This is a genomic window from Polaromonas sp. P1_F8, assembly GCF_056405635.1.
Map to the genome: position 1 here is coordinate 1 of NZ_JBFUBS010000005.1, position 113,436 is coordinate 113,436.

The 113,436-nt window shown below is 61.0% G+C and carries 103 protein-coding genes and 1 pseudogene (1 of these 104 only partly in view); 55 read left to right on the forward strand and 49 right to left on the reverse strand.

Annotation, left to right across the window (positions count from 1 at the left end; translation table 11 throughout):
• Positions 1-265: 265 nt before the first annotated feature.
• Both AC1D1J_RS17250 and AC1D1J_RS17255 read left to right on the forward strand, forming a co-directional pair.
• Positions 266-3,538, forward strand: a complete 3,273-nt coding sequence (locus tag AC1D1J_RS17250) for an efflux RND transporter permease subunit (protein ID WP_477695373.1) — start codon at positions 266-268, stop codon at positions 3,536-3,538.
• Positions 3,539-3,549: 11 nt separating this feature from the next.
• Positions 3,550-4,998 carry an efflux transporter outer membrane subunit gene (locus tag AC1D1J_RS17255; protein WP_457278711.1) on the forward strand — a complete coding sequence of 483 codons (1,449 nt, stop codon included), beginning with the start codon at positions 3,550-3,552 and terminating at the stop codon, positions 4,996-4,998.
• 48 nt (positions 4,999-5,046) lie between these two features.
• Here the strand turns inward: AC1D1J_RS17255 and AC1D1J_RS17260 are convergent.
• Together AC1D1J_RS17260 and AC1D1J_RS17265 are read right to left on the reverse strand one after the other, a co-directional pair.
• A pseudogene (locus tag AC1D1J_RS17260) lies at positions 5,047-5,530 on the reverse strand (hemerythrin domain-containing protein).
• 225 nt (positions 5,531-5,755) lie between these two features.
• The gene (locus tag AC1D1J_RS17265) at positions 5,756-6,679 is read right to left on the reverse strand and encodes a LysR family transcriptional regulator (RefSeq protein ID WP_477695374.1); all 924 of its coding nucleotides are present in this window, start codon (positions 6,677-6,679) and stop codon (positions 5,756-5,758) included.
• A 121-nt stretch (positions 6,680-6,800) separates the two neighbouring features.
• Between AC1D1J_RS17265 and AC1D1J_RS17270 the strand changes: the two genes are divergently transcribed.
• From AC1D1J_RS17270 to AC1D1J_RS17305, 8 genes are all read left to right on the forward strand, one after another.
• On the forward strand, positions 6,801-7,763 hold the full coding sequence (locus AC1D1J_RS17270; protein WP_477695375.1) for a Bug family tripartite tricarboxylate transporter substrate binding protein: 963 nt from the start codon (positions 6,801-6,803) through the stop codon (positions 7,761-7,763).
• A gap of 31 nt (positions 7,764-7,794) precedes the next feature.
• Complete coding sequence (locus AC1D1J_RS17275) at positions 7,795-8,838, forward strand: 4-hydroxythreonine-4-phosphate dehydrogenase PdxA (protein ID WP_477686581.1); 1,044 nt, start codon at positions 7,795-7,797, stop codon at positions 8,836-8,838.
• A 72-nt stretch (positions 8,839-8,910) separates the two neighbouring features.
• Positions 8,911-10,083, forward strand: coding sequence for an L-rhamnonate dehydratase (locus AC1D1J_RS17280; RefSeq protein WP_477695376.1), 1,173 nt, complete (start codon positions 8,911-8,913; stop codon positions 10,081-10,083).
• 5 nt (positions 10,084-10,088) lie between these two features.
• Positions 10,089-11,021, forward strand: coding sequence for a dihydrodipicolinate synthase family protein (locus tag AC1D1J_RS17285; protein WP_477686583.1), 933 nt, complete (start codon positions 10,089-10,091; stop codon positions 11,019-11,021).
• A gap of 85 nt (positions 11,022-11,106) precedes the next feature.
• Positions 11,107-12,051 carry a YncE family protein gene (locus AC1D1J_RS17290; RefSeq protein ID WP_477695377.1) on the forward strand — a complete coding sequence of 315 codons (945 nt, stop codon included), beginning with the start codon at positions 11,107-11,109 and terminating at the stop codon, positions 12,049-12,051.
• Between the two features lie 30 nt (positions 12,052-12,081).
• Positions 12,082-13,092, forward strand: coding sequence for an amidohydrolase family protein (locus AC1D1J_RS17295; protein WP_477695378.1), 1,011 nt, complete (start codon positions 12,082-12,084; stop codon positions 13,090-13,092).
• A gap of 19 nt (positions 13,093-13,111) precedes the next feature.
• Positions 13,112-14,563: an aldehyde dehydrogenase family protein gene (locus AC1D1J_RS17300; protein ID WP_477695379.1), complete on the forward strand. Its 1,452-nt coding sequence runs from the start codon at positions 13,112-13,114 to the stop codon at positions 14,561-14,563.
• Positions 14,564-14,565: 2 nt separating this feature from the next.
• On the forward strand, positions 14,566-14,997 hold the full coding sequence (locus tag AC1D1J_RS17305; protein WP_477695380.1) for a hypothetical protein: 432 nt from the start codon (positions 14,566-14,568) through the stop codon (positions 14,995-14,997).
• Positions 14,998-15,126: 129 nt separating this feature from the next.
• On the opposite strand, the gene glmM is transcribed toward AC1D1J_RS17305, so the two are convergent.
• The 4 genes from glmM to AC1D1J_RS17325 form a co-directional block, all read right to left on the reverse strand.
• Complete coding sequence (gene glmM, locus AC1D1J_RS17310) at positions 15,127-16,458, reverse strand: phosphoglucosamine mutase (RefSeq protein ID WP_477695381.1); 1,332 nt, start codon at positions 16,456-16,458, stop codon at positions 15,127-15,129.
• 114 nt (positions 16,459-16,572) lie between these two features.
• Positions 16,573-17,430, reverse strand: a complete 858-nt coding sequence (gene folP, locus AC1D1J_RS17315; RefSeq protein WP_477686590.1) for a dihydropteroate synthase — start codon at positions 17,428-17,430, stop codon at positions 16,573-16,575.
• 194 nt (positions 17,431-17,624) lie between these two features.
• Positions 17,625-19,547, reverse strand: a complete 1,923-nt coding sequence (gene ftsH / locus AC1D1J_RS17320) for an ATP-dependent zinc metalloprotease FtsH (protein WP_477686591.1) — start codon at positions 19,545-19,547, stop codon at positions 17,625-17,627.
• Between the two features lie 130 nt (positions 19,548-19,677).
• Positions 19,678-20,436, reverse strand: a complete 759-nt coding sequence (locus tag AC1D1J_RS17325; RefSeq protein ID WP_477686592.1) for an RlmE family RNA methyltransferase — start codon at positions 20,434-20,436, stop codon at positions 19,678-19,680.
• A 42-nt stretch (positions 20,437-20,478) separates the two neighbouring features.
• On the opposite strand from AC1D1J_RS17325, the gene AC1D1J_RS17330 reads away from it, so the two are divergent.
• From AC1D1J_RS17330 to AC1D1J_RS17340, 3 genes are all read left to right on the forward strand, one after another.
• Complete coding sequence (locus AC1D1J_RS17330; protein ID WP_477649259.1) at positions 20,479-20,955, forward strand: YhbY family RNA-binding protein; 477 nt, start codon at positions 20,479-20,481, stop codon at positions 20,953-20,955.
• Between the two features lie 117 nt (positions 20,956-21,072).
• Entirely contained in the window at positions 21,073-23,142 is a 2,070-nt protein-coding gene (locus AC1D1J_RS17335; RefSeq protein WP_477695382.1) for a M3 family metallopeptidase, read from the forward strand.
• Between the two features lie 52 nt (positions 23,143-23,194).
• A complete protein-coding gene (locus AC1D1J_RS17340) occupies positions 23,195-23,860 on the forward strand; it encodes a glutaredoxin family protein (protein ID WP_477695383.1) in 666 nt (221 codons plus the stop codon).
• Positions 23,861-23,930: 70 nt separating this feature from the next.
• On the opposite strand, the gene rpiA is transcribed toward AC1D1J_RS17340, so the two are convergent.
• Positions 23,931-24,602: a ribose-5-phosphate isomerase RpiA gene (gene rpiA, locus AC1D1J_RS17345; RefSeq protein ID WP_477671220.1), complete on the reverse strand. Its 672-nt coding sequence runs from the start codon at positions 24,600-24,602 to the stop codon at positions 23,931-23,933.
• Between the two features lie 133 nt (positions 24,603-24,735).
• Here rpiA and AC1D1J_RS17350 point away from each other — a divergent pair, with 133 nt between their 5' ends.
• Both AC1D1J_RS17350 and AC1D1J_RS17355 read left to right on the forward strand, forming a co-directional pair.
• Complete coding sequence (locus AC1D1J_RS17350) at positions 24,736-25,803, forward strand: quinone-dependent dihydroorotate dehydrogenase (RefSeq protein WP_477695384.1); 1,068 nt, start codon at positions 24,736-24,738, stop codon at positions 25,801-25,803.
• Positions 25,804-25,850: 47 nt separating this feature from the next.
• Positions 25,851-26,261, forward strand: a complete 411-nt coding sequence (locus tag AC1D1J_RS17355) for a hypothetical protein (RefSeq protein WP_477686597.1) — start codon at positions 25,851-25,853, stop codon at positions 26,259-26,261.
• 80 nt (positions 26,262-26,341) lie between these two features.
• On the opposite strand, the gene xth is transcribed toward AC1D1J_RS17355, so the two are convergent.
• Together xth and AC1D1J_RS17365 are read right to left on the reverse strand one after the other, a co-directional pair.
• Positions 26,342-27,193 (reverse strand): exodeoxyribonuclease III, encoded by an 852-nt coding sequence (gene xth / locus AC1D1J_RS17360; protein WP_477686598.1) that lies wholly within the window; start codon positions 27,191-27,193, stop codon positions 26,342-26,344.
• A 32-nt stretch (positions 27,194-27,225) separates the two neighbouring features.
• Positions 27,226-27,474, reverse strand: a complete 249-nt coding sequence (locus tag AC1D1J_RS17365; RefSeq protein WP_477670955.1) for a hypothetical protein — start codon at positions 27,472-27,474, stop codon at positions 27,226-27,228.
• A 390-nt stretch (positions 27,475-27,864) separates the two neighbouring features.
• On the opposite strand from AC1D1J_RS17365, the gene AC1D1J_RS17370 reads away from it, so the two are divergent.
• The gene (locus AC1D1J_RS17370) at positions 27,865-29,940 is read left to right on the forward strand and encodes an oxidoreductase (RefSeq protein ID WP_477695476.1); all 2,076 of its coding nucleotides are present in this window, start codon (positions 27,865-27,867) and stop codon (positions 29,938-29,940) included.
• A gap of 13 nt (positions 29,941-29,953) precedes the next feature.
• Here the strand turns inward: AC1D1J_RS17370 and AC1D1J_RS17375 are convergent, their stop codons facing one another.
• From AC1D1J_RS17375 to AC1D1J_RS17385, 3 genes are all read right to left on the reverse strand, one after another.
• Positions 29,954-30,727 carry an AAA family ATPase gene (locus tag AC1D1J_RS17375; RefSeq protein ID WP_477695477.1) on the reverse strand — a complete coding sequence of 258 codons (774 nt, stop codon included), beginning with the start codon at positions 30,725-30,727 and terminating at the stop codon, positions 29,954-29,956.
• Between the two features lie 202 nt (positions 30,728-30,929).
• A complete protein-coding gene (locus tag AC1D1J_RS17380) occupies positions 30,930-37,607 on the reverse strand; it encodes a calcium-binding protein (protein ID WP_477695385.1) in 6,678 nt (2,225 codons plus the stop codon).
• Complete coding sequence (locus AC1D1J_RS17385; RefSeq protein WP_477688995.1) at positions 37,607-38,539, reverse strand: hypothetical protein; 933 nt, start codon at positions 38,537-38,539, stop codon at positions 37,607-37,609. The genes AC1D1J_RS17380 and AC1D1J_RS17385 overlap by 1 nt, the downstream gene beginning before the upstream one ends.
• 903 nt (positions 38,540-39,442) lie before the next feature.
• Here AC1D1J_RS17385 and AC1D1J_RS17390 point away from each other — a divergent pair.
• The gene (locus AC1D1J_RS17390) at positions 39,443-39,682 is read left to right on the forward strand and encodes a hypothetical protein (RefSeq protein ID WP_477695386.1); all 240 of its coding nucleotides are present in this window, start codon (positions 39,443-39,445) and stop codon (positions 39,680-39,682) included.
• A 129-nt stretch (positions 39,683-39,811) separates the two neighbouring features.
• On the opposite strand, the gene AC1D1J_RS17395 is transcribed toward AC1D1J_RS17390, so the two are convergent.
• Positions 39,812-40,753, reverse strand: coding sequence for a LysR family transcriptional regulator (locus AC1D1J_RS17395; protein WP_477695387.1), 942 nt, complete (start codon positions 40,751-40,753; stop codon positions 39,812-39,814).
• Between the two features lie 150 nt (positions 40,754-40,903).
• Here AC1D1J_RS17395 and AC1D1J_RS17400 point away from each other — a divergent pair, with 150 nt between their 5' ends.
• A complete protein-coding gene (locus tag AC1D1J_RS17400) occupies positions 40,904-41,308 on the forward strand; it encodes a RidA family protein (protein ID WP_477695388.1) in 405 nt (134 codons plus the stop codon).
• A gap of 8 nt (positions 41,309-41,316) precedes the next feature.
• Here AC1D1J_RS17400 and AC1D1J_RS17405 read toward each other — a convergent pair whose 3' ends face one another.
• Together AC1D1J_RS17405 and AC1D1J_RS17410 are read right to left on the reverse strand one after the other, a co-directional pair.
• Complete coding sequence (locus AC1D1J_RS17405; protein WP_431096799.1) at positions 41,317-41,526, reverse strand: DUF3820 family protein; 210 nt, start codon at positions 41,524-41,526, stop codon at positions 41,317-41,319.
• 8 nt (positions 41,527-41,534) lie between these two features.
• Positions 41,535-41,894 (reverse strand): translation initiation factor Sui1, encoded by a 360-nt coding sequence (locus AC1D1J_RS17410; RefSeq protein ID WP_477695389.1) that lies wholly within the window; start codon positions 41,892-41,894, stop codon positions 41,535-41,537.
• A 264-nt stretch (positions 41,895-42,158) separates the two neighbouring features.
• Here AC1D1J_RS17410 and AC1D1J_RS17415 point away from each other — a divergent pair, with 264 nt between their 5' ends.
• The gene (locus AC1D1J_RS17415) at positions 42,159-42,929 is read left to right on the forward strand and encodes a PDDEXK family nuclease (protein WP_477695390.1); all 771 of its coding nucleotides are present in this window, start codon (positions 42,159-42,161) and stop codon (positions 42,927-42,929) included.
• A gap of 26 nt (positions 42,930-42,955) precedes the next feature.
• Here AC1D1J_RS17415 and AC1D1J_RS17420 read toward each other — a convergent pair whose 3' ends face one another.
• Both AC1D1J_RS17420 and AC1D1J_RS17425 read right to left on the reverse strand, forming a co-directional pair.
• Complete coding sequence (locus AC1D1J_RS17420) at positions 42,956-43,606, reverse strand: FHA domain-containing protein (protein ID WP_477686605.1); 651 nt, start codon at positions 43,604-43,606, stop codon at positions 42,956-42,958.
• A 117-nt stretch (positions 43,607-43,723) separates the two neighbouring features.
• Positions 43,724-44,173 carry a surface-adhesin E family protein gene (locus AC1D1J_RS17425; protein ID WP_477695391.1) on the reverse strand — a complete coding sequence of 150 codons (450 nt, stop codon included), beginning with the start codon at positions 44,171-44,173 and terminating at the stop codon, positions 43,724-43,726.
• Between the two features lie 256 nt (positions 44,174-44,429).
• Between AC1D1J_RS17425 and AC1D1J_RS17430 the strand changes: the two genes are divergently transcribed.
• Both AC1D1J_RS17430 and AC1D1J_RS17435 read left to right on the forward strand, forming a co-directional pair.
• Positions 44,430-44,642, forward strand: a complete 213-nt coding sequence (locus AC1D1J_RS17430) for a CsbD family protein (protein WP_477695392.1) — start codon at positions 44,430-44,432, stop codon at positions 44,640-44,642.
• 177 nt (positions 44,643-44,819) lie between these two features.
• Positions 44,820-45,914 (forward strand): ROK family protein, encoded by a 1,095-nt coding sequence (locus AC1D1J_RS17435; protein WP_477695393.1) that lies wholly within the window; start codon positions 44,820-44,822, stop codon positions 45,912-45,914.
• Between the two features lie 109 nt (positions 45,915-46,023).
• Here AC1D1J_RS17435 and AC1D1J_RS17440 read toward each other — a convergent pair whose 3' ends face one another.
• Positions 46,024-48,477, reverse strand: coding sequence for a penicillin-binding protein 1A (locus tag AC1D1J_RS17440; protein ID WP_477695394.1), 2,454 nt, complete (start codon positions 48,475-48,477; stop codon positions 46,024-46,026).
• A 528-nt stretch (positions 48,478-49,005) separates the two neighbouring features.
• On the opposite strand from AC1D1J_RS17440, the gene msrB reads away from it, so the two are divergent.
• The 4 genes from msrB to AC1D1J_RS17460 all read left to right on the forward strand — a co-directional run bounded on the left by msrB (position 49,006) and on the right by AC1D1J_RS17460 (position 51,804).
• A complete protein-coding gene (gene msrB, locus AC1D1J_RS17445; RefSeq protein ID WP_477695395.1) occupies positions 49,006-49,503 on the forward strand; it encodes a peptide-methionine (R)-S-oxide reductase MsrB in 498 nt (165 codons plus the stop codon).
• Between the two features lie 2 nt (positions 49,504-49,505).
• On the forward strand, positions 49,506-50,222 hold the full coding sequence (msrA, locus tag AC1D1J_RS17450) for a peptide-methionine (S)-S-oxide reductase MsrA (protein WP_477695396.1): 717 nt from the start codon (positions 49,506-49,508) through the stop codon (positions 50,220-50,222).
• Between the two features lie 178 nt (positions 50,223-50,400).
• Positions 50,401-50,634 (forward strand): DUF3606 domain-containing protein, encoded by a 234-nt coding sequence (locus tag AC1D1J_RS17455; protein WP_477695397.1) that lies wholly within the window; start codon positions 50,401-50,403, stop codon positions 50,632-50,634.
• Between the two features lie 105 nt (positions 50,635-50,739).
• Entirely contained in the window at positions 50,740-51,804 is a 1,065-nt protein-coding gene (locus tag AC1D1J_RS17460) for a Vgb family protein (protein WP_477695398.1), read from the forward strand.
• Positions 51,805-51,852: 48 nt separating this feature from the next.
• On the opposite strand, the gene AC1D1J_RS17465 is transcribed toward AC1D1J_RS17460, so the two are convergent.
• The 3 genes from AC1D1J_RS17465 to AC1D1J_RS17475 are packed head-to-tail and all read right to left on the reverse strand — an operon-like array spanning position 51,853 to position 56,840.
• Positions 51,853-53,082 carry a response regulator gene (locus tag AC1D1J_RS17465; RefSeq protein WP_477695399.1) on the reverse strand — a complete coding sequence of 410 codons (1,230 nt, stop codon included), beginning with the start codon at positions 53,080-53,082 and terminating at the stop codon, positions 51,853-51,855.
• Positions 53,063-53,536 (reverse strand): PleD family two-component system response regulator, encoded by a 474-nt coding sequence (locus tag AC1D1J_RS17470; protein ID WP_477695400.1) that lies wholly within the window; start codon positions 53,534-53,536, stop codon positions 53,063-53,065. The genes AC1D1J_RS17465 and AC1D1J_RS17470 overlap by 20 nt, the downstream gene beginning before the upstream one ends.
• Complete coding sequence (locus AC1D1J_RS17475; protein WP_477695401.1) at positions 53,511-56,840, reverse strand: hypothetical protein; 3,330 nt, start codon at positions 56,838-56,840, stop codon at positions 53,511-53,513. The genes AC1D1J_RS17470 and AC1D1J_RS17475 overlap by 26 nt, the downstream gene beginning before the upstream one ends.
• A gap of 252 nt (positions 56,841-57,092) precedes the next feature.
• Between AC1D1J_RS17475 and AC1D1J_RS17480 the strand changes: the two genes are divergently transcribed.
• A complete protein-coding gene (locus AC1D1J_RS17480; RefSeq protein WP_477695402.1) occupies positions 57,093-57,236 on the forward strand; it encodes a hypothetical protein in 144 nt (47 codons plus the stop codon).
• A gap of 26 nt (positions 57,237-57,262) precedes the next feature.
• On the opposite strand, the gene AC1D1J_RS17485 is transcribed toward AC1D1J_RS17480, so the two are convergent.
• From AC1D1J_RS17485 to AC1D1J_RS17510, 6 genes are all read right to left on the reverse strand, one after another.
• Positions 57,263-57,769 carry a hypothetical protein gene (locus AC1D1J_RS17485; RefSeq protein ID WP_477695403.1) on the reverse strand — a complete coding sequence of 169 codons (507 nt, stop codon included), beginning with the start codon at positions 57,767-57,769 and terminating at the stop codon, positions 57,263-57,265.
• Between the two features lie 32 nt (positions 57,770-57,801).
• A complete protein-coding gene (locus AC1D1J_RS17490; RefSeq protein ID WP_477695404.1) occupies positions 57,802-59,064 on the reverse strand; it encodes an MFS transporter in 1,263 nt (420 codons plus the stop codon).
• A gap of 24 nt (positions 59,065-59,088) precedes the next feature.
• Positions 59,089-59,577: a hypothetical protein gene (locus AC1D1J_RS17495; protein ID WP_477695405.1), complete on the reverse strand. Its 489-nt coding sequence runs from the start codon at positions 59,575-59,577 to the stop codon at positions 59,089-59,091.
• Positions 59,578-59,642: 65 nt separating this feature from the next.
• Positions 59,643-60,230 carry a hypothetical protein gene (locus AC1D1J_RS17500; protein WP_477686906.1) on the reverse strand — a complete coding sequence of 196 codons (588 nt, stop codon included), beginning with the start codon at positions 60,228-60,230 and terminating at the stop codon, positions 59,643-59,645.
• Between the two features lie 97 nt (positions 60,231-60,327).
• On the reverse strand, positions 60,328-61,665 hold the full coding sequence (locus AC1D1J_RS17505) for a S41 family peptidase (RefSeq protein ID WP_477695406.1): 1,338 nt from the start codon (positions 61,663-61,665) through the stop codon (positions 60,328-60,330).
• Positions 61,662-62,852 (reverse strand): aminotransferase-like domain-containing protein, encoded by a 1,191-nt coding sequence (locus tag AC1D1J_RS17510; protein ID WP_457279770.1) that lies wholly within the window; start codon positions 62,850-62,852, stop codon positions 61,662-61,664. The genes AC1D1J_RS17505 and AC1D1J_RS17510 overlap by 4 nt, the downstream gene beginning before the upstream one ends.
• A 132-nt stretch (positions 62,853-62,984) precedes the next feature.
• Here AC1D1J_RS17510 and AC1D1J_RS17515 point away from each other — a divergent pair, with 132 nt between their 5' ends.
• From AC1D1J_RS17515 to AC1D1J_RS17530, 4 genes are read left to right on the forward strand one after another with little or no spacing between them, the layout of a single operon-like run.
• Positions 62,985-63,584, forward strand: a complete 600-nt coding sequence (locus AC1D1J_RS17515; protein ID WP_477695407.1) for a TetR/AcrR family transcriptional regulator — start codon at positions 62,985-62,987, stop codon at positions 63,582-63,584.
• Between the two features lie 33 nt (positions 63,585-63,617).
• Entirely contained in the window at positions 63,618-64,145 is a 528-nt protein-coding gene (locus AC1D1J_RS17520) for an SRPBCC family protein (RefSeq protein WP_477695408.1), read from the forward strand.
• The gene (locus tag AC1D1J_RS17525) at positions 64,135-64,545 is read left to right on the forward strand and encodes a PaaI family thioesterase (protein ID WP_477695409.1); all 411 of its coding nucleotides are present in this window, start codon (positions 64,135-64,137) and stop codon (positions 64,543-64,545) included. Before AC1D1J_RS17520 ends, AC1D1J_RS17525 begins: the two co-directional genes overlap by 11 nt.
• 39 nt (positions 64,546-64,584) lie before the next feature.
• On the forward strand, positions 64,585-65,574 hold the full coding sequence (locus AC1D1J_RS17530) for an AraC family transcriptional regulator (protein ID WP_477695410.1): 990 nt from the start codon (positions 64,585-64,587) through the stop codon (positions 65,572-65,574).
• Here AC1D1J_RS17530 and AC1D1J_RS17535 read toward each other — a convergent pair.
• Complete coding sequence (locus AC1D1J_RS17535) at positions 65,569-67,233, reverse strand: alkaline phosphatase family protein (RefSeq protein ID WP_477695411.1); 1,665 nt, start codon at positions 67,231-67,233, stop codon at positions 65,569-65,571. The two genes, AC1D1J_RS17530 and AC1D1J_RS17535, sit on opposite strands and share 6 nt — an antisense overlap.
• 242 nt (positions 67,234-67,475) lie before the next feature.
• On the opposite strand from AC1D1J_RS17535, the gene AC1D1J_RS17540 reads away from it, so the two are divergent.
• Positions 67,476-68,522 (forward strand): BLUF domain-containing protein, encoded by a 1,047-nt coding sequence (locus AC1D1J_RS17540; RefSeq protein WP_477686899.1) that lies wholly within the window; start codon positions 67,476-67,478, stop codon positions 68,520-68,522.
• Between the two features lie 112 nt (positions 68,523-68,634).
• Positions 68,635-69,279, forward strand: coding sequence for an endonuclease III (nth, locus tag AC1D1J_RS17545; RefSeq protein ID WP_477695412.1), 645 nt, complete (start codon positions 68,635-68,637; stop codon positions 69,277-69,279).
• Between the two features lie 20 nt (positions 69,280-69,299).
• Here the strand turns inward: nth and AC1D1J_RS17550 are convergent, their stop codons facing one another.
• From AC1D1J_RS17550 to AC1D1J_RS17560, 3 genes are all read right to left on the reverse strand, one after another.
• Positions 69,300-70,424: an ABC transporter substrate-binding protein gene (locus AC1D1J_RS17550; RefSeq protein ID WP_477695413.1), complete on the reverse strand. Its 1,125-nt coding sequence runs from the start codon at positions 70,422-70,424 to the stop codon at positions 69,300-69,302.
• 88 nt (positions 70,425-70,512) lie between these two features.
• Positions 70,513-71,490, reverse strand: a complete 978-nt coding sequence (locus AC1D1J_RS17555; RefSeq protein WP_477686896.1) for a Bug family tripartite tricarboxylate transporter substrate binding protein — start codon at positions 71,488-71,490, stop codon at positions 70,513-70,515.
• Between the two features lie 81 nt (positions 71,491-71,571).
• Entirely contained in the window at positions 71,572-72,792 is a 1,221-nt protein-coding gene (locus AC1D1J_RS17560) for a pyridoxal-phosphate-dependent aminotransferase family protein (RefSeq protein WP_477695414.1), read from the reverse strand.
• 115 nt (positions 72,793-72,907) lie between these two features.
• Here AC1D1J_RS17560 and AC1D1J_RS17565 point away from each other — a divergent pair, with 115 nt between their 5' ends.
• Both AC1D1J_RS17565 and AC1D1J_RS17570 read left to right on the forward strand, forming a co-directional pair.
• Complete coding sequence (locus AC1D1J_RS17565) at positions 72,908-73,603, forward strand: GntR family transcriptional regulator (RefSeq protein ID WP_477695415.1); 696 nt, start codon at positions 72,908-72,910, stop codon at positions 73,601-73,603.
• Between the two features lie 70 nt (positions 73,604-73,673).
• Positions 73,674-76,778, forward strand: coding sequence for an FAD-binding and (Fe-S)-binding domain-containing protein (locus AC1D1J_RS17570; RefSeq protein WP_477695416.1), 3,105 nt, complete (start codon positions 73,674-73,676; stop codon positions 76,776-76,778).
• A gap of 139 nt (positions 76,779-76,917) precedes the next feature.
• Here AC1D1J_RS17570 and AC1D1J_RS17575 read toward each other — a convergent pair whose 3' ends face one another.
• Positions 76,918-77,505, reverse strand: coding sequence for a hemerythrin domain-containing protein (locus AC1D1J_RS17575; protein WP_477695417.1), 588 nt, complete (start codon positions 77,503-77,505; stop codon positions 76,918-76,920).
• A gap of 201 nt (positions 77,506-77,706) precedes the next feature.
• Between AC1D1J_RS17575 and AC1D1J_RS17580 the strand changes: the two genes are divergently transcribed.
• On the forward strand, positions 77,707-78,699 hold the full coding sequence (locus tag AC1D1J_RS17580) for a DUF2167 domain-containing protein (protein ID WP_477695418.1): 993 nt from the start codon (positions 77,707-77,709) through the stop codon (positions 78,697-78,699).
• 13 nt (positions 78,700-78,712) lie between these two features.
• On the forward strand, positions 78,713-79,438 hold the full coding sequence (locus AC1D1J_RS17585) for a site-2 protease family protein (RefSeq protein WP_477686891.1): 726 nt from the start codon (positions 78,713-78,715) through the stop codon (positions 79,436-79,438).
• 24 nt (positions 79,439-79,462) lie between these two features.
• On the opposite strand, the gene AC1D1J_RS17590 is transcribed toward AC1D1J_RS17585, so the two are convergent.
• Positions 79,463-79,720 (reverse strand): hypothetical protein, encoded by a 258-nt coding sequence (locus AC1D1J_RS17590; RefSeq protein ID WP_477649545.1) that lies wholly within the window; start codon positions 79,718-79,720, stop codon positions 79,463-79,465.
• Between the two features lie 122 nt (positions 79,721-79,842).
• Between AC1D1J_RS17590 and AC1D1J_RS17595 the strand changes: the two genes are divergently transcribed.
• The 3 genes from AC1D1J_RS17595 (at position 79,843) to AC1D1J_RS17605 (ending at position 81,612) form a co-directional block, all read left to right on the forward strand.
• A complete protein-coding gene (locus AC1D1J_RS17595; RefSeq protein WP_477686889.1) occupies positions 79,843-80,439 on the forward strand; it encodes a 3'-5' exonuclease in 597 nt (198 codons plus the stop codon).
• Between the two features lie 122 nt (positions 80,440-80,561).
• Positions 80,562-80,780: a hypothetical protein gene (locus AC1D1J_RS17600; RefSeq protein WP_477686888.1), complete on the forward strand. Its 219-nt coding sequence runs from the start codon at positions 80,562-80,564 to the stop codon at positions 80,778-80,780.
• Between the two features lie 43 nt (positions 80,781-80,823).
• A complete protein-coding gene (locus tag AC1D1J_RS17605; protein ID WP_477695419.1) occupies positions 80,824-81,612 on the forward strand; it encodes a substrate-binding domain-containing protein in 789 nt (262 codons plus the stop codon).
• 18 nt (positions 81,613-81,630) lie between these two features.
• Here the strand turns inward: AC1D1J_RS17605 and AC1D1J_RS17610 are convergent, their stop codons facing one another.
• The 12 genes from AC1D1J_RS17610 to ppsA form a co-directional block, all read right to left on the reverse strand.
• A complete protein-coding gene (locus tag AC1D1J_RS17610; RefSeq protein ID WP_477695420.1) occupies positions 81,631-82,656 on the reverse strand; it encodes an ABC transporter substrate-binding protein in 1,026 nt (341 codons plus the stop codon).
• A complete protein-coding gene (locus AC1D1J_RS17615) occupies positions 82,653-84,527 on the reverse strand; it encodes an SLC13 family permease (protein ID WP_477695421.1) in 1,875 nt (624 codons plus the stop codon). Before AC1D1J_RS17615 ends, AC1D1J_RS17610 begins: the two co-directional genes overlap by 4 nt.
• 232 nt (positions 84,528-84,759) lie before the next feature.
• Entirely contained in the window at positions 84,760-86,172 is a 1,413-nt protein-coding gene (gene dnaB / locus AC1D1J_RS17620) for a replicative DNA helicase (RefSeq protein ID WP_457278782.1), read from the reverse strand.
• 181 nt (positions 86,173-86,353) lie between these two features.
• Positions 86,354-86,806 (reverse strand): 50S ribosomal protein L9, encoded by a 453-nt coding sequence (rplI, locus tag AC1D1J_RS17625; RefSeq protein WP_457278783.1) that lies wholly within the window; start codon positions 86,804-86,806, stop codon positions 86,354-86,356.
• An 11-nt stretch (positions 86,807-86,817) separates the two neighbouring features.
• On the reverse strand, positions 86,818-87,102 hold the full coding sequence (gene rpsR, locus AC1D1J_RS17630; protein WP_077592883.1) for a 30S ribosomal protein S18: 285 nt from the start codon (positions 87,100-87,102) through the stop codon (positions 86,818-86,820).
• A gap of 10 nt (positions 87,103-87,112) precedes the next feature.
• On the reverse strand, positions 87,113-87,421 hold the full coding sequence (gene priB / locus AC1D1J_RS17635; protein ID WP_477649539.1) for a primosomal replication protein N: 309 nt from the start codon (positions 87,419-87,421) through the stop codon (positions 87,113-87,115).
• Between the two features lie 60 nt (positions 87,422-87,481).
• Positions 87,482-87,847: a 30S ribosomal protein S6 gene (rpsF, locus tag AC1D1J_RS17640; protein WP_007871089.1), complete on the reverse strand. Its 366-nt coding sequence runs from the start codon at positions 87,845-87,847 to the stop codon at positions 87,482-87,484.
• Positions 87,848-88,082: 235 nt separating this feature from the next.
• Positions 88,083-90,194, reverse strand: coding sequence for a sodium:solute symporter family protein (locus AC1D1J_RS17645; RefSeq protein ID WP_477695422.1), 2,112 nt, complete (start codon positions 90,192-90,194; stop codon positions 88,083-88,085).
• Entirely contained in the window at positions 90,195-90,452 is a 258-nt protein-coding gene (locus tag AC1D1J_RS17650; RefSeq protein WP_477695423.1) for a DUF4212 domain-containing protein, read from the reverse strand. It abuts the gene before it with no gap.
• Positions 90,439-91,044, reverse strand: a complete 606-nt coding sequence (locus tag AC1D1J_RS17655; protein WP_477686882.1) for a tetratricopeptide repeat protein — start codon at positions 91,042-91,044, stop codon at positions 90,439-90,441. The genes AC1D1J_RS17650 and AC1D1J_RS17655 overlap by 14 nt, the downstream gene beginning before the upstream one ends.
• Positions 91,035-91,331, reverse strand: a complete 297-nt coding sequence (locus AC1D1J_RS17660) for a hypothetical protein (RefSeq protein WP_477695424.1) — start codon at positions 91,329-91,331, stop codon at positions 91,035-91,037. The genes AC1D1J_RS17655 and AC1D1J_RS17660 overlap by 10 nt, the downstream gene beginning before the upstream one ends.
• Before the next feature lie 204 nt (positions 91,332-91,535).
• A complete protein-coding gene (gene ppsA / locus AC1D1J_RS17665; RefSeq protein WP_477695425.1) occupies positions 91,536-93,935 on the reverse strand; it encodes a phosphoenolpyruvate synthase in 2,400 nt (799 codons plus the stop codon).
• A gap of 219 nt (positions 93,936-94,154) precedes the next feature.
• Here ppsA and ppsR point away from each other — a divergent pair, with 219 nt between their 5' ends.
• Complete coding sequence (ppsR, locus tag AC1D1J_RS17670) at positions 94,155-94,976, forward strand: posphoenolpyruvate synthetase regulatory kinase/phosphorylase PpsR (RefSeq protein ID WP_477686879.1); 822 nt, start codon at positions 94,155-94,157, stop codon at positions 94,974-94,976.
• Positions 94,977-95,271: 295 nt separating this feature from the next.
• On the opposite strand, the gene modC is transcribed toward ppsR, so the two are convergent.
• The 3 genes from modC to modA are packed head-to-tail and all read right to left on the reverse strand — an operon-like array spanning position 95,272 to position 97,841.
• Positions 95,272-96,360 carry a molybdenum ABC transporter ATP-binding protein gene (gene modC / locus AC1D1J_RS17675; RefSeq protein ID WP_477695426.1) on the reverse strand — a complete coding sequence of 363 codons (1,089 nt, stop codon included), beginning with the start codon at positions 96,358-96,360 and terminating at the stop codon, positions 95,272-95,274.
• Positions 96,357-97,049, reverse strand: coding sequence for a molybdate ABC transporter permease subunit (modB, locus tag AC1D1J_RS17680; protein WP_477695427.1), 693 nt, complete (start codon positions 97,047-97,049; stop codon positions 96,357-96,359). Before modB ends, modC begins: the two co-directional genes overlap by 4 nt.
• A gap of 36 nt (positions 97,050-97,085) precedes the next feature.
• The gene (gene modA / locus AC1D1J_RS17685) at positions 97,086-97,841 is read right to left on the reverse strand and encodes a molybdate ABC transporter substrate-binding protein (RefSeq protein WP_477686876.1); all 756 of its coding nucleotides are present in this window, start codon (positions 97,839-97,841) and stop codon (positions 97,086-97,088) included.
• A gap of 125 nt (positions 97,842-97,966) precedes the next feature.
• Between modA and AC1D1J_RS17690 the strand changes: the two genes are divergently transcribed.
• From AC1D1J_RS17690 to AC1D1J_RS17760, 15 genes are all read left to right on the forward strand, one after another.
• Positions 97,967-98,758: a TOBE domain-containing protein gene (locus AC1D1J_RS17690; RefSeq protein WP_477695428.1), complete on the forward strand. Its 792-nt coding sequence runs from the start codon at positions 97,967-97,969 to the stop codon at positions 98,756-98,758.
• A gap of 138 nt (positions 98,759-98,896) precedes the next feature.
• Entirely contained in the window at positions 98,897-99,460 is a 564-nt protein-coding gene (gene ahpC, locus AC1D1J_RS17695) for an alkyl hydroperoxide reductase subunit C (protein ID WP_477671003.1), read from the forward strand.
• A 111-nt stretch (positions 99,461-99,571) separates the two neighbouring features.
• A complete protein-coding gene (gene ahpF / locus AC1D1J_RS17700; protein WP_477695429.1) occupies positions 99,572-101,143 on the forward strand; it encodes an alkyl hydroperoxide reductase subunit F in 1,572 nt (523 codons plus the stop codon).
• 303 nt (positions 101,144-101,446) lie between these two features.
• A complete protein-coding gene (locus tag AC1D1J_RS17705) occupies positions 101,447-103,552 on the forward strand; it encodes a TonB-dependent siderophore receptor (RefSeq protein WP_477695430.1) in 2,106 nt (701 codons plus the stop codon).
• Between the two features lie 57 nt (positions 103,553-103,609).
• Positions 103,610-104,782, forward strand: coding sequence for a PepSY-associated TM helix domain-containing protein (locus tag AC1D1J_RS17710; RefSeq protein ID WP_477695478.1), 1,173 nt, complete (start codon positions 103,610-103,612; stop codon positions 104,780-104,782).
• Positions 104,779-104,988: a hypothetical protein gene (locus AC1D1J_RS17715; RefSeq protein ID WP_477695431.1), complete on the forward strand. Its 210-nt coding sequence runs from the start codon at positions 104,779-104,781 to the stop codon at positions 104,986-104,988. Before AC1D1J_RS17710 ends, AC1D1J_RS17715 begins: the two co-directional genes overlap by 4 nt.
• A 427-nt stretch (positions 104,989-105,415) precedes the next feature.
• Positions 105,416-106,189, forward strand: a complete 774-nt coding sequence (locus AC1D1J_RS17720; RefSeq protein ID WP_477695432.1) for a ferredoxin--NADP reductase — start codon at positions 105,416-105,418, stop codon at positions 106,187-106,189.
• A 140-nt stretch (positions 106,190-106,329) separates the two neighbouring features.
• Entirely contained in the window at positions 106,330-106,806 is a 477-nt protein-coding gene (gene bfr / locus AC1D1J_RS17725) for a bacterioferritin (RefSeq protein ID WP_477649629.1), read from the forward strand.
• Positions 106,807-107,424: 618 nt separating this feature from the next.
• The gene (locus AC1D1J_RS17730; protein ID WP_477695433.1) at positions 107,425-109,446 is read left to right on the forward strand and encodes a TonB-dependent receptor; all 2,022 of its coding nucleotides are present in this window, start codon (positions 107,425-107,427) and stop codon (positions 109,444-109,446) included.
• Positions 109,447-109,519: 73 nt separating this feature from the next.
• Positions 109,520-110,227 carry a Fe2+-dependent dioxygenase gene (locus AC1D1J_RS17735; RefSeq protein ID WP_477695434.1) on the forward strand — a complete coding sequence of 236 codons (708 nt, stop codon included), beginning with the start codon at positions 109,520-109,522 and terminating at the stop codon, positions 110,225-110,227.
• Positions 110,228-110,508: 281 nt separating this feature from the next.
• Positions 110,509-110,754, forward strand: a complete 246-nt coding sequence (locus tag AC1D1J_RS17740; protein WP_477649632.1) for a (2Fe-2S)-binding protein — start codon at positions 110,509-110,511, stop codon at positions 110,752-110,754.
• A 131-nt stretch (positions 110,755-110,885) separates the two neighbouring features.
• Complete coding sequence (locus tag AC1D1J_RS17745; RefSeq protein ID WP_477695435.1) at positions 110,886-111,581, forward strand: energy transducer TonB; 696 nt, start codon at positions 110,886-110,888, stop codon at positions 111,579-111,581.
• 26 nt (positions 111,582-111,607) lie between these two features.
• Positions 111,608-112,324, forward strand: a complete 717-nt coding sequence (locus AC1D1J_RS17750; protein WP_477649634.1) for a MotA/TolQ/ExbB proton channel family protein — start codon at positions 111,608-111,610, stop codon at positions 112,322-112,324.
• 71 nt (positions 112,325-112,395) lie between these two features.
• Complete coding sequence (locus tag AC1D1J_RS17755; protein WP_477667126.1) at positions 112,396-112,806, forward strand: ExbD/TolR family protein; 411 nt, start codon at positions 112,396-112,398, stop codon at positions 112,804-112,806.
• Positions 112,807-112,967: 161 nt separating this feature from the next.
• Positions 112,968-113,186 (forward strand): hemin uptake protein HemP, encoded by a 219-nt coding sequence (locus AC1D1J_RS17760; protein WP_477649635.1) that lies wholly within the window; start codon positions 112,968-112,970, stop codon positions 113,184-113,186.
• A 207-nt stretch (positions 113,187-113,393) separates the two neighbouring features.
• Here the strand turns inward: AC1D1J_RS17760 and AC1D1J_RS17765 are convergent, their stop codons facing one another.
• Positions 113,394-113,436, reverse strand: the final stretch of a protein-coding gene (locus AC1D1J_RS17765; RefSeq protein ID WP_477686869.1) for a GlcG/HbpS family heme-binding protein. It continues 365 nt past the right edge of the window; only the last 43 of its 408 coding nucleotides appear in the window; its start codon lies off the right edge, out of view; it ends in the stop codon at positions 113,394-113,396.

Genomic DNA, 113,436 nt, shown 5'->3' on the forward strand with positions numbered 1-113,436 from the left:
GCGCTCAGGCGGATCAGGGATCGCGATTGTCTGAGCCGAAGGCGAGTTCGAGCGAGACCCCGCCTGAGCCGAGCACCGCAGGTTGCCCCGTAGCGAAGCGCAGGGGACGCAGGAACCAGGGTCGCCTTTTCTTTGCTTACTTTCTTTTGGCGAAGCAAAAGAAAGTGAGTTGCCGCCGGGCAACCCCCGGCCAACAACCCTCAGCAAAAAGCACTCCCATCAAGACACCCCAGGACAGGTCGAGCCAGGATCGGAAAGCAAGGCCATGAACCTCTCCGAACCCTTCGTCCGCCGCCCGGTAGCCACTGTCCTCCTCACCATAGGCCTGGCCCTCGCAGGCATTGCCGCGTTCTTCGTGCTGCCGGTCTCACCGCTGCCGCAAGTGGATTTCCCGGTGATCTCGGTCAGCGCCTCGTTGCCGGGGGCCAGTCCCTCCACCATGGCCAGCAGTGTGGCGACGCCGCTGGAGCGGCGCCTCGGCGTGATCGCGGGTGTCAACGAGATGACGTCCAACAGCAGCAACGGTTCAACCCGCGTCAGCCTGCAGTTTGACCTGAACCGCAAGATCGACGCGGCAGCGCGCGAGGTGCAGGCCGCCATCAACGCCTCACGCGCCGACCTGCCGGCCACGCTGCGCAGCAACCCGACCTACCGCAAGGCCAACCCGGCTTCGGCGCCTGTCATCATCCTGGCGCTCACGTCCAAGACGCGCTCACCGGGCCAAATCTATGACGAGGTCTCCAACCTTGTGCAGCAAAAAATTGCCCAGGTGCCGGGTGTCGGCGATGTGGAACTCGGCGGCGGCTCGTTGCCGGCGGTGCGCGTGGAACTGCTGCCGTTTGCACTCAACCGCTATGGCGTCGCCATGGAAGACGTGCGTGCAGCCCTGCAGGCATCGAACGCCAACCGGCCCAAGGGTGCGATCGAAGGCAACGGCCAGCGCTTCCAGATCTATTCGGGCTCCAACACCGCCAGCGGCGGGCTCAAGGCCGTCGACTACCGCAATCTCGTCGTAGCCTGGCGCAACAACGCCGCCATCCGGCTGCAAGACGTGGCCGAGGTGCAGGACGGTGTGGAGAACATCAACACGCTCGGTCTTTTCAACGGCGAGCCCGCCGTGATCGTGCTGGTCACGCGCCAACCCGATGCCAATGTGATTGCCACTGTCGACGGCGTCCGCGCCCTGATTCCCGAGTTGCAGGCCGCCTTGCCGCAGGACGTGCAGTTGCAGGTAGCCTCCGACAGCACCAACTCCATCCGTGCCTCGCTGCACGAGATCGAAGTCACGCTGCTGATTTCCATCGTGCTGGTGGTGCTGGTGGTCAGCGCCTTCCTGCGCAGCGCCCGTGCCACCATCATCCCGGCCGTGGCCACTGTCGTCTCCTTGCTGGGCACCTTCGGCGTGATGTACCTGCTGGGCTTTTCCCTCAACAACCTGAGCCTGATGGCGCTCACCGTGGCTACCGGTTTTGTGGTGGACGACGCCATCGTGGTGCTGGAAAACACCAGTCGGCACATCGAGGCCGGCATGGACCGTTTCAAGGCCGCGCTGCTGGGTGCGCGCGAAGTCGGCTTCACCGTGCTGTCGATCAGCCTGTCGCTGGTGGCCGTGTTCATACCACTGCTCTTCATGGGCGGGCAGGTAGGCCGGCTGTTCCGCGAGTTCGCGGTCACGCTGTCTGCTGCGGTGATGATCTCGCTCGTCATCTCGCTGACCACCACACCCATGATGTGCGCCTGGCTTCTGAGGCCTGATGCGCACGAGAAGAAGCCCGGGCGTTTTGCTTTTATGGCGCGCTGGTTCGAGCGCGCTTTCAACCGCATGCACCGCAGCTACGAAGTAAGCCTGGACTGGGCCCTGCACAGCAAATTGCTGGTGATGCTGATACTGGTGGCCGTGATCGGGCTCAACGGTTTTCTCTTTGTGAAGGCGCCCAAGGGCTTCTTTCCGCAACAGGACACCGGGCAGATCAACGGCGGCCTGCGTGCCGACCGCAGCATCTCATTTCAGGCGCTGCAGGCCAAGCTCAAGCAGCTGGTCGACATCATCCGTGCCGACCCGGCCGTGGACACGGTGGTGGGCTTTACCGGTGGTTCCCGCGCGGGCGGAGGCTTCATGTTCATCAACCTCAAGCCGGTGGGGCAACGCGACGTGGCTGGCCAGGCCGTGATTGCGAGGCTGCGCCCGCAGCTGGCACGGGTGACCGGGGTCAGCCTTTTCCTGAACCCCGTGCAGGACCTGCGCGGCGGCGGCCGCCAGACCAACTCGACCTACCAGTACACGCTCAAAAGCGACAACGCAGCCGACTTGCGTGTATGGGCCACACGCCTGGCCGATCAGATGAAACTGCAGCCCGCCCTGACCGACGTGGACACCGACCAGCAGGAAAACGGTGTGGAGACCATGGTCACGGTGGACAAGGAAAGCGCAGCACGCATGGGCATCAGCTCACGCGATGTGGACAACGCGCTCTATGACGGCTTCGGCCAGCGCCAGGTGGCCACGATATACGCCGAACTCAACCAGTACCACGTGATCATGGAAGTGGCGCCGCGCTACACCCGCAGCCCCGAGTCGCTGAAAGATATCTACGTGCCGGCCAAGGGGGCTGGAGGCAGCACAGCCAACAGCACCGGCACCCAGGCTGCAACCACGGTGGCCACCGCCACCTCTGTGGCCAATCCATCCCTGCGTGACTCTTCGTCGGGCCAGGTCCTGAGCGCCTCGGCCAGCACGATGGTGCCCCTGTCGGCCATCGCCACCTTCAGCGAAAACCCCACCGCCGCTTCGGTCAGCCACGAAGACGGCGAGCTTTCCACCACGGTTTCCTACAACCTCGCCGATGGCAGCACGCTGAGCGACGGCCAGGCCGCGGTGCACCAGGCGGAAGCCGACATCCGGCTGCCCAACAACGTGCGCGGCAGTTTTTCCGGCACGGCGCTCAATGCGCAGCAATCGCAAAACGAGCAGCCCCTCCTGATCCTCGCGGCGCTGGTGGTGATCTACATTGTGCTGGGCATCCTGTACGAAAGCCTGGTGCACCCCATCACGGTGTTGTCCACCCTGCCCTCGGCCGGTGTGGGCGCTGTGCTGGCCTTGCTGCTGTTCAAGCTGGATTTTTCCATCATCGCGCTGATCGGGCTGTTCCTGCTGATCGGCATCGTCAAGAAGAACGCCATCCTGATCATCGACTTCGCCCTGGAAGCCGCGCGGGCTCGTGGCCTTTCCGCGATTGAGGCTGTGCGCGAAGCCTGCCTGCTGCGCTTTCGCCCCATCCTGATGACCACGCTGGCCGCCATTCTGGGCGCGCTGCCGCTGGCCATCGGCTTCGGCGAAGGCGCCGAGCTGCGCCGACCGCTGGGCATCGCCATCATCGGCGGCCTGATCGCCAGCCAGCTGCTGACATTGCTCACCACACCGGTGGTCTATGTGCTGATGGACAAGCTGCGCCGGCGCAGTCCTTCCGAGCGCCAACTCAGCCGTCACCCGGACGAGTCCGATGCGCCGCCGCCCGGCGCCCCGCTCCAACTGCAATGACTGACAACGCCATGAAACACTTTTCCGACACTCACCCCGCATACCGTTCACGCTTTCAGCTTCGCCTGCTGTGCGCTGCGCTGGTGCTTGCCGTTGGCGGCTGCGCGGTCGGCCCCGACTACCAGCGCCCGGCCACGGTCGACGTGAGCACCTACAAGGAAGCGCAAGGCTGGGTCGCGGCAATGCCCGCCGATACGTTGGAGCGCGGCCCGTGGTGGTCACTCTTCAAGGACCCGGTACTGGACCAGCTGGCATCGCGTGTGGAAGTGTCCAACCAGAACGTGGCGGTGGCTGTTGCCGCCTACGCGCAGGCGCGCGCCCTGGTGCGCGAGCAACGGGCATCGCTGTTCCCGACGGTTTCGCTGGATGGCAGCGCCAGCCGCTCGGGCAGCAGTAGCAGCAGCACGACGGGCAACAATGTCGGTGGCCGCGTGGGCAACAACTACCAGCTCAGCATTGGCGGCAGCTGGGAACCCGATGTATGGGGCCGCCTGGGCCGCACCGTGGACGGCGCGAAAGCCAGCGAACAGGCAAGCGCCGCCGACCTGGCTTCGGCCAAACTGTCGGCGCAGGGTGAACTGGCGACCAATTATTTGTCCTTGCGCCAGACAGACGCACAAAAGGCGCTGCTCAAGGACACGATTGACGGCTACAAGCGCGCGCTGGACATCACGCAGAACCGCTACAACGCCGGCATTGCCGCCAAAACCGATGTGCTGCAGGCGCAAACACAGCTGGCCAACGCGCAGGCCGACGACGCCGGCCTGGTGCGCCAGCGCGCCCAGCTGGAGCACGCCATCGCGGTGCTGGTCGGCGAAGCACCTGGCAATTTTTCGATTGCCCCTGTGGCCTGGAACCCTTCAGTGCCTGACGTGCCGGTCGGCATACCGTCCGAGCTGCTGCAGCGCCGCCCCGACATTGCCGCCGCCGAACGCCGCGTGGCCTCTGCCAATGAACAGATCGGCATCGCCAAGAGTGCTTATTACCCCAGCCTGTCGCTGAGCGCATCGGCCGGCCAGGGCGCCAGCCGGGTGGCGGACCTCTTCAAGGCTTCCAGCAGCGTCTGGTCCATCGGCATCTCGGCCGCGCAAGTCCTCTTCAATGCGGGAGCCACCGGCGCACGCGTGGAAGGCGCCGAGGCATCCCACCAGCAGGCAGTGGCGCGCTACCGCCAGGCCGTGCTGGCCGCCTTCCAGGACGTGGAAGACCAGCTGTCGGCTACACGCGTGCTGCTGACCCAGCAGGAACTGCGCCGCCAGGCGTCACAGGCCGCCGACCAGGTCGAGCAGCAGGTGCTCAACCGCTACCGTAGCGGCCAGGTGAGCTACACCGAAGTCATCACCGCCCAGGCCACCGCGCTGAGCGCGCGCCGCGCACTGGTGCAAGCCATGGCCGACCGCCAGACCACGGCGGTGGCGCTGATTCAGTCGCTGGGCGGGGGTTGGCAAACGGGGCAATAAATTGCATGACCCAGCGGACCCAACAGCGTGCCGCGTTTATGCGGTGTGTTAAAGCGCCTGGCCATCAGAACAGCTCAGGCCACCGCAACCGTGTATGGTGTCCCTGGGCAAAGCTTGCGGCATGCTCACCACTCCCGTTAGCGGGTCGTAGCCAATACCGCGCAGATGCAGGGCCAGCGCGGCATCCATGGTCTGCGCATGCTGCGGAAACCACAGAGCGAGCTCCCTTGCCATATGGCGCAAAGACGTGAGATCCCCGGCGTGGGCCATGAGCAAGCCTTCTCGCATGACCTGCAGCACCACCTTGTGCTGCACGGTGTGGCAATTGGAGGATGAAAACCGCGTGTCCAGCATCCACCGGTCTTCGCGCCTGAAGTGCTCATCGGTGTGGTCCACCAACGCTCGCCAGTGGCCCGGCAACGCATCATCCGCCGCGTTTTCTGCCAGCGCAAAACTGGACAAACTCCCGGTGAGTGTCATCCATGAGGGGGAGTCCGAGCACGAGGGCGTCTGACCATTGAAGATTCGGCATGTGTGCTTCCAATGTTGGCAATACGCCAAGCGTAAGCAATGGCACGGGGCAAAAGCTTGATCCAGGTCATGGAGTGTTCATCCATGACCACGCACGCCGATTTCAATTTCTGTTCTTCGCCGGCATTGACGACATACTTCATAGCGGCCGGCACTCACTCCCTGGACCAGGGTCCGAAATTTTCCGGAAATTTCCCTGCAGCGGATTGCCATCGGCCTCCGGCGGCTATTTCTGGTGCAGCGCCGCCAGGAAAAACCGTGCCGCGTCGCTCATCGGCCTGTCCTTGCGGGTGATGGAACCAAACGCTTCCATCTTGTGCTGGATAAAGCAGGGGAGGACCTTCAGCAGACCGTGCCGGGCGTAGTGGTCGGCAATCGACTGCGGCATGACGCCCACCATGTCGGTTTCGGCAATCAGGTTGGTTGTCGTGAGGATGGACGCGGTTTCGATCAGGCCCTTGGGTGTGGGCGCCTGCAGCATGCGGAACTCCTGCTCCAGCACCTCACGCATCGGGCTACCCTTGGGCTGCAGTATCCACGGGTAGTCCAGCAGGCTGGCAAACTTCACCGCCTTCTTTTGCCCCAGCGGATGGTGCACCCCCGCCACCACCGCCAGCGCCTCGTTTTCAAGCGGGGTGAAGGCGTAGTCCGCCCGGTGCTCGTCGCGAATGCGCCCGATGGCAACGTCGAGCACGCCTTCGCGCAGCAGCTCGAACAGCCGGTCGCTGGTGTCCAGCATGACGTCGACCGACAGCAGCGGGTAGGCTTTTTTCAGCGCGATGATGGCTTGCGTGAGCAAATTCGGCGAAGGCGCCATGATGCTGCCGACCGACACCCGCCCCGAGCTCCCCAGCTGCAGTTCGGCCAGTTCACGCGTCATGGACTCGACCGAACCGCGCATGCCGCGGAAATAACGCAGCACGCTGGCACCGGCCGGCGTGAGCTTTTGCCCACGCCCCACCCGCTCGAACAGGCGCTGGCCCAGGGCGGACTCCAGCTCCTGGATCATCTTGGTGGCGGCCGGCTGTGTCATGCCCAGTTCCGCGGAGGCTTTGCGCAAGGTACCGTGTTCGCCTACAGCCAGGATAAGGGCCACCTGCCGCATGCGCAGGCGGTTGAGAAGCTGGGGAATCAGTGAGGGGTTGGGCATGTTGGCTGGTCAATTCGATTGATAACCATAGATTATCAAATAATCATGGATTTTCAATTTACGTTAACTGTTGTCTTCCCTACTATCACCGCATTGATTCATAACGATGACGGAGACAACCATGAAATATTTGCCTGCCCTGCTGGCAGCGGCCTGCACATTGGCCACCCACGCCCCGCTATTTGCACAAGACTGGCCGGCCAAGCCCGTGCGCATTCTGGTGGGCTCTGCCCCGGGCGGCGGCACAGACGCGATGGCCCGCGCCGTAGCGGACCGGCTCGGCCCCCTTCTCAAGCAGCCGGTCGTGGTGGAAAACCGCCCCGGCGCGTCCAACACGCTGGCGGCCGACCTGACGGCCAAGGCCACCGACGGCCATACCCTGCTGATGGGCGTCTCGACCGCGCATGCGATTGCGCCGCACCTACTGAAACTCGGCTACGACAACAACAAGGATCTGGTGCCCGTGGTGTTTGTCGGCGCGGTGCCCAATGTGCTGGTGGTCAACAACGCCCTGCCGGTAGATTCGGTGCAGTCGCTCATCAAGCTGGCCAAGTCAAAGCCTGGACAGCTCAATTACGCCACCAGCGGCTCGGGCAGCACGCAACACATCGCGGCAGAGCTCTTCAAGGACCAGGCCGGCGTTTTCATCACGCACATCCCCTACCGCGGCAGCGGCCCGGCGCTGATCGACCTCGTCGGCGGGCAGGTGCAGCTGAGCTTTGACACCATGCCCTCGGTGATCGGCCAGATCAAGAACGGCCGCATCAAACCATTGGCGGTGGCCAGCGCCAAACGCAACCCGCAGCTTCCCAATGTGCCGACCATGGCGGAAGCCGGCGTGAAGGGTGTCGAGATGAGCGCCTGGTACGGCATCTACATGCCGGCAGCCACGCCCAAGGCGGTGCAGGAGCGCGTCTACGCCGAAGTCACAAAGGTCCTGGCCATGCCCGAAACACAAACCCGCCTGGGCGCCATCGGCGCGGACCTGACGCCGATGACGCAGGCGCAGTTCGCGCAATTTCATAATGACGAAAACAAGCGCTATGGTGACCTGATTGCCAAGAAAAACATCAAGCTGGACTGATTTTGATGATCCTGAACAAGGGAAAGATGCCATGAGCAAGCAGCAGACAGCAGAACCGGTGCCTGTCGTCGCCCTGACACTGGGCGACGCGGCCGGCATAGGCCCCGAGCTGATTGCCCGGCTGCTGAGTCAGCCCGGCATCACGGCGGGCGCCAATATCGTGCTGGTGGGCGATGCCTGGCTCTGGCAGCAAGGCCAGGACATCGCCAACCAGGCGGTGTCCACGCAGGCCGTGACCAGCCTGGCCGAAGTGCGTCGCCGCGCCGACACCCGCCTGCCGGCCTTCCTGGCCACAGACACGATTCAGCCAGCGCAAGTACAGCGCAGCCAGGCGCAAGCCGCCTGCGGCGCCGCAGTGCTGCAGGTACTCAACCTCTGCATGGACGGCGCCAAATGCGGTGAGGTTGACGCCATCTGTTTCGCCCCGTTGAACAAACAGGCCATGAAGCTGGGTGGCCTGAAGCATGAAGACGAGCTGCACCACTTTGCCGAATACCTGGGCGTGACCGGATATTTCTGCGAGTTCAATACCCTGGGCGACTTGTGGACCGCGCGTGTGTCTTCGCACATTCCGCTGAAAGACGCAGCGGCCATGCTCAGCAAGGAGCGCATCGTCGACGCGACCCGCTTGATTTACGCATCGCTCAAGGCCAGCGGCAACAACAGCCCCAAAGTAGCGGTGGCGGCGTTCAACCCACATGGTGGCGACGGCGGTGTCTGCGGCCGCGAAGAAATCGACATCATCGAACCGGCGGTGGCCGAACTGCGAGCCGGCGGCGTGCCGGTAGACGGCCCCTTCCCGGCCGACACCATCTTCCTGAAAGCGCAGGCCGGCCAGTACCAGGCCATCGTCACCATGTACCACGACCAGGGCCAGATCGCCATCAAGCTCATGGGCTTCAGCAAGGGCGTCACCGTGCAGGGTGGCCTGCCGGTGCCCATCACCACGCCGGCGCATGGCACAGCGTATGACATCGCCGGCCAGGGCGTGGCCAACGTCAACGCCACGCTCAACGCTTTTCGCATCGCCTGCCGCATGGGAGGACGCCTGGCGGCGCCTCCCCAAAGGGAGTAATACGGCTCACCCCACCCCAACCCTCCCCTTCCAGGGAGGGCTCGAAAGATTCATCTCACACAGGACTTTTAAATGAAAATCAAATCAGTTCGCGCACGTGTATTCGAGTGGAAAGGCAAAACCGTTCCACCCCAAGGCAACTTCTGCTCCAACGCCATGGACCTCGTTTACTCCAAGACGGAGTCGATGAGCACCTTCCGCTTTCACTCCTGGACGGTGGTCGAAATTGAAACCGACGACGGCATCGTTGGCCTGGGCAACGTGGCGCTGGCGCCGCATATCGCCAAAGCGATCATCGACCAGTACCTCACGCCGCTGGTGCTGGGCCAAGACCCCTGGGATTACGAATACCTGTGGCAGCGCATGTACCGCAGCACGCATGCCTGGGGCCGCAAGGGCGTGACCATGGCTGCTATCTCCGCAGTGGACCTGGCGATCTGGGACATCCTGGGCAAGTCGGTGAACAAGCCGGTGTTCAAGCTGCTGGGCGGCCGCACCAAGGAAAAGATCCCCTGCTACTACTCCAAGCTCTACCGCACCGACACCAAGGCCATGCAGGACGAGGCGCAGAAATACCTGGACCAGGGCTTCACCATGTTCAAGTCGCGCTTTGGCTACGGCCCGGCGCACGGCACCAGGGGCGTTTCTGAAAACCTCAAGGCGGTCGAAGCGATACGCGAAGTCATCGGCTATGACAACGACCTGATGATGGAGTGCTACATGGGCTGGAACCTCGAATACGCCAAGCGCATGTTGCCCAAGCTCGAGAAACTTCAGTTGCGCTGGCTCGAAGAACCCGTGATTGCCGACGACATCGACGGCTATGCCGAACTCAACCAGCTCACCAGCATCCCGATCTCGGGCGGCGAGCATGAGTTCAGCCTCTACGGCTTCAAACAGCTGCTGGACAAAAAAGCCGTGTCGGTCGTGCAGTACGACACCAACCGCGTGGGCGGCATCACGGCAGCGCACAAGATCAATGCGCTGTGTGAGGCCTACAGCGTGCCGGTGATACCGCATGCCGGGCAGATGCACAACTACCACCTGACGATGAGCACCCTCGCCTCGCCCATGAGCGAGTACTTTCCGATGTTCGATGTGGAAGTCGGCAACGAGCTGTTCTATTACATCTTTGACGGCGAACCTGTGGCGGAGAACGGCTTCCTGCAACTCGACGACAACAAGCCCGGCCTGGGCCTGACGATGAAGACCGAGTTCCTCAAAGACTTCAACATCGTCGAATGAGCCGCATGAAAGCAACAAGCAGCGGTAAAAGATATGCCGGCGTGTTCCCGGTCGTGCCCACCACTTTCACCGATGCAGGCGAGCTCGACCTGCAAAGCCAGAAGCGCTGTGTTGACTTCATGATCGATGCGGGCTCGACGGGCCTGTGCATCCTCGCCAACTTCTCCGAGCAATTCGTGCTGTCCGATGATGAGCGTGAAGTCCTCACCGCCACCATCCTCAAGCACGTGGCTGGCCGCGTGCCGGTGATTGTGACGACCACGCATTTCGGCACGCGGGTGTGTGCCGAACGCAGCCGGCGCGCGCAGGACCTGGGCGCGACCATGGTCATGGTCATGCCGCCGTACCACGGCGCCACCATCCGCGTGACGGAAGAAAAGACTTATGAGTTCTTCGCCACGCTGTCGGCCGCCATTGACATTCCCATCATGGTCCAGGACGCACCTGTCAGCGGCACCACCCTGTCGGCAACCTTCCTGGCACGCATGGCCAAAGAGATCCGCAATGTGGCCTACTTCAAGATCGAAACGCCGGGTGCGGCCTCCAAGCTGCGCGAGCTGATCCGCCTGGGCGGCGATGCGGTTGAAGGCCCATGGGACGGCGAAGAAGCCATTACCCTGCTACCCGACCTGGAAGCCGGCGCCACCGGTGCGATGACGGGTGGCGGCTACCCGGACGGCATTCGCAGGATCATGGATGCATGGGTCGCCGGCAAGCGGGATGAAGCCATTGCCGAGTACACCCGCTGGTTGCCGCTGATCAACTATGAAAACCGCCAGGGCGGTATCTTGACGGCCAAGGCCTTGATGAAGGAAGGCGGCGTGATCGCCTGCGAGGCGCCGCGCCACCCGTTTCCCGCCATGCACCCTGAGGTTCGCAAGGGGTTGATCGCCACCGCACAGCGGCTGGACCCGCTGGTGCTACGCTGGGACAGGTAAACGGCTTTGGCCGGCCTCTTCACGCGTTCTCTCTCTCTTTTTCTCTCTCTGTTTCCTTTCAGGCTCCCCCATCTTCAGGACATCCATGCCCCTTCGGGAAACACTCTTGCTGGTGCAGAAATGCGCCCATACCTTCAGCTTTTACGACCTGGCTACCGGCCTGGCGGAAGAACACATCGTCTTGCCCAACTTTCCGCACGAGTTCACGGTAGATCCAGTGCGCCGGCTTGCATACGTAGGCCACTATGGCATCGAAACCGCCAGCCACCTGGGGGACGCAGGCGGGCATTCGGTCTTTGTGATTGACCTGGACAAACGCGAGCATGTGGCCACGCTGAACCTGTGGCCGTATTACCGGCCGCATGGCTTGACAGTGGACGGCCAGGGCCGCCTGTTCGTGATGTCTGAGGCGCACAACGTGTTGCTGCGCTTCTCGGATCCAGCAAAGGTGCATGTACCGGACCTGGCTGTGTCTTCGGGCGGCTACAAGACCCACCTGTTTGCGCTGACGAAAGATGCACAGACGGCTTATGCGCTGAACCTGCTGTCGAACACCGTCACCAAAATCAAGCCGAATGATCCGACCTTCGCACCGGTCGCGATGATGCCGGGCCCCGTGCCCGAAGGCAATGTGCTGTCGGGTGACGAATCGCTGCTGTACGTAGCCAACCGCGGCGACGACACCATCGTCGCCGTCGACACGGCCAGCATGAAAGTCGTGGCGTCGGGCAAGACACGGCGCGACCCCAACCGGGTCTACCGCTTCCGGGGCGCGCAAGGCCAGGACCTGCTGCTCACCACCAACTCGGGCGAGCATTCGCTGTCGATATTCGGCCTGGACCTGCAGGAGCAGCGCTGCTTTGCCTTGCCCAGCAACCCGCTGGCCTTGTCGTTTCACCCGGTGGACCGGGCGGTCTATATCTCATTTCAGGACGAGACGGTGCGCCGCCTCAATCTGGACAGCTTTGCGTTCGAGCAGGAAATCAGGACGCTGCGTGAGCCGGATTCGTCCTACGTCTGGCGGCATTGATTCAGCAAGGTCTGTATCCACTCCCGGTTCATGAAGAGCACAGGCACATCGCCCACCTCACTGTCCGCACCTGTGAAGGCGTTTATAGGGCCCGTCGTCGACGCCCATCACCACCTGTGGGACCTGTCGAAAGGCCACTACCCCTGGTTGCAGGAAGCGTACGATCCTGGCGCCTTCTTCCTCGGCGACTACCGGCCGATTTGCCGGGATTTCCTCGCAACGGACTACCGGGCCGCTGTAGGGCCTTGCGACGTGGTGGCAACTGTGCATGTGGAAGCCGAGCGCAGCCGCCTTGAGCAGGTTGCAGAAACTGCATGGCTGCATGAGGTCAACGCCAGGCACGGGTTTCCGAATGCCATCGTGGCGCACGCCTGGTTTGACCGGCCTGATAGCGAGGAATGCCTCCTCGCGCAGTCGCAGTTTCCGCTGGTGCGCGGCATCCGCAGCAAACCCGTCACATCTGCCGCAGCGGACCAAAGCGTCAAAGGGCAAGCGGGCACCATGCAACACGAAGACTGGCTGCGCGGCTTTTCATTGCTGGAGAAGTATGGCCTGCGGTGGGACCTGCGCGTGCCCGCCTGGCACCTGCCTGAAGCGGCTACCGTGGCAGCCATGTTTCCGGAAGTTCCCATCGCCCTGAACCACCACGGCTTCGCCTGGGACCGCAGCGAAGAAGGCCTCAAACGCTGGCGCGGCTGGATGGAAACGCTGGCGCTGCAGGAAAACGTACACGTCAAGCTTTCCGAGTTCGGCCTGCGCGGCCAGCCCTGGGACTGGCACGAAAACGCGCGCATCGTGCGCGAGACGGTTGCCATTTTCGGCTGGCAGCGTTGCATGTTTGCCAGCAATTTTCCGGTGGCAAGCCTGCGCATAAACTATCCGGACCTGGTTGGCAGTGTGGCCGGCATGCTGGACCACCTGCCGGCAAACCAGCAACATGCGATGATGTGCGATAACGCCCTGCGTTTCTATGCGATTGATGTGGCGTCGCCTGTGGCACCCCCACAACCTGCGCGCCCTCTCGCCCCTGATCAACCCTGATTTCTTCTGGAGCCACCTCATGACCACCAAACACGACAACCTCATCGCCGGCCAATGGCTGGCCGGCAGCAGCTACAGCCCCAACCTGAACCCCAGCAATCTCGCTGACGTGATCGGCGAGTACACGCAGGCCGACGCCGCAGGGCTGGATGCCGCCGTACAGGCCGCGCAGGCCGCCTTTCCGGCATGGTCTACCTCGGGCATCCAGGCCCGTTCCGATGCGCTCGACAAGATCGGCACTGAAATCCTGGCGCGCCGCGAAGAGCTGGGCACCCTGCTCTCGCGCGAAGAAGGCAAGACCAAACCCGAAGGCATTGGCGAAGCCACCCGCGCGGGCCACATTTTCAAATTCTTTGCCGGCGAATGCCTGCGCCTGGGCGGTGAAACCATGCCGTCGGTTCGCCCGGGCATCGGCGTGGAAATCACGCGTGAACCCGTGGGCGTCGTCGGCCTGATCACGCCGTGGAATTTCCCCATCGCCATCCCGGCCTGGAAGATTGCGCCGGCGCTGGCCTTCGGCAATTGCGTGGTGCTCAAGCCGGCAGACCTGGTTCCAGGCAGTGCCTGGGCCCTGGCCGAAATCATCTCGCGCTCAGGTATTCCGGCGGGCGTGTTCAACCTGGTGATGGGGCCCGGCCGCGTCATCGGCGATGCGCTGGTCAACCATCCGGGCGTCAATGCCATCAGCTTTACCGGCTCGGTCGGCGTGGGCAGCCGCATTGCTGAGGTTTGCGCGAAAAACCTCAAGAAGGTGCAGCTCGAAATGGGCGGCAAGAACCCGCAGGTCATCCTGGACGACGCCGACCTGACCCAGGCCGTGGAACTCAGCGCACAAAGCGCTTTTTACTCCACCGGGCAACGCTGCACGGCATCAAGCCGCCTCATCGTGACCGAAGGCATTTACCCTGCTTTCGTCAAGGCGCTGCACGAACGCATGGCCCGCATCAAGGTGGGCGACGCCCTGACTGCCGGAACCGACATCGGCCCGGTTTCTTCACAAGCCCAGCTGGAGCAGGACTTAAGCTACATCGCCATCGGCCAGCAGGAAGGCGCGACCTTGTCATTTGGCGGCGACCGGGTACGTTGCCACTCTGGCAGCGGCGCCGAAGGCTACTTCATGACGCCGGCGCTTTTCAGTGAAAGCACCGCCGGCATGCGCATCAACCGCGAAGAAATTTTCGGCCCGGTGGCCAGCGTCATCCGGGTAAAGGACTACGAAGCCGCGCTGGCCACCGCGAATGACACGCCATTTGGCCTGTCGGCCGGCATCGCCACCACCAGCCTCAAATACGCGACCCACTTCAAGCGCCACAGCCAGGCCGGCATGGTCATGGTCAACCTTCCGACGGCAGGCGTGGACTACCACGTACCGTTTGGCGGCCGCAAAGGATCCAGCTACGGCCCGCGTGAGCAAGGCAAGTATGCGCAGGAGTTTTTCACAACGGTGAAGACGGCGTATACGCTGGCTTGAACATGGCACCGTTGATGCGGATGACACCGTCGTTCAAAGTGCTGCTGGCACTGACGGCGGCCTATTTCCTCACCAGTTTCGGGCACTTCAGCCACAACGCCGAGTTCATTTGCGAGTACCCAAACCTGCCGGCTTGGCTTACGCGCGCGCAGGTCTATGCGGTGTGGGCGGCGATCACTTCCGTAGGGGCGTTGGGGTTGCTATTGATTCGCAAAAAATTGATGGCCATCGGCTTGGCGCTGATGGCCGTCTATGCGGCTCTGGGCTTTGACGGCCTGGGCCACTATGCCCTGGCCCCCATTGAGTTACACCCTTTGATAGCCAACGTGACGATTCTTTCGGAAGTCGTCGCTGCCGCGCTTTTGTTGCCGGTAGTGCTTTGGCTGCTGGGATCGCACATGCTTCGCGGTCAAAGAGCGAATCAACAAGCATGACTGCACCAATCAATTTTGTAGATGCCGCGACTTGGGTGAAACACTTCGCACGCTGGATCGCTATCGATTTAATAGCTGCTTGCGCCCGGCCTTAAAGGGTTTCAGCCACTATTTTCCTGAATAAATCGCTCAGGACCGCACCGTATCCGCCACCCGCTCGGCACAGCTTTTTGCTTGGGCGGCATCGCGCGCCTCGACCATCACACGCAGCAACGGCTCGGTGCCACTGGCACGAATCAACAGGCGTCCGGTGTCGCCCAGTTCGGCCTCCACCGTCTTGGTCATGTCGGCCAGCGCCTTGCTGCCCTTCCAGTCCTGGTCGGGCTTGAGGCGCACATTGACCAGTGTCTGCGGGAACAACACCACATCGCTTAGCAGCTGGGCCAAAGTTTTCTTGCTGCGCACACACGCCTGCAATACCTGCAGCGCGCTGATGAGGCCGTCACCGGTGGTGTGCTTGTCGAGTGCCAGCAGGTGGCCCGAACCCTCACCCCCCAGCAGCCAGCCACGCTTTTCAAGCTCCTCGAGCACGTAGCGGTCGCCAACCTTGGCGCGTACAAATTCCACGCCTTTGGCCTTCAACGCGACTTCCACGGCCATATTGGTCATCAGGGTGCCCACGGTGCCGGGTACTTTCTCACCGCGCGCCAGCCGTTCGTTGACCATCAGGTACAGCACCTCGTCGCCGTTGAAGAGCCGGCCTTCGGCGTCCACAATCTGCAGCCGGTCGGCGTCGCCGTCCAGCGCAATGCCGTAGTCCGCCTTGCTGGCCTTGACCTTGGCGATCAGAGCCTCGGGGTGCGTCGCACCGACTTCGTGGTTGATGTTGAGGCCGTCGGGTGCGCAGCCGATGGCAATGACTTCAGCACCCAGTTCATGGAACACCATGGGGGCGATGTGATAGGCCGCACCGTGGGCGCCGTCGACCACGATCTTCAGGCCACGCAGCGTCAGGTCATTGGCAAAGGTGCTTTTGCAGAACTCTGTGTAGCGCCCTGCCGCATCATCAAGACGGCGGGCTTTGCCCAAAGTCGCAGAATTGGCCCAGACGGGTGGCTCGTCGAGCGCAGCTTCCACGGCCAGTTCCCAGGCATCATCGAGCTTGGTGCCCTGCGCGCTGAAAAACTTGATGCCGTTGTCAGGGTAGGCGTTGTGGCTCGCGCTGATGACGACACCCAGGCTGGCGCGCTGGGCCCGCGTGAGGTAGGCCACACCCGGCGTAGGCAAGGGGCCGAGCAGCACCACATCGACACCGGCGGAGTTAAAGCCGGACTCCAGCGCGCTTTCCAGCATGTAGCCGGAAATGCGGGTGTCCTTGCCGATCAGCACCGTAGGGCGGGATTCGGTCTTGCGAAGGACCCGGCCGACCGCGTGCGCAAGCCGTAAGACGAAGTCGGGCGTGATGGGCGGCTGGCCCACCGTTCCGCGAATGCCGTCGGTGCCGAAGTATTTTCTGGTCATGGAGTTTTGTCCCTGTGGAGCTTGTTGTTCTTGAAACAGGGGCCTATTTTAGGTGTGCCCGTACAGCCCTTTGTCAGTCAAAGCCGCCATCTTTGCCGGATAGCGATAAAACTGCTAATGCGCTGCCATCCATACCTTCAGGGCCTGCACGGTCTCGCGCACATCATGCACACGCACAATACGGGCGCCGCGGTCCACCGCCAGCACGGCGGCCACCACGCTGGGCACCATGCGGTCGGTCACGTCGAGTTGGGCAACAGCAGCGAGCGAAGTGCTGGTCACGGCGGCCAAAGACGATTTGCGCGACCAGGCGGCCAGCAACGGATAGCCGGCAGCGAGGAATTCCTGCTGGCGCGCGAGCAATGCGAAATTCTGCGCCACGGTTTTGCCAAAGCCCACACCCACATCCAGCACGATGCGGGTTTTATCAACGCCGGCGGCCTGCAGGCCAGATGCGGCGCTTTCCAGAAAAGCCCTCACCTGCGGCACCACATCGCCCTCCATGGGAGCAACCTGCATGGTCTGCGGTTCGCGGTGCATGTGCATCAGGCAGACACCGCAATTCGGGTGCTGCGCCACCACCTGCACCGCACCTGGCTTGCGCAGGGCCCAGATGTCGTTGATGACATCGGCGCCCAGGTCGAGCACAGCCTGCATCACTTCAGGTTTGTACGTATCGACCGACAACGGCACACCGAGGCTGACCGCATGGCGAACCACCGGCAGCACCCGTTCAAGCTCTTCCTCCAGCGGTAGGGGCGGTGCGCCAGGCCGGCTTGATTCACCGCCAATGTCCAGCATGTGAGCGCCATCCCGGATCAATTTCTCACAATGAGCAAAGACGCCTGAAAAACCACCACCGAGGGTGAAATACCTGCCCCCATCCGAAAATGAGTCGGGCGTAACATTGACGATACCCATGACGCGCGGCTTTGACAGGTCAATCTGAAAGCGGGAGGTTTGCCAGATCATGGATGGATGTCCCGAAACGAATGAAGGGTTAAACCACAGGCCGGTACGCAATGCAATACCGCGCAACGAACGGTGCGTTGCCGAAGCCACACAAAGTGGCAAGCACAGGAGTCATGTTCTCCACCATGAAAAAACCGGGGACTGGCCCCGGTTGTGATGACTGCCTGGCAGTCGTCTTCATGCTTGTGGAGGAATCAGGCTACCGTAGGTGCCGGATCGGTACTGACAGCAGGTGTACCGCCGCTGGGGCCGCTACCGCCGCCTACCGACGAATTGCGCGGCGTCCAATCCTTGGGTGGCCGGGGTTCCTTGCCGGCCATGATGTCGTCCAGCTGGTCGCCGTCAATGGTTTCCCATTCGAGCAAGGCCTTGGCCATGGCATGCATCTTGTCCTGGTTGTCCTCGATCAGCTTGCGCGCCTGGGCGTACTGCTGGTCGATGATGCGGCGCACTTCACCGTCCACCTTTTGCAGGGTTGACTCGCTCATGTTGTTGGTCTTGGTGACCGAACGGCCCAAAAACACTTCGCCTTCATTTTCCGCGTACACCATGGGGCCCAGGGCCTCGGTCATGCCGTAGCGGGTCACCATGTCACGGGCCAGCGCTGTGGCACGTTCAAAGTCGTTGCTGGCGCCCGTGGTCATCTGGTTCATGAAGACTTCTTCGGCGATACGGCCGCCAAACAGCATGCTGATCTGGCTCAGCATGTACTCGCGGTCATAGCTGTAGCGGTCTTGCGCCGGCAGGCTCATCGTCACACCCAGGGCACGGCCGCGTGGGATGATGGTGACTTTGTGGACCGGGTCGCACTTGGGCAGCATCTTGCCGAGCAGCGCATGGCCAGACTCATGATAGGCCGTATTGCGGCGCTCTTCTTCGGGCATGACCATGCTCTTGCGCTCGGGGCCCATCAGTATCTTGTCTTTGGCTTTTTCGAAGTCCTGCATCTCGACGGTGCGCGCGTTGCGGCGTGCAGCCATCAGGGCGGCTTCGTTGCACAGGTTGGCCAGGTCAGCGCCCGACATGCCGGGCGTTCCGCGGGCAATAACCCCAGGGCTCACATCCTGGCCTAGCGGAACCTTGCGCATGTGCACGTTCAGGATCTGCTCGCGGCCGCGGATATCGGGCAGCGTCACATAGACCTGGCGGTCAAAGCGGCCAGGCCGCAGCAAGGCGGCGTCCAGGATGTCGGGGCGATTGGTGGCAGCCACCACGATCACGCCGACATTGGTTTCAAAGCCGTCCATCTCGACCAGCATCTGGTTCAGGGTCTGCTCGCGTTCGTCATTGCCGCCGCCCAGGCCAGCGCCGCGCTGGCGGCCGACGGCGTCGATTTCATCGATGAAGATGATGCAGGGCGCGTTTTTCTTGGCGTTGTCGAACATATCGCGCACGCGCGATGCGCCGACACCGACAAACATTTCAACGAAGTCAGAGCCGGAAATCGAGAAAAACGGAACCTTGGCTTCGCCGGCAATACTCTTGGCCAGCAGGGTTTTACCGGTGCCCGGAGGGCCGACCAGCAGCAAACCACGCGGAATGCGGCCGCCCAGTTTCTGGAATTTGGCGGGGTCTTTCAGGAAGTCGACCACTTCCTTGACCTCTTCCTTGGCCTCGTCGCAGCCCGCCACGTCAGCAAAAGTGACTGGATTGGTGGATTCATCGAGCAGGCGCGCCTTGGATTTACCGAAGCTGAAGGCCCCGCCCTTGCCGCCGCCCTGCATCTGCCGCATGAAATAAATCCACACGCCGATCAGCAGCAACATGGGGCCCCAGCTGATCAGCAGGGACGTGAGCAGGGAGGTTTCTTCGCGGGGCTTGACGTCAAACTTCACGTCGTTGGCGATCAGGTCGCCGACGAGGCCGCGGTCAAGGTAGGTTGCGGTGGTGCGAACCTTGCGATCATCCACCGTGGTGGCGGAAATCTCGGTGCCGCCCTGGCCTTCGGCGATGGTGGCCTGCTTGATGCGCTTGCCGCGCACTTCTTCCAGGAACTCGGAGTAACCCAGGTAGTTTGAGCTGGCGCTACCGCGTGGATCAAATTGCTTGAATACGGTAAACAGCACCATGGCGATAACCAGCCAGATTGCAATTTTGGAAAACCACTGATTGTTCAAGGACTACTCCGGTATAAGAACAAAAGTCACATGCGCCTGATTTTAGGCGTTTCAAGGGCAAAAACCGCGTAATCCCCTGCCAGCCCCTGGATTGAAGCGGGTTTAGGTGATTTTTGCCACCGTATCGCACTCATTGTGCAGCTTCGGCACGCCTCTTAAGCCCCCGGCCAATCAGGAAAATCTCGGACGATCCCGGTCGCGATGCCTTGGGTTTGAGGGGCTTCACCGTCTTGAAGGTGTCCTTGAAAAGCTTCACGAGCTGATCGTATCCGCTGCCGTGAAAAAGCTTCACCACCAGCGTGCCGTCCGGTTTCATCCGGTTCTGGGCAAAGTCCACGGCCAGCTCTATGAGGTGGGCAATCCGGGCCGCATCGGCCGATTCAATACCCGACAGGTTGGGCGCCATGTCCGAAATCACAAGATCGACCCGGATCTGCCCTTCGGACGAGGCCAGCGCCTGCTCCAGCTTCTGCAGCACCTCCGCCTCGCGGAAGTCGCCCTGGATAAAAGTCACCCCCTCGATCGGCTCCATGGGTAGCAGGTCCAGCCCGATGATGCGGCCATTGAGCTCCCCCGCCGCCGCGCCTGTGGGCGACAGCTTGCGCCTCACGTACTGGCTCCATGCCCCGGGCGTGCTACCGAGGTCGACCACACAGTCGCCCGGCCGGATCAGGCCGAAGGTTTCGTCAATTTCCTTCAATTTGTAAGCAGCCCGGGCACGGTAGCCCTCTTTCTGGGCCAATTTGACGTAGGGGTCGTTGATGTGGTCATGCAACCACGCCTTGTTGACCTTTTTCCCTTTCGCGCTGGCTTTCGATACGGCTTTGGCAGCGGCCTTCGCGTCGGTCTGGGTGCCGGGTTTGAAGTCGGTCTTGGCATTTACTTTCATGGGGTCTATTGTCCTCTTCCCGACTCCCCCGATAATTGGGTCATGGCTCAAATACAACTTACCCCCGCCCAGCGCAAGGATCACCGCGCCGATGCCCATCACCTGAACGCAGTGGTGATGATCGGCTCCGATGGCCTGACCGCTGCCGTCAAGAAAGAAACCGACGCGGCCCTGAACGCGCACGGCCTCATCAAGGTGCGGGTTCAATCAGACGACCGCACCGGCCGCGAAGCGATTTTCCAGGCCCTGGCAGATGAACTCAACGCCGCCCCCATCCAGCACATCGGCAAGCTGCTGGTGCTGTGGCGCCCCATGCCGGAAAAGGAAAAGAAGGTCAATGAAGACCGCATGCCCGGCCCCCGTGATGTCAAGGTACTGAAAAACAGCTCCCGCTACGGCCAGCGCCCCGAAGTCAAAACCCTGCGCGTGCTCGGCAACCAGCGCCTCACGCCCGGCGGCACGGTCAAGCGCGCCAAAAAGCCCCAGCTGAAAAGCGCCAAGAAGAGTGCACAGGGCTGAATTTCCCGCCCGCAAGGTACGGGGTAATTGCCCCGATAGTGCCCTGACAGACACATTCTTCCTGGTCCGGTAGCCCCAGGCCTTTAGATTCGAGACTTTCGCCCACAGCTGTACGTCATGACCAATCCCCTTCTCGATTTTTCCGACCTTCCCCTGTTTGACCGGATTCAGCCCGAACATGTGGCGCCAGCCCTCGACGAGCTGCTGGCCAGGGCCGAAAGCGCCCTTGAGCAGGTCACGGCAGCGGATTTTCCGGCCTCCTGGAGCAGCATCGCCGGCGTGCTGGACGTAGCCACCGAGAACCTGGGCCGCGCCTGGGGTGCCGTCAGCCACCTCAATGGCGTGGCCGACACGCCCGAGCTGCGCGCAGCCTACAACGCCGCCCTGCCGCGCGTGACCGAGTTCTGGACCCGCCTGGGCGCCGATGAGCGCCTTTACGCCAAGTACAAAGCCATCGACGTGGCCACCCTGAACACCGAGCAGCGTCAGGCGCACAAAAATGCCATCCGCAACTTTGTGCTGTCGGGCGCGGAACTGAAGGGCGCAGACCGCGACCGTTTTGCCGAGATCCAGGAACGCCAGGCCGAGCTGAGCCAGAAATTCAGCGAAAACGCACTGGACGCCACCGACGCTTTTGCCTACTACGCCACGGAAGCCGAAGTCGCCGGCATTCCCGCCGATGTGCTCCAGAACGCACGCAGCCAGGCCGAAACCGAAGGCAAGACCGGCTACCGCCTCAGCCTGAAAATGCCGAGCTACCTGCCGGTCATGCAGTTCGCCACCAGCAGCAAACTGCGGGAGACCCTCTACAAGGCCTACACCACCCGTGCCAGCGACCAGGCTGCACCCGAATTCAGCAAATTCGACAACAGCGCCATCATGAAAGAAATCCTTGCGCTGCGCCTCGAAGAGGCAAAGCTGCTGGGCTACAGTAATTTCGGCGAGGTATCCGTGGTCGCCAAGATGGCCAAATCCCCCGACGAGGTCATCACGTTTTTGCGTGACCTTGCCCGGCGCGCCCGCCCCTATGCCGAAAAAGACGTCGCAGACCTGCGCGCCTTTGCCGCCAGCCAGCTGGGCCTGCCTGACCCGCAGGCCTGGGACTACCCCTACATCGGCGAAAAGCTCAAGGAAGCGCGCTACGCCTTCAGTGAACAGGAAGTCAAACAGTACTTCACCGCCCCCAAAGTGCTGGCAGGCCTCTTCAGGATCGTGGAAACCCTGTTTGAGGTCGCCATCCGCAAGGACTCGGCACCCGTGTGGAAGCCCGGCGTGGAGTTTTTCCGTATCGAACGTAACGGCCAGCTGGTGGGCCAGTTCTATCTGGACCAGCCCGCCCGCACCGGTAAACGCGGCGGTGCCTGGATGGACGATGTGCGCGCCCGCTGGCTACGCCCCGACAACGGCCAGCTGCAAACCCCGGTGGCTCACCTCGTCTGCAACTTCGCCGAAGGCGTGGGCGGCAAGCCAGCCCTGCTCACGCACGACGACGTGACCACGCTGTTCCATGAGTTCGGCCACGGGCTGCACCACATGCTCACCCAGGTCAACGAACGGGACGTTTCCGGCATCAGCGGTGTCGAGTGGGACGCTGTCGAGCTGCCCAGCCAGTTCATGGAAAACTTTTGCTGGGAGTGGAACGTGCTCAAGCACATGACCGCCCACGTGGATACCGGCGCCGCCCTGCCGCGCGAGCTGTTTGACAAGATGCTGGCCGCCAAAAACTTCCAGAGCGGCATGCAGACGCTGCGCCAGGTCGAGTTCTCGCTGTTTGACATGCTGCTGCACACCTCTCACAACCCGGCCGACGACCTGATGGATCTCCTGAACGAGGTGCGCCAGGAAGTTGCGGTCATTGCAGCCCCGGCCTACAGCCGTACTGCGCATACATTCAGTCACATTTTTTCCGGTGGTTATGCGGCCGGCTACTACAGCTACAAGTGGGCCGAAGTCCTGTCTGCCGACGCTTATGCCGCGTTTGAAGAGTCGGCCCATCCTGCGGCCGGCACGGGTACAAACACTGATAACGGCACTGGCGCAGGCACCGTTAATGTAGAAACCGGCCGAAAATACCGCCAAGCCATCCTGGAAGCAGGGGGCAGCCGCCCGGCCATGGAATCATTCAAGGCCTTCCGGGGCCGCGAGCCAACGCTGGACGCGCTGATGCGCCACCAGGGTATGGCTTGAAACACCTGAGCCAAGCCACTTCAATTCAATTTCAAGACTGACTGGGGAAACCATGAAATCAAAAGCTGTTAGGTCCTTCTCTCCCAACGCCCTGCTGGCCATGCTGCTGCTTGGCGGAAGCCTTATTTTTATGGCGCTGCCGTCGCACGCGCAGCAGGTCTACCGCATCGTCGGGCCTGACGGCAAGGTGACCTTCTCGGACCAGCCACCGCCCGCGGCAAGCGCCGGCAAGATCAGCGCAGGCACCCCAGGTGCAGGCAGCGGAGCATCCTCAGGTCTTCCTTTCGAATTGCGGCAGGTCGCCGGTAAATTCCCAGTCACGCTATATACAGGCGACAAATGTGTTCCCTGTGGTTCCGCTCGTGCCATGCTGATGAGCCGTGGTATTCCGTTCAGCGAAAAAACCGTCAACACCAATGAGGACATTGATGCCCTGCAACGGCTCAGTGGCGATGCGTCCCTGCCCTTCGCAACCATCGGAAGCCAGCAGCTCAAGGGGTTTTCAGACGCAGAGTGGACGCAATTCCTGAACGCTGCAGGCTATCCGGCCACTTCCACATTGCCTCCCAGCTATCGGAACCCTGCGGCTACACCCTTGGTTGTGGTGAACAAACCGGCCGCAGCGGCCACCCCTGCCGCAGCTGCGGCGCCCCGTCCGCCGGCTACCCCAGCCGCACCCCCACCAAGCGTCAGCAACCCTGCCGGCATCAAGTTCTAAGTATCCAGGCAGGTTCTGAAATGCAAAACGCCGGGCTGTGCCCGGCGTTTTGCTTCCAGCAGCTGGATGCCTAGAACACCAGCGTCTTCACCCCGCCCGGCGCACCCAGCAGGCAGACATGCGCCTTCTGGTGGGCGAACACCCCCACCGTCACCACGCCCGGCCACTGGTTGACCTGCGACTCAAAACCCAGTGGGTCGGCGATCTTCAGGCCGGTCACGTCCAGGATGTGCTGGCCGTTGTCGGTCACCAACGGCTTGCCGTCCTTGAGCCGCAGGTTGGCTGTGCCGCCCATGGCCGCAAACTGCCGCGCAATACGCCTGGCCGCCATCGGAATCACCTCAACCGGCAGCGGAAAGTTGCCCAGCACCTGCACCAGCTTGGACTCGTCGGCAATGCAGACAAACTTGCGCGACTGGGCCGCCACGATCTTTTCACGCGTCAGCGCCGCACCGCCGCCCTTGACCATATAACCCGCGTTGTCGATCTCGTCGGCGCCGTCGATGTACACCGCCAGCTCGTCCACCTCCGTCGCGTCAAACACCTTGATGCCCAACGCCTGCAGGCGTTCGGTGGAGGCCACCGAGCTCGACACCGCACCGGCAATGCGCCCCTTCATGGTGGCCAGCGCGTCAATGAATTTATTCACGGTCGAACCGGTACCCACCCCCACAATGCTGCCTTCCTCGACATAGTGCAGGGCCGCCTGGCCGACCAGGGTTTTGAGTTCGTCTTGGGTCATGGCTTGGGTCATGGAAGTATTGAAGAATGTTTGGGGGTTTGGGCCGGGGCGAAACGGGTTTTGCGACAATCAGGCCTCATGCCCGGCCTGCCCGGGTGGTTCATCGCCTCATCGCCAACAGTCGAATTATCCAATGTCCCTGCTCCCCTACGCCCTGGCCCGTCCCTTTTTATTTGGGCTTGACCCCGAAACCGCCCACGAGCTGACCATGGCTTCGCTGGCGCGCACCCAGGGCACGCCGCTGTCGCTGGCGTATTGCGGCAACCGGGTCAGCGACCCGATCGAGCTGGCCGGCCTGAAATTCGCCAACCGTGTGGGTTTGGCCGCGGGGCTCGATAAAAACGCCCGCTGCATCGACGGGCTGGCCGCCATGGGTTTCGGCTTTGTCGAAGTCGGCACCGTCACCCCTCTGGGTCAGCCCGGCAACCCCAAGCCACGCATGTTCCGCCTGACCGAAGCCAACGCACTCATCAACCGCCTGGGCTTCAACAACGACGGGCTGGCCGCTTTTCTGGCCAATGTACAGCGCTCCAGCGTGCGCAAGCAAGGCGCGCAAAACACCCTGCTGCTGGGCCTGAACATCGGCAAAAACGCCGCCACGCCAATTGAAAACGCAGTGGACGACTACCTGACCTGCCTGGACGGCGTCTACCCGCACGCGGACTACGTCACCGTCAACATCTCCAGCCCCAACACCAAAAATCTGCGCGCCCTGCAAAGCGACGAAGCCCTGGACGCCCTGCTCGGCCGCATCGCCGAACGCCGCGAAACCCTGGCCAACCAACATGGCAAGCGCGTGCCGATTTTTGTGAAGATCGCGCCCGATCTTGATGAAGCCCAGGTCGACGTGATTGCAGCCACGCTCAAGCGCCACGCCATGGACGGCGTCGTCGCCACCAACACCACGCTGAGCCGCGACGCGGTGAAAGGCATGCGCCATGCCGAAGAAGCCGGCGGCCTGAGCGGCGCCCCAGTGCTGCAAGCCAGCAACCGCGTCATCGGCCAGCTGCGCGCAGCGCTTGGAAAAGGCTTTCCCATCATCGGCGTGGGCGGCGTCATGAGCGGTGCGGACGCCGTCTCCAAGATCAAGGCCGGCGCCGATGTCGTCCAGATTTACACCGGCCTCATCTACAAAGGCCCTGAACTGGTCACCCAGGCCGCGCTTGCGATCAAAAGAGCCGCTAGCAATAGGAATGAATGAATGTGTTCTCCGTCCAGCGTGTATAAACGCAAGAGGAGGATTCAAAAATGAAAAGCATCGTGGTTCTGCTGGTTCTGGGGGCACTCGGGTATTTCATCTACAACAAATATGAGCGCGGTGGAATCAGTACCTCAACGGAGGGGTACAGCCTCAGAATGGTTGCAGAAAAACCAGTGCCAAAGGACGTATTCTTTGCTCTCTTTACTCAAGAAGCATTGAGCAAGTGTGCCGACGCCCGAGGCAACTACAACCTGTCACCGTCAGAATGCCAAGAGAAAATCAGTGCGAAGGCGCGTGTCTGCACAACAGACGCCATCAAGAATGCACCTAAAGAGATAGACAGTCCTCAACTCGTCAAGAGCCTTGGACGACCCTATCTGGAGTGCGTCACGCCGTATTTTCACTGCAACGGGGTGGAAGTGAAAAGTGAAGGTGAAGCACGCCATAAGTGCCAGTGACATCTGGCACCGAGGCACACGAATTCATCCGTTTAACTGCGGCTTGACGCCACCGGTATCCCACCGTTGAAGCTTCTTCGTCACCGTTTGCGCGGCACCGCTGCCGCTCGCGGCCTGGCCACTTTGGCTGTCTTCTTCGTCGCGCCCACAGCTTTACGCGCCGCCCCCAGCTCCACCCACACCGGCGCATGGTCGCTGGCATGCTCCTGTCCGCGCACCCAGCTGTCTACCCCGGCGGCCTTCAGGCGCGGCGCCAGTTCAGCGTTCAGCAGGATGTGGTCAATGCGCAAGCCCGCGTTGCGCTGCCAATGCTGGCGAAAATAATCCCAGAAGGTGTAGATGCGTTCGTCCGGGTGCAAATGCCGCAGACTGTCCACCCAGCCCTGGGCCAGCAGCTTTTCATAGGCCGCCCGGCTTTCGGGCTGCAACAAGGCGTCCTTGCGCCAGGACTTGGGGTTGTAGATATCAAAGTCGGTTGGCACCACATTGAAGTCACCGGCCAGCGCAACCGGGTGGCCCGAACCGTAGAGCGCCAGCGCATGCCGGTGCAGCCGCTCAAACCAGGCCAGCTTGTAGTCAAACTTGGGGCCGGGCTGCGGGTTGCCGTTGGGCAGGTACAGGCAAGCCACAATGATTCCGTCTACCGCGGCCTCCAGGTAGCGGCTTTGGTCGTCCGCCGCATCGCCGGGCAGCTCACGGCGTATTTCAACCGGCGCCTCACCTCTGGCCAGAATCGCCACGCCGTTCCATGAACGCTGGCCTTTCCATAAAGCGCTGTAACCCGCTTCCCGCAGGTCGGCCTGGGGAAACACACCGTCCAGCGCTTTTAATTCCTGCAGGCAGACCACGTCGGGCGACTCTTTGGCCAGCCAGTCGAGCAACTGCGGCAACCGCGTCTTGATGCCGTTGACGTTAAAGGTCGCGAGTTTCATCAGACACCGACCAAACCCCGGTCAAACACCGGTTAAACGCCGGGTGAGGGCTTGCCCCGGCCCGGCCCGCGCCGGAAAGCCTCGGCGCCGCCGCTGCCCCCGCCGTCAGGAAAGCTGTGCTGCTTGAGCTTGCCGGCCTTTCCGGGCTTCACCGGGTTTTCAATCAAGGTGCTGGCATCGTTGCCATCCGCTTCATCGTCCGGCTCGCTGTGCGGAGGATGCGGCACCGTCGCGCCTTCGCCGGTTTTGGCGCGTGTCGGGCTGGTGTTGCTTTTTGCCATGGGTGCTCCAGAAATCGAAGCTTCAAAGTACCAGCACAGGCTGCGGGCGGGTGTCGGACAACACCGCAAGGCCGCTGCCCCGATACCCTGGTAGGGCACCAGCAAAGGCGATGCAAAGCGAGCCGGCCAGGCCAGCATGAGCCGCGGAACCGGCTTCGCCGGGCCGCAGGGCGGGCGGCCCCCTCGGGGGGCAGGAAGCTACACGAAGTGAGCGACCGTGGGGGCAAGCCTTTGTAGAGCCTGTCCCCTAGAGTACCCGGCAGGCTTTGTTGCGCCCCTTGTTACGACTACCATGCAGGCAGTTTTGACAGGAGACCTGCCTTGGCCGCGACCCCCACTTCGGCGACGACGCCCCCTTCCCTTGCGTCTTCTTCTTTTTCCCTGGACCCCCTGGATCCCGCCTCCCCCTACCCCCATCTGCTCGCGCCGCTAGACCTGGGCTTCACCACGCTGAAGAACCGCGTGCTGATGGGCAGCATGCACACCGGCCTGGAAGACGGCCGCAAACACTTCCCCGCCATGGCTGCCTACTTTGCCGAGCGTGCGCGCGGCGGTGTGGGCCTCATGGTTACCGGCGGCTTCGCACCCAACATCGCCGGCTGGACCAAACCGTTTGCCGGCATGCTCGCCAGCTCCGGCGCGGCGCGGCGCCACAAGCAAGTGACCGACGCCGTGCACGCTGAAGGCGGCAAGATTGCGCTGCAAATTTTGCACACCGGCCGCTACGGCTACCACCCGCTGTGCGTCGCGCCCTCCCGCATCCAGAGCCCGATCTCGCCCTTCACCCCGCGCGAGCTCAGCGCCGGCGGCGTCGAGCGGCAGATTCGCGCCTTCATCCGCTGCGCCATGCTCGCCCGCGATGCCGGCTACGACGGCGTCGAGATCATGGGCAGCGAAGGCTACTTCATCAACCAGTTCCTCGTCACCCACACCAACCAGCGCACCGACGAGTGGGGCGGCAGCTATGGCAACCGCATGCGCGTGGCAGTGGAGATCGTGCGCCGCACGCGCGAAGCCGTCGGCCGCGACTTCATCATCATCTACCGCCTCTCGATGATCGACCTGATTCCCGGCGGCAGCAGCTGGGAAGAAGTCGTGCTGCTGGCCAAAGCCGTCGAAGCCGCCGGCGCCACGCTCATCAACAGCGGCATCGGCTGGCATGAGGCGCGTGTGCCGACAATCGCGACGTCAGTACCACGCGGTGCCTTCACCTGGGTCACCAAAAAGCTGCGAGGCGACCTGCGTGCCGCCGGCCTCACGATTCCCGTCATCACCAGCAACCGCCTGAACATGCCCGAAGTGGCCGAACAGGTGCTGGCCGACGGCAGCGCCGACATGGTCAGCATGGCCCGCCCCTTCCTGGCCGACCCCGAGTTCGTCAACAAGGCCGCACAGGGGCGCCGCGACGAGATCAACACCTGCATCGCCTGCAACCAGGCCTGCCTGGACCACGCCTTCCAGGCCAAGCTGGCAAGCTGCCTGGTCAACCCGCGCGCCGGGCATGAGACCGAACTTGTCATTCGCATCGCCCCCGCCAAAAAACGCGTTGCCGTCATAGGCGCGGGCCCCGCGGGCCTGGCCGCCGCCACCACTTTGGCCCTGCGCGGCCACAGCGTTGACCTGTATGACGCTGCCGACAAAATCGGCGGCCAGTTCAACCTGGCCAAGCGCGTGCCCGGCAAGGAAGAGTTCGAAGAAACCCTGCGCTACTTTGGCCAGCGCATCACCGGCACCGGCGTGAAGCTGCACCTGAACACCCGCGTCTCGGCGGCCGACCTCATTGCGCAAAAGTTTGACGAAGTCGTGCTGGCCACCGGCGTCACGCCGCGCAACCCGCGCATTCCCGGGCAAGACCACCCCAAGGTGCTCAGCTACATCGATGTGCTGCTGGGCCGCCAACCCGTGGGCGAGCGCGTCGCGCTCATAGGCGCAGGCGGCATCGGCTTTGACGTCGCCGAATTCCTCGTCACACCCACCGGTCATTCCACCGCACTCGACCTGCCCGCCTGGCTCGCCGAATGGGGTGTGGCCGATCCCGGCGAAGTGCGCGGCGGCGTCGTGCGCCCGCAGGTCACGCCGCCGGCGCGCCATGTCACCCTGCTGCAGCGCAAGCCCGGCAAGCTGGGCGCGGGCCTGGGCAAGACCACCGGCTGGATCCACCGCGCCGCGCTGAAGATGAAAAACGTCGAAATGCTTTCAGGCGTCAACTACGAACGCATTGGTGAAAACGAAGGGGGCTCAGGCCTCAGCCTCTTCATCACCTTCGGCGAAAAGCGGCTGGACGGCACCGTGCTGGAAGTCGACAACATCGTGCTGTGCGCCGGGCAAGAACCCCTGCGTGAACTGCTGGAGCCGCTGCGCGCAGCGGGTGTCAAGACGCATTTGATCGGTGGCGCCGACGAAGCCAGTGAGCTTGATGCCAAACGCGCGATTGATCAGGGGACGCGGCTGGCGGCGATGGTGTGACCCGGGCCCCGCATCACGCAGATGCGTCAGGGTCGTCCTTGCGCTCCAGCAGCAGGCGAAGCATGCGCTCCGGGTTTTGCAAAAAATCGCGCGTAACCCGGTAGTGCTCAGTCTCGGCGTACTGAATGCGCTCCAGGCCGGACTCCGAGCACGCATAAATCCAGGCGTCCGGGTAAGACATCAGGATGGGCGAATGCGTCGCGATCAAAAACTGCGACCGCTCCAGCACCAGGTCATGCATGCGCGACAACACCGCCAGCTGGCGTTGCGGCGACAGGGCCGCTTCCGGCTCGTCAAGGATGTACATCCCTTCCGGGCCGAACCGGTGGTTGAGCAGCGACAGAAATGACTCGCCGTGAGACTGCTCATGCAACGAGCGCGAGCCATAGAAGGTAATCACCGGCGGCCCCATGGAAGGTTCTGCGTCCAGGTTCTCGATCTCCGTCGCCACATTGAAGAAGCTCTCTGCACGCAGAAAAAAGCCGGTCTTCGGCCGCTTGAAGCCTTTGGCAACGCGAATGTATTCGTTCAGCACCGAATGGGAAACGCGCGTACCGAAACGGAAGTTTTTGGTACCGCCTTCCGCGTTAAACCCCAACGAAACCGCAATCGCCTCCAGCAGCGTCGACTTTCCCGAACCGTTCTCGCCCACGAAGAACGTCACCTTCGGGTGCAGGTCAATATGTTCCAGCGTGCGGACGGCCGGCAGATGAAACGGGTAGGCCGCGAAAGACTCCACCTTGTCGCGCACCAGCGTGACGCGGCTGGCAAACTGGCTGGAGATGATCGATGACATGACCGGAGTTTAAGGTGGCGGCGACGCTGGAAAATAGCTGACGAAGACCCGCCCAGTCTGGGGCACTTCCCCGTCAAGCATCAAGCCTGTGGCGAGAATATTTGTTGCCCAAACACAAAGAGAAGCCTGTCGCCATCATCCACCGCGTACGGCGGCTGGGCGACAGTACTCCCTGGATTCAAACAGGCACCTTCTACTGCCAGTTTGCAGCAATGACCGGTGACAAGTTTGTTTGATAGCCGGCCGGCAATGTGGTCTCACCTGCCGCCGGTGGCGAGAACGCCGCCATTGCATCAACCAGGTTTTGCACCTGACTGTCCAGCAAACGTGTCCCGTTGGCCAGCTCAAAGATTTCCACATGGTTGCCGGCGCCCTGGTACCAGTTGGTGACAGCCACTTTATCCGTTGTGCCTATGACAGAGACCTCCAGGTTGAGCCCTACCTGCTGGAACCAGAGCTGGTCGGCAGCAACGCTGGCGTCAAACCTCAAGGTGTCGGCCACACCCGCAGTGGCATCTGTGTCTGTGAGGACGTCGGCGCCGTCACCCCGTGCAAACAGGTAGGTATCAGCGCCTGAGCCACCAAAGAGCTGGTCATTTCCGGTGCCACCCACCAAGGTGTCGTTTCCCCCCAGGCCTCGGAGAATGTCGTTGCCGGCCAACCCATTGAGCGTGTCTGCCGAGGTATTGTTGCCAATCAGACTGTCCGCACCCGTCGTAGCTGTCCCGACGACGCCGCCATTCAACAAAATGGCGTCGATGTCCGCAGGCTTCCACACCGTGCCATCACCGAACGCGATTTCCTCAATGGACCAGGTCGTTACCGAGTTGTTGGCCAGGTAGTTGCCCACCGTCAAAGTGTCGGTCGTCCCGGTGATTCTCAGGACAAGATTGTTCCCACTGCGAGTCACCGTGATGCCTGAGGGCGCAATGCCCGCATCAAATTCAATCCGGTCAATGTTTCCTGCGGTTCCATCATCGTCGTAAATGGTGTCCTGGCCGCCGCCCACTCCGAAGCGATAGATGTCGTTGCCTGTGCCGTTGTAGACACCATTCCAGGTGTCATAGATGCCACCCGCCAGGATGTCGTTGCCCGACCCACCAATCAGGATGTCGTTACCGGCGCCGCCTTGCAAGGTGTCACCATCGGCACCACCGTTGAGTGTGTCGTTGCCGTTGCCTCCACTCAGGGAGTCGCCGCCGGCCTCGCCCAGCAGCGTGTCGTTGCCGTCTTCCCCGCTGAGGGTGTCGGCGCCATTGCCGCCGTACAGCGTGTCGTTGCCGGCCCGGGCGCTGATGGTGTCGTTGCCGTCGTTGCCCACGAGCACATCATCGGTGGTGTAGCCCGTCAGGGTGTCATTACCTGAGCCGCCCGTCAGCGCCATCAGTTTCACATTTGCAACTGACCAGACCGCGTTGACATCATCAGTGAAGCGAATCTCTTCAACGGCCCAACCTCCGGCGCCATCCCCACTGAAATACCCGTTGACCGTGATCTGGTCAGTGGTGCCTTGAATCTTCAGTACCAGGCTGTCGCCCGATCGCGAAACCAGCACGCTGCCAGGCAGGATGCCGGCCTTGAAGATGATCTTGTCGACAACGCCAGCGGTGCCGTCGTTGTCGTAGATCGTGTCCTGGCCATCGCCCAAGCCGAACAGGTAGGTGTCGCTGCCCGCGCCGTTGTAATTGCCGTTCCAGGTGTCGTACACCCCTCCGGCCAGGATGTCATTGCCGGCACCACCCTCCAGGGTGTCATTGCCTAAACCGCCTTGCAAGGTATCAACATCGGCTCCGCCATTGAGCGTGTCGTTGCCGTTACCGCCGCTCAGTGAATCACCACCGGCCTCGCCCAGGAGCACGTCGTTGCCGTCCTCCCCGTTGAGGGTGTCGGCGCCATTACCGCCGTACAGCGTGTCGTTTCCGGCCCGGGCGCTGATGGTGTCATTGCCGTCATTGCCCACGAGCACGTCGTCGGTGGCGTAGCCCGTCAGGGTGTCATTACCGGCCGTACCGACCAGAGCCATCACCTTCACATTGGCAATCGACCAGACCGCATTGACGTCATCAGTGAAGCGAATCTCTTCGACGGCCCATCCTCCACCGCCATCCCCATTGAAATAGCCGCTCACCGATATCTGATCTGTGGTGCCGATGATTTTGAGTACCAGCATGTCACCGGAGCGGGAAACCTGGACATCTCCGGGGAGCACCCCGGCTTTGAAGATGATCTTGTCAATGACGCCAGCAGTGGAGTCGTTGTCGGAGATCGTGTCCTGTCCATCACCTCGCCCGAACAGATAGGTGTCGCTGCCCGTTCCGGTGTAGACGCCATTCCAGGTGTCGTACACGCCGCCGGCCAGAATGTCGTTGCCCGACCCGCCATCCAGGGTGTCGTTCCCGGCACCTCCTTGCAGTGTGTCGACATCGGCACCGCCGTTCAAGGTATCGTTGCCGTTGCCCCCGTTCAGGGAGTCGCCGCCTGCCTCACCCAGAAGCAGGTCGTTGCCGTCTTCTCCGTTAAGCGTGTCCGCGCCATTGCCGCCGTACAGCGTGTCGTTGCCGCCACGACCACTCATGGTGTCATTGCCATCGTTGCCCGCCATCACGTCGTCGGTTGCATAGCCAATCAGCGTGTCATTGCCGGCGCCGCCCACCAGCGCCGCCATGTTCTTGACGTTGGCTACGGACCAGACCGCATTGACGTCATCAGTGAAGCGAATCTCTTCGATGGCCCAGCCGCCGGCGCCATCCCCATTGAAATAGCCGCTCACCGATATCTGATCGCTGGTGCCGATGATTTTGAGCACCAGCGTGTCGCCAGAACGGGAAACCAGAATGTCCGCAGGAAGCACCCCGGCTTTGAAGATGATCTTGTCAATGACACCTGCGGTCGTATCGTTGTCGGCGATCGTGTCCTGCCCATCCCCGCGCCCGAACAGATAGGTGTCGCTACCAGCGCCGTTGTAGTTGCCGTTCCAGGTGTCATACACCCCGCCACCCAGCAGGTCATTGCCGGCTCCACCTTCCAATATGTCGTTACCCGACCCGCCCTGCAGTGTGTCGCCATCGGCCCCGCCGCTCAGCGTGTCGTTGCCGTTGCCGCCACTCAGGGAATCACCGCCGGCTTCACCCAAAAGCAGGTCGTCGCCGTCTTCACCGCTGAGGGTGTCAGCGCCATTGCCGCCGTACAACGTGTCGTTGCCTGCCCGGGCGCTGATGGTGTCGTTGCCATCATTGCCCACGATCACGTCATCTGTGCCGTAGCCGACCAGTGCATCGTTGCCGGCACTGCCGACAAGGGCCATTGTCCTGACGTCGGAAACCGTCCATACCGTATTCAGGTCGTCCGCAAAACGGATTTCTTCCACGGCCCAGCCGCCAGTACCATCCCCATTGAAATAACCGTTGACCGTTACCTGGTCACTGGTACCCTGGATCTTCAGAACCAGGCTGTCACCCGAGCGCGAGATCAACACGCTGCCTGGCAAGATGCCAGCCTTGAAGACGATCTTGTCGACGACACCGGCCGTCGTGTCGTTGTCGGCGATCGTGTCCTGGCCGTCGCCCAAGCCAAACAGATAAGTATCACTGCCTGCGCCGTTGTAGTTACCGTTCCAGGTGTCGTACACCCCTCCGCCCAGCAGGTCGTTGCCGGCTCCGCCTTCCAGGATGTCGTCGCCGGCGCCACCTTGCAGCGTATCGTTGTCAGCCCCACCCAACAGGGTGTCAACACCGTTGCCTCCGCTCAGGGAATCAGCACCGGCTTCGCCCAGAATAAGGTCGTTGCCATCTTCCCCGCTCAGTGAATCGCCGCCATTGCCGCCATACAGCGTGTCATTCCCGGCTCGCCCGCTGATGGTGTCGTTGCCGTCGTTGCCCACGATCACGTCATCTGTGGCGTAGCCGGTCAGGGCATCGTTGCCGGCACTACCGACCAGGGCCATATTCTTGACGTCTGTCACTGTCCAAACCGTGTTCAGATCATCGGCAAAGCGAATCTCTTCGATGGCCCAACCGCCCGCACCGTCTCCATTGAAATAGCCGTTGACCGTTACCTGGTCACTGGTGCCCTGGATTGCCAGGATCAGGCTGTCGCCGGAGCGCGAAACCAACACACTGCCCGGCAATATTCCAGTCTTGAAGACGATCTTGTCGACGACGCCAACGGTGGTGTCGTTGTCGACGATCGTGTCCTGACCATCGCCCAGGCCGAACAGGTAGGTGTCGCTGCCCGCACCGTCGTAGTTGCCGTTCCAGGTGTCGTATACCCCTCCACCCAACACGTCGTTGCCGGCGCCTCCATCCAGAACATCGTCACCCGCTCCGCCCTGCAAGGTGTCCCCGTCGGCGCCACCATTGAGTGTGTCATTGCCATTGCCGCCGATCAGGGAATCAGCACCGACGCTGCCCTCCAGTACGTCATTGCCGTTGCCGCCGCTCAGCGAGTCGGCTCCCGCCTCTCCGTTCAATATGTCATTGCCGTCGTTGCCGGTCACGGTGTCATTGCCGTCCCCCGCATTGACCGTGTCGTCGGTGGCATAACCCTGAAGCGTGTCGTTGTCCGACGTTCCAAGCAAGGCGAACGCCTTCATGGTGGCAATATCCCAGACCGTCGCCGGATCGTCGACAAACTGAATCTGCTCAATCGCCCAACCTCCAGCGCCATCCCCGCTGAAATAGCCGTTAACTGTTATCTGGTCGCTGGTTCCCTGAATCTTCAGCACCAGGCTGTCGCCCGAGCGGGAGATCAGCACGCTGTCAGGCAGGATGCCTGACTTGAAAACAATCGTGTCGATGGCTCCGGCGGTGGCGTCCTGGTCAACAATTGTGTCCTGCCCATCGCCTAGGCCGAACAGATAGGTATCGCTGCCCGCGCCGTTGTAGTTGCCGTTCCAGGTGTCGTACACGCCACCGGCCAGGATGTCGTTGCCGGCGCCCCCTTCGAGCACGTCGTCGCCGGATCCACCCTGCAATAGATCACTTCCTGCACCGCCGTCCAGCCAGTCACCGTCGGCGCCGGCACTGAAAGTATTTGCAGAGGCATCTCCCAAATAAATATCGGAACGGCTGCTTCCGCTGGTTGCCAGCCCCGAATACACATCCAACGATGCGAGCTCCCCCCTTAACGGTGAGTCCACGGCCAAAACATCAATCCAGTTGCGCAACATTGATATTCCGCCAAACCCGACAGCAGATAGTGCTCCGGCCGTATAGTGGTGAAGCTCAACCAGGTCGATAAGTGCGTTGCGTTCATCTGCGGCTCTATGGTTTGTAAGCGCAGTAGTTAGTCCAGTCGTGTTAAACGAAATTCCAGTCTCACTAATAGACAATCCAATGCCGTCCAGGTAGGGCTTGAGCCTCGTCTGCACTACCAGTGCGGCATAAACACTTTCCTTGAGCGCGCTATAGGCTTGTTGCAACAGGTCTACCTGTGCGGCCGGCGGACTGACGATGTAGTGGTACACCACGTTTCCAGTATTCGGATCGGTGTTGCTGCTGATGGCAAACCCCGCTGGGCGAGGCCCACCATTTTCATCGCCGTAAAAACGGCTGCCATTGAACGCCTCGAGCACATAGATAAGGTTCTTGTACTCGGCTTCAGTCACGCCGGTCGGCAAGTTGTAGGTCACGTTGGCATTGAGGCCGTAAAGCACGCCATGCGAATAGGTAGAGGTGTTAGCCCACAGATTGACAAGGTTATCAAGCTGGCTGCGCTGGCCATCACGGGTAGGAGTAGTTGCAAAGGTCTGCAGGGCATTGGCGAAGTCGCTGTCCAGGCTAGCTGCGGCCCGCATATTTCGCACCATGCCGGAGCCATCCATCTGCGGCAATGCCTGGGCCTGCTCGGTGATAGGAACAGGGTTGCCGGCTTCATCCACCACTTCGGGTGGGAACTCGGTAAAGAAGTTATTGGTCTCGAGGTCGATCGCACCGACGGTGTGCGTCTGACCGTTCTGAGTGAACGTCGTGCTCAGGGCAACAGTGTTGTTGTTGATCACCTGCCCCGCTTGTGGGCCTGTGCTGCTGCCGTTGACACCAATGCTGGTGATGTTGAGCTCGGACAGGGTCTTGACCTCTCCACTTTGGGTAATGCCATCTTGATTGGCGTCTTGCCATATCTTGAGTTCCACATATGCGGCATCTGCATTGGTGATGAACCCATCGCCGTTGGCATCCAGGTCACGCAACGCATCGAAGCCGTCAGCAGCCAATGTGCTGTTGCTTTTGATGGTGTCTACACCAAAGAGCTCACGACCTGTGTCTATCGTGCCGTTGCCATTGAGATCGCGAACCAGGAAACCGTCATCCGGCCTGGCCCAGCCGGTGCCGGTTTTGATACCGTCGGCGTTGTGGTCAAAAAGGGTAGCGCCGCTGGCGCCTGCCAACTCCAGACCATCGCCATCTAAATCTAGAACAAGAGGATCGCGACGCAGAACAAAGTTGCGGGCGTCGTTAAAGCGTCGACTGGTGTCAGAGCCAACATCCTGCCCTGGCCACGGCATGCCTGTAAAAGGATCACCGTCCGGCAAGGGAACAGGGCTGCCATCACGATTTGGAATATCAATAAATTTTCTTTTAAAGTAAAACGCTATCCACGCGTGCTCAGCGGAGATGGGGTCTGCAACGCCCGTCATTGGCGTTCGTAAAAGACCTTCCAAATCGGCCATCAGCTTTTCATCAACTTCAGTGATTTTCCTCCAGTAATCTGCTGGATCACCAGTCTGAGCTTCCCAATATCCTCTATCGTGATCTTTAAAGGTTTGATCTAGCGGATCCGTTGCCGGATACGACCAATCCGGCTGCTCCCCGGGTTGGATATCCCTACCGCCCGACCAATAACGGCCACCCCAATTACCATAGAAAAATCCCATTACAAGTTCTCCTTATGTTTACTAAGATTTGCGCAAATCCCACTACCAAGACCAAGCAAAACCAACATCGGCCTGCCTTGACTACTTTGTGCGCCAACTATCAGCGCATTTTTTCCATCAGAAGTAATAGAAATGTTTCCCACCCACCGAGGAAGATCGTTGACCTCGCAGCTTTCCGAACCGGATACTCGCATCACTTTAAAAAAATAACCGTCTTTATCCAGGTAGCGATTTAGCTGCAAACAAGTTCCAACAACACGATCGCAAACCAGGCTCGTAGTGTCTGGCTTAACGTATCTCTTTACATCGGGTTTCTCGCCGTTGGGAAATTCAAACAGTCGAATTTTTTTATCTCCAGCGGCGTCAGTGACGATAAAAAAACCAGATTCGTTGACCAAGCTCACGTTGCTGTATGGCGGGCCAAACTCTTCCCCCACTTTTATTGGTATTCCTTCAGATTTAATCATCAGCCAATGATGAATCGGGTAACCATCGGGTGTTGTTCTAGCCACCGCTTGGACTAGATATTTTCCAAAAGAAATTTCTTTGGGGAATGACAGCCCGCCACCGGAACGGTATAGCTCTGTTAGTTTCTGTCCGTCGTCAAGACTCAGTTTCGCAAGCATGCTTTGCTCACCTTGGCGGTAGGTAATCAACAGGCTATTTTCCGAATCCATGAAACCATATGAATTGATGCCGGAAGGGACAGAGAGCTTTGTCCAATCTGATGTGCCACTTTTTTTGATTTTTAGTGCGGCAATTCCGGTCTCAAACGTTAATAGCGCAAGAGTTGAACCATCTGGGCTTATTTTTGCGTCATATGGGAAGTTAGATCGAGTGGTGTTGCACGCGGAAAAAAATAATAGAAGGCAAGTTATCGTGCACAGTCGGATCAAATACTTTGAAAAATACTTGGGTGTGTTGTCTCTCATGCCGTCTTTCTCATATCTTTGCTACTTTTCGGTGGATCAAACTTAAAGGTTACTTAAACAAATGGCGACTCGCTGTGGTTTTCTGTAGCTATCAATTTGCGCCGACAGAGTAGAAATAGCTGTGAGATTCGTTTTCAGGACGCAGGAATTACGATCTTTCCGAGACTCTTTTCACAGGAAAATTTTTCCGGTATTCGATGCAAGAGCAAGTCATTTAAATTCGCTATCTTCCTCTCAAACTCTCACTACCCGCCCGCTGAATCGAGTTCAGCAATATTCAATCCCACGTCACTGCCCGGTCTTGATATCCGCAGTCATGTTTATGCCGGATACCAGCTGAATCATCTTTCCGTCAATGTCGATCTGCTTAGTCTTCAGGGCCGGTACCACCGGGGAAAATCGTGCCGGGCTTTTTTGTCATGGACCGCATCGACCGTCACTCGGTCAACCAAGGCTCGAACAATGGGCACCCGCAGCATTCAAATTTTTGGAAGCTGTATCAGGGCAAGCGGATCTTTTTCGGTCGCGTGCCCGGCTTATCAGTCGTCCCTCTACCCATAACCTCCCTTCTCATTTTTATTTAGCTCGGCGACACTAAGCGAACAGATTGAACCAGATGTTGTGAATTTGTAAGCCGTCCACAGAAGTGCGAGCGATTAGCAAATCAATCTACGCGAATCAAATGACAATTTGAAGTGACACCCCTGTCACATATAACAGGGTGATCGGGTAAACACCGACGCGCCCACAACGCCTTGAACAATTTAGTTCTAAGCTACACAGTAAGAAGATCCATTGAGGTCAAAAAGTTTGTGATTTCTGACCACTCCATCCACGCAATGCAACACTCATTCAAATCTCGATAGATGAGCAATGCATCCATATCCAATCAAGGAGGTTTCGATGACGGCCACTCTTCGCCAAGCCCTGGTTCATATGCGCTCAGGCCAATGGAACGAGGCACACGGTATCGTGCAAAGTGATCAATCGCATTTGGCCGCCTGGCTGCACGGCATCTTGCATATTCAGGAGGGCGACCTGGAAAATGCGGAGTACTGGTACGGTCAGGCGAATCAGAATTTCCACAGCCGTGGAACAGTCGATGAAGAGCTGGAACGTTTCGAATCGGAGTTACCTGAATAGAGGCCTGCCAGGTTAAAGGTGGCCGCTTTTAAATCGAAACCTAACCCACCTGGGTCATGCGCCTCGCCGGTTTGAAAGCCGGAGAACCACGGGTGATACCTTGTTTCGGCTACTCATAAATACCCTTGATCACTTCAGATCGGGAGGGTTTCCATCTCGGCCGGCAACAGGCGCATGCTGCGCCATCAGCCCGGCTACCCATTCGATGAACACCCGCAGTTTGGCGCTGACATGCCGGTTCGGCGGAAAGGCCACATACAGGGGCATGGGGTCAAGGCGCCAGCCCTTGAACAGGGGCATCAGTTCGCCGCCAGCCAGGTGCGCCTTCGCCATATAGTCCGGCAGCCAGAGGACTCCCAATCCCGCCAGCCCGGCCGCGAGGTAGGCATTGCCGTCATCGAATGCGAACAGGTGCCGGCCTTGCACCTTGATGCTCTCGCCCTTGCAGTGCATGGCGTACGGAAAAGCCTTGCCGGTGCGCGCCCACAGGAACCCCACGATGCGGTGATGCGTGTCTTCCAGCTCTCGCGGGTGCAACGGTGTGCCCGCGCGCTCAAGATAGGCCGGGGCAGCGTATACCCCCAACTGCAGGTCACCCACCTTGCGGGCCATCAGCGACTGATCGGTTAGCTCGCCGCCGCGCACGACGCAGTCCACGTTGTCGCCGATCAGGTCCACCATACGGTCGCTGACACCCATGTCGAGCTGGATCTCAGGATAGCGCGCATGAAATTCCGGCAATGCCGGCACCAGGATCATGCGGGCCAGCGGGCTGGGTACATCGACCCGCAGCCGCCCCCTGGGCGACGCTGACGCGCTGGACAGGCTGGTCTCGGCATCGTCCACCTCGGCCAGGACGCGCACCACCCGGTCATAGTAGGCAGCGCCATCGGCTGTGACATTGACCTTGCGTGTGGTCCGGTTGAGCAGCTTGACCCGCAGCCGCGCTTCCAGTTGCTGCACCAGCTGCGTCACGCTGGTCTTGCTCATATGGAGTGTCTCGGCCGCCTTGGTGAAGCTGCCTGCTTCCACCACGCGGGCGAATGCCTGCATTGCATCGAAACGGTCCATCTCTGCTCCAAATGCGGTGACGTTGATGATTGTTTGGATTTTACGAACAGTGATGGTTAGCCTTGCCTGTTTATCCGAAAGGCACGGCCTTTTAAAGTTCTTTCATCGTTAACCACGGGCCGACCATGGCCCTTTATGAAGGAGATTTTTATGACCCAGCGTGAAGTCGTTTTTCCACCAGGGCGCCAGGCCCTCTATGAACGCAACCGGTATTCACCGGCGGTGAAGTCCAACGGCTTCCTGTTCGTTTCAGGGCAGGTTGGCAGCCGCGAAGACGGATCCCCCGAGCCCGACCTGGAGACTCAGGTCCGGCTCGCCTTCGACAACCTGAACGCCATCCTCAAGGCCGCAGGCTGCACCTTTGACGACGTGGTCGACGTCACCGTCTTCATGGTGGATCCGGAATCGGTGTTCGAGACAGCCTGGAAAGTGGTGCCCGACTACTGGGGCAACGCACCGCACCCTACGCTGACAGGTGTCGGCGTGACCTGGCTCTATGGCTTTCAGTTTGAGATCAAGGTGATTGCGAAGCTTCCAGAGTCTCGCGGTGATTGACCGACCGACTACCGCCGCAACGGATCCAGCAGCGGCTTCAGCCCGTTGTGGTCAATCTCCTGCATCAGCTGCAGCAGGCGGCCTATTTCGCCTTTGGGGAAACCTTCGCGGGCGAACCAGTTAAGGTAGTTGCCGGGCAGGTCGGCGATCAGGGTGCCCTTGTGTTTGCCGAAAGGCATTTCGCGGGTCACCAGCAGCTGGAGGTCTTCGGGTTTCATGCCTAACCCTAACCGCCTGCGCGCTTGGGCGCGTAACCCTGTTTTTGCAGCGCCTGCATGACGGTGTCGCAATGGTCGCCCTGCACTTCAATGACACCGTCTTTGGCCGTGCCGCCCGAACCACAGGCGGCTTTGAGCTGCTTGCCCAGTTGCGCCAGGGCCATGGCGTCCAGCGGCAGGCCCTTGATGACGGTGACTGTCTTGCCGCCGCGGCCTTTGCTTTCACGCATGACGCGCACCACCCCATCGCCCTTGGGCGTGGCCTGCTGCTTGCAGGTGCAGGCGGAAGTGGGCTGGCGGCAGCCGGGGCACATGCGTCCGGCATCGGTGGAATACACGAGGCCGCCGCTGGCAGGGAGTTTCTTCATGGAGTTTAAGGAAGGGGGATGCGTGGAAAGCGGCTCTGGCCGGGTAACACCGCAGTGTGGTCACCACGGCCGGGTCAGCACGGCCTAATACGAACGTTCACAAATGTTCTGGGTCATATTGCCGAAAAATGAAAAATGTACCTTATAAACACGGCTGGGATTTTCAGCCAGCGCCGCGCAGCCACTCAGGGTCATACACCCACATCACAACAGGCAGCGCATCGGCCCGGCAAGTCAACGCAGCACCAGCACCAGGACAGCACCATGACCGGCACCTCTTTTCTGATCGGCTTCTTTATCTTTGTGGGCAGCGTGGCCCTGGGGGCGCTGGGCTATGAACGCTGGCTCTCGCATGTGGTGTCGGCCCGCAAGAAGGTGGCGCGCAACCACGCGCTGCGCCGCAAGCCGCTCACCAGTCGCGACGAGCTCGCGGTGTGGCGCTGGCTGGCAGACATTTTTCCGGACCACCATGTATTGATCAAGGTGCCCTTTACCGGCTTTATTGAACCCAACAGCCGCGGCGGCGACGCGCACTGGCAGGCGCTGCTGAGCACCGTGAGCTTTGCCTGCGCGGTGTCCGACCGCAAAGGCGCTGTACTGGGCTGCGTCGATGTGCTGGGGCGCGGCGAGCTGGCTGACCGCAAGCATGCCTTCAAGCGCGAGCTGCTGGGCCGCGCCGGCATTCCTTACTGGATTGTGGACAGCCAGCGTCGGCCCGATGCCGCGCTGCTGCGTGAAAAGTTCACCGGTGCTGCTGCCACGCAGGCGGCGATCAAAAAGACGCCACGCTCAGCCATGCCCCGCAAACCCGTCACAGCGCTGGAGCAGCGCCGCCTGTCACGCGTGTCCAGCAACGCATCGGACCTGACCCGCACCGGCATGACGCCGCTACATCTGAAGTCCACGCTCAAGCTGAAGGCGCTGGCACGGGCCTTTGCCTGGCGCCTGGCCGGTGAGCCGCCTTCTTACAGGCCACGGAGTTCACGCAGGCCCATGGGCTTTCCCACCACCAGCATCAGCAACTCGACCATCTGAGCGAGCCTGCACGCCCCCCGGCCCGCTCAGGCCTCGGCGCTCTTGAGTAAAAACTCCATCTCGGTTCCGGCCAGGTTCAGTATGTCGTGATGGGCCAGCGGAATGGCTTTCACGCCGATGGGTTTGCCGTTGCAGGTCGGCGGCTTCTCGCCGTCCATGTGCGCCACGTAGTAGCCGTCGCGCCGGTGCGATATCGACACCACGGCCACACCGGGCTGCCCGAAGGTGGTAACGGCCTTGACCACCGGCACCTCCAGCCCCGCTGACGAACCCGACAACACCTTCAGGCTCGCGTGCATCGTGCCGCTGGTGCCGGGCAGGCCCAGCGCGTCCAGCGCCATGGCGGTGGTTTGATGTTCGCGCGGAGCCTCTTCTTCGTGCCGCGAGGTGGCCAGGTACTGGATGCGGAAGTTGCCGATATTGATGATGTCGTTGTCGTGCAGCAGCTCACGCGACTTGACCATGTGGCCGTTGAGGTAGGTGCCGTTGGTGCTGCCCAGGTCTTCAAGGTACACGTCCGCAAGGCCTTTCAGCAGGAACACGCAGTGCTCGCCGCTGACCACCAGGTTGTCAAAGATGATGTCGTTGTAGGGCCTGCGGCCCAGCGTGGTGCGGTCGTTCGTCAGGTACACATGCTTGATTTCGACGCCTTCGACCGTTGCAATGAGTTGCGGCATGCAAGACCCTTCTTCAAGATAGTCGCCGGAGCCCCATGCGTAAGCGACAAACCATCGTAGCCCGAGCGCCCTAAAGGCACAAGCGGGGCACAACCCGCCAGCGCCGCAACATGGTCGCTAATTGGTGGTAATTTTGCCGGTTTCGCATGCAGCGCGAATGATGCGCTGGGTCGGGTTGGGCGTCACGTCGCGGAACTCCATGGGACGCACCACTTCGTTGGGGTAAGTCACAGTTTTGTGGGGCTCGCCCTTCCACAGGGGCTGCACGTAAAACGCCAGCGTGACGTACTTGGCGCTCTTGTCTGCGCAGTCAAACAACACGGTGGAAACATACGAACGGTAGGGCACGCCGTCCCAGCTGGTGCGTTGCAGCGCGCGGCTTACGCGTACCTGCATGGCCCGCATGTCGCCGTTGGCGGCAATGGGGGTCGGGTCTACCTCAATGGTGTTGACGGCCGGGTCAGCCGGGTCACCCATCACGGTAAACCATGTGGTGGGGGCGGCTGGCGCGCCCCACAGGGAAGCCCCGGACACCAGGGCCCCTAAAACGATGGCTAATTTCTTCATATGACTTTTTTCTTCCTTCCTCCACTGCACGGTCACTTCAAAGCACAGTCCATTGTCTGCAATGCCAGTTTAATCCTGACGCAACGAACGTTCTGTTGCAACTGTTTCCCGACCCGTAGCAGGCGTGCGTCGAAAGGCCCTGTAGGCACACACCCACACGGCTATGGGCCCGATGCCTTCGGCGCGGTCTGGGCCGGCGGGCTATCTTGAACTGCATGGAATTTTCCATGGCGCAACTCTCTGAAAGGTACATCCCATGAACAAGGACCAGGTCAAAGGCAAGATCAAGGAAGTTGCCGGTGAAGTGCAGGAACACACCGGCAAGCTGGTCGGCAATGCCGAACAGCAGGCCAAGGGCCATGCCCGCGAATTCCAGGGCAAGGCACAAAAGGCCGCCGGCGACGCACGTGAGAACGCAGAAGACATCCAGAAGGATCTGGACAAAAACCGCGACCCCCTGGGCCGCTAAGCAGCAATAAAACGCTGCACACCCACCATCGGCCGGCTCTTCCCGGCCGTTTTTTTTGCGCGCAAATCGCCGCACACACCAGCCATTGGCTGACGCGTTCAGGCGCGTTGGCTGATAGCCGGCGGCCTGCCGCGCCCGCATGATGAAACCTTTCACCACAGCACAACACGCCTCCACATGCCGCGCAAAACCTCCGCTTCCCTGCCCGACGACCTGTTGCACGGCCAGTTGAAGCTGCCTGCCGTGACGATCAACGGCTACAGCCTGGAACTGCACGACGGCGAGCGCTTTCTGGGCGACACCGTCAGCCGCGTTGCCTACAGCGAAATGCTGGAAGTCTGGCGCCGGCTTTTTCAACGCATCAGCGGTGAAGACGTGCTGGGCACCAAGCCCACGCCCGCCATCAGCAAAAAGCGGCTCGACCTGCTCCTTCAACGCGACGGCAAGGCCGCCGCCGTAATTTCCGCAGCATCGGAAGACTACGCCTGGCAGCTGGTGCGCGTGGTGCGGCGTTTTCTGGCGCACCCCACATGGCACGGCGTGCAGCGCATTGTGGTGGGCGGCGGCTTTCAGCAAAGCCTGGTGGGCGAGCTGGCCATCGACCGCGCGGCCGAACTGCTCTACCAGCAAAACGCCCGCGTGCATTTGATGACGCTGCGCCACCACCCCGACGAAGGCGGACTGATCGGCTGGGTGCACCTGGCGCCGCCCGAGCTGTTGTCGCAATACGGCGGTTTCCTGGCGGTAGACATTGGCGGCACCAACGTGCGCTGCGGCATTGTGCGGCCGCGCCTGAACAAGTCGCCCGACCTGTCGGACGTGCGCGTGGCGGGCCTGGAAAAGTGGGGCCACCGCGGCGACGACGATGTGACCCGCCGCGAACACCTGGTGCAGGGCATTGCCGCCATGCTGAAAAAACTCAAGCGTCTGGCCGACAGAAAAGGCATCACCCTGGCGCCGTTTGTCGGCGTGGCCTGCCCCGGCATGATCTGCGACGACGGCTCCATCGCCACCGGCGCGCAGAACCTGCCCGGCAACTGGGAAAGCCCGCGCTTTAACCTGGCGCACGACCTCAGCGAACTGCTGCCGCGCCAGGACGGCCGGACCACCCAGGTGCGGCTGCACAACGATGCCGTGGTGCAGGGCCTGTCTGAGCTGCCCTTCATGCAGGGCGTGAAGCGTTGGGCCGTGCTGACGGTGGGCACCGGGCTGGGCAACGCCAGCTTTGTCAACACCGGCCCGCAGGCAGCGACGCGCAAAGCCAGACGCTGACGTCGCGCGCCACCTTGCAATAATTCAAGAGAAAAAAGCCTGAAGCCCAATCAGTACGGGCGCAAGCAGCTATCTATTTAATAGCAACCTGGCGTGCACCCGCGCCGCGCTAGCGCGGTGAGATGGGCGCACCCACCACCACGCCCGGCACAACAGGCACGCTTTCCACCGTACCTTCAGGCTGCACACGCCGCGGCTGCTCGGGTGGAAGCACCACGCCCGGCGCACCGGGTGCAGGCGTGCCGTCTGCGGCAGGCCCGTTCACGGTGATGTATTTGATCACCGGCGCCGGCTGCCACACGCGCGGCGGGCCGCCGTCGGTAGACGGCGCGCCCAGTACGCTTTGCTGCCCCAAGGGCTGGGGCATGCCGCCGTCACCGGTCTGGCCTGGTTGGCGTTCCTGCGGCGGCTCGGCGCCATTGAACAGGGCCTCGATGCGCTGCCTCTCCTGGTCCGTCACGGCAGAACCCACGGGTGCGGGAAAGCGCAGGTTCACATCCACCACTTTCGCCTTGATGGCACCCTGGAAAAACTCACCCACCATCGGCAGCGCGCTGCGGGCGCCCTGCCCATAGCTGTCAGCCATGGTCACGCGGTTGTCGTTAAAGCCCACCCACGCGCCGGCCACCAGCTGCGGATGCATCATGATGAACCAGCCGTCGGTGTTGCCCTGCGTCGTGCCGGTCTTGCCGGCCACGTCGGCCTGTATGCCGTAGCGGCTGCGAATGGCGGCGCCCGTGCCCTGGTCAATCACGCCGCGCATCACGTCCAGCAGCGTCTGCGCCACGGTGGCCGGCATCACGGTTTCGGCCAGCTTGGGCTCAAACGCTTCCAGCACCTTGCCGTTGCGGTCTTCTACCCGCGTGACGATCACGGGCTCTATATAACGGCCGTCATTGGCCAGCGTGCCGTAGGCCGCCACCATTTCCCTCAGCGTGACAGGGCTGGTGCCCAGCGCGAGAGACGGCACTTCTTCCAGCTTGCTCTGGCGCACACCCATGGCCTTGGCCAGCCTGGCCACATTGGCCGGGCCCACCGCGTGCATGACCTGTGCGGTGATCGTGTTCTTGGAAAACATCAGGCCCTGGCGCAGCGTCATCATCTCGCCGCTGGGGCCACCGCCGTCGGTCGGCCGCCAGAAAGCGCCGTTGCCCAGCGGGATTTCCACCTCACCGTCCAGGTACACGTCGGACGGCTTGGCGCCGTTTTCAAACGCCGCGCCGTACACAAACGGCTTGAAGGTCGAGCCCGGCTGGCGGCGCGCCTGCTGCACGTGGTCGAACTGGTCGCGCGCAAAGTCGCGGCTGCCCACCCAGGCCCTGACCTGCCCGTTGGTTGGGTCCAGCGCCATGAAGCCCGCCTGCAGTCGCGTCTTGTCGTCCTTCAGGTTTTGCATGAACTCCGCGTCCGCCAGCAGCGTCTTGATGGCCTGGTCGTCGGCCTGCCCCTTGCTGCGCAGGGCTTTGTATTCGGCGGTGTCGCGTATGAAGGCCAGGGCCAGTTCACGCGGCGCGCCGCTCTTGGCCTTCCAGCCCGAGTTAAAGCGCCAGTCACCGGCCACCGTCTTTTGCAAGCGGTCTACCTGCACCGCCAGGGCCCTGTTGGCCATGTCCTGCAGGCGTGAATCAATGGTGCTGCGCAGCACCAGGCCGTCGGCATAAATGTTGTAGTCGTTGCGGTCGGCCCATTCAATCAGCCAGCGGCGCAGCTGCTGTGCCAGGTGCGGCGCTGAGCCCAGTTCTTCGTCCTGGCGTTCAAAGTCGATGCGCAGCGGTTTCTTTTTCAGCGCGTCCAGCTGGGCTGCGGGCAGCTTCTCGTGCTTGACCATCTGCGCCAGCACCGTGTTGCGGCGCTGCATGGCGCGCTCGGGGTTGGTCACGGGGTTGTAGTAGGCCGTGCCTTTGAGCATGCCCACCAGCGTGGCGCTTTGCAGCACGTCCAGCTCGTTGGCAGATTTGTCGAAATAAGTGCGCGCCGCCATTTCAATGCCGTAGGCGTTGTACAAAAAGGGCACGGTGTTGAGGTAGCTCTCCAGGATTTCCTCTTTGGAATAAACCGCCTCTATCTTGAAAGCTGTGATGGCCTCCTTCAGTTTGCGCGTGATCGACAACGAACGGCCTATTTCTTCCGGGTAGAGGTTGCGCGCCAGCTGCTGCGTGATGGTCGAGCCGCCCTGCGTCTTGCCGACGGCGGTGTGCAGCACGGCCGACACCGTGCGCTTGATGTCCAGGCCGTGGTGGTCGTAAAACCGGTGGTCTTCCGTGGCGATCAGCGCGTCCACCACGCTGGGCGAAATGTCTTCGAGCTTCACCCAGTCGCGGTTGGCCCGCTTGAACACCGCCAGCACCTGACCGTCAGACGACATCACCACCGAGGGCTTGGCGGTTTTGGCTTTCAGCAGGTCGTTGATGCTGGGCGTGAACGGAATCAGGATCAGCACATACAGCAGCACCAGCGCCGGAATGGCCGCCAGGGTCAGCAGCACGCCGCGTTTGGTGGGGTGGCGCAAGCGGTCAGGAATGGTGGCCGCAAAGTCGCGAAGTTGGGTCAGGAGCTGTTTCATCATTGCCTGCAAGTCTAAATGGGAGGCGTAAACGGGCCTGTAGGACTGCGGCGCTGCGAAAAACGCGCGCCATGGGGAAACGCCGCTTCGGCGGCTTGCAGGAGGCCTTTTTCAAGTACCAAATCGGCCTCAAGACCAGTGAAAACGGGCGCGAGCAGCTACTGTTTTAATAGCGGCATGCGGGGCAGTTTTGGTGGAATTTTGGGTCTGTTTTTGCCTCTTTTTTGCCTGTTTTCAGCCGTTGTGGGCCCTGCGAGCGCTTTTGGGCCAATTTCGTTGCCCACAGTGCCATTTTTATGCATTAAATCGGCCTTTAGCCCAATAAGTACGGGCGCGAGCAGCTACTGTATTGATAGCAATTTCAGCCTGCCCGCCATTTCGCCGCACGGAACTGAACCGGCACAGCGTCATCCAATCTTTCGCACCAGCGGCGTCGTCACTCGTAAGAAACGCCGCGCCACGCCGACCAACCTTCATGCCGCCTGTTCACGGCAAGCAATACAACAACCCACCGAAAGAGGCCAACGCATGATGACCCGCAGAAACTCCCTGCTCAAACTGGGCGCCCTCTCCGCCGCCATGGCCGCCGGCCTGCGCGGGCTGCTGGCGTCCGCACCCGCCCACGCGGCAGCGCGCGCTTATGAAGTCACCCGCACCGAGGCCGAGTGGCAAAAGCTGCTGCGGCCCGACCAGTACCGCGTGCTGCGCAAGGCCGGCACTGAAACGCCCTTCACCAGCCCGCTCAATAAAGAAAAGCGCGCCGGCGTTTTCAGCTGCGCCGGTTGCGACCTGCCGCTGTTTTCATCCGCCACCAAATTTGACAGCGGCACCGGCTGGCCCAGCTTCTGGCAGGCCATGAGCAACGCCGTGGTCGAAGAAACCGACACCACCCTTTTCATGAAACGCACCGAAGTGCTGTGCCGCCGCTGCGGCGGGCACCTGGGCCATGTGTTTGACGACGGCCCCAAACCCACCGGACTGCGCTATTGCATGAACGGCGTGGCCCTTAACTTCAAGGCAGCCTAAAAATGAACAAATACCTTTTCGCACTGGGCGCTGTGGCATTGGCCACGTGGGCATTCATTGGCGGGGGCATGGGCACTAGCGCCCGCGCCGCGGAAGAAAAAGCCGTGAAGCTACCCGCACCGGCCGTTGACGCCACGGCCACCGCACAGGCAGGCACCGCCACCGCAGTGTTTGCCGGCGGCTGCTTCTGGGGCGTGCAGGCCGTGTTTCAGCACACCGACGGCGTGCTCAATGCCGTCTCGGGCTATTCAGGCGGTGAGAAAGCCACCGCCACCTACGAGCAGATCGGCTCGGGCCGCACCGGCCACGCCGAGGCTGTGCAAATCACCTACGACCCAAAAAAGATCAGCTACGGCAAGCTGCTGCAAATCTACTTTTCTGTGGCGCACGACCCCACCACGCTCAACCGCCAGGGTCCCGACAGCGGCACGCAATACCGTTCTGCCGTGTTCTACAAAGACGCCGAACAAAAGAAGGTGACCGAAAGCTACATCGCCCAGCTCGACGCCGCCAAGGCCTTCCCGAACAAGATCGTCACGCAGCTCGCGCCGCTGGCCGCCTTTTACCCCGCGGAGGCCTACCACCAGGACTACGCCACCCTGCACCCGAACCAGCCTTACATCGCAAGGTTTGACCTGCCCAAGATTGCCAACCTGAAGACCGTGATGCCCGAGGTCTACCGCGAAAAGCCCGTGCTGGTGTCGCAGGCCGGCAAGTAAGGCAAGCGCCCCGTTCGGCGGGAACATAGGTCGCGCAGGGCGTAGGCCATACCCCCGACTTGCGCCAATGCGCGCTATTCCTTCGCCGAAACCCCTCAAGTCGGCAATGGCCTACAAACATGGTGGGCCAGGCGCGCTAATGTGGTCTTTTACCTTAGCAGGCAAGGAGTAAAAGACCATGACCAATACCGATAGACCCCAATCACATGCAGGTGAACAGCCTGAGCGCATCAACCTGAATGACAAAGCCACCACCGCGGAGTGGCTCAAGAAGCTGGACATCACCCAGGAGCAGCTTCGTGAAGCCGTAGCCGCCGTGGGCGACAAGGCCACCAACGTAGAGATGCACCTCAAGGGCGCCCGCAGCACCACCAATGCAGACCACGTGCGCGAGTTGAGTACAGACAAGTGAGCTTGATGGCGGCGCGCATTGCCGCCAAAATGCCAGAGAGATACCACCCTTCACCGCCGTTCACCGTGTTCAGCGCATGCAGCAAGATGCGCAGGAGGTTTTGCCATGGCATTGCAGACGCCCGCTTCATCCCACGCTCCTCAACAATCAGGCCCAACCCAGGTCACCCGGCGCACCGCGCTGGCGACCTTGCCCAGCTTGGCGGCTCTGGCCGGTTTGAGTTTGCCGGCCGCCACACATGCGCAAACACCCGGCACCGTCCGCCTGCAATCGTGGCCGCTGAACGCCCGCACCTTCACCGGCATTCACGACATCGCACCCGCACCTGATGGCGGCGTGTGGTTCTCGGCCCAGCGCAGCGGCCACCTCGGCTGGTTTGACCCACGCACCGGCAAGTCAGACCTGGTGGCCTTGGGCAATGGCTCATCACCCCACGGCGTGATTGCCGGGCCCGACGGCGCAGCCTGGCTGACCGACGGCGGGCAAAACGCAATAGCCCGCGTGGCCTGGCCCACGCGTGAAGTCAAGGTCTTCCCCCTGCCCGCCGGCACACCGTACGCCAACCTCAACACCTGCGCTTTCGACGGCGACGGCAACCTCTGGTTCACCGGGCAAAGCGGCTACGTCGGAAAGGTCGATGTGCGCAGCGGCACCGTCACCGTGAAAGAATCTCCCCGCGGCCGCGGCCCCTACGGCATCTGCGCCACACCCAAAGGCGACGTGTGGTGGTGCTCACTGGCCGGCTCATTCATCGCGCAGCTCGACCGCAAGACAGGCGAATCACGCATCGTCGAGCCACCCACCCCACGCCAGGGCGCCCGCCGCGTCTGGTCAGACAGCAGGGGCCGCATCTGGGTGTCGGAATGGAATAGCGGCAACCTCACAATGCACGACCCCGCACTGGGCACAGGCGCCAACAGCTGGCGCGCCTGGAAGGCACCCGGCACCGAGCCGCATATTTATGCCGTGTATGTGGATCACAAAGACATCGTCTGGGCCTCAGAGTGGAGCAGCAACGCCCTCTTGCGCTTTGACCCGGCGACAGAGAAGTTTGAAGTGATCACCATGCCGCGTGCTGCGGCGAGTGTGCGGCAGATATTGGGCAGGCCTGGGGAGGTTTGGTTGCCTGAGAGTGGGACGGAGTTTGTGACGGTGGTGAAGACTGCGTGAAAGTAGATTGAGCTGCGCCACAAAGTGGGCTAAATTTGATCTCTTGGCTCAGCCTACAAATGAAAGAGGGCTGTTCAATGTACGGAATATGTTTAGATATCCGCCGATCGCCAGCCAAATGAGCAATGCAGCCAGCCCCCAATAAAACCCTACTTTGACCGTCCCCAATAGACCAACAGCATTATTTCCCCAGCTACCTAAGACACTGCGATTCTCCCGTTCGTCGATTTCAGTCAATTTGCTCTCGCGTAACGTGATTAGCGGTATCCAGTACTTAGCCATGAACTCATCTCCATCAAAGTACAAGCTATGTCCGCCCTTGAAGTATCTATTCATCAAGGTTTGATCATTGAAGCCGTGAAATCCATCCCTGCCGGCCATTCCTGTGCCATACACAAAGGCTTCACTCAACCACAGAACTTTGTCATCCGCGCCACAGTCATTGACAATTCGGATCCGAGTATCTCGAGTTAAAAATCGCCAATCAAATCCTGACTCCAAGACACTACCAGACAGTACAAGTGTGGTTGGAGGAAAAGGAACTTCAGAATTAACGAGTTGTTTCAAAGCATGAGCGACAAGATACGTACCGAAGCTATGGCAAAAAATGAATAACGTTTGACTCTGCGCCGCCTCAATTGCAGGTTTAAGCCGATCACGCAGTCGTCTCACCTGATACGTCCGCACAACAGGAATGAGAAAAAGTAGACTTGAGAAGTACCCAAATTTGTACGTATGAAAATTTACCTGATCGGTATTTTTTTCCACCAAATTTCTCAACCTTACTTGCCACTGTCCAAAAGTCCGTATGCCATGAACACTAATCAACGTTGCTTTAGCTCCATTGAGGACACGTGACAATTTAGAGGCTCCCGTATATGAGAGGGAATCCCCAATTTGTCGTTTCCAAACATCTGAATTGGAAGGAGCTTCTATGACAATGAGGCAATTCTTTTCGAACTCACGCCGAAATCCTCCGATGTCGTCAAGATGGCCTGTAATACCAATAATTTTTTCGGGCTTCTTTAAGTATGCGTTCCTATTCAATTGCTCTATGAGTTGAAGACTTACCTTTGCGTCGCTTTTCGCATTTAGCCTCTTCGGAAGCACAACATCTAAGACGAGCACATCGAAGTACATGACCTTAAGTAGCTTTTTGGCGTCATCGAAATGCAACGCCTTAAAAATATCGGCTGCTGGAATTGAAAAATAGGCTTCGAGATAAATCTTAAGGCCATCACTGCGCTTCTCATCATCATCAACTATTAGTATCTTCACTGTCCAGAACCTCTAAAACTTTGGATATTTTCTCTTTCCACGCACTTTGAGAGCTGTTGTAATAAACCAAGCCTAAGTAGAGGTTTTTAAACTCAGCACTCAGTTCAATATCTAGCGTTTCAAGCGTGTGAGATGTCTGGCCGTCGCCAAAAGCGTCGTACTGCGTTAGAAAAAGCACTCTCGCTTGAGAACCTTTTCTCAGCGCCTTACGAGCAACCTCACGCCCCCCAAGAGTACGAAAACGTCCACCAGATTCCTTCGGTGATTTGTCGTAGGTTGGCAAACTCATATCCATAAGGATAAGACGATACTCATCAGAAGCTACGCATCGGCACCCTGAGGTAAATGATTGAGCCTCTGTCACAACCCAAGAGCTCCATGATTCCGACAAAAAAGTCAAAACCCGCTCACGTTTATGCCTGTTGTCTTCAACCAATAGGATGTTTTTTTTCATAAGTGATTTCCACTTCAAAGGACTGCCCAACTATAGATAACCCCACATTAAAACGGTCACTAATTAAGCGAAGCTGATTGAAAACTTTGCTCAATCCACTTCCTCCTTCTGTACGCATTAACCCCAGCGATTTAGAAGATCGCATCCGCTTATCAAGCGTCCGCACATAGTCAGGCGTGCATTCCGCCAGTCTTGCAGGGGACAGGTCATTACATATTCGAAGAGACCAAGTCAAGTTATCCCCGCACTCAATAATGCGCACGGTAGTAGATCCGCCAAAGCCGCTCTTTCGACAGCAATTTTCAAACAGGTTAACCAACACGACGATGAAGGCCTTGACCTGCTGCCCTTCGAGCTTCATTGATGCTGCGGTTTCAGCTGCTTGTATATCTACGTTTAACGTCATGCCTCTTACACGCGAGAAGCATTCAATAGATATATCCAAAATATCGACCATGTAGCGATCACTATCAAATCCCCCCTCATTTCGCTTGAACCACTCAGATGCTGTGGTGATGTCTTCCTGTATATCTCTGCGCACTTGAACTATTGCTGTCATTAACTCCAGCATTGCGGCGTTCTTCTTCGCATCCGTGATTCGCTGAAGAAGCTCATCAAAAAGTTGCCCCACTTCTTGCTTGAAATCAACATTTAAACGCTCTCGCATTTCAATCAGTGCAGCTTCTGTTTCAGCCCACAGCCGCAAAATGCAAAAGTCCACAAATTCTTCTGCATTTGCTTTTGACGCAATCGGATGAAATTGGGAAAACTCGCTCATATATAAAGCGTAGCGAAATGCTCGATCTGGATACTCGCTTACCTCCGATGTAACCTTCATCCATTCTTCAGCCCTGGATATGAGTGCATTCAAGCTTGTGGAGAACCAGGTCAGGTGTCCGTCTACCTCTTCAAGAATGTCCCCGTTGAGCAAGGAGTTAGCCTGTAGCCAATACTCGTTCCTCTTATATTTTCCCGAATCATCTATTTCTGTAATGAGGTGTCGATCTTCAAGTCTAGAACGGATTAAGTTCGAAAAAAATCCATGCCGAATCTCTGTGCTGAGGTTCTTATCTAGTCCATACTTCTCGTCATTTAGAAAGCCATCTCTGATGAGATTCAACAGTCTCAGTAACGTGGTGTTTCGATCTCCAACGACCAAAGCTTGAATCGTCTCCTCCTCCGAATCTTCCACGCCGACTCTGATAACTTTTTCTTCTCTGTCGCTACTGAAAGATTTATACAGTTGCAGCAACGACGAGACATCCTCTAATAGTTTTCGCTTAATGGCCGCCGTATTGACATCAATCTTGCTTTCGTTGAACTCTGTAGCTCCTGCATCGATAACAACTTGCCCGACAATTTCATCTACTTCTTGGCTATGTGCTTCGGGATCGATGGCTCCGTGATCCTTTAGATAATCGAGAATTCGCACCCTTTCCGACCGCAGATCATTACTGTCTTCAAAGCATCCTAGAAAATCCATTGCATCCAATGTCGAGACATCTCTTAGCAACACTACAGAGAGAGCGTCGTTCATATCCAACATCTCTAGAAGCGCAATTGGTCTATCAATGCCTCGAGTTGATAAGAACTCCTCATAGGTTTCATTGAGTACATATTCTTTCCGCTTGTCGATACGCTTCGCATAAAAATACGAGATGATTACCGCTTCAATATCTGACAGGCGAGAGGTTTCAACTTGACTAAGCATCTCCTCCATCGGCAGCGCAACGTAGGCATGTGGATTTGAAGCTACAGCGCGTGCTCCAAATTTCACTAGAGAATCATAAGCATTGGAGGATAAATAGTACGCGGCTGCGAGCTCAAGATGGTCCTTCTTCAGCGGGGAAAGCTCAGAGTACCTAATCAGCAAATTCTCTATGTGAGCCGGCTCAGCCTCTTTCCAGGTTTTTCTGATCTCTTGCTTTAGACGTCGATGCTCAGGCATCCGCGACACTTCAGATGCATACGCGTAATCCAGCGCAGGTTCGGTTGAAACCAACAGCAAGGAACTCAAAGGAGTACCTTGTTCTGTTCCATTGCTGGCATATTTGGCCAGCTCACTTCGTCGCTCACGAGTTAGCCGATACGGTAAAGCCTTATATAGACTTAATTGAAGATGACCAGAACTATTGAAGCCGTTTAAGGTAATAACTTGAGCAAGATAGTCATCCTCCAGTTTCCCCGGTTGAGACTCTAATTTGTAAATCTGCTCAAGAATGGAAATTAGTTGAGCAAGAGGCGAACTTCGGTCTAATAAGGCCCATACTCCGCCGCAAGCGCTTGCTTTGGCCAGCAAATTCAACGGGGCGAACAGCACTCCAGATCCGCCGAAATTCTCGCTGAAGAGCTGAAACATATCGCCATAATTTTCTAACTCATAGAAGGTAATCAATTCGGCCAGAACTCTCTCTTCATGCTGAACTGATGCCTGAAGAGTTGCCATTCCGATTGGAAGATTTAGCCTTCTCAACTCCGATTGCAGAAGACTCATTGCCTCTGGAATCTCCTCACCTGACGCTCTTAGCTCCGCAATCAAAGCCTCAAGAAGGCACACCTGATCCACTACGGGCAGCGTCTGAATTAATGTTAGGCAGGACAAACCGCGGCTGATTGAACTCATTGATGTCGGAATGAACATCAACGAGAAAAGTTCTGACCAATCTTGCTGTTGACCTTCCGCCAGTTCCTCCACCGTGGATGTAACTATCTTGCGAAGGTGAAGAAGTGGATCACTTGCCAAAAGTAAATACCAGCTAAACACCATGGTAATGAAGCCTGAATCAGTGCGCGCCTTACATTCAGCCGCGAACTTTTCCATTTCATCCAATCTCCCCTGTTTCGAGAGAAGAACCATCTTCGACCTTACATACCAAAGTGACTCGCCGCAGGAGCTTTTTACTTTCTCAGCGAAAGCTTCTGCTGCAGAAAAATCACCGAGCAAAAAAGCTCGCTCATATTCACGCCTATGCGCGTAGAAGGATGTGATTTTTTCTCGATTACCAAAAATGATCCCACGATATATAGCGACGGCACGGTCCGCGGAAATGGTTGCTCGAACAATCTTTTTATCTAGGAAATCCTCTATGCGTTCTGCTTCACTATTGAATACACCTCTAAAACGGGACTTCTCAAACAGCGTTCGAAATCTCCCCTCGAACTGGGACTCTTTCTCAAACGAAATGAAAGTAGCAACAACTTTTATGTATTGATCCTGCGTCAAAACACTGGCAGCAATAGGATTAGCCAATGTGTTGTAGGGATCCGAAAGTGCGGCATTAGTTCGCCGACGAATTAGTTTCATTAGACAACCTGCCATCGACGTTAAATAGAAATCAAGCAAGTCAAATATACGACCTAACTTGCATGTTATGTCTGGTGCGCAGAACTAGTGCCTCTTACGTATGCATCGTTATTCAAACTCACGTTGAACGCAACGGCACAAATACCTAAACTCGGTCTACGCCGGCCTTTCGCAGCCTCAACACCCAGGCAAAGTAAACCCCCTCCACCGCCATCACCGCCCCACCCAGCGCCACCACCCGCACTGCTCCCAATGCGGTCAATCAAACTGGCAGCCAGCACCACACCGATGGACTACCCCAGGAACAGGAAAGAAGCAAACATCGAGACGGCCGTGCCGCGCGCATGGAGCGCCATCTGCGTCGCGTTGGCCCGCATGGCGGCGATGGCGATTTAGCCCATACCGCCTTCTTGGCCCGCCAACTAAGGCTTCACCGGGCCCTTGCGCATGGTGGCAACCTGCCCTGCCATGGATTTCTCAAAGTCCCAGGCTGGAGAACCAATAAGTGCGGGATAGGCAGCGCAACGCTCTCGGGCCCGCGCGGGATCGCTCGAAAACATGGTGCGCCTTTGTTTGGCCTTGAAGGCAACAAGCTTTTGATCGAGTAGCGCACGAAACGCATCGGCCTTTGCCTGATCACCTTTGGTCTCCCGCTCAATCATGGCCGACATATTGCCTTCCATTTCTTGCAGAAGGGGCGCCGACTTTGCCCGCCAAGCGGCGAAAGCGGCTTCATTTTTGGCCTTGTGTTCCGGAAATTCTTCGGCGCACAGGTCTTTGATGACTCCCAACGTTTGAGCCGCGCCAAACAACTGGGAGAGATCGTTCTCATAGTTTCCTGAAGCAGCCCCAAATTGCGCATGAGCCGCGGGGGTAAAACCGAGCACCATGAGTGTGATGATTCCAGCACTGAAAAACGAGTGGGTCATATTCGATACTTTCAATTGAAATTCTCCAGAGTCTATTGAACTTGCAAAGATGACTTGCTGTCTCGCCTTTTCAGCACCCAGGCAAAGTAAACCCCCTCCACCGCCATCACCGCCCCGCCCAACGCCACCACTGCGCTGCTCCCAATGCGGGCGATCAAACTTGCAGCCAGCACCACGCCGATGGACTGGCCCAGGAACAGGAAAGAAGCAAACATCGAGACGGCCGTGCCACGCGCGTGCGGTGCCATCTGCGTTGCGTTGGCCTGCATGACGTTGTGGAACATGAAAAAACCAAACCCGCCCACCAGGCTGGCCGGAATGGCCGGGGCCCAGTGCGGGGTGTAGGCCAGCACCAGGGCGCTGACGCCGATCATCGCGCCACCCAGAATCACCAGGCCGTGCTGGCCGAAGCGGCGTATCAGCGGGCGGCCTGCGGCCATGTAGCCGACGCCGCCCAGTCCGAACAGCGCCACGATGGCGCCTGACACCGAGAGCGACAAGCCCAGGGCATGGTGCAGGTGCGAAGCCCAGATGGCCAGCACGCCAAAGCCGGCGGCGCCCTCTATCACCGCCATGATCAGCACGACGCGTGACCAGCGGCCGGTAATGATTTCCAGCGCTTGGGTTACGAAATGGGTGCGCTGCACGGGCTGGCGGGGTGCGGCGGCGGGGTCTTTGCCCTCGGCGCGCTGCGCGGCATTCTGGCGGCGCAGGTCAAGGTACATCAGCGTACCGACCACGGTAAACAGCACCGTCATGAAAACAAAGGACCAGCGCCAGCCAAGCGCATCGGTCAGCAGGCCGCCAATCAGCTGGCCGCACACAATGCCCAGCGTGCTGCCCAAGCCGGTGCGTGTGAGCATTTCCTGCAGCTGGTCGGCGGGCACGTTGTCGCCCACCCAGGCCATGCCCAGCGGAATCAGCGCCGCTGCGCCCAGCGCCATCAGCAATCGGGCAAACAGCAGCGCATCAAGGCTGTGCGCAAACACGGCCAGCAGGCTGCCAACGCTGCAGCCCAGCGTGGCAAAGGTGACCACACGAAACTTGCCCAGCCTGTCGCCCAGCGGTCCGTAAAAAAGCTGCGACGCGCCATACGTCATGGCAAATATCGACACGACCTGCGCGGCCTGGGCCAGGCTGACGGCAAACACGCGCGAAAGCTCGGGCAGCATGGCGTCGCAAATGCGCTGGGCCATCATGCTGGCGAAGGTGCCGAAGGAAAGAAGAAGGATGGAGCGCCGGACGGCGGGGGAAATGCTGGCGTGGGTAGCGCTGTGCGCGGCGGCAGGAGTCATGAAGGTAAACAGGCCCGGCAGCTGCTATATGGCCAACTTGGAAGCAGATTTCCATTGCGCAATACGGGTCATGTGGTACTGCAAATAGAAGGTGCTGAAGAGGAAAGTCATGGCCGCTGAAAGCTCAAGCTGCATGGGTTCAATGCTGTTGTAGTGGTTCAGCATGGACCTGCGGATGGAATAAGCCCCGAAATAGAAGATCACATACGACACGAGCATCAAAAGAAAGCCAACCCCCTTGAGGTTGTCTGAGCCTTCAAACAGTATCTGGGCAAAGATGGCCAGTGGGACATAAATGACGAATTGGGTCGTCGCATTCGACGCCGGATTGATTTTTCGCACCCAGGTGGATTGGACGAACATCCAGACGATCATGAAGACCCCAAGCGTGAGGAGCGTAAACAGCAGCACCAGGGCCCAATGCAATTGGGGTGGCGCGGGGTAAGCGTTTCCATTCATACCGCCGCCTGTTGGCCCGGGGTTTGCCAAAGGGTCCTGCTGGTCTTCGTTCATAAGCTCCCTCTTTTCCTTTTTCTAATCTATCCAGGCCACTTCGCTCAACCCATGGCCTCCAACTGCTATTTGACGGCGGCCGCGCGGCGAACGTCGGTCACCACTTTGTCCAGCGTGGCGACCAGTGTGGTCTGCACATTGTCATCTGAGACCCGGCCCTGGAATCGCTCAGAGCCGATGGCGAAGAATGGCTCTGCATCGACCATGCCCTGGATGCTGATGTGCACGACTTTTTCGCTTCTTGAGCTTTCAATGCCCTTGATCAGCAAAGCCGTGAATATGCCGCCGCCAGCCGCTGCAAGGCCAGCCTGGTTCAACGTGACAGGGGGAGCGTACACGTTGACGACAAACTCGCTCAGGGTGATCTTCCTTCCCTGGAGTTCGGCTGCCAGGTTGTTGTGCAGCCAGGCCTTCATGAGTGCGGGTGCGTCCGGCGAGAGGTTGTCGTCACCAAAATAGTTGTTGAAGCCGCCATTGTTGTCTACAGCCCTGGAGACACGCGTTTCAGCGGCACGGTCATCGACAAACCGGAAACCGGTGGTCTCAGGCGCCTGCACCGCCAGTTTGGGTGAAAGTTTTACAGCGGAAGTGGCGCCGCAAGCGGCGAGAAAAAGGGCCACGCAAACGGGCAGGACAAGGCGGACGAGGCGCATAAAAGCTTTCGAAAAAAAGAACGGGTTGAAATAAATGAGTTTGCGTAGCAGCTCAGCGAACGGTGGTCATTTGTTTGTGTGAGCTTGCCCGGGCAGGCTATTTCATCTGCGCCTGAATCTGAAGATACACCGGGTCTTGCAGCCAGTCGGCGACGCTTTTGGGAAACGGTTTAATGGCGGTGCGCGGCAACACGATGTCAGGCTGGGCATTGTCAGGCGCAAGCGCCTTGCCCGACGGCAAACCCAGCAAGCCGATCTCATAACGGATGCCGGCCGTGCCACGGCCCTCTTTCACGCGTTCCAGCACGTCGATACCAAAGTCGGACGCGTCGGGCGGCTGCCCCACCAGCACCGCGCCATTGAGTTCGCGCAAGGCACTGGCCAGCCAGGCGGCGCCGCTGCCGGTTTCTCCATCGACCAGCACCACCCACTTTCCGGAGACCAGCCACTCACGTAACTCAATCACGCCGGTGGAGTCCAGGCCCTTGACCGCATTCATGCTTTCAGTGGCCGAAAAAGGCCGGGCAAGATCGCTGCCGGGGCGGTGCTGCACGGCATGCCAGGCGCCCGCCTTGCTGTGCTTGCCCAGCAAGGCAAGCACCCACTGAACATTCACCAGCCTGCCGCCAGGGTTGCCCCGCAAATCCAGAACGCGAACCCCGCTGCTGTCAGTGGGCTGCCCGCGCAAGCCTTTCATGAGACGGACCGGCGTGTCTTCAAAAAACCCCGCCAGGCGAATGTAGAAGTGACCAGGGGCCTGCCCCACCACAACGGTCTGGTCCTGAACCGTTGGCGCGCGGGCGATGCTGCGGCTTTGAGATGGTTCACCCGGGCGCTGCGAAACCAGTTGCACCGGCATCGCTGCAGGGTGGCGCAGCAATCCAAAAAGCTCGCTGGCGCCCATGCCCGCAAGAGGCAGGCCGTCGAGGCTGACAAGCACGTCGCCGGGCTGCAAGCCCGCCGCTGCTGCAGGGCTGCTCGCAATCGCCTCCCGCACCACCCACTGGCCATCAAGGCGAGCCAGGATCAGCCCAGGATCGAAAGCGCTTCCCGTGTTCCACTCTTTGGCTTCCACCGGGGTGTAATAGCGGCCACGCGGCCCCATAAGCTTCATCATGCGGCGTTTGCATTGCAAGGCCAGCTCGTTAGCCTCGGCCTCGGGCACCAGCTGCCACTCGGTGGCCAACTCCAGAATTACACGGTGGAGCTGGCCCGGGTCATTGGGTACGACGTTGAATTCTGGTGATGGTTTTTTTTGGGTGCAGGCTTCGTACAGCTGCGCATAGCTGTACACCGCCAGCGGCTCGCGATGCATGACCAGTATCAGCTCAGCCACCTCCACCGTATTGCGTATTACCGGCTGGGCCTGCGCGGGCGCAGCCACCAGCAACGCCAGGGTAGCCAGCAGTCCGGCTGCTTGTTGGCGCTTTATCACAAGGCCTTGCCCAGCCGCCCCACACCCTCTTCAATCTTCGCCACATCCGCGGTGGCAAAGCTCAGCCGCAGCGTGGCCAGGTCCGGGTTGCTGGCGTAGAACGGTGCGCCGGGCACAAAGGCCACGAGTTGCTCAATCGCTTTCTTGGCGAACTCGCCGGCGTCTTTGCTTTTGCCGCCCGCGCCTGTCAGGCGGGCCCAGAAAAACAAGCCGCCTTGCGGCTGGGTGAATTCAATGGCGTCGCCGAGCTCGCGCTTGAGCGCTGCGCCCATGGCGTTGGCGCGCTCGCCGTAGACCTTGCGCACATGAGTCAGCGTGGCGGGCATGCGGCCGGCCTTGAGGTATTGCGCGGCGGTTGCCTGGGCGAAGGTGCTGGTGTGAGCGTCGCTGAACTGTTTGCACATGGTGGCCTTGGCCAGCAGTTCGGCGGGGGCGATCATCCAGCCTACGCGGAGGCCGGGGCTCAGCACCTTGCTGAGTGAGCCGCAGTGGGCCAGCAGCTCGCGGCTGCCGGGCACGCCGGCGCTCAGGGCCAGCAGTGAGGGTGGTGGTGCCTCGCCGAAGTAGAGGTCGCCGTAGGGGTCGTCTTCGACGATCAGCGTCTGGTATTTGACGGCCATCTCGAGCACCTTCTTGCGGCGCTCGAGGCTGAGCAGCGCGCCGCTGGGGTTGCCGAAGGTGGGAATCAGGTAGACGAACTTGGGCTTGTGCTGGGCAATGAGTTGTTCGAGCTCGTCGGTTTTGACGCCGTGGGCGTCAATCGGGGCGCTGATGAGCTCTGCGCCGTAGAGGCGAAAGCACTGAATGGTGGCGAGGAAGGTGGGGCCTTCGACGATGACCTTGTCGCCGGGGGAGATCATGGTTTTGCCGAGCAGATCAAGCGCCTGCTGGCTGCCGGTGGTGACGATGAGGTTTTCGGGGGCGACGTCTTTGGCGCCCTTGGTGGCCATAAAGGCGGCGAGCTGTTCGCGCAGCGGGCCGTAGCCTTCGGTGGCGCCGTATTGCAGCGTGCCGCCGGGTTCTTCGTTCAGGGCCTTGTTGCTGGCCTCCTGGATGCCGGCCACGTCGAACATGGCGGGGTCCGGAAAGCCGCCGGCAAAGCTGACAATGCCGGGCTTGCCCAGCAGTTTGAAGAGTTCGCGGATGGCGGAGGTTTCAACGTTGTTGAGGCGGTCGGCAAATTGCAGTGGCATGGGGGTCTCGCTTTCTGTTTTGTATTGTCGCCAATTTGCGCGCAGGTTTCCTGCGGCCTGGGCCGCCGGTTGCCCTGCAGTCGCAGGGAAGTTGACAGAGTAACAATCTAGAGTAATACTCTAGTCATGAGTTCTGCCACACCCCCTGCCGCTGCCACCCTCTCTACCCGGGAGCGCCTGTTGGACGCCGCCACCAAAGTGTTCCTGGCGCACGGCTTCACGGCCGCCTCGATGGACATGGTTCGCCAGGAAGCCGGCGTGAGCAACGGCAGCCTGTACCACCACTTCCCCACCAAGGCACAGCTGGCCGATGCGCTGTATGCCCACACGCTGCGCGATTTCCATGCGGCGCTGATGCAGCCCATCAGCGGCAAGGCCTCGGCCCAGGCCGGCGTCAAGGGCCTGATGCGCGCGTACATCCAGTGGGTGCTGCAACACCCCGACCAGGCACGGCTGCTGCACACGCTGCGGCGCGGCGGCGACATGGCAGGCGGCGCCGAGATCGACGCTGCCAATGAGCAGGCCTTTGCCACCCTGAGGGCCTGGGTAGCGCAGCAGGTGGAGGCCGGCGAGATGCGGGCCATGCCTTTTCACCTGTGGATGGCGCTGATGTTTTCACCGGCGATGTCGCTTACGCAGGGCTGGGTCAGCCAACCCACCCCGGCCGTCACACCCAAAGTGAGGGCCGCACTGGAACACGCGGCCTGGATGGCCGTGGCGCCCTGAAACACCTTCCCGATTTCAACAAGGAGTAGCTGCATGAAAGTCGTAAATGTTCATCAACGTTTGCTGCACGCCAGCCCGGAGCAGGTGGGCGCGCTGATTGATTCGCTGGGCTCGCCGGCCGATGCCTTGTGGCCCGGCAAGGTCTGGCCGCGCCTGAAGTTCGACAGGCCGCTGGCCGTGGGCGCCATCGGTGGGCACGGGCCCATCCGCTATGTGGTGGAGGCCTACACACCGGGGCAGTCCGTGCGGTTTCGCCTGACCGCACCGGCGGGATTTGACGGCTGGCACGGCTTTGAGGTGCTGGACGCCACGCCCGCGCATTGCGTGCTGGAGCACCGCATCGAGATGAAGGCGCGCGGCACGGCCCTGCTCTTCTGGCCGCTGGTGATTGGGCCCCTGCACGATGTTTGCGTGGAAGACGTGCTGTCGCAGGCGCAGCTCTCGCTGGGCAATGAGCCCCGGCCAGTGCCGTGGCCGGCCTATGTGCACCTGCTGCGCTGGCTGGTGTCGGGCGGCAGGCGGTTGACCCCGCCGTTTTCGCGCAGCCAGCATGCCCGCTGACTTGCTGGCCTGGGGCCGCCAGGTGCTGGGCCAGCAACCCTTCAGCGCGATGCTGAACGCGCAGCTCGATGCCTTTGCGCCCGGCGGCGCGGAGCTGTCAGTGCCTGTGGTGCCCGGCCTCTTGCAGCAGCACGGCTTTGTGCATGGCGGTGTGTTGTCCTATCTAGCAGACAACGCGCTGACGTTTGCAGGCGGCTCGGTGCTGGGCGACTCTGTCACGTCAGAGTTCAAGATCAACTACCTGCGGCCGGCCAAGGATGCCGACCGCCTGCTGGCCGTAGCCACGGTGGTGGGCAGTGGCAAGACCCAGGCGGTATGCCGATGCGATATTTTCTTGCTGCGCGGGGAGGAGCGCATCTTGTGCGCAGCGGCGCAGGGCACGATACGCAAAGCGGGCTAGCCACAGCAACACGGCGCCGCTGGCGCTAGACTTGCCGGCATGCCTTTGACCCAGACGCAAGAGCTCGCGCCCAACCCGAACCAGCATGCCTACATCGCCCGCATCAACCGGGTGGTAGACCACGTCAGCGCCAACCTGGACGGCACACTGGACCTGCAAACGCTGGCCGATGTGGCGCACTTTTCACCCTGGCACTTTCACCGCGTGTTCCAGGCGGTCACGGGCGAAACCCTGGCCGACTGCGTGCGCCGCCTGCGGCTGGAGTCGGCAGCCCAGCAACTCATTTTTTCACCGCAGACCGCGCTACAAATCGCGCTCGACACGGGCTTTGCTTCTGCGGAAGTATTCAGCCGTGCCTTTCGCGCCCACTTCGGCACAACGCCCACGGCCTGGCGGCGTGGCGACTGGCGTGACTGGGCAACGCGCCACGTGCTTGAACATGGCAAGAATCATCAAGCCCATCACAAGCCGAATCAAGACTCCATCATGGCGCTGTTTAAAGATAGAACCCTCTGGCCCGTGGGGCCGGTTTTATCTGAAAGAGGCTTGAACATGCACATTGAACTGAAGACCCTTCCGGCCATGCGCCTGGCTTACATGCGCAATACCGGCCCTTATGGCGACCAGGTGGCGCAACTGTGGCAACGCTTTGTCGCCTGGTGCGGCCAGCACGGCCACATGAACCCGCGCCCCAGGATGTACGGCATCAGCCAGGACAACCCCGAGATCACGCCCGCCGACAAATGCCGCTACGACGCCTGCATTGAAGTGAACGAGGCTTTCAAACCACAAGGCGAGACAGGCGTGCAAAACTTTGGCGGCGGGCGCTATGCCTGCGGCCGTTTCACCGGCAAGCCGGGCAATGAAGTGCACGAAGCCTGGACGCACATGTTTGCCGAGTGGCTGCCGCAAAGCGGCTACCAGCCGGACAACAAACCGGCGTTGGAGTTGTATGAAGAAGACTTTGTAATGGACCCGAAAACGGGAAACTTCAGCTGCTGGCTGTGTGTACCGGTCAAGGCGCTATAGCCCCTGTAGCGGCAGCAACTTGCCTTCGGCCGCAGAAGGCGGCGCAATGCGCAACAGGCGTGACAGCGTGGGCGCGATGTCCACCACTTCCACCCGCGCATCGACGCGGCCGGGCTTTATCCAGGCGGGGCCGTACATCAGGATGGGCACTTGCGTGTCATACGGATGCGGGGAACCGTGGGTGGCAACCGTGTTGCCGAACATCCAGCCGGGCTTGAGTGAATACTGCACATCGCCCGACACATCGGCGTGCCAGGACTTGCGCAGCTGGTCGAAGAACGGCGCGCCCACTCGGCTGCCGCTTTGCAGTTCGCGGCGGGTATAGGCCGCGACAAATCCGGGCTCTGCCAGCAGCAGGGTACGGGCTTCTTCTGCCAGGGCATTCGGGTCTGCCTGTTTTTGTGCGATGAGTTTTTTGTCGAACAGCACGCTGGAGCCCGAGAAGCCTGCCGCCCATTTGCCTTCGCCGAACCGCTTTTGCAGGCCGGTGTTGACGCGCCCCAGCACCTGGCTGCTGTTGACGCGCCCGGCTTCACGGCCCTGGCTGGCGAGGTGGTCGGGTGACGGCATGAAGCCGTGGTCGGCCGTCAGCATGACGAGGTAGTTGTCTTTGCCGACGCGGGCGTCCAGGTCCTGGAAGAAGGCCTGCAGCATGCGGTCGAGTTGCAGCAGGTGGTCGTGCGACAGGCGCGACTCGGCGCTGAAAGCGTGGTTCACGTAGTCGTGGCCCGAGAGGCTGACCGACAGGATGTCGGGAATGTCGTCTTGCCCCAGTTGCTCGCCGGCAATGGCCGCGCGGGCAAACTCCAGCGACATGGCATCAACAAAAGGCCCGCGCAGCAGCGAGCTGTAGAAACGCGGGCCGGGCGCCGTGTCGTCAGGCGCGCCATACATGGCGGGCAAGCCGCCACCGGCGGGGCCAAACCATTTCTGCTGGTCGGGCACAGAGCGCGCATAGGCGGCCTCGGGCAGCACGGCTTTCCATTCGGTCTTGAAATAGCGGTCGGCCAGCTTCTGGCCGTTAAAGGTATTGACCCAGCCCGGGTGCGTGGCCATGTAGTGCGTGCTGGACGCAAACTGCCCTGTGGCGCCCATGTACATATAGGCCGTGCCGGTTTTGCCGGCGGGCAGGATGGCGCCGCGGTCTTTGCCCGAGATGCCAATCACTTTTGAGCGGCTGTCTACCCGCCGCAGCACGTCGCCCACTGTTTCCACCTTGAGGTTCTTCGGGCTGGTGCCGTCGAGTGCGTTGCTCTGGTGGCCGATGTAAGTGGCCGTGGTGTCGCCCGTGCAATACACCGGCTCTGCGGTGATGGGGTCGCGCCAGTCGTTGCCGATGATGCCGGTGCGATGCGGATAAGCGCCTGTGAGCATGGTGGCGTGGCCGGCCGCGGTGACGGTGAAAGCATGGCCGTAATGCGCGTTGGCGAACCAGGCGCCGCGGTCAAGGAAGCGTGCCAGGCCATCGGGCGCGAGCTGGTCGCGGTAGTCCAGCACCTGGCGCTGCGGCAGCCCGTCCACTACCAGGAAGACAACGAGTTTGGGCCGCGGTGCACCGGCTTGCGACAGCGCGGTAGACCCGGGCGCAGCAGCACAACTGGCCAGCAATACTGCCGTGAACGCGGCAACCAGGATACGCAAAGGCGTGTGAAGTTTCATGGGGATCATGCGGGTGATGCTAGGTGAGTTCATGGTTTTCGGGCAACAGTAGTCACCCGTAGCAGGCCTGGGTGTCACGGCCTGTTGCCGGGAAGGCTTGCATGGTAACTGCGTCACCACGTACCCATTTGGGTCTCCTGTGTAGGACCATGGCTCTCCGGACTACTACTTCTGTCTCGTTCACATTTGGTTTCAATGCCAAAGGATTGACGTGCGTTTCGGTTGTAAGGCAGGATGCATTCATGACCAACAACGCAGCGCCGGACACGGCGCCCAACGTAGCGCCATATGTCGCCGCTCCAGGGGAGACGGAGGTTGAACGCGTGGTGACGGCGAGCATGTGCAACATGCGGGAAGGCATCTTCGCGCAGATGGAAAACATCCGCACGGAGTCGCTACGCCACAACACGCCCCTCGGTCTGCACGTTGTGTTGCATTACCAAAGCGGCTGGTTTGTGCATTGGGTCGAAGGGCCTTCGGCGGCTGTACAGGACTTGCTGCAGCATGTCGTGCAACACGACCCGCGCCACCATTCACCCCATACCCTGCACACCAGCAAAGGGCGCCGGCTGTTGCCCACGCCGTGGTCCATGGCGATGTCGCAGGCCACCGAGTCGGCGGTTTATTTCGGGCGCCGGGTCATGGCCCTGCGGGAGCAGCTTGAAAAGGGCAAACAGTATTCGCCCTCCTCTGTGCTTCGCCGCCTGTCGGCACCCATGCAGCTCGCCCAGGCGCAGGCACTGGCAGACCCCGAAGCCTTTCACCGCATGGGCATCTGCTCGGCCAGCGGCACCGAGGCTTTCGACATGGTGGGCTGGCTGGCCAAAAAAACCGGCGGAGTGGTCGCCAAACGGCGCTTTGCCGGCGAGACAGACTTTGACGGCAGCAGCGAGTATGTCGACTTCATGGAAGGCGGCTACCCATGCCGGCTGATTGCCGTGGCGCGCAACGGCCTTACGCACGGGCTTCGCCGGGCTTTCCTTCCGGAGTGGCCGCATTTTGTGATGCTTTTTTGCGGCGCGGCCAAATTTGACGACGCACTGATGGCCCGCATGATCGCCGCCTGCGACGGCCTGCCTGCGAAGCCGGTGCTGGTGGGGGTTGCCCGCGACACCGCGACCCACCAGCGCATGCAGGACATGGCACAAGCGGCGCAACTGGAGTATGTCGTCGGGGGCGTTGCCACACCCGACAACTGCAATGCCATATGGCAAACGATGCGCGACCAGCTGGACCGGGCCGGCGCGCCGTCCAGCTCGGTGTGGGACGTGCCGCGCATGGCAGCCTGAGCGCCCTGCCCCATTTCCCCGTTTCCCCGTTTCCCGCTGTGTTTATCGGCATCTTGCTGCGCAGACAGGTCTTTGCACGCGCCGGCCTGCGCACGCCGATACACTGCGAGGCATGAAAAAAGAAGACATCGCTCCTTTCTTTGCCACGCTGAAGGCGGCCAACCCAATGCCGGTGACCGAGCTGGAATACACCAGCGTGTTTGAGCTGCTGGCCGCCGTGCTGCTGAGCGCGCAGGCCACCGACGTGGGCGTGAACAAGGCAACGCGCAAGCTTTTCCCGGTGGCCAACACGCCGCAGGCCATCCTTGATCTGGGACTGGAACGCCTGGAGTCTTACATTCGCACCATCGGGCTGTACCGTACCAAGGCCAAAAACCTGCTGGCGGCGTGCCAGATTCTGGTGGAGCAGCACGGCGGCATAGTGCCGCGCAGCCGCGAGGCATTGCAGGCCCTGCCCGGCGTAGGCCGCAAGACAGCCAACGTGGTACTGAATTCGGCGTTTGGCGAGGCGACGATGGCGGTGGACACGCACATCTTTCGTGTGAGCAACCGCACGGGCCTGGCGCCCGGCAAAAACCCGCTGGAAGTCGAGCTGGGCCTGCTCAAGCGTGTGCCCGCCGAATACCTGGTGGACGCGCACCACTGGCTGATACTGCACGGGCGCTATGTGTGCATCGCACGCAAGCCCCAATGCTGGCAGTGCGCGGTGGCGCCGTGGTGCGACTTTCGCCCCAAGACACCGCCGCCGGCGGCTTGACGCTTCATCTGGAGCGGCTCTTAGCGGGCGAAGGTGCCGTCGGCGCGAATCATTGTCAGATTCACGAAGCGCGAACCCAGATTGCTTTGCTTGCTGTAAGTCAACGCAAAGCCGCCCAGGTCTTCATTGGTGAATGTTTCAAGCGTGCTGATGAGTTTGGCGCGCGTGACCGGCGCCGGTGTTTTTTGCAGCGCGCGCACCACCAGCTTGGCGTTCAGGAAACCTTCCATGCTGTTGTAGCTGAACTTCTTGTCGCCGTTGGCCGAGATGATGGTCTGATATTCACGCACGACGGCGTTGCCCAGCTCGGTAAACGGGTAAGGCACAACCTGCGAGGCAATCACGCCGGCTGCCGCATCCTTGAGCTCGGCATGCAGGCCGGACGACACACTGAGCACCATGAACTGGGCGGTCACGCCCTTGGCGCGAAAAGCCTGGATGAACGCCGCATTGGGCTTGGCCTGCCCGATCAAAATCACGGCCTGCGGCTGCGCCGCGGCAATCACCTCGGCGGCTTTGGCAACGTCCACCGTGCCGCGCGGCACCGGGGCCACGGCAGCGGCCGTTGCGCCGCGCTTTTGCATGGCGGCGTTCAGGGCTTCCAGGCCTTCCTTGCCGAAAGCGTCGTCCTGGTACATCACGCCGATTTTCTTGATGCCGATGGTCCACGCGTGGTTGACCGCCGCTTCGATCTCGTCGGTAGTGCTGGCGCGCACATGGAACAGGTTGGACACATACGGTTCACGCAGCGACTTTGCGCCGCTGGTGTTGCCGATCTCCGCAATGCCGGCGGCCTGCACCAGGGGCACGATCTTCAGCATGTTGGCCGTGCCGCGATAGCCCACCAGCGCTACGGCGTTTTGGGTTTCGATCAGGGCTTTGGTGTTCTCGGCCGTCTTGTCGGGATTGAAGCCGTCGTCCAGACTGACGAGTTTGATCTTCTCGCCGCGAACGCCGCCTTTTTTGTTGATGTCGTCAAAGTACGCGTTCATGCCGCGCACATAGTCGGTCGTCAGTGCGGCGCTGTTGCCAGAGAGGTCACCCGAGTGGCCGAGCACGATGTCAGCCGAAGCGGCCGAGGCGGCCAGACCCAGAAAAAAAGCGGCCAGCAAACGGCCGCCCTTTGAAAAATTAACAACTTTCATGAAACGAATCCCTACCCTCTTGTGAAAAATTGGTGTCAATAAAAAAGCCGGCCCAAGGCCGGCTTGTGCTTCCGGTGCGCGGTGTATGTCAGGCGTCGATCCTGACTTTGGCCTGCTGGGCCACCTGCGCCCACTTCTTTTGCTCCATCTTGATGAAGGCCGCAAATTTTTCGGTGCTGCCGCCGCCGTCTTCGGCGCCGTACTGGTCCATCTTTTCCTGCACGTCCGGCATGGCCAACACCTTGTTGACGTCTTCGTTCATGCGTTGGACCATGGCCGGCGGCATCTTTGAAGGGCCCATGAGGCCGTACCACACGGTGGCCTCGAAACCGGGGAAACCGGACTCGGCCATGGTGGGCACATTGGGATGGCCTTTGGCGCGCTTGAGACGCGTTTGCGCCAGCGCGATGGCCTTGCCGCTTTTGACATGCGGCGTGGCCGAGGTCATGGTTTCAAAGCAGTAGTTGACCTGCCCGCCGATCAAATCGACCAGCGCCGGGCCGGAGCCACGGTAAGGAATGTGCAGCGCAAAAATCTTTGCCTGGAGCTTGAACATTTCCAGTGCAAAGTGCTGGGCCGAACCACCGCCCGCGGAAGCAAAGCTGATCTGGCCGGGCTTGGCCTTGCACAAGGCCACCAGGTCCTTCACGGTTTTGGCGGGCTGGTCGGCATTGCAGATGAGCATGTTGGGCGTGACGCCGACCATGCTGATGGGCACGAAGTCGCGGTCTGCGTCGTAGCCGAGCTTGATGCCGAGTGCCGGCGCCAGCGCGTGGCTGTTGATGTGGGCCATCAGCAAGGTGTTGCCGTCACCGGCCTGCTTGGCCACGTAATCGGCGGCGATCACGCCGGCGGCGCCACCCTTGTTTTCAATGATGACCGAGGTGTTCCACATGGTGGACAGCTTCTGGCCCACCACGCGCGCCAGCGCGTCGGTGCCGCCACCGGGCGGGAAGCCCACCACAATGCGCACCGGCCCACTGGGCAGCGTTTGCGCCCTGAGCATGGGTGACGCCACCATGGCGGCTGTGGCCGCCGTCGCGCTGATAAAGGTTCTGCGTTGCATGGTTTCCCTTTTTGATTCAGTAATTTATGGAAATTTGATGACCGTTTGACGTAACACCCTGCGCTCGTGCGCAGCGGGTGATCAGGCTGCCTTGCGCTGCGGCACCACAGCCGCATGGCTGGAGAAATGATCCATGGCGGCCTGCACGCCCGAGCCCGCGAGCTTGACGCCCGCAAGTTTCAGACCCATTTCACAGCCGCTCAGCGCCGCCATCAACGTGAGGTCGTTGCAATCGCCCAGGTGGCCGATGCGGAACATCTTGCCTTTGACCTTGCCCAGGCCGGTGCCCAGCGAGCAGTCGAAGCGTTCGTAAATGATCTTGCGCACCGCGTCGGCATCAATGCCCTCGGGTGTCATGACGCCGGTAAGCACCGGTGAATACACGGCTGCGTCGGCGCACTGGATCTGCAGGCCCCAGGCCTTGACCGCGGCGCGCACGCCGACAGCCCAGCGCTGGTGGCGCGCAAACACGGTTTCCAGGCCATGCTCCAGCAGCATGTCGCAGGCTTCGCTGAGGGCGTACAGCAGGTTGGTGTTGGGGGTGGACGGCCAGTAGCCGGTCTTGTTCATCTCGATGATTTCATCCCAGGCCCAGAAGGCTTTGGGCAGCGTGGCCTTTTTGCTGGCTTCGATGGCCTTGGCCGACACGGCGTTGAAGCTGATGCCGGGCGGCAGCATCAGGCCTTTCTGCGAGCCGCTGATGCTGACGTCGACGCCCCACTCGTCGTGGCGGTAGTCGGCCGAGGCCAGGCCCGAAATGGTGTCGACCAGCAGCAGGGCCGGATGTTTGGCGGCATCGATCGCCTTGCGCACGGCGGCGATGTTGCTGGTCACGCCGGTGGAAGTTTCGTTGTGCACCACGCAGACGGCCTTGATGCTGTGCTGGGTGTCGGCCTTCAGGCGCTCTTCAATCAGATGGGCCTGGACACCATGGCGCCAGACGTCGGCGCCGGGGTAGCCGATGACTTCCGTTTTGAGGCCCAGGCGCGCGGCCAGCTTTTGCCACAGCGCGGCGAAATGGCCAGTTTCGTACATCAGCACATGGTCACCCGCGTTCAGCGTGTTGGAAAGCGCGGCCTCCCAGGCGCCGGTACCGGAGGCCGGGTAAATGATGACGGGTTGTCGGGTCTGGAAGATCTTCTTGATGTCGACCAGCACCTTGAGGCCCAGCGCCGCGAATTCGGGGCCGCGGTGGTCGATGGTGGGCAGGCTCATGGCCCGCAGGATGCGGTCAGGCACCGGCGAAGGGCCGGGAATCTGCAGAAAATGACGTCCGGTGGGGTGAAAGTCAAGCGTCAACATGGCGAAAAACTCCAGAAGTAGGACGCTATTTTTTGCATACAAAATTCATTTGTCAATAGAGCAAAGGGTTACAAATTGATTTGACACCCCTGTTTTTTGCATACAAAATTTGCTTATGGCTGCCGAAATCATTCCCATCCCCCGCGCTGCCCTTCACGAACAGGTGGCGCACCGCCTGCGCCAGATGCTGGTTGAAAACCGCATCCAGCCGGGCGCCAAGCTCAATGAACGCGAACTCAGCGAGGTTTTGAATGTCTCGCGCACGCCGCTGCGCGAGGCCATCAAGATGCTGGCCGCAGAGGGCCTGGTCGAGCTCTTGCCCAACCGCGGTGCGATAGCGGTGGAACTCACCGAAGCCGACGTGCTGAATACCTTTGAGGTCATGGCCGGGCTGGAGGCGCAATCGGGCGAACTGGCAGCCCAGCGCATCACCGATGACGAGCTGGCTGAAATCAAGGCCATGCACTTTGAAATGCTGGCCGCCTACACACGCCGCGACCTGCCCAACTACTACCGGCTCAACTCTGCCATTCACAGCGCCATCAACGCGGCCGCGAAGAACCCGGTGCTCACCACCACCTACCGGCAGGTCAACGCGCGCCTGCAGGCGCTGCGCTTTCGCTCCAACCAGGACGAAGAAAAATGGAAGTCAGCCGTGAATGAACACGAGCTGATGATTGACGCACTGGCTGCGCGCGACACCGCCGCCATGCGCAAGGTGCTGCTGGGCCACCTGGCCAGCAAGCGCGAAGTCGTGGTCCAGCAACTGCGCGCCGCGGCGGCGCCCGCCAGCACGCCTTCCAGGGCGTGACCTGCAACGTGACCTTTGCCTGGCTTCAGGGCCGGGCCTCAACACCCACACAAAACCCGGATCGCCCGCGATGAACGCCCCCCTTCCACTCAAGATATCCCGGCAGGCCGCGGCCCACGCCTACGACAACGTGGCCCGCATCAGCAATGAAGTTGCCGGCAGACTTGCGGCACGGCTGGCCGCCGAAACACAGGGCGAAGTGCTGTTTTCGCCGGCCGACCGGGGCCGTTACGCCACCGACGCCTCCATCTACCAGGTCATGCCTGTGGGCGTGTTTGTGCCGCGCACGGCAGACGACGTGAAGGCCGCGCTGGACATCTGCCGCGACATGCAGGTGCCCATCGTGCCGCGCGGCGGCGGCACCAGCCAGTGCGGGCAAACGGTAGGCACCGGCCTGGTCATCGACTACGCCAAGCATGTGCGCAATATCCTGGCGGTGAACCCGCAAGAGCGCACCGCCGAGGTAGAGCCCGGCATCGTGCTGGATCACCTGAACGCAGCCCTGAAAAAACACGGCCTGTGGTATCCGGTGGATGTTTCGACCAGCGCGCAGGCCACGCTGGGTGGTATGGCGGGCAACAACTCTTGCGGCAGCCGCAGCATTGCCTACGGCAACATGGTGCACAACGTGCTGGGTGCCAAAGCCTGGACATCCGACGGCAGCCTGCTGCAGCTGGGCGCTTACGCCGGCAGCAGCGGCAAGGCACGCGAGCTGGGCAGCCACGTGCGTGCGCTGGCCGAGGAGCTGCACCCCCTCATCAAGCGGCGCTGGCCCAAAGTCATGCGGCGCGTGGGCGGCTACAACCTGGACATCTTTGACCCGCAGAGCGAGCGGCCCTACACCAGTGACGGCTCGGTCAACCTGGCCCATTTGCTGATAGGCAGTGAAGGCACGCTGGCGCTGACCCGGTCGCTGACGCTGCAACTGAGCGAGTTGCCCCGGGCCAAGGTGCTGGGCGTGGTGAATTTCCCGACCTTTTACCGCGCCATGGATGCGGCGCAATTCATCGTCAAGATTGGGGAAGGCACTCTCACTGCGGTAGAGCTGGTCGACCGCACGATGATCGACCTGTCGCTGCAAAACCCGGCCTTTGCGCCGACGATCCGCAGCGCGCTGATCGGCGATCCGGCGGCCATTTTGCTGGTGGAGTTTTCGGGTGCCAGCAAGGCCGAGCTGTTGCCCAAGCTCAAGCGCCTGGGCGAGTTGATGGGCGACCTGCTGCTGCCCGATTCGGTGGTGGAAATGACCGAGGACGCACCGCAAAAAAACCTGTGGGAGGTGCGCAAGGCCGGCCTCAACATCATGATGAGCCTCAAGGGCGACGGCAAGCCGGTGAGTTTTATCGAAGACTGCGCCGTGCCGCTGCAGCATCTGGCCGCCTACACCGACGCCTTGACCGAGATCTTCAGGAAATACGGCAGCAAGGGCACCTGGTATGCCCATGCCTCCGTCGGCACGCTGCATGTGCGGCCCATCCTGGACATGCGGCGCGAAGGCGCGCCCAAGATGCGCGCGATTGCCGAAGAAGCCTCCGTGCTGGTGCGCAAGTTCAAGGGTGCCTACAGCGGCGAACACGGCGACGGCCTGTGCCGCGGTGAATGGATCAAGTGGCAGTTTGGCCCGGAGATCAGCCAGGCATTCGCCGCCATCAAGCAATACATGGACCCGGCGGGCTTGCTGAGCCCCGGACGCATGATCAACCCGCCCAAGATGGACGACACGCGGCTGATGCGGTTTCCGCCGGGCTACCGTGTCATTCCCCTGAAGACCGCGTTGGACTGGCGTGCCTGGGATGTGCAGAACGACCCGGCCACCGAAAGGACCAGCGCGCCCGGCAGCGGCGGCGACCCGGCCCGGGGTTTTGCCAAGGCCGTGGAGATGTGCAACAACAACGGCCACTGCCGCAAGTTTGACGCCGGCACCATGTGCCCGAGCTACCGCGTGACACGCGACGAGCAGCACCTGACGCGCGGACGCGCCAACACACTGCGCCTGGCATTGAGCGGGCAGCTGGACGGCATGAAGGCCGAAGACGCCTTCACCAGCGAGGCCGTGAAGGAGGCCATGGACCTGTGCGTGGGCTGCAAGGGTTGCAAGCGCGACTGCCCCACCGGTGTGGACATGGCCAAAATGAAGGTGGAGTTTTTGCACCACTACAAGCACAAGCACGGCTACACGCTCAAAGACAAGATGGTCGCGTACCTGCCCGACTATGCCCACTGGGCCAGCCGCCTGGCGCCGCTGCTGAACCTGCGCGACAAGGTGCCGGTGCTGGCGGCCTGGAGCGAAAAACTGGCGGGCCTGTCGGCCCGCCGCACACTGCCGCAATGGACGCGCCAGACCTTCTGGAAGCGCCTGAACAAGCCCGGCGCGGCGTCGAAAGGAAGCATCACGACCGCCAGCCGCGAAGAGGTGCTGGCCGCCGCACGGCCGGTCGTGCTGTTTGTGGACACTTTCAACGGCTACTTTGAGTCAGAAAACGCACTGGCTGCACTGAAGGTGCTGCAGGTCGCCGGCTACACGGTACACGTGGCGGCGAAAACCGAGGCCGACGGCAAGAGCCTGTGCTGCGGCCGCACTTACCTGGCCAGCGGCATGGTAGGCAAGGCCAGAGCCAAGGCGCGCGAGGTGGTGGAAGCCCTGCTGCCCTTTGCCGAAAAGGGCATCGCCATCGTCGGCCTGGAGCCCTCCTGCCTGCTGACGCTGCGCGACGAGATGCTGGTGATGGGCCTGGGCGAAGCGGCGCACACCATCAGCCGCCATGCACTGCTGCTCGAGGAATTTCTGGCGCGTGAAGCGGCCGACGGCAAACTCGACAAGCTCAAGGGCCGGCTGAAAGCGACGGTCCAACCCATCCTGCTGCACGGCCACTGCCACCAGAAGGCCTTTGGGGCGGTGAGCCCCATCCTGGAGGTGCTCAAGCTGATTCCCGGCGCAAAACCTGAGCTGATCGAATCAAGCTGCTGCGGCATGGCGGGCAGCTTTGGCTATGAGGCCAACCACTATGAGGTGTCGATGCAGATGGCCGAGCTCAGCCTGCTGCCGGCAGTGCGCAAGCAGCCCGACGCTATTGTGGTGGCCGACGGCACCAGCTGCCGCCACCAGATCAGGGACGGCGCGCAGCGCGAGGCGATTCACGTCGCGGTGCTGCTGGCGCGGCAGCTGCGGGGCTGAGGGCGGCCGCCACGCGGCATGTTTTCAGAGCCTGAACGCTATACTTTTAATAGCTGCTTGCGCCCGTCCTTATTGGGCTATAGCCTGTTTTTTCTTGAATATTCCGGTGCAACGCACATCAGATCAGCCACGCAAGCGCCTAGACATGCCCCACCACCATGGGCGCATGCCTGAGGTGAAGCGACAGGCCCAGGGCCGCCATGTGGTTGCCGTTGCGCCCGAGGATGGTTTCGGCCAGCGGAAGGAATTCCGCCTCTTCAAAGCGCGCGTGTTTCAGGTAGGCCTGTACCAGCGCCTCGACCGCTTGCAGGTCCAGCTCTGCCGGCTGGTTTTTTGCCGCCGCTTTCACCGCCGGCTCGAGGTCATTCCAGATGGATTCGATCTTGCGGTGCTCGGCCACCAGGCGCTTGACCAGCGCCCTGACCTTCTCGGCCTCTTCTCCCTTGGCGGCGCTGCGCAGCACCGCCGGGAACAACTCATTTTCCTCGTCGGCATGGTGGCTTGCCACCGCGTACTTGAAGAGGCTGAGCGTGTGCGAAGCGACGTTGCGCGCTTGCGCGGCAGCAGCCAGCAAGGCTGGCAGTTCGGCGAAAGCCTGTAGCTGGGAAGCAATGCCGAAGTGGCATTGCGAGAAGCCGGCCAACGGCATGGTGAGGTCAACCAGGCCCGCAGCGGCGGGAGGCGCGGGCAATTCCCCACTGTGGTAGCTGACGTGATGGATGCTCATGGATCTTTCCCCTGGTTAACGGATGCACCCTGCCGGCCAGCCAACCCGGCAGCAGCCGGGAAGAACCAACTGGACACCGTGCAGCCAGTTTGACTATAGGGAGGCGATCAGGGGCGCTGTTGATCCAGATCAAACAAGCCGCCGGTTCCACCAAAGCCCGTGTCAGAATATCCGGAAATTTATTCCAACAGGGAGGACTTGATGAACCATTTGTGGAAGCGCATCTGTGCGCTGGCGGTTGTGCTGTCTTGCAGTGCTGCCCTGGCGCAGCCGATGTCAAAAGACGAAGCCGAAAAAATCTGGGCGGAAGCCCGCGCCGCAGCCAAGGAAGGCCCGCAGGATATTCCCCTGGCCGACCAGGCGGTGCTGAAGCTGCCGGCCGGCCGCATTTTTGTGCCGCAGCCGCAGGCCGCCAGGCTTCTCAATGCCATGGGCAACCCCGGCAAAGACTCGCGCTTGCAGGGCCTGGTGTTTCCGGCGGCCAACGACTCCTGGTTTGTTACGGTGCGCTTTGAATCCGCGGGCTACGTGAAAGACGACGACGCCAAGGACTGGAACGCCGAAGACCTTCTGAAGAGTTACCGCGAAGGCACGGAAGCCTCAAACAGCGAACGCAAGAAGATGGGTTTTCCTGAAATGGAAATTGTCGGCTGGGCCGAAAAGCCGGCCTACAACGCCGCCACCCACCGGCTGGTGTGGGCCATGTCCAGCAAGGACCGCGGTGCAGCGCCCGATGCCGTGCAGGGGGTGAACTACAACACCTACGCGCTGGGGCGTGAGGGCTACTTCAGCCTGAACCTGGTGACGGCGCTGAATGATTTGCCGAAAGACAAACCCGTCGCCGCGGAGCTGCTGTCGGCCCTGCAATACAACGACGGCAAACGCTACGCCGATTTCAATTCCAAAACCGACAAGGTGGCCGAATACGGCCTGGCCGCGCTGGTGCTGGGCGTGGCCGCGAAAAAACTCGGCTTCTTCGCCGTCGCCGCGCTCTTTTTTGCCAAGTTTGCCAAGGTGATCTTTCTGGCCGTGGCGGGGTTTGGCGCGGTGTTCCTGAAATACTTCAAGCGCAAACCGGCTGCAGCGCCGATGCCCGTCGCGGCCGCCGAACAGGAGACGGTTCCTGCCGCATTCGGCAGTGCGGCAAACGCGCCAACCACCCCGGTAAAACCTCCCGCACCGCCCACCGCCTGAAAAGCACCTTCGCGTGACGAAACTCCTGCTGCTGCTTTTCACCGGCGCCAAATTCGGCAAGCTGCTGCTCACGGGCGGCAGCATGCTGATTTCAGTGTTTGCCTACGCGCTGCTCTTCGGCTGGCGCTACGCGGTGGGTTTTGTGGCGCTGCTGTTTGTGCACGAAATGGGCCACTACATTGCCGCGCGGCAGCGTGGCCTCAATGTGGGCGCGCCCACCTTCATCCCGTTTGTGGGTGCGTGGGTAGAGCTCAAGGACATGCCGCATGACGCCGAAACCGAAGCGTATGTGGGCCTGGGCGGCCCGCTGCTGGGCACGATAGGCGCGCTGGCCTGCTATTTCCTGGCGCGCGACCAGGACAGCAACCTGCTGCTGGCGATTGCGTATTCCGGCTTTTTCCTGAACCTCTTCAACCTGATTCCACTGTCGCCGTTTGACGGAGGCCGCATCACCGCGGTGCTGTCGCCGCGCATCTGGTTCCTGGGGGTGCCGGTGCTGGTGGGCCTGTTCTTCTGGCGGCCCAGCCCCATGCTGATCCTGATGGCGCTGCTGGCCGGACCGCAGCTGCTGAAGGCCATACGCTACAAATCAGACAGCGAAGAAGCGAAAACCTATTACGCCACCAGCGCCGCCACGCGGTTTGAGTACGGCTTTTATTACCTGGCCCTGGCGGCGTTTCTGGCGGTAATGACGCATGACGTGCATGAAATGCTGCGCGGCGTCAGCGCCATCCGGTAAATCGGGTTGAGCGCACGGCCCGTGTCAGTCCGGCACAAACTTCGCGTTGAAGGTTGCTTCATCTTCGGGCAGCTCCAGCGTCACCAGTTGCCCCATGCGCATGTCGGCGAGGCGGCAGGCGCCGAACAGGCTGTATTTGCCCTTGAGCCCGTAGCTTTCCATGTCGATCAGCATGAAGGAGTGCGGCACAAACACCTGGTGCAGAAAAATAGTGCGGTGCCGGTTGCGCGGCGACGGAAAGAGCTTGTAATGCTCGGTGGTGATGCTTTGTGCTGCTGCCATGATGTAGGTGAGTGAGGGCGGTCGGGGGCGGTCCGGTGTAATGCGTTAACCCTGACTGTAAGCTCTAGCCTTGCACAAACCTTGCCGCAGCCCTGTTTTTGCCCACTTATGCCCCAATACCCATGACAGAGCGCCACCCGACCCCCGGAAAAGAAGAAATTGCCCTGCTGGAGCCGTTCGACCGGCTGAGCCTGGGGCAGATCCAGGTGGTGGCGACACCGGCCCAGGCTGCCGCAGCGCTGCAGGCCCTGGCCGGCGCCACGGTGCTGGGTTTTGACACCGAATCAAAACCGACCTTTGCCAAAAACGAGGCTTCTGAAGGGCCGCACATCGTGCAGCTTTCGGCACTCGACAAGGCCTGGATCTTCCAGCTCGAAGACGCCGAATGCCGCCGCGTGGTCGGGTTGCTGCTGAGCTCGCCTGCGATCATCAAGGCCGGCTTCGGCCTGGGGGACGACCAGCGCCGCATCATCCGCAAGCTGGGCACAGACCTGCAGGGCGTGCTGGACCTGAACGTGGTGTTCCGCGAGCGCGGCTACCGCAAGGACATGGGTGTGCGCGGCGCTGTGGCCGTGATGTTCAACAAGCGCTTCCTCAAATCCAAGAAAGCCGCCACCTCCAACTGGGCCAATGAACGGCTGACGGAAGCGCAGATCATTTATGCGGCCAACGACGCTTATGGCGCGCTGCGTGTGTTCAAGGCGCTGGGGCTGGGGTAGGCGCAGCCGCAATACGCTACCAAATTGATAGCTGGTCGCGCTCGTCCACAAAGGGCTTCAACCGCTTTTTACTTAAGAATTCTGACGGCCAAAATTATCTTTATCTTTAGAAGGAAACAACCATGAAAACACTGTTCCCCCTGCTCGCCTGCGTCCTGATCTCCGGCTGCGCCGCCGAACTGGTCAGCGTCAATGACAAACTGATTGTGGTCAAAGCGCGCCCGTCGAAATTGGGCGAAGCCACCGACATCGCTGAAATGGAATGCCAGAAGCGCGGCCTGCATGCCCGGCTGGTGACAAAGCCAACCCCCGAGCAGTACGGGTTTGAGTGCGTGCGCTGAGTCAGGCATCCACGCAGCAAGTCGAAGAAAGCGAGGAGATGGCATGCAACAACTTCTGAAGTTCTGCAGGATCTTTTGGCTGCTGCTGCCCGCGCTGGTATGGCCCGGCGGCGGCGCGTGGGCGGCCGACATTCATGTGATGACCTCTGGCGGCTTTACCGCCGCCTACAACGAACTGGTGCCGGCCTTTGAGCGTGCAACCGGGCACAAAGTCATCACGGCGTATGGCGCTTCCATGGGCGACGCGCCGGACGCCATTCCGAACCGGTTGGCGCGCAAGGAGCGGGCCGACATCGTGATCCTGGCGGCGCCGGCGCTGGATGCGCTCGTGAGCCAGGGCAAGGTGCAAGCCGGCAGCCGGGTGGACCTGGTGCGCTCCCTGATCGGCATGGTGGTACGCGCAGGTGCGCCCAAGCCTGACATCAGCACGGTCGACGCGCTCAGGCGCACGCTGCTGGACGCCCGGTCCATTGCCTACTCGGCCAGCGCGAGCGGTGTCTATATCTCGACCGAGCTGTTCCAGCGCCTGGGAATTTCCGCGCAGGTGGCAGGCAAGAGCACCAAAATACTCAGCGAGCGGGTGGGCACCGTGGTGGCCCGCGGTGATGCCGAACTGGGGTTCCAGCAGGTCAGCGAACTGCTTCCGGTTCCGGGCATCGACTATGTGGGGCCGCTGCCGGATGAAGTGCAGCGCGTCACCGTGTTTTCAGCGGGCATTGCCGCCGATGCTGTCGAGCAGGATGCCGCACGTGCATTGATTCGTTTCTTTACCACTGCGGCGGCCGCGCCCGTCATCCGGAAAACCGGGCTGGAACCTGTCACCGCCCCTTGATGGCGGGCACTGCGGGCATCATGGGTAGTAGAGTTGCTCCAGCCGCGCGGCCTCGGTGTAGATCGACGGCAGCGTGATGTTGCGGGCACCCAGGGCGGCAGCGCGCAAACCCACGCTGTAGCGCGTGTCCTGGCCCGGAAGCGGCGGCGCACTGGCGGGTTTTGCCTTCAGCCAGGCCAGGGCGGCGGCGGCGGCGATTTCCCCCATCGACTTGGCAGACGGCGCCACACTGAGCCCCCCGCCCTGCTGAACGTATTCAATGTCGACCCCCAGCGGCAAGGGCGCGGCGTTGGCTTCGAGCCACTTGATCACCTCGGCATCGGGCACCACGCCGGCCGCTGCGGGCCCGGCACGCAAACTGCCGTGCGAGAGCACCAACACCACATCGGCCTTGCCGTCCATGGCCTTGATGGCAGCCTGCCAGGCGGGGAAATCGCCCAGTGTGTGGGTGACCGCCACGCTATGCGGCGCCCAGTTGAAAGCCTCGACCTGCCTGAGCTGACCCTGGCTGGTGGGGCCGGTGTCGCCCAGTACTGCCACGCGCACGGGCTGGCCCTTTTTGACGTGCTGCAGCAAGTCGCGCATGGCGGCCAGCGGCAGGCGCTCGGCGACACCGGTGACGTTGGCTGCGCCCACGTAGCCGTACTCTGCGGGCTCATGGTCTATGGCGGCGAACACCACCCTGGGACGGCCCTGCCCGGCGAAGCGGCGCATCACGTATTGCTGGGCTTCGTCGTCTACGGCAATCACCAGGTCGGGGTTGAACTGCTCAATGGCGCGCAGGCCTTCTTTTGCGGCGTCCTGGCGGTGGTCCTCATCGGGAAGGCGGTCTATGCCCAGGTAATGCCAGCGCACCGTCAGCGGCTGCCTGTTTTTGTCCAGGACATGGCGTATGCCTTCGTCCATCTTGCCGACGGTGGTGGAGTTGCGGTCCGAGCTGTGCAGCACCAGCACCCGCGGCTTGGACAGGTTGAACATGCCCAGCAGCAGCAGCGCGACAAGAAGGGCCGCGCCCGTCAGGACGGCAAGGGTTCCGTTTTTCATACAAGGCCCAGCCATTCCCAGTAAGGGATCGAGAGATAGGCTGCCAGCAGGCGCGCCAGGTTCATCCAGTGGTTATAGCGCAGGAAATCGGTGTGTTTGTAGTAGCGGTCCAGCCCGCTGCCCATGACCTGCAGGTACTGGGAGCTTTGGTAGGGCATGAACCAGATGTCGCTGAACATCGCGGTCAGGAAGACCACAACCCAGGGATTGATGAACTGCGCCTGCCCGATCGGCAGAAGAATGACGGCAGCCACGATCATGCCGGCGGTGATCGGCAGCACCAGGCGCAGCAGCAGCGTGACCACCAGCGCGACCGGGATGAACCAGACCATTTTGCCGCCGACGAAATCAAACATGTTGCCCGCGGAATGGGCCAGTGCGGTGTCCAGCCCCAGGTAGCTGATGGCGCGGCTCAGGCCGTCGAGGCTGAGCAGAAAGAAAATCATCGGCCAGTCGATTTTTTGCTGGAAGTCTTTCTTGCTCAGCAAGCCCATGAGCAGCAGGCCCACCAGCAAAAAGGCCGCCAGCCAGGCGGGAGAAATCTGGTGCCAGCCGGCGGTGCCGGCGCCCACCAGGAAGAACAGGAAACCGGTGAGCGCGGCTTTTTCGGGCCGGGTGACGTCGCCCAGCAGGGCCAGCTGTCGCTTGAGCCTTTCCTTGGGCAAAGCGGCCTGGGCCGTGCGCCCAAAACACAGGCGCACCACCACCAGGTGCGCGGCCGTGACGGTGAGCGCGGCCACACCGGCAGCGGCAAACCAGAACAGGCCCTGGAACTGGTCCTGCAGTTGCACGGGCAGCATGCCGAAAGCCGTCAGGTTGGACGATTTGCTGGTCAGCAGCATCGGCGAAAACAGCATGGCGCCGGAAAACGTGGCGGCCATCAGGGCCGTGGCGGACTTGCTGTGTGCCGGCAGGTTGAGGCCTTCGATCATGTCGCGGTAAAACGGCAGCACCAGCGACAGCCGTGCATTGCCTGAGGGCATGATGGGCGACAGCAGGTAACCCGACAGCAGCAGCGCCGCCTGGTGCCAGAACGGCGTGTCGGGCAGGCGTATCAGCAGCCACAGCATGAAGCGGTAGCTCAGGCCCGACGCGGAAATCACCGCGGCCAGCGCGTACACGCCGACGAGCGTGGTGAGTGTTCTTGACGAGAAGCCGGCCAGCGCGACTTCGTAGGGCACAAGACCGACGATCAGCACCGCGGTAATGGCCACCAGCGGCGGCACGAACTCATCGGCCAGGTTGAACAGCCACATCAGCACCGTGGCCGACAGGATGGCCAGGAACAGCGAGGCCTCCACCACCAGCCCGGCCATGCCGGAGAGGAAATAAATCGCGGGCGGTACCAGCACCACGCCCAGCCAGCCCACCAGCTCGCGCCGGGAAATGGGCTTGGCCGGCCTTTTGGCGGCAGGCTTGCCGGGGGCCGGGGCAAGAAAGGATTCGCCGCCCACATAACCCATCAGCGTCAGCCAAGCCTTGTTGCGCAAGGCGGGCGATTTTGCAGCCAGCTCGGCCAGGGCTTCGCGTGGGACCCGCACCGCCCTTACCGGCGTGGCGGCCGTGACGCTGCAGAGGTAGCTGGCCGTATCGCAGGCGGCCTCTTCACCGCAGCGCATGCCCGGCAGCGCGACGGTACGGCCGCCCGGCGTGGTCAGCTGCAGCTCACCGGCTTCGATCACATACAGAAATTCGGCTGGCGCGCCTTTCTCGTACAGCGTGTCGCCGGCGGCGAATTCCAGCGTGTGCAGGCTGCCGAGCAGGCGTGCAAGCTGGCTGCCGGAAAGGTCGGCGAAAAGCGCGTCGCCACGCAAAAGCGCCAGGATGTCGGCGTCGGGGATGGCGGCGGAAATGACGGAGGAAACAGGCATGGATTCCCGGACCTACAGTGAGGTGACGGTAAGAATCCGCAGGGACGTCGGCATGGGGCCTCCTCCTTTAGCTATTGTATTGATAGCTGCTTGCGCCCGGTTTGATTGGCCTGCAGCTGTTTTTTGCCATTAAATCACCGTTTTCCCGAAAACGGCCGCCGGAAAACCCTAGGAGGCCACCGCCCCGCAGCCACCTCGATGCAACAGCAAGGGCCGCGCGCCTCTTCAGGCCTTAAAAGTCCCCGCTTCCGCCGCTGGCCAGGCTCTCGAACTTGGTGATGCGGTTCAGGAACGCCAGCTTGACAGTGCCCGTCGGGCCGTTACGCTGTTTGCTGATGATGACCTCGGCGACACCGGGCTCCTTGCAGGCCTCTTTGGTGTAGTACTCGTCGCGGTAGATGAACATGATGATGTCGGCGTCCTGCTCGATGGCGCCGGACTCGCGCAGGTCGCTCATCATGGGGCGTTTGTCGGTGCGGGACTCGACGCCGCGGCTGAGCTGCGACAGCGCGATCACGGGGCACTGCAGCTCTTTGGCCAGCATTTTCAGGCCGCGCGAGATTTCGCCGACGGCCGTGGCGCGGTTCTCGTCTGCCATGCCGCCGGATACGCTCATGAGCTGCAAATAGTCGACCACGATCAGGCCGAGCTTGCCGCACTGGCGGGCCAGGCGGCGGGCGTTGGCGCGCAGCTCGCTCACCGTGAGGCCAGGGGTTTCGTCGATATGCAACGAAACCGTGCGCAGCTTTTCAATGGCTTCGGTCAGGCGCGGCCATTCTTCGTCCGTCAGGGCACCGGTGCGCAAATGGGTCTGGTCGATACGGCCGATGGAGCCCACGATACGCACGGCAAGCTGGGAGGCGCCCATTTCCATGGAGAACACGGCGACCGGCAGGCCTTCGAGCAAGGCGACGTTTTCAGCGATGTTGATGGCCAGCGCGGTTTTGCCCATGGAGGGGCGCGCCGCCAGGATCACCAGGTCACCGGCCTGGAAGCCGGATGTCATGCGGTCCAGGTCGTAGAAGCCCGTGGGCACGCCGGTGACGTCCTGCGGGTTCTCGGCCATTTCGGTGACGCGGTCGAGCAGGCTGACGACCAGCGTATCCATGCTCTGGAAGCCTTCTTTCATGCGCGAGCCCTGCTCGCCGATCTTGAAGATCTTCTGTTCGGCCTCGTCGAGGATGGTGGCGACGTCTTTGCCCTGCGGGTTGAAGGCGTTGGTGGAAATCTCGTCCGAAGCGGACACCAGTTTGCGCAGGATGGAGCGCTCGCGCACGATTTCTGCGTAGCGGCGAATGTTGGACGCGCTGGGAACGTATTGCGCAAGGGAGTTGAGGTAGCTCAGGCCCCCTACTTCGTCGGCCTTGCCCTGGTTCTGCAGGTGCTCGTAGACCGTGATGATGTCGGCCGGCTTGGAGGCGTTGATCAGGGCGCCCACGGCGGCATAGATCAGCTTGTGTTCGGAGCGGTAGAAGTCCTGGTCGGTCAGCAGGTCACCCACACGGTCCCACGCGCCGTTGTCGAGCAGCAGGCCGCCCAGCACGCTGGATTCACCCTCGATGGAGTGCGGCGGAATGCGCAGCTGGGCGATCTGGCGGTCGGGGCTGTAGCCGGGATCGTCATAGGTGGAAAGTACGGCGGACATGGGTTTCCTTGGGAGAGGGTGAATGGTACGCCGGGAGCGTAAAACCTCGCGGGATAAGGTTGTGGATAACCGGGGGAAATCGGGTGGAAATACACCGTGAGCTTGTGTACAGCCGCTTGATCCGGCCGGGCATGAAAAAAGCCGCTCGGCGAGCGGCTTTTTTGCGGGAGGGAGAAAACGCTTAAGCGGTTTCGCCGTACACCGTGACGGTGATGTCCACTGCCACGTCGGTGTGCAGGGCAACGGTCACGGCGTGGTCGCCAACAATCTTCAGCGGGCCGTTAGGCATGCGGATTTGCGACTTCAACACAGGGAAGCCCTGCTTGGTCAGCTCGGCCGAGATGTCATGGTTGGTGACGGAGCCGAACAGGCGGCCGTCAACACCGGCTTTTTGCGTGAGCTTGACGGTGGTGCCGCCGAGCTTTGCGCCCTGGGCTTGCATTTCGGCCAGCTTGGCAGCCGCAGCTTTTTCGAGTTCGGCGCGCTTGGCTTCGAATTCGGCCTTGTTGGCTTCCGTGGCGCGGCGTGCGCGGCCCGAAGGGATCAGGAAATTGCGTGCATAGCCGTCTTTGACCTTGACGATTTCGCCGAGGTTACCGAGGTTCACGACTTTGTCGAGCAGAATAATTTGCATGGTCGTGCTCCTTACAGGCTACGGTGCTGGTCGCTGTAAGGCAGCATCGCGAGGAAGCGAGCGCGCTTGACGGCGGTGTTGATCTGGCGCTGGAAAATCGCGCGCGTACCGGTCAGGCGTGCGGGGATGATTTTTCCGTTTTCGGCTACGAAATCGCGCAGGGTGTCGATGTCTTTGTAGTCGATTTCTTCAACGCCAGCGGCTGTGAAGCGGCAAAAACGCTTGCGCTTGAACAGCAGGGATTGGGTATTGCGCTTGGGGCGCTTGTCTTTGTTGAAACGTTTTGGTCCGGGCATGATGGACTCCTTAAATGGGGTTCGGTACTTGCTCTACCTTGTGCAGAGCCTGGATATGAAAAACAACACCTTTGCTGGTGCGCGCATTGATGAGAAAACCGGTGAACCTGAAGGGTTTGCCTAGCGGGGATTTGGCTGATTGCTCAGCCAGCGCTCCGAAGGCCACCGCCCTGACCGTCAACTTGACCTGTCTGGTGACTCCGGCTTCGACGATTTCGGACTCGTGTTCGAGGACGAAATTGGCAGCGGGGATTCCAGCGGGCGTGTAGCGAAGAGGACTTGCCTCGGCGATACAGGCGGTCAGTTCAACGTGGTTCACTGCGTGCTTTTGCTCAATGGCAGCTGCGCGGCAGCGAGGCGTTCAACAGCATGGTGGCTATTAAGCCGCATACTCCTGCTGTTGGGCCTTACGGGCTTCTTCCCTCTCGACGTTGCGCATCATGAGGGACGGGCCGGTTTCGGCTTTCTTCTTCACCACGGTCAGGTGGCGCAGCACGGCATCGTTGAACTTGAACGCGTGTTCAATTTCTTCCATCACGGCCTGGCTGGCTTCGATGTTGATGCAGAGGTAGTGGGCTTTGGCCAGTTTCTGGATCAGGTACACCAGCTGGCGGCGGCCCCAATCTTCGACACGGTGCACTTTGCCACCGCCGGCGGTGATCATGCCCTTGTAACGTTCCAGCATGGCTGGGACTTGCTCGCTTTGATCCGGGTGGATCAGCAAGACGATCTCATAGTGACGCATAAACTCTCCTTGTGGTTGATTGAAGCTGCCCCAGCGTCGTTAAGGGTGCAGCAAGGCGAAGCCAATGATTATAGCACCCCCACGCTCCCCGAGGGGGCCGCCCGCCTGTGGCCCGGCAAAGCCGGTTCCACGGCTCATGCTGGTAAAGGCGGGGAGGAGCCGAATTCGCCCACTTTTTGAGAGAAAAGGCCCTGAAAACGCCGAGAACACCCCCAACGACCACTTTGACCGGGTTTTAGAGGCGTTTTAGGTCTGGATAGCGGATGTATTCGACCAGTTCCTGGACTTTCTGGCTCGGGGGCCGGGTGACCAGGCTCACCAGCACAATGACGGCAAAACCGACCGGCACCCCGAAAAGCCCGGCCGAGATCGGGTCTATGCCCCACCAGAGCTGCACCGGCGAAGTGATGCCGAAAGTGGCGCGCAGCCAGGCCTGGTTGGTGAACATGTAATACGAGGTCACGCCCAGGCCCGACACCATGCCCAGCACGGCCCCAATGCCGTTGGCGCGCTTCCAGAAAATCCCCAGGCTGAGCGCCGGGAAGAACGAGGCGGCGGCAAACGAGAACGCGGCCGACACCAGAAACAGGATGTCTGCCGGCTTTTGCGCCGCCACATAGGCCGCCAGCAAGGCGACGATCAGCAGCAATATCTTGGATACAGTCACCCGGCTCACGGTCGAGGCGTTGGGGTCGATCATCTTGTAATAGAGGTCGTGGCCCAACGCATTGGCAATCGTCAGCAGCAGGCCGTCGGCGGTGGAGAGCGCGGCAGCCAGCCCGCCCGCCGCCACCAGGCCTGAAATCACGTAGGGCAAGCCTGCCAGCTCGGGCGTCAGCAGCACGATGATGTCGCCGCCTATGTTCATCTCGTTGAGCTGCAGGATGTTGTCCTTGTTGATGTCTGTGACCGACAGCAGCGAAGGGTCCACCCGCGTCCAGGAATGCACCCAGGCGGGCAGCTGGTCAAACGGCATGCCCACCAGCACGGTGAATATCTCGTACTTCACCAGCACCGCCAGTGCCGGTGCGGTGAAATAAAGCAGGAAGATACACACCAGCGACCAGGTGACTGATTGCCGCGCTTCCCGCACACTGGGCACGGTGTAATAGCGCATCAGGATGTGCGGCAAGGCCGCGGTGCCCACCATGAGGCAAAAAACCAGCGCCAGGAAATTGCGGCGCGAAGTGTCGTAGGTCTCCTGCTCTTTCGGGGTCCCATCCGGGTTGCCTGAGAACTGGGCCGCGTGGGCGGGCATGCCGTTAAGCGGCTGGGTTTTGACGTCCGCAGCGGCCCTGGCCGCCGTCCAGGCCTTGACGGCGGCGGCCTCGTCCCGGGGCATGGCGGCCATCGCCCTGGCGGCCGATGAAATTTCAGCCACGGATGCATTGCCGCTTTTGAGCTGCTCCATTCGTTTGGCGGCGGCCAGCTTGTCGGCGGCCAGCGACTCGGCGGGGTGCTCCAGCCTGCCCGACAGCGCTTGCGAGCGCTGCCTGAACAGCTCACGCACCTGCAGCTCTTTGGGGTCGGCCGTCAGCTCTTTCTCCTTGGCCGTAACCTTTTCAAGCTGAAAACCATAAACCAGCTGCGGCACTGGCACGCCCGTCTGCTTGACCGACAGCCAGATCACCGGAATGAGATAAGCCACCACCAGGATGATGTACTGGGCCACCTGCGTCCAGGTCACCGCGCGCATGCCGCCCAGGAACGAGCACACCAGAATGCCGCCCAGCCCCAGGAAGATGCCCAGCTCGAACGCGATGCCGGTCAGGTAAGAGGTGATCAGGCCGACGCCGTAAATCTGCGCCACCAGATAGGTGAAGGAGCACAAAATGGCCGCCGCCACGCCGATGAGCCGCGGCAGTCGCCCGCCGTAACGCTCTCCCAGAAAATCCGGAATGGTGAACTGGCCGAACTTGCGCAGGTAAGGCGCCAGCACCAGAGCCACCAGGCAGTAGCCGCCCGTCCAGCCCATGATGAAAGCCAGCCCGCTGTAGCCCGTGAGGTAAAGCGTTCCCGCCAGGCCAATGAAGGAGGCGGCCGACATCCAGTCGGCGCCGGTGGCCATGCCGTTGTAGACCGCCGGCACGCGCCTGCCTGCCACATAGTATTCGGAGGCGTCGGTGGTGCGGCTCATGACGCCTATGCCCGCATAGAGGCCGATGGTGGCCAACAAAAAAGCGGTGCCTATCCAGAGGCGCGGCAAGCCCGCGCGCTCCAGAAGCGCCAGGATGCCCACAAACACCACGAGGCCCAGCGTGTACCAGCGGTAGACGCGGTCCAGCTGCCTCTTGAATTGCTGGCTCGAGAGCATGACCCCGTCGCGTGAACCAAAGAAGCCACCCATTCAGTCCTCGTCCGCCACGTCATGCTCGATGTCGAGCCGGTTCATGTACCAGGCATAAAAGCCGACGATGAGGCAATACACCACCAGGGCGCCCTGCGCACCCATCCAGAAGCTGAAAGGCCAGCCAAAAAAAGTGAAGTTCAGCGCGCGCGCAAAGTAACTCACACCAAACGTGACACTGAACCAGATCAGGAGCAGCACCGCCGTCACAGCCAGGTTCTTGCGCCAGTACCGGCGGTGGCTTTCAGTGGGCTGCATGGGTTGCCTCGCCGGTGGCCGCAAAAACGGCCTCGTTCTCGCGCTCGAACTGGGCCGCCACACGCGGCTCAAAGCGACTCAGGTGTGCAATCACCTTGCGCGCCTTGGCGGGCTGGCCCAGCGCCAGCCACACCTGCGCGAGCCGGTACCAGCCGTAAGGGCCCAAGGGCTGCAGGGCTGTGTTCTTTTGCAGGGCCTCGGCGGCTTCCTCAAACCGGTGCGCGTGAATGTGCACCAGCGCCAGGCCATACCAGGCCTGGTCCAGGCGCGCGTCCAGTGCCACCGCGCGTTCAAAGGCCGGCCCGGCCTCATCATGACATCCCGCCTGCTGCAACACGTAACCCAGGTTGAACCAGCCTGCCGCCTGCCCGGGCCTGACAGCGGTCAATTGCCGCAGGCTGGCAATGGATTCGTGCGTGAGCTGGAGCTGCGCCGCCACATGGCCGCGGCTGGCCAGCGCATAGGGGTCTGCGGGTCGCAGTTGCAGCATCTGGTCAAAGACGGTCAGCGCAGCAGGCCGTTTGGCGCAGGCGAGCAAAAGCAGTGCGCGTATTTTCAGAAAACCGTATTGAAGGGTGGCCCCTATTTGCACAGTGCCACCCCAATCTCCAGGCAGATGCGGATTTTGGCAATGGCCGCAACGGCCCACACCAGCAGCAGCACCAAAAAAGCCACCAGCGGCAAGTGACGGTCCATCACCACCTGCGGAGATACCCAGCGTGCGGCCTTGACCCAAGGCAGGCCCACCAGCTGAAGCACGCGATAAAACGGATTGCTGCCCTTGGCTGCGCCTGCCAGCAGGCCTACCGCCCATTGGCCGGCCAATGCAAGAAGAGCGATTTCAGTGAGCAGTTTGACGGTAGTGGTGACGGCAAGCATGGCTCATGGCAAACAGATAAAGGGATGAAGGGATGAAGGGATGAAGGCAACAATTCCGATTGTCATCGGAGGCCTTGCCAATTGGCTTACCGGCAAACCTTCTGCCACCGGGGGTTTTCCCGTGGTCATCCAGTTGAAGCGCGCGAAAAAAAATGCGCTGCGGATCTCTCCACAGCGCACCTTCTCAATTCATGTCAACCGTCTTCAGTTGGCCAGTTGCTTCCAGGTGGCAATCACCGTATCGGGGTTCAGCGAGATGGAGCCAATGCCCTCGTCCTTCAGCCACTGCGCAAAGTCCGGGTGGTCGCTGGGGCCCTGGCCACAAATGCCGACATATTTTCCCGCGCGCCGGCAAGCCTGGATGGCCCGGCTCAGCATGGCCTTGACGGCGGGGTCACGTTCATCGAAGTCCTGGGCCAGGATGTCCAGGCCGGAGTCGCGGTCCAGGCCCAGCGTGAGCTGGGTCAGGTCGTTCGAACCAATCGAGAACCCGTCGAAGAACTCAAGAAACTCGTCGGCCAGGATGGCATTGCTCGGTACTTCGCACATCATGATCACGCGAAGGTCTTTTTCGCCGCGCTTGAGGCCGTGCTGCGCCAGCAGGTCCGTGACCTTCTTCGCCTGGCCCAGGGTGCGGACAAACGGCACCATGACCTCAACGTTGACCAGGCCCATGTCGTCGCGCACGCGCCTGAGCGCTTCGCACTCCATCGCAAAGGCTTCGCCGAAATCAGGGCTGAGGTAGCGCGACGCGCCGCGAAAACCGAGCATCGGATTTTCTTCCTCGGGCTCGTAACGTGAACCGCCGATCAACTTGCGGTATTCGTTGGACTTGAAGTCCGACAAACGCACGATCACCGGCTTGGGCCAGAAGGCCGCTGCGATGGTGGCCACACCTTCGGTCACCTTGTCGACATAGAAGGCACGCGGCGAGGCATGGCCGCGCGCCACGCTTTCCACTGCTTTTTTCAGGTCGGCATCCACGTTGGGGTAATCAAGAATCGCCTTGGGGTGCACGCCGATGTTGTTGTTGATGACAAATTCCAGCCGTGCCAGGCCGACACCGTGGTTGGGTATCTGGCAGAAGTCAAACGCCAGCTGGGGGTTGCCGACATTCATCGTGATCTTCAGGTCGATCGGCGGCATCTCGCCTCGCTGCACTTCCGTCACTTCGGTCTCCAGCAGGCCGTCATAAATGTTGCCGGTATCGCCCTCGGCGCAGCTCACGGTGACGAGCATGCCGTCTTTCAGCGTTTCGGTGGCATCGCCGCAGCCGACCACTGCCGGGATACCCAGCTCGCGCGCAATGATGGCCGCGTGGCAGGTGCGCCCGCCGCGATTGGTCACGATGGCACTGGCGCGCTTCATCACCGGTTCCCAGTTCGGGTCGGTCATGTCCGTCACCAGGATGTCGCCGGCCTGCACCTGGTCCATGTCCTTGATGTCGTGGACGATGCGGACTGCGCCCGTGCCGATCTTCTGGCCGATCGCGCGGCCCTCTGCCAGCACGGTGCCGGTGCCCTTGAGCTTGTAGCGCTGCTCGGCCTTGCCCTTGGACTGGCTCTTGACGGTCTCGGGACGCGCCTGCAGGATGTAGAGCTCGCCGTCGATGCCGTCCTTGCCCCACTCGATGTCCATCGGGCGGCCGTAATGCGCTTCGATGATCAGCGCATAGCGGGCGAGCTGCTCGACGTCGGTGTCGGTCAGTGAATAGCGGTTACGCAACTCGGTCGGCACATCAGTGGTCTTGACCAGCTTGCCGCCGGCTTTTTTCTCGTCGGCGCTGGTGAACTCCATCTGCAGCAGCTTGCTGCCCAGGTTGCGGCGAATGACGGCGCGTTTGCCCGCTTTGAGCATGGGCTTGTGCACGTAAAACTCGTCAGGGTTGACGGCGCCCTGCACCACCGTTTCACCGAGGCCGTAGCTGGAGGTGATGAACACCACGTCTTCAAAGCCGCTTTCGGTGTCGATGGTGAACATCACGCCGGCTGCACCCTTGTCGCTGCGCACCATGCGCTGGATGCCGGCGGACAGCGCCACGTCGGAATGGGCAAAGCCCTGATGCACCCGGTAGCTGATGGCGCGGTCGTTGTACAGCGAGGCGAACACCTCTTTCATCTTGTGCAGAACGTCCTCGATGCCGACGACGTTCAGGAAGGTTTCCTGCTGGCCGGCAAATGACGCGTCAGGCAAGTCCTCTGCCGTGGCGGATGAGCGCACCGCAAAGCTGGCCTGGGCATTGCCGGCGCTGAGGGCGGCAAAACTGTCGCGAACGGCTTTTTCCAGATCGGCCGGGAAAGGCTGGGCTTCCACCAGCTTGCGGATTTTGGCGCCGGCTTCGGCCAGCGCGCGCACGTCATCGGTGTTGAGCGTGTCCAGCACGCCGTTGATTTTTTTGTCGAGGCCGTCATGCGCCAGGAACACGCGGAAAGCGTGGGCCGTAGTGGCAAATCCGGTGGGAACACGAACCCCGTTGGGGCCGGTCGGCAGTTGCGAAATCATTTCGCCGAGGCTGGCGTTCTTGCCGCCGACAGACTCGACGTCTGTCATCCTCAGGTTTTCAAACGGTACGACCAGGGCGGTCGCCTCAAACAGCTTGGACATGAAAATACTCCGGGAGGTTTAAAAACCGTGGAATTCACCATGCGCGGCAAGCAACCTTGTTGTTGTTGGAAGGGGTTGTGGCGGGGCATGATGTGACAAACTGGATAATTGCCACGATTGTAGGCGGCTGGGGCCGGGCGTGCCGCGTCAGGCTTTCACCCGGCTTTCAACCAGCCAAACCCTCATTTCCGCCCTTTCAAGCTCCTTCGAAGCCCTTCCATGTCCCAACGCACCGTATTTTTCATCTCTGACGGCACCGGCATTACCGCTGAAACCTTTGGTAACGCCATCCTGGCGCAGTTTGAGTTCAAGCCGCGCCATGTCCGCCTACCTTTTATCGACAGCGTGGACAAGGCCCACCAGGCGATCCGGCAGATCAACCACACGGCCGAAGTCGAGGGCAAACGCCCCATCGTCTTCACGACGCTGGTGAACATGGAGATCCTCGCCGTCATCAAGGCCCACTGCAACGGCATGCTGCTGGACATGTTCGGCATGTTTGTGGCGCCGCTGGAGGGTGAGCTGGGCATCAAGTCCAACCACCGGGTCGGCCGGTTTTCAGATGCGTCCAAAAGCAAGGAATATGACGACCGCATCGAGGCGATCAATTTCTCGCTGGCGCATGACGACGGCCAGAGCAACCGCGACCTGGCCGGTTCGGACGTGATCCTGGTGGGCGTGAGCCGCAGCGGCAAGACGCCGACCTCGCTCTACCTGGCCATGCAGTACGGCCTGAAGGCCTCCAACTACCCGCTGATTCCTGAAGATTTCGAGCGCCGCCAGCTACCGCCGGCGCTGGTGCCGCACCGCAAGAAGATCTTTGGGCTGACCATCGCGCCCGAGCGCCTGGCGCAGATCCGCAATGAACGCCGGCCCAACTCCAAATACGCCAGCCTGGCCAACTGCCGCGAGGAAATCCATGAGGCCGAAGCCATGATGCGGCGCGAGGGTATACGCTGGCTGTCAACCACCACCAAGTCGATCGAAGAGATCGCCACCACCATCCTTCAGGAGATCCGGCCCGAGCGGCTGGAGTACTGAGGCTGGGCCAGGCACATCCATGCCGCTGCGCGGGATGCACAGGGTGACCATAAATCGAAGCAGGGGTCAGCATCGATAAGCAATTCCCGCTGCATAGGGGCTGAATCCCATTTTTCCCGGGGACCGGGTGAAGCTGCTACTGATTTGATAGCTGCCCGCGCCCGTCCCTATTGGCAAGGAAGCATTTTTACCGAAAAAATGGAGTCTTGGATTTTGTTAAAAATTTGGCATGAAATCAGCCTTTGGCCCAATCCCGACGTGCGCGAGCAGCTATCTTTTTTATAGCAGCACCGGGTCAGCCCAGCACCGCCACACCCTTGACCTGCGCGTACACAAGGTTGCCAGGCTGCAATTGCAAGGCTTCTGCCGACTTCTGGGTGAGCCGCGCCAGCAGTGTGCTGCCGCCGGCGTCCAGGCCGACCATCACCTGTCCCGGGCTGTCGGCTGAGAGGCCGGTGACGGTGACCGCAAAGATGTTCTGCACGCTGGTGCCCTCCTGGCGCTCCAGCGTCAGGCTCACATCACGCGCCTGGATGCGCACGCGCACGCGCTGGCCGACCTGCAGCGAAGGGTTGAGCAGGCTGATGCGTCCGCCGGGAAACTCGGCATGGCTCATGTGCCATTCAGGCTCGACGGCACTGATCACGGCATCTATCACCGCGGCCGCGGCATCGCCATGCGCCAGTGGCAGATCGAGCCGCGTCATCAGCTCGCGCGTGGGGCCTGAGGCCGTGACACGGCCGGCATCCAGCAGCACCAGGTGGTCGGCCAGCCGGGCGACCTCATCGGGCGCGTGGCTGACGTAGAGCACGGGCATGTCGAGTTCGTCATGCAGGCGCTCCAGGTAGGGCAGGATTTCGGCCTTGCGGGCGATGTCCAGCGAGGCCAGGGGCTCGTCCATCAACAAAAGCCGCGGGCTGGTGGCCAGCGCGCGCGCGATGGCCACGCGCTGGCGCTCGCCGCCCGAAAGCGTGCCGGGCATGCGCCGCATCAGTTTTTGCAAGCCCAGCAATTCAATGGCATGTTCCAGCGACATGCGGCGCTGGCCAGCCGGCACGCGGCGCTGGCCGAAATCGAGGTTGCGGTGCACGTCCAGGTGGGCGAACAGGCTCGCTTCCTGGAACACATAACCCAGCGGCCGCTGATGCACCGGTAAGAAGACGCCGGCCTTGTCGTCTTGCCAGACCTCGCCATTGACCGAGAGATGGCCGGCCGCTGCCCGCTCCAGTCCGGCAATGCTGCGCAGCAGGCTGGTTTTGCCCGAACCCGAGGGACCGAAGATGGCCGTGACGCCGCGCCCCGGCAAAGCCAGCGACACGTCGAGCGAGAAATCGGTGAAGACACGATGAAACGAGGCGGTGATGCCACTGTCTGCCGGCCTCATGCGCCCTGCCCTTTGCGCCTGCCCGGCTGCAGGGTATTGAAGGTATAGAGCGCGAGCAGCACCAGAAAGGAAAACACCAGCAGACCGCCGGCCAGCCAGTGCGCCTGGCGGTATTCAAGCGCCTCCACATGGTCGTAAATCTGCACCGACATCACACGCGTCTTGCCAGGAATGTTGCCGCCCATCATGAGCACAATGCCGAACTCGCCCACCGTGTGCGCAAAACCCATGACGGCGGCCGTCAGGTAGGCGGGCCGTGCCAAAGGCAGCACCACGCTGAAAAAGGTATCCAGCGGGGACGCGCGCAAAGTGGCGGCGGCTTCCAATGGGCGTTCACCAATGGCTTCAAAAGCGTTTTGCAAAGGCTGCACCACAAAGGGCATGGAATACAGCACCGACCCCACCACGAGTCCGGCAAAGGTGAACGGCAGCACGCCCCAACCTAACGATTGCGTGAGCTGGCCCACCGGGCCGTTCGGCCCCATCAGTACCAGCAGGTAAAAACCCAGCACCACCGGCGGCAAGACCAGCGGCAAGGCCACCAGCGCACCCACTGGCCCTTTGAGCCACGAACGCGTGCGCGCCAGCCACCAGGCCAGCGGGGTACCGGCCAGCAGCAACACCACGGTGGCGGTGGCCGCCAGCCGAAAGGTCAGCGTCAGTGCCTGAAGGCTTGCATCGTCGAGCATGGTTGAGTGTTGCCTCAGTGTGACTTGGTGGCCGTTTCAGGGCTCGTAGCCGAAGGAACGGATCACTGCCCTGGCCTTCTCGGTTTTCAAAAAGGCCATCAGCTGCGCCGCGGCCTTGCTGTCTTTGGCCTTGGCCAGCAGCACCGCATCCTGGCGGATCGGGCTGTGCAGGCTCTCGGGAACAATCCAGGCCGAGCCCGACTTGATCTTGCCGCCTTCGTAGACCTGCGAGAGCGCGATAAAACCGAGCTCCGCATTGCCGGTGGAAACAAAGCTGAAGGCCTGACCGATGCTTTCGCCTTGCACCAGCTTGGGCTCCAGCGCGGCCTGCAATCCGAGTTTGTTCATCGTCTCCACCGCGGCCGCGCCGTAGGGTGCGAGCTTGGGTGCGGCAATGGCGATCTTTTTGAAGTTGCCCTTCTTCAAAACCTCGCCCTGTGCATCGACCACGCCAGGCTGGGCCGACCAGAGCACCAGCTTGCCGGTGGCATAGGTAAAGCGGCTGCCGTTCACGGCCGCGCCTTCCTTCTCCAGCCTGGCGGGGGTTTCGTCGTCGGCCGCAAGAAACACTTCAAACGGCGCGCCATGGGTGATCTGCGCGTAGAACTTGCCGGTGGCGCCGAAGGTCAGCACCGCTTTGTGGCCCGTGTCTTTTTCAAAGTCCGCGGCGATCAGTTTCATGGGTGCGGTGAAATTGGCGGCCACAGCGACCTGAACTTCCTCCGCCAATGCGGCGGCCGATGCCAGTGCGAGACACAGAGCCGGCAGCCAGCGCGACACAGTTCTGAACATGATGAAAGTCCGGTGATGAAAGATAGGAGACGGCAGTGCGGGAGACGAAGATGCGTTTGAAAGAAAGCCACTCCTGTCGATTCGCTATTCTATTTTAGAATAGCGGTACCTGTCCCGAGGCCTCCATGAAAAAAGCCGCTGCTTCCTCGTCTGCTGCTCCCTCCTTCGCAAGCGCCTTCAGCCATGAACCGGCCGACAAGCGCATCGAGATCCTGCGCCTGGTGGGTGAAAGCGGCTCGATCTCGCAGGCGGCGCGGCAAGCCAGGGTCAGCTACAAGGCCGCCTGGCAAGCCATCGACACCTTGACCAACCTGGCCGGTGTGGCGCTGGTGGAGCGCGCTGTGGGCGGCTCTGGCGGTGGCGGCGCCACCCTGACGCCGGCGGGCCAGAAGCTGCTGGCAGTGGCGGGCCTCTTGAGCGAAACACGTAGCCAGGTGCTGGCGGGCTTCAAAGCCAATGAACTGCTGCTGCCCCGCGCGCTGCCGGTACTGTCCAGCATGAGCGTGCGCACCAGCATGCGCAACCAGTTGCCCTGCCAGGTTGAGAAGATCGAGGTGCGCGGCCAGATGGCGCGTGTGCACCTCAGGCTGGCTGGTGAGGCACTGCTGGTTTCGCGCATCACCAAGGCCAGTGCGGAACTGCTGGGCTTGCAGAAAGGGCAAACGGTACTGGCCTTGTGCAAGGCTACGGCGGTGGCCGTGCGTGAGCCCGCGGTTCCCACACAGCCAGAGGTTTGCGTATTGAGCGGCCGTGCGGTTCGGATCAGCCGCGGCGCCACGGGCGATGAAGTGTCGATGCAACTTGACGGGGGCCTGCAACTGGTCGGCTTTGCGCCTGCCGGCAGCAGCCTGAAAGTCCGCTCCCCGGTTCAGGCCCTGATCGACGAATCAGCCCTCGTGATTGCCCTTTCGGCCTGATGGCCAGGCAAAAAACGCCGCACCGCGCCTATTCTACAAATAGCTAATATCTATCGATAGACTAAATTTAAAAGAGTTATACTATCGTCTCGAAAGCATTTTTACCCGTTCTTTAACCCAGCATAGGAAGCTATTCAGATGTCCCTGATCAATACCCAAGTCCAGCCTTTCAAAACCCAAGCTTTCCTCAACGGCAAGTTCATCGACGTTTCAGACGAATCGCTGAAGGGCAAATGGTCGGTCCTGATCTTCATGCCGGCTGCATTCACTTTCAACTGCCCTACCGAAGTTGAAGATGCTGCCGACAACTACGCCGAATTCCAGAAGGCCGGTGCTGAGGTATACATCGTGACCACCGACACGCATTTCTCGCACAAGGTGTGGCACGAAACCTCCCCCGCAGTCGGCAAGGCCAGGTTCCCGCTGGTGGGCGACCCAACCCACACGCTGACCAAAGCCTTTGACGTGTTCATCCCCGAAGAAGGCCTGGCATTGCGCGGCACCTTCGTGATCAACCCCGAAGGCGTCATCAAGACGGCTGAAGTGCACTCCAACGAGATCGCACGCGACGTCAAGGAAACCCTGCGCAAGCTGAAGGCTGCCCAGTACACCGCCGCTCACCCCGGCCAGGTTTGCCCTGCGAAGTGGAACGAAGGCGCCAAGACGATCGCCCCTTCGATCGACCTCGTCGGCAAGATCTAAGAACAGGTCTAACGCCCTGCTGCCTTCCTGACGAAGGCCCGGGCCCCGGCACGCGCGTGTGTGCCGTCCCGGGCTTTTTTGTTCCCCATTGAAATTGAAAGTGAGTCCCTCATGCTCGACGACGCCACCAAAGCCCAACTGAAAAGCTATCTCGAACGCGCCACTGCGCCCATCGAAATCGTCGCCTCGCTCGACGGCAGCGAGGCTTCGGGCGAAGTGCTGTCGCTGCTGAAAGACGTGGCCGAGTCCTCCCCGCTGGTCAAACTGACCGAAAGCCGCGACGACCCGCACCGCAAGCCCTCGTTCTCAATCAACCGCCCCGGCGAAAACCACGGCCCGCGTTTTGCCGGCCTGCCCATGGGCCATGAATTCACCTCGCTGATCCTGGCGCTGCTGCAGATCGGCGGCTACCCGCCCAAAGTCGAGCAACCCGTGCTCGAGCAGATCCGCGCGCTGGACGGCGATTTCGACTTTGAGGTCTATGTCTCGCTGACCTGCCACAACTGCCCCGATGTGGTCCAGGCGCTGAACCTGATGGCAGTGCAGAACCCGCGCATCAAGACCACCATGATCGAGGGCGGTACCTTCCAGGACGAAGTGAAGGAGCGCGAGATCATGGGCGTGCCCACGGTCTTCCTGAACGGCACCATGTTCGGCAACGGCCGCATGAGCCTGGAAGAAATCCTCGCCAAGATCGACACCAGCGGCGTTGAACGCGAAGCCAAGATCATCAACAAAAAGGAAGCCTTCGACGTGCTGATCGTCGGCGGCGGCCCGGCCGGCGCAGCTGCGGCTGTGTATGCCGCACGCAAGGGCATCCGCACCGGCGTGGCGTCCGAGCGCTTCGGCGGCCAGGTACTGGACACCCTGGGCATCGAGAACTTCATCTCCATCAAGGAAACCGAAGGCCCCAAATTTGCCCACGCGCTGGAAGAGCACGTGCGCAACTACGACGTGGACATCATGAACCTGCAGCGCGCCAAGGCGCTGGTGCCCAACAGCGGGCCGGACAAAAACCTGATTGAAGTGCAGCTTGAAAGCGGCGCCTCGCTCAGGAGCAAGTCCATCGTGATCTCGACCGGCGCGCGCTGGCGCAACATCAACGTGCCCGGCGAGCATGAGTTCAAGAACAAGGGCGTGGCCTACTGCCCGCACTGCGACGGCCCGCTCTTCAAGGGCAAGCGCGTGGCGGTGATCGGCGGCGGCAACTCGGGCGTCGAGGCGGCGATCGACCTGGCCGGCATCGTCGGACACGTGACGCTGATCGAGTTCGACACTGCGCTGCGCGCCGACGCCGTGCTGCAGCGCAAGCTGAACAGCCTGCAGAACGTGACGGTGTTCACCAACGCGCAAACGACCGAAATCACCGGCGACCAGAAGGTCAATGGCCTGGTCTACAAAGACCGCGCCAGCGGCGAGCTGAAAACCGTTGAGCTTGAAGGTGTGTTCATCCAGATCGGCCTGGTGCCCAACACCGACTGGCTCAAGGGCGTGGTGAACCTGTCCAAACACGGCGAGATCATCGTCGACGCCAAGGGCCAGACTTCGGTGCCGGGCGTGTTCGCGGCGGGCGACGTGACAACCGTGCCCTTCAAGCAGATCATCATCGCGGCCGGTGAAGGCGCCAAGGCGGCCCTCAGCGCGTTTGACTACCTGATCCGCAGCCCCATCGCAGCGCAGTGATGCAGTGATGCAGTGATGGGATACCCGAAAAGGCCGTCCTCTCCGGGCGGCCTTTTTTTGAGCGGTTTTTCACCGGAATCCCCCTGATATCTACAGGGAACAAGATGAGAATTGTTCTCATTTGATGGTATAGTTCGCAGCGCCCCTACTCGCTAGCCAAACAACCCGGCAGCCTTCTCGCGCTGCCAGGCGTAGCAAGCCAACAACCCGCCCACAGGCCCCTGAATTTTCGTCACCCATCGTGGCGTCAGGGGCTGCTGTGCGCACGCCAGTTCCCTGGCGATCCTCCCCAGGAGTTTTGACTTGCTCACCTCGCATCTGCCGCACGCCGCGCGCCACCTTGCACCGTTCGCCATCCTTTCGCTGATCGCCGCGCTTCAAGGCGCATATGCCCAGACAGCGGCCGAGACAACCCTTCGCGAAGTGCAGGTGCGCTCCGATCAGGAGAAAGAAACCGCAACCGGCCCGGTGATCGGCTACCGCGCCAAAAGAGCTTCTACCGCGACCAAGACCGACACGCTGCTGTCCGAAACGCCACAGGCCGTGACCGTCATCACCAGCCAGCAGATTACCGACCAGGGTGCCAACAACCTGCAGGACGCCCTGGGCTACGCTGCCGGCGTGCGATCCGATGCCTATGGACTGGATTCACGGACCGACTCGGTGCGTGTGCGCGGCGCCAACCCCGACAACTACCTGGACGGCCTGCGCGAAGCCTACGGCTACTACACCAGCCGCACACGCGCAGACCCTTACACACTGGAGCGCCTGGAGGTACTGCGCGGCCCGTCGGGCATGCTGTTCGGCGCGGGCACGGCGGCCGGCGTCATCAACATGGTCAGCAAAAGGCCGCAAACCGAAACCCAGCGTGAAGTGGGCGTGCAGTTCGGCAGCAACGGCCGCAAGCAGCTCCAGCTCGACCTGACCGGCCCGCTGACGGAAGATGGTGAATGGCTGTACCGGCTGGTCGCACTCAAGCGCAGCGCCAACACGCAGGTCGACTTCGTACCCGACGACCGCAGCCTGATCGCGCCGTCGCTCACCTGGCGGCCCAGTGCGGCCACCTCGCTCACGTTGCAGGCGCTGTGGCAAAAAGACAAGAGCGGCTCAACCTCGCAGTTCTTCCCGTGGGAAGGCACGCTGCTGCCCAACCCGAACGGCCAGTTGCCGACCAACCGCTTCATCGGTGAGCCGGGCGACTACTATGACTCCGAACGCAAGTCCATCGGCTGGCTGTTTGAGCACAAGTTCAACGACACCTGGACGGTGCGCCAGAACTTTCGGATGGCCACCAACGAGAACGACAACCGCTACCACTACGGCGACTTCTTCACCAACCCGGGCAGTTGGGGCTCCGACCCGGTGGCCAAACGGCGGCTGGGCCGCATCAACGACAGCTCGCTCACGCGCAACCGCATCACCGCGCTGGACAATCACGCCGAAGGCCATTTCACCACCGGTGCGCTCAAGCACACGCTGCTGGTGGGCGCCGACTTTGCGCGCCACAGCGAGAACACCTGGGCGGGCGCCACGGTCAGCGATATCGACGCCTACGCGCCCGTCTACGGCAACCTGCTCATCCCCGTACGCGCGGCCCTGCCGGGCACCACGCAGCGGCAGACAGGCCTGTATCTGCAGGACCAGATGAAGCTGGACAACTGGATCGTGACGGCGGGCCTGCGCCACGACAAGTCGGTGTCGGGCGCCGAAGGCCGCTCTGAGGAAGAGACCTCGGCCACCACCAAGCGCCTGGGCCTGATGTATGCCCACCCCTCGGGCTGGTCGCCCTATGTGAGCTACAGCGAATCCTTCACCCCGCAGGCCGCCATCAAGGGGCAACTCTTCACGCCGCTGCGCGGTGAGCAGTGGGAGCTGGGGCTGAAGTACGAGCCGGCGGGCCGCGCGCTGGCTTATAGCGCCGCGCTCTATGACCTGCGCGAGAAAAACCAGATCGCCTCGCCGCTGCCCAACACCTACAACCAGGTGGGCGCCACGCGCACCAAAGGGCTGGAGCTGGAAGTCAAGGGCTCCGTCACGTCCAATCTGGAGCTGGTCGCGCACTACAACTACACCGAGCTGGACAAGCAGCTCGAAGGCCTGCCCAAGCACCAGGCCAGCGCCTGGGCCAAGTACCGCTTCTCCATCGCCGGCGTGAATGGCTTTTCTGCGGGCGCGGGCGTGCGCTGGATGGGCGCTTTCCGGGACCAGCAAGGCGGCGGCAATGGCCCGGAAATCCCCGCAGCCGCGCTGCTGGATTTGATGTTCGCCTATGACACCGCGAACTGGCGCTACGCCGTCAACATCAACAACGCGACCGACAAGACCTACTTCAGCACCTGCCTGGCCCGCGGCGACTGCTGGTATGGCGCGCGGCGCACGGTGGTGGCCAGCGCTACCTACCGCTTCTAGACGACAAGAAGGAGAGCCACGATGACCACGATCAGCCTCACGGGCAAGAAGACGGCGATGGACAGCCGGCGCATCAAGACCTGGACCTGGGTGCACAAATGGAGCAGCCTGGTTTGCACGGTCTTCATGCTGCTGCTGTGCCTGACCGGGCTGCCGCTGATCTTTCACCATGAGATCGGCCACCTGCTGGGCACCGAAGTTGAGGCGCCCGATTTACCCAAGGACACGCCACACGCCAGCTTGGACCGCGTGATGGAAGTGGCGCAGGGGCTGCATCCGGGCAAGGTGCCGATGTTCATCACCCAGGAGCCGGATGACAACCGCTTCTGGTATGTCACATTTGGCGACACACCGACATCCGAAGAGAACAACAAGACCGTCGCGGTCGACGCACGCACCGCCGCCGTGCTGGCCCAGCCCAAGTTCGACGAGGGCTTTATGTACGTGATGTTCAAACTGCACGTCGACCTGTTTGCCGGGCTGGCGGGCAAACTCTTTCTGGGCTTTATGGGCCTCTTGCTGCTGGTGGCGATTGTCTCGGGTGTGGTGCTGTATGCACCCTTCATGCGCAAACTGGATTTCGGCACGGTGCGGCAAACCCGCCCACGCGCCCGCTGGCTGGACCTGCACAACCTGCTGGGCATCGTGACGCTGGTGTGGGCCTTCACCGTGGGCGCCACGGGCATGATCAACACCTGGGCCGACCTGTTGATCAGGTACTGGCAGTACGACCAGTTGAGTTCGCTGCTGGCGCCTTACCAGGGGCAAAAACCGCCGGCCCGCCTGGCCTCGGTGCAGCAGGCAGCTTCATCAGCGACCGCACTGGCGCCTGAAATGAAGATGGCGTTTATCGCTTTTCCGGGTACGTCGTTTTCAAGCCCGCACCACTACACAGTGTTCCTGCGCGGCAACGAGCCCTTCAACTCGCGCCTGCTCAAGCCGGTGCTGGTGGACGCCGGCACCAATGCGCTCACGGCCAGCCCGCCGCTGCCCTGGTACCTCACAGCGCTGCTGGTGTCGCAGCCGCTGCACTTCGGCGACTACGGCGGCATGCCGATGCAAATCCTCTGGGCCCTGCTGGACATCGCGACCATCATCGTGCTGGGCAGTGGCCTTTACCTGTGGCTTGGGCGGCGTAATCCGGCCAAAGCGGCGAAGCCGGAAAAAACAGCAGGGCAAATACCAGCGCCGCATGCCGCGCGCCATGAAACGACTGGCGGTGCCGCGTGAGCGCAAAGGCCGATTCCGCGAAAGGCTCCGCTTTCTGGCGCCTGTGGCGCTGGCCCCTCGTACTGGGCACGCTCAGCACCACCGGCCTGCTGACCGCGCTCGTATCTGACGGCTGGGGGGACTGGTGGTGCTGGCTGGGGTTGGGCGTGCCCGTGGCTGTGATGGCCTGGTTCTCGTGGGTGCCCAGCGGGCCGCGCAAACGCTGAATGGCGAGTGAGTGGTTTTTTGCTCTGAAGCGGTATGTAAAAGTTAATCTGGCAGCACTTTGAAGCGAAGCACAAGAACACCAAAATCTCACGGCAAAAGCACCCAAAACCCTTATAGAACGGGCGCAAGCAGCTCCTGATTTAATAGCAACCCCAAAAACCTTCACTGGCCACGCTTGCCCAGGTGCGGCTGCCTGGCGCTTGAGTTCTGTCGCCGCGCGAAGTGCGATGGTGATGTGCCTGACCTTGGCGCCGGTGTGGCGTCTATAGCCATCACCGGCGGCAGGCCCGCCCAGGCTATAAAATTCAGGCTTGCTCACGCACGATCTGAGGGCACGACCTGAAGGGATGCGCGGTGAGTCCCTTGCATCACCCAAAGCCCTTTCTCGTCCCCCCATTTCTTTCCTCCTTCTCTTCTTTTTTTCTCATGAGCGCCTTCAACACAGAACGCATTATTTCCGTCCACCACTGGACCGACTCGCTATTTAGCTTCACCGCCACGCGCGATTCGGGCTTTCGCTTCGTCAACGGCCAGTTCACCATGATCGGCCTGCCTGTGGACGGCAAACCGCTGCTGCGCGCCTACAGTGTGGCCAGCGCCAACCATGAAGACCAGCTGGAATTTTTCAGCATCAAGGTGCCGGACGGCCCGCTGACCTCGCGCCTGCAGCACTTGAAGCCCGGCGACGACATCCTGGTCGGACGCAAACCCACCGGCACGCTGTTGCTGCAAAACCTGCTGCCTGGCAAGACACTGTGGTTGCTGGCCACTGGCACCGGTCTGGCGCCCTTTCTCTCTCTGATCAAGGATCCCGATACTTACGAGCGGTTTGAGCGCGTGGTGGTGGTGCACGGTTGCCGTACCAGCGCCGAGCTCGCCTACCGCGAGCTGATCGAGCACGAGCTGCACGAGCATGAGTTCCTCGGTGAGCTGGTGCGCGGACGCCTGATGTATTACCCCACCGTGACGCGCGAACGCTTTCGCAACGAAGGCCGCATCACCGAGCTCATGCAGTCGGGCAAGCTGTACAGCGACCTGGGCTTGCCCGCGATCTCTACCGGGAACGACCGCCTGATGCTGTGCGGCAGCCCCGACATGCTGCGCGACATCAAGGCCATGCTGGAAGAGCGCGGCTTTGAGGAAGGCAACATGCAGCGAGCCGGCCACTTCGTGGTGGAACGCGCATTTGCCGAGCGCTGACTGACAACGGGAAACGTTTGCAATGCGAACGTTTCTCACAATCAAACGCAACCAGACCGCCCCAGCAGGGGAATGCTTGAGTTACGGCACGCGGCCAGTGACAATGGGCGATCCGCACTACACAACGATAAGGAATTTCCATGAAAGGCGACGCAAAAGTCATCGCTCACCTGCAGGCGCAGCTGAAGAACGAGCTGACGGCCATCAACCAGTACTTCCTGCACTACCGCATGTACAAGCACTGGGGCCTGGACAAGCTGGCAAAGAAGGAATACGAAGAGTCCATCGGCGAAATGAAGCACGCCGACAAGCTGATGGACCGCATCTTCATGCTCGATGGCCTGCCCAACCTGCAGGACCTGGGCAAGCTGATGATCGGTGAGGATGTTCCAGAAGCCCTGAACTGCGACCTGAAAGCCGAAACCGGCGCACAGGCCACCATCAAGGACGGCATTGCCCACTGCGAAAGCGTACGCGACTATGTCTCACGCGACCTGCTGCAGGAAATCCTCGATGACACCGAAGAGCACATCGACTTCCTGGAAACCCAGATTGAGCTGATTGGCAAGGTTGGCCTGCAAAACTATCTGCAAAGCCAGATGGGCGAGTTGAGCTGAATGCGGTCCTGAAATAGCCGGATGACATGCCTGGCGCAATAAAAAAAACGGGGCACAGGCCCCGTTTTTTGTTTGCGCCAACGCTGACTGCCCCTGGTTTTCAGAAGCTCTTTTCCCGGCCTCAATTTCGCGGCTGCATAGAGACATATCGCGTTTTCGCCACACAGGCATCGTTTTTTCGTCATTCCTGCAACGTCCAGATACAAGGGATTACGAATCATTATCATTTGATATACACTTCGGGCGAACTTCACGAGCCAGCCAACTCGCGCCCGAGGGCATTTCGAGCCAGCCAAGCTTTTTCCTGAAACCCGGTCCGCCCTCTGCAAGGCAGGACCCTGCTTGGAGGCCATCTTGGCACACCCTTCTGCTCGCGCCACGCGCCCTGCGCGCAACAAAAAGACCCGCACCACGGGCACTGACAATTTCACGCCGCTTGCCGGCCCGGTTGCCAATCCTGCCGCATCTTCCGACAAAGCCCTGCTCCCGCTTGGCGCGCTCATGCTGGCGGTTTCGGTGTCAGGCTGGGCCCAGAGCATCACCCCGACGCCCAGCACCGGCGCCACGACCGCCACGTCGTCCACTGCACCCGAAGGCAGGAGCCTGGCACCCGTCACGGTGACAGGCACACGCGACCGCGCCAGCCAGACTTATCAGAGCGGCATTACCAGTGTCGGTAAAGCGCCATTGGCCGCCAAGGACATTCCGCAATCGCTCACGGTCGTCAACGAAAAACTGATTCACGACCAGGGCAAGGACAGCTTCAAGAGCGCCCTTGAGAACGTTGTCGGTATCACTTTTGAAGCAGGGGAAGGCGGGCGCATCGGCGACAACATTCGCTTGCGCGGTTTCAGTGCTGCTGGAGATATCTACCTGGATGGCATGCGCGACATTTCCCAGTACAACCGGGACACCTTCAACTATGACCGGGTGGAAGTCTTGCGCGGTGCGGCATCCATGCTTTTTGGTCGCGGTTCTACCGGCGGCATCATCAACCAGGTCAGCAAAACTCCGCGCCTGATCACAGAGCATGAAGTGAATACGACGATAGGAACCGGCAATTACTTACGCCTGTCAGGCGACTTCAACTTCAAGACATCGGATGACGCCGCATTTCGCATCGGGGTCATGACAACGGACTGGGATGGCCGCGCCGGAAAAGCAGAAACGCATCGTCGCGGCCTGGCCGCAGACTACCGCTGGGGCATTGGTACGTCGGACGAATTCATGGTCAGCCTGTACCATCTCAACTACAACGACAAGCCCGACCTCGGCGGGCGTTGGCTGCAGAACGCACCCGCGCCCTTCTCTCCCGATAAATGGTATGGCGTAGATTCGGACTACCAGCGCGACAGCGCCGACATTGTCACCGGCACGCATACGCATCGCTGGGCAGATGGCAGCACCCTCAAAACAACGCTGAGAGACGGACATTTCAGCCGTGATCTGTGGGCCACGCAAATTAACGGGTTCGCCGCTAGCGTCACGCAAGCGAACTTCAACCAGAACACAGTCGTCAACCGCGGAAACCAGACACGCGCAGGGCAGGACCGTCATACTTTCCTGCAAAGTGACTACGTCACAAAGACAAACTGGTTCGGTCTCAAGAATGACCTCCTGATTGGTGGGGAATACGCGCTGGAGCGCTCTGGCCGGGACAGCTACAGCAATGTTCCCGGAAAACCTTCAACGACCGTCGGCATTGCAAGCAATGCAGGCGTTGCAGACACCCGGGTACGGACTTGGGCCAACAACTTCACGGCCACCACGGTGGGCATATACGCGCAAGACATCATCAGCCTGACACAAGCCTGGAAACTGGTCGGCGGATTTCGCCACGACAGTTTCAAGGGGGAGTACGACCGGGTAACTGGCGGCCGCCTGTCCCGCTCAGACAATCTCTTGAGTACTCGCCTTGGCGTGATGTACCAGCCGACCGATGAAGTCAGCTATTACGCATCCTATGGCACCTCATTCAACACCTCAGGCGATCTGTACCAATACGATGCGACCACGGCTAACACGCCACCGGAAAAAAGCCGAAACATCGAAATAGGCGCCAAGTGGGAGCTGTTCGGAGGGGATTTGTCATTACGTACGGCCCTTGCCCGGACAGACAAGTACAACGAGCGCAGCACCGACACGCAAACAGTGCCCGGTGGCACGGAGTTCCTGTTGTCGGGACAACGCCACACCAACTCGCTGGAGTTTGAAGTTGCAGGCCGTTTAAGCGCAAGCTGGGACGTTTTTGCGGGCATCGCCTTCATGCGCGGTGTCATTGACAAAGCCGGTTCAAGCCCCGCATCAGCCGCAAGTGTTGGCCAGGAGCCAGGCTTGCTCCCCCATCGTCAAGCCAACCTGTGGACCACCTACCGGTTTTCTGACAAATGGCGTGTGGGTGGTGGCCTGACGGCAGTCAGTAAAAACAAGCCCGCCTTGCCGGTGCCGACAACCAATAGCGTGCCGGGATACACCAAATTCGATGCCCTGCTTGAATATCAGATTAACCAGAACAACTCCATCAAGGTCAATCTCGACAACGTATTCAACAAAGTCTATTACACCGCCCTGTACACAGGCTGGCCTGGCCCTGCTGCACCGGAACGCAGTCTGCGTGCCACCTGGACCAGCAAATTCTGATCTGAGAATCGGATTTTCCAAACTCAGGCACCTGGGAGATACTTCCGGGTGCCTTTTTTATTGATGGAATCCCATGCTGCTTCGCATTCAACAAGCCCTCAAGCCGGACGAACTTGCGCAGGTCCGCCAGCTGATCCTGGGCGCCGATTGGGCCGACGGCCGCATCACCGCCGGCAGCCAGAGCGGCACCGTCAAGAACAACCTGCAGCTGCCTGAAGAGCTGCCCGCCGCCCAGCAGGCGCGGCACATCGTGTCGGTGGCGCTGGCTCGCAACCCGATGTTCGTGACCGGGGCGCTGCCCAAATCGGTCTATCCGCCGCTCTTTAACCGCTACGGCGGCGACGCCAACAATTTCGGCAACCACATTGACAACGCGGTACGCACGCATGCCGCCACAGCGCGGCACGTGCGAACCGACATTTCCTGTACGCTGTTCCTGAGCGATCCGGCCAGCTACGACGGCGGCGAACTGGTCGTGCAAGACACTTACGGCGAGCAACGCATCAAGTTCGAGGCGGGCGACCTGGTGATGTACCCGGGCACATCGGTGCACCGCGTGGAGCCTGTCACGCGCGGTGAGCGGCTGGCCTGCTTCTTCTGGATTGAAAGCATGGTGCGCTCCGATGCCCAGCGCCGGCTTTTGTATGAGATGGACATGGCCATTACCTCTCTGCGCCAAAAGGAACTGGAACACTCAACCCCAGGTGCGGCCGAAGGCGCCGAAGTGGTACGGCTTACAGGCTGCTATCACAACCTGCTGCGGATGTGGGCGGAGGTTTAGGCGGTTGGACCGCGTTTATCCTGCATCGTGAAGGGTCTTGGCAACCCATCACCCCGATGGTGCCTCGCTCGCCCCAAGAAACAGCCTTTCCGCTATCTAATTCATAGCTGCTTGCGCCCGCCCAGAAAGGCTTACCGCTGAATTTTTCTTCGAAAACAAGGCCAAAAATCCTCTGCAAATAGCTCGCACTTCCTGAAATCTGCATCTCATGATTGCAAATGCGATAGATTCGCATTTATAATCAACACACCGATTGAATCAATCACCAGCCAAGCCCATCCATGATCGTTTGCGTCTGCCGCCGAATCTCCGACCGCGAAATTGCCCGCCATGCCCGTGCAGGCTTGGGCTTTGACGAGATCCAGTTCGAACTCGGCGTGGCCACCCAGTGCGGCCAGTGCGAAGGCTGCGCCCGCGACGTGGTGGCGCAGTGCAGCGCCAGCTGCCCGACGGCCAACATCAAGCTCGCCACCCACACGCTGGAAGGCAGCCCATGGAACACCTTGCAACCTTCTCCCCAATACTGATTTCGGCCCTTCCTGTCAGCCTTGTGCTGGTGATAGGCTCCGCGTGGTGGATCTTCCGCCGCTAGTTTCCTGGTTGCCTTTTGACCGAAACCGCGCCTCATGTGGCCATTCGCCCACCTATCTCCCTCTCGATGAACGCCACTTTCTCTACCGCACCGCGCCCCGCACCGCCGCGCCAGCCCCTCAGCCGCAATGCCGTTATCGCGCTGACAGTGGTGGCCCTGCACGTAGGGTTCATCTGGGCGCTGCAAAGCGGCTTGTTGATGCGCGCTGCGGAAATCATCGTTCCCGCGGCGATCCTTACGCAATTCGTTGACTCGCCCGCCCCCAAAGTGGAGCCTGTTCCCCCCACGCCTCCGACGCCAACGGTGCAGAAAAAAGCCGTTGCCAGAGCGCCCGTGCAACCGGCGCCCCAGCCTCTGGCCATCACGGACCCGACACCTTCGCCAAATGCCCCGACAGGCGTGGTCACGCCGCCACTTCCGCCTGCACCAGTGGCTGTAGCTCCTGCAGTGCCCGCCGCACCACCCACGTCAACTGTTGTGCAGTTGCCGTCGAGCGATGCCGACTATTTGCAAAATCCCGCGCTAATTTACCCACGGATTAGCAGGATTCAAGGGGAAAAGGGAAAGGTAATCGTCCGTGTCCTCATCGGCGCGGATGGGTTGCCGCAAAAATCCGAGCTTCGTAAATCCAGCGGCTATTCACGGCTGGATCGTACGGCGCTGGAGTACGTCATGAAATGCCGTTATGTCCCCGGCAAAGTCGGTGGAGTAGCCCAAGCCATGTGGTATGACGCACCCGTCAATTTTGATCTTATTGAATAACTTTTCGCACTGTGGAGTATTGATTCATGAATTCCCAATTCGGCCTTGCCAACGTCTGGAGCCAGGGCGATATCGTTACCAAATCGGTGGCCGTGCTGCTGCTGGTCATGTCGCTCGCGTCATGGATGGTCATCATCATCAAGACGCTGGACCTCATCAAGTACAAAAAGATCGCGCGCGCCTCTGAAGACTTCTGGCACAGCGAAGACTTTGCCGCAGGCCTCACCAAGCTGGGCTCGGACCCCGCCAACCCGTTCCGCCAACTGGCCCTGGAAGGCCGCGAAGCCACGCTGCACCACCGCAACACCAAGGCGCACCTGCACGATGCCCTGGACGTGAGCGACTGGGTCACGCGCACGCTGCGCAATGCCATCGACGAATTCACCGGCAAGCTGCAGTCGGGCCTGGCCATCCTGGCCTCGGTCGGCTCCACCGCCCCCTTCGTCGGCCTCTTCGGCACCGTGTGGGGCATCTACCATGCGCTGCTGTCCATCGGCGCGGCCGGCCAGGCGACCATCGACAAAGTGGCTGGCCCGATCGGCGAATCGCTGATCATGACGGCGCTGGGCCTTGCGGTTGCCATCCCGGCGGTGCTGGGCTACAACGCGCTGGTGCGCGGCAACAAGGGCGTGCTGCAAAAACTCAGCCGCTTCGCGCATGACCTGCACGCCTACTTCGTCACCGGCGCCCGCGTGAGCGCCGGCGGCCAGCAGGCCAATGTTGTGCCAATGAAAAAAGCCTGAGAGCCAACCCTTTATCCTGCTCTGCCGCCCCACAGCTGCGGAGCTCCCTCATTCAGTGACCGAGAAGCACCATGGCCTTTGGAACCCAAGACGACAGCGATGAGGTGATGAACGAGATCAACATGACGCCCATGGTGGACATCATGCTGGTGCTGCTCATCATCTTCATCATCACGGTCCCCGTGATGAAGCATTCCGTCAACATCGACCTGCCGCGCGCTTCCAACGAAGCGCAAAACATCAAGCCGGAAACGGTTCGCCTGAGCGTGGATGCGGAAGGCAGCTATTTCCTGAACGAGACCAAGGTTTCAGACGAAGAGCTGGTCACGCAGCTCAAGGCGTCGGCAGCACAGAACCCGCAGCCAGATCTGCATATCCGCGGCGACAAATCGGTTCGCTACGAGCGTGTGGCCCAGGCCATGGCAGCAGCCCAACAGGCCGGGCTGCGCAAGATCGGTTTCATCACTGAACCCAAGAACTGACCAGGGCCTGCAGGACTCATCGGGTCCTGGATGCATGTCTGCTGGACAGGCAGTCCAGGTTTTTCACACAGAAAGAAACAAAACCGCAGCCTGGATTCGCTTGACTTTCAAATGAGAATGGTTATCATTAACTTAACGAAACCCAAACAGGTTTAACCATCATGTCCATTGCAATGCCCGCCTCCCATACCTTGAGCCTCCCTGCCCGCGCCCCTGCGCACACAGAGACCGCTTCTGGCGGCCATCCTTCGGGCGCTTCCGCCGCCTGCGTCAACAGCACCGAAATCCTGCGCGGGCAAAAGGCGGTGGAAATCAACCACAACGGCTCGACTTACCGCCTTCAGGCCACTCGCCTGGGCAAACTGATTTTGACCAAGTAAGCCGCCTTCACCGTTTCATCACCCTCTTCATCAGCACAGTTTCATCGTGGGGCGATCCGGGGCTACCAAGCCTCCAAGGTCGTTTTTAGCCAGCCACAGACCCCTTCGGGGTTGTTTAGCCAGGCTTTTTTTCCTTGATGTTGTTCTGCTCTCGCCAACAAAAAAGCCGACCCCATGGTCGGCTTTTTCATTCCCGCTGTGAAGCGTTTACAGACCGATGGCGGCGATGCCCGCACGTGCGATTTGCGCG

Bases quoted from the DNA above. Each gene is read 5' to 3' on its own strand.
- AC1D1J_RS17250 (WP_477695373.1), top strand. From the start codon at position 266: ATGAACCTCTCCGAACCCTTCGTCCGCCGCCCGGTAGCCACTGTCCTC.
- AC1D1J_RS17255 (WP_457278711.1), top strand. From the start codon at position 3,550: ATGAAACACTTTTCCGACACTCACCCCGCATACCGTTCACGCTTTCAG.
- AC1D1J_RS17265 (WP_477695374.1), bottom strand. From the start codon at position 6,679: ATGCCCAACCCCTCACTGATTCCCCAGCTTCTCAACCGCCTGCGCATG.
- AC1D1J_RS17270 (WP_477695375.1), top strand. From the start codon at position 6,801: ATGAAATATTTGCCTGCCCTGCTGGCAGCGGCCTGCACATTGGCCACC.
- AC1D1J_RS17275 (WP_477686581.1), top strand. From the start codon at position 7,795: ATGAGCAAGCAGCAGACAGCAGAACCGGTGCCTGTCGTCGCCCTGACA.
- AC1D1J_RS17280 (WP_477695376.1), top strand. From the start codon at position 8,911: ATGAAAATCAAATCAGTTCGCGCACGTGTATTCGAGTGGAAAGGCAAA.
- AC1D1J_RS17285 (WP_477686583.1), top strand. From the start codon at position 10,089: ATGAAAGCAACAAGCAGCGGTAAAAGATATGCCGGCGTGTTCCCGGTC.
- AC1D1J_RS17290 (WP_477695377.1), top strand. From the start codon at position 11,107: ATGCCCCTTCGGGAAACACTCTTGCTGGTGCAGAAATGCGCCCATACC.
- AC1D1J_RS17295 (WP_477695378.1), top strand. From the start codon at position 12,082: ATGAAGAGCACAGGCACATCGCCCACCTCACTGTCCGCACCTGTGAAG.
- AC1D1J_RS17300 (WP_477695379.1), top strand. From the start codon at position 13,112: ATGACCACCAAACACGACAACCTCATCGCCGGCCAATGGCTGGCCGGC.
- AC1D1J_RS17305 (WP_477695380.1), top strand. From the start codon at position 14,566: ATGGCACCGTTGATGCGGATGACACCGTCGTTCAAAGTGCTGCTGGCA.
- glmM (WP_477695381.1), bottom strand. From the start codon at position 16,458: ATGACCAGAAAATACTTCGGCACCGACGGCATTCGCGGAACGGTGGGC.
- folP (WP_477686590.1), bottom strand. From the start codon at position 17,430: ATGATCTGGCAAACCTCCCGCTTTCAGATTGACCTGTCAAAGCCGCGC.
- AC1D1J_RS17325 (WP_477686592.1), bottom strand. From the start codon at position 20,436: ATGAAAGTAAATGCCAAGACCGACTTCAAACCCGGCACCCAGACCGAC.
- AC1D1J_RS17330 (WP_477649259.1), top strand. From the start codon at position 20,479: ATGGCTCAAATACAACTTACCCCCGCCCAGCGCAAGGATCACCGCGCC.
- AC1D1J_RS17335 (WP_477695382.1), top strand. From the start codon at position 21,073: ATGACCAATCCCCTTCTCGATTTTTCCGACCTTCCCCTGTTTGACCGG.
- AC1D1J_RS17340 (WP_477695383.1), top strand. From the start codon at position 23,195: ATGAAATCAAAAGCTGTTAGGTCCTTCTCTCCCAACGCCCTGCTGGCC.
- rpiA (WP_477671220.1), bottom strand. From the start codon at position 24,602: ATGACCCAAGACGAACTCAAAACCCTGGTCGGCCAGGCGGCCCTGCAC.
- AC1D1J_RS17350 (WP_477695384.1), top strand. From the start codon at position 24,736: ATGTCCCTGCTCCCCTACGCCCTGGCCCGTCCCTTTTTATTTGGGCTT.
- AC1D1J_RS17355 (WP_477686597.1), top strand. From the start codon at position 25,851: ATGAAAAGCATCGTGGTTCTGCTGGTTCTGGGGGCACTCGGGTATTTC.
- xth (WP_477686598.1), bottom strand. From the start codon at position 27,193: ATGAAACTCGCGACCTTTAACGTCAACGGCATCAAGACGCGGTTGCCG.
- AC1D1J_RS17365 (WP_477670955.1), bottom strand. From the start codon at position 27,474: ATGGCAAAAAGCAACACCAGCCCGACACGCGCCAAAACCGGCGAAGGC.
- AC1D1J_RS17380 (WP_477695385.1), bottom strand. From the start codon at position 37,607: ATGGGATTTTTCTATGGTAATTGGGGTGGCCGTTATTGGTCGGGCGGT.
- AC1D1J_RS17385 (WP_477688995.1), bottom strand. From the start codon at position 38,539: ATGAGAGACAACACACCCAAGTATTTTTCAAAGTATTTGATCCGACTG.
- AC1D1J_RS17390 (WP_477695386.1), top strand. From the start codon at position 39,443: ATGACGGCCACTCTTCGCCAAGCCCTGGTTCATATGCGCTCAGGCCAA.
- AC1D1J_RS17395 (WP_477695387.1), bottom strand. From the start codon at position 40,753: ATGGACCGTTTCGATGCAATGCAGGCATTCGCCCGCGTGGTGGAAGCA.
- AC1D1J_RS17400 (WP_477695388.1), top strand. From the start codon at position 40,904: ATGACCCAGCGTGAAGTCGTTTTTCCACCAGGGCGCCAGGCCCTCTAT.
- AC1D1J_RS17405 (WP_431096799.1), bottom strand. From the start codon at position 41,526: ATGAAACCCGAAGACCTCCAGCTGCTGGTGACCCGCGAAATGCCTTTC.
- AC1D1J_RS17410 (WP_477695389.1), bottom strand. From the start codon at position 41,894: ATGAAGAAACTCCCTGCCAGCGGCGGCCTCGTGTATTCCACCGATGCC.
- AC1D1J_RS17415 (WP_477695390.1), top strand. From the start codon at position 42,159: ATGACCGGCACCTCTTTTCTGATCGGCTTCTTTATCTTTGTGGGCAGC.
- AC1D1J_RS17420 (WP_477686605.1), bottom strand. From the start codon at position 43,606: ATGCCGCAACTCATTGCAACGGTCGAAGGCGTCGAAATCAAGCATGTG.
- AC1D1J_RS17425 (WP_477695391.1), bottom strand. From the start codon at position 44,173: ATGAAGAAATTAGCCATCGTTTTAGGGGCCCTGGTGTCCGGGGCTTCC.
- AC1D1J_RS17430 (WP_477695392.1), top strand. From the start codon at position 44,430: ATGAACAAGGACCAGGTCAAAGGCAAGATCAAGGAAGTTGCCGGTGAA.
- AC1D1J_RS17435 (WP_477695393.1), top strand. From the start codon at position 44,820: ATGCCGCGCAAAACCTCCGCTTCCCTGCCCGACGACCTGTTGCACGGC.
- AC1D1J_RS17440 (WP_477695394.1), bottom strand. From the start codon at position 48,477: ATGAAACAGCTCCTGACCCAACTTCGCGACTTTGCGGCCACCATTCCT.
- msrB (WP_477695395.1), top strand. From the start codon at position 49,006: ATGATGACCCGCAGAAACTCCCTGCTCAAACTGGGCGCCCTCTCCGCC.
- msrA (WP_477695396.1), top strand. From the start codon at position 49,506: ATGAACAAATACCTTTTCGCACTGGGCGCTGTGGCATTGGCCACGTGG.
- AC1D1J_RS17455 (WP_477695397.1), top strand. From the start codon at position 50,401: ATGACCAATACCGATAGACCCCAATCACATGCAGGTGAACAGCCTGAG.
- AC1D1J_RS17460 (WP_477695398.1), top strand. From the start codon at position 50,740: ATGGCATTGCAGACGCCCGCTTCATCCCACGCTCCTCAACAATCAGGC.
- AC1D1J_RS17470 (WP_477695400.1), bottom strand. From the start codon at position 53,536: ATGAAAAAAAACATCCTATTGGTTGAAGACAACAGGCATAAACGTGAG.
- AC1D1J_RS17475 (WP_477695401.1), bottom strand. From the start codon at position 56,840: ATGAAACTAATTCGTCGGCGAACTAATGCCGCACTTTCGGATCCCTAC.
- AC1D1J_RS17480 (WP_477695402.1), top strand. From the start codon at position 57,093: ATGCGGTCAATCAAACTGGCAGCCAGCACCACACCGATGGACTACCCC.
- AC1D1J_RS17485 (WP_477695403.1), bottom strand. From the start codon at position 57,769: ATGACCCACTCGTTTTTCAGTGCTGGAATCATCACACTCATGGTGCTC.
- AC1D1J_RS17490 (WP_477695404.1), bottom strand. From the start codon at position 59,064: ATGACTCCTGCCGCCGCGCACAGCGCTACCCACGCCAGCATTTCCCCC.
- AC1D1J_RS17495 (WP_477695405.1), bottom strand. From the start codon at position 59,577: ATGAACGAAGACCAGCAGGACCCTTTGGCAAACCCCGGGCCAACAGGC.
- AC1D1J_RS17500 (WP_477686906.1), bottom strand. From the start codon at position 60,230: ATGCGCCTCGTCCGCCTTGTCCTGCCCGTTTGCGTGGCCCTTTTTCTC.
- AC1D1J_RS17515 (WP_477695407.1), top strand. From the start codon at position 62,985: ATGAGTTCTGCCACACCCCCTGCCGCTGCCACCCTCTCTACCCGGGAG.
- AC1D1J_RS17520 (WP_477695408.1), top strand. From the start codon at position 63,618: ATGAAAGTCGTAAATGTTCATCAACGTTTGCTGCACGCCAGCCCGGAG.
- AC1D1J_RS17525 (WP_477695409.1), top strand. From the start codon at position 64,135: ATGCCCGCTGACTTGCTGGCCTGGGGCCGCCAGGTGCTGGGCCAGCAA.
- AC1D1J_RS17530 (WP_477695410.1), top strand. From the start codon at position 64,585: ATGCCTTTGACCCAGACGCAAGAGCTCGCGCCCAACCCGAACCAGCAT.
- AC1D1J_RS17535 (WP_477695411.1), bottom strand. From the start codon at position 67,233: ATGAAACTTCACACGCCTTTGCGTATCCTGGTTGCCGCGTTCACGGCA.
- AC1D1J_RS17540 (WP_477686899.1), top strand. From the start codon at position 67,476: ATGACCAACAACGCAGCGCCGGACACGGCGCCCAACGTAGCGCCATAT.
- nth (WP_477695412.1), top strand. From the start codon at position 68,635: ATGAAAAAAGAAGACATCGCTCCTTTCTTTGCCACGCTGAAGGCGGCC.
- AC1D1J_RS17550 (WP_477695413.1), bottom strand. From the start codon at position 70,424: ATGAAAGTTGTTAATTTTTCAAAGGGCGGCCGTTTGCTGGCCGCTTTT.
- AC1D1J_RS17555 (WP_477686896.1), bottom strand. From the start codon at position 71,490: ATGCAACGCAGAACCTTTATCAGCGCGACGGCGGCCACAGCCGCCATG.
- AC1D1J_RS17560 (WP_477695414.1), bottom strand. From the start codon at position 72,792: ATGTTGACGCTTGACTTTCACCCCACCGGACGTCATTTTCTGCAGATT.
- AC1D1J_RS17565 (WP_477695415.1), top strand. From the start codon at position 72,908: ATGGCTGCCGAAATCATTCCCATCCCCCGCGCTGCCCTTCACGAACAG.
- AC1D1J_RS17570 (WP_477695416.1), top strand. From the start codon at position 73,674: ATGAACGCCCCCCTTCCACTCAAGATATCCCGGCAGGCCGCGGCCCAC.
- AC1D1J_RS17575 (WP_477695417.1), bottom strand. From the start codon at position 77,505: ATGAGCATCCATCACGTCAGCTACCACAGTGGGGAATTGCCCGCGCCT.
- AC1D1J_RS17580 (WP_477695418.1), top strand. From the start codon at position 77,707: ATGAACCATTTGTGGAAGCGCATCTGTGCGCTGGCGGTTGTGCTGTCT.
- AC1D1J_RS17590 (WP_477649545.1), bottom strand. From the start codon at position 79,720: ATGGCAGCAGCACAAAGCATCACCACCGAGCATTACAAGCTCTTTCCG.
- AC1D1J_RS17595 (WP_477686889.1), top strand. From the start codon at position 79,843: ATGACAGAGCGCCACCCGACCCCCGGAAAAGAAGAAATTGCCCTGCTG.
- AC1D1J_RS17600 (WP_477686888.1), top strand. From the start codon at position 80,562: ATGAAAACACTGTTCCCCCTGCTCGCCTGCGTCCTGATCTCCGGCTGC.
- AC1D1J_RS17605 (WP_477695419.1), top strand. From the start codon at position 80,824: ATGCAACAACTTCTGAAGTTCTGCAGGATCTTTTGGCTGCTGCTGCCC.
- AC1D1J_RS17610 (WP_477695420.1), bottom strand. From the start codon at position 82,656: ATGAAAAACGGAACCCTTGCCGTCCTGACGGGCGCGGCCCTTCTTGTC.
- AC1D1J_RS17615 (WP_477695421.1), bottom strand. From the start codon at position 84,527: ATGCCTGTTTCCTCCGTCATTTCCGCCGCCATCCCCGACGCCGACATC.
- dnaB (WP_457278782.1), bottom strand. From the start codon at position 86,172: ATGTCCGCCGTACTTTCCACCTATGACGATCCCGGCTACAGCCCCGAC.
- rplI (WP_457278783.1), bottom strand. From the start codon at position 86,806: ATGCAAATTATTCTGCTCGACAAAGTCGTGAACCTCGGTAACCTCGGC.
- rpsR (WP_077592883.1), bottom strand. From the start codon at position 87,102: ATGCCCGGACCAAAACGTTTCAACAAAGACAAGCGCCCCAAGCGCAAT.
- rpsF (WP_007871089.1), bottom strand. From the start codon at position 87,847: ATGCGTCACTATGAGATCGTCTTGCTGATCCACCCGGATCAAAGCGAG.
- AC1D1J_RS17645 (WP_477695422.1), bottom strand. From the start codon at position 90,194: ATGGGTGGCTTCTTTGGTTCACGCGACGGGGTCATGCTCTCGAGCCAG.
- AC1D1J_RS17650 (WP_477695423.1), bottom strand. From the start codon at position 90,452: ATGCAGCCCACTGAAAGCCACCGCCGGTACTGGCGCAAGAACCTGGCT.
- AC1D1J_RS17660 (WP_477695424.1), bottom strand. From the start codon at position 91,331: ATGCTTGCCGTCACCACTACCGTCAAACTGCTCACTGAAATCGCTCTT.
- ppsA (WP_477695425.1), bottom strand. From the start codon at position 93,935: ATGTCCAAGCTGTTTGAGGCGACCGCCCTGGTCGTACCGTTTGAAAAC.
- ppsR (WP_477686879.1), top strand. From the start codon at position 94,155: ATGTCCCAACGCACCGTATTTTTCATCTCTGACGGCACCGGCATTACC.
- modC (WP_477695426.1), bottom strand. From the start codon at position 96,360: ATGAGGCCGGCAGACAGTGGCATCACCGCCTCGTTTCATCGTGTCTTC.
- modB (WP_477695427.1), bottom strand. From the start codon at position 97,049: ATGCTCGACGATGCAAGCCTTCAGGCACTGACGCTGACCTTTCGGCTG.
- modA (WP_477686876.1), bottom strand. From the start codon at position 97,841: ATGTTCAGAACTGTGTCGCGCTGGCTGCCGGCTCTGTGTCTCGCACTG.
- AC1D1J_RS17690 (WP_477695428.1), top strand. From the start codon at position 97,967: ATGAAAAAAGCCGCTGCTTCCTCGTCTGCTGCTCCCTCCTTCGCAAGC.
- ahpC (WP_477671003.1), top strand. From the start codon at position 98,897: ATGTCCCTGATCAATACCCAAGTCCAGCCTTTCAAAACCCAAGCTTTC.
- ahpF (WP_477695429.1), top strand. From the start codon at position 99,572: ATGCTCGACGACGCCACCAAAGCCCAACTGAAAAGCTATCTCGAACGC.
- AC1D1J_RS17710 (WP_477695478.1), top strand. From the start codon at position 103,610: ATGGACAGCCGGCGCATCAAGACCTGGACCTGGGTGCACAAATGGAGC.
- AC1D1J_RS17720 (WP_477695432.1), top strand. From the start codon at position 105,416: ATGAGCGCCTTCAACACAGAACGCATTATTTCCGTCCACCACTGGACC.
- bfr (WP_477649629.1), top strand. From the start codon at position 106,330: ATGAAAGGCGACGCAAAAGTCATCGCTCACCTGCAGGCGCAGCTGAAG.
- AC1D1J_RS17735 (WP_477695434.1), top strand. From the start codon at position 109,520: ATGCTGCTTCGCATTCAACAAGCCCTCAAGCCGGACGAACTTGCGCAG.
- AC1D1J_RS17740 (WP_477649632.1), top strand. From the start codon at position 110,509: ATGATCGTTTGCGTCTGCCGCCGAATCTCCGACCGCGAAATTGCCCGC.
- AC1D1J_RS17745 (WP_477695435.1), top strand. From the start codon at position 110,886: ATGAACGCCACTTTCTCTACCGCACCGCGCCCCGCACCGCCGCGCCAG.
- AC1D1J_RS17750 (WP_477649634.1), top strand. From the start codon at position 111,608: ATGAATTCCCAATTCGGCCTTGCCAACGTCTGGAGCCAGGGCGATATC.
- AC1D1J_RS17755 (WP_477667126.1), top strand. From the start codon at position 112,396: ATGGCCTTTGGAACCCAAGACGACAGCGATGAGGTGATGAACGAGATC.
- AC1D1J_RS17760 (WP_477649635.1), top strand. From the start codon at position 112,968: ATGTCCATTGCAATGCCCGCCTCCCATACCTTGAGCCTCCCTGCCCGC.